The organism is Flagellimonas iocasae (genome assembly GCF_042682725.1).
In the GTDB taxonomy this organism is placed as follows: domain Bacteria; phylum Bacteroidota; class Bacteroidia; order Flavobacteriales; family Flavobacteriaceae; genus Flagellimonas; species Flagellimonas iocasae.
The window spans coordinates 1,094,645-1,209,987 of sequence record NZ_JBHUHU010000001.1; the positions used below are offsets into that span (position 1 = coordinate 1,094,645).

Annotated in this window: 95 protein-coding genes and 2 tRNA genes (2 of these 97 running past the window's edge); 56 read left to right on the forward strand and 41 right to left on the reverse strand. The window is 40.0% G+C overall.

Annotated elements, in window-relative coordinates; translation table 11 throughout:
• The 4 genes from ACFSJE_RS04775 to ACFSJE_RS04790 form a co-directional block, all read left to right on the forward strand.
• Positions 1 to 329, forward strand: the 3' portion of a protein-coding gene (locus ACFSJE_RS04775; RefSeq protein ID WP_379829840.1) for a RagB/SusD family nutrient uptake outer membrane protein. 1,285 nt of this gene lie to the left of the window's left edge; 329 of the gene's 1,614 nt are visible here — the last part of the coding sequence; the start codon falls outside the window, past its left edge; it ends in the stop codon at positions 327 to 329.
• Between the two features lie 37 nt (positions 330 to 366).
• The gene (locus ACFSJE_RS04780; RefSeq protein ID WP_379829841.1) at positions 367 to 2,208 is read left to right on the forward strand and encodes a hypothetical protein; all 1,842 of its coding nucleotides are present in this window, start codon (positions 367 to 369) and stop codon (positions 2,206 to 2,208) included.
• A 20-nt stretch (positions 2,209 to 2,228) separates the two neighbouring features.
• Positions 2,229 to 2,534 (forward strand): hypothetical protein, encoded by a 306-nt coding sequence (locus ACFSJE_RS04785; protein ID WP_379829842.1) that lies wholly within the window; start codon positions 2,229 to 2,231, stop codon positions 2,532 to 2,534.
• A 151-nt stretch (positions 2,535 to 2,685) separates the two neighbouring features.
• The gene (locus ACFSJE_RS04790; RefSeq protein WP_379829843.1) at positions 2,686 to 3,795 is read left to right on the forward strand and encodes a glycoside hydrolase family 16 protein; all 1,110 of its coding nucleotides are present in this window, start codon (positions 2,686 to 2,688) and stop codon (positions 3,793 to 3,795) included.
• 91 nt (positions 3,796 to 3,886) lie between these two features.
• Here the strand turns inward: ACFSJE_RS04790 and ACFSJE_RS04795 are convergent, their stop codons facing one another.
• The 10 genes from ACFSJE_RS04795 to ACFSJE_RS04840 all read right to left on the reverse strand — a co-directional run bounded on the left by ACFSJE_RS04795 (position 3,887) and on the right by ACFSJE_RS04840 (position 20,382).
• On the reverse strand, positions 3,887 to 7,180 hold the full coding sequence (locus ACFSJE_RS04795) for a VCBS repeat-containing protein (protein ID WP_379829844.1): 3,294 nt from the start codon (positions 7,178 to 7,180) through the stop codon (positions 3,887 to 3,889).
• A 183-nt stretch (positions 7,181 to 7,363) separates the two neighbouring features.
• Entirely contained in the window at positions 7,364 to 8,971 is a 1,608-nt protein-coding gene (locus ACFSJE_RS04800) for a RagB/SusD family nutrient uptake outer membrane protein (protein ID WP_379829845.1), read from the reverse strand.
• A 12-nt stretch (positions 8,972 to 8,983) separates the two neighbouring features.
• Positions 8,984 to 11,998, reverse strand: a complete 3,015-nt coding sequence (locus ACFSJE_RS04805) for a SusC/RagA family TonB-linked outer membrane protein (RefSeq protein WP_379829846.1) — start codon at positions 11,996 to 11,998, stop codon at positions 8,984 to 8,986.
• 544 nt (positions 11,999 to 12,542) lie between these two features.
• Positions 12,543 to 13,883, reverse strand: coding sequence for a TRAP transporter large permease (locus ACFSJE_RS04810; protein ID WP_379829847.1), 1,341 nt, complete (start codon positions 13,881 to 13,883; stop codon positions 12,543 to 12,545).
• 43 nt (positions 13,884 to 13,926) lie between these two features.
• Complete coding sequence (locus tag ACFSJE_RS04815; protein ID WP_379829848.1) at positions 13,927 to 14,397, reverse strand: TRAP transporter small permease; 471 nt, start codon at positions 14,395 to 14,397, stop codon at positions 13,927 to 13,929.
• Complete coding sequence (gene dctP, locus ACFSJE_RS04820) at positions 14,397 to 15,446, reverse strand: TRAP transporter substrate-binding protein DctP (RefSeq protein ID WP_379829849.1); 1,050 nt, start codon at positions 15,444 to 15,446, stop codon at positions 14,397 to 14,399. The genes ACFSJE_RS04815 and dctP overlap by 1 nt, the downstream gene beginning before the upstream one ends.
• 133 nt (positions 15,447 to 15,579) lie before the next feature.
• A complete protein-coding gene (gene araD1 / locus ACFSJE_RS04825; protein ID WP_379829850.1) occupies positions 15,580 to 16,596 on the reverse strand; it encodes an AraD1 family protein in 1,017 nt (338 codons plus the stop codon).
• A 33-nt stretch (positions 16,597 to 16,629) separates the two neighbouring features.
• A complete protein-coding gene (locus ACFSJE_RS04830; protein ID WP_379829851.1) occupies positions 16,630 to 17,406 on the reverse strand; it encodes an SDR family NAD(P)-dependent oxidoreductase in 777 nt (258 codons plus the stop codon).
• Between the two features lie 10 nt (positions 17,407 to 17,416).
• Complete coding sequence (locus tag ACFSJE_RS04835) at positions 17,417 to 18,586, reverse strand: enolase C-terminal domain-like protein (RefSeq protein ID WP_379829852.1); 1,170 nt, start codon at positions 18,584 to 18,586, stop codon at positions 17,417 to 17,419.
• Positions 18,587 to 18,648: 62 nt separating this feature from the next.
• On the reverse strand, positions 18,649 to 20,382 hold the full coding sequence (locus ACFSJE_RS04840; RefSeq protein ID WP_379829853.1) for a GH39 family glycosyl hydrolase: 1,734 nt from the start codon (positions 20,380 to 20,382) through the stop codon (positions 18,649 to 18,651).
• A gap of 382 nt (positions 20,383 to 20,764) precedes the next feature.
• Here ACFSJE_RS04840 and ACFSJE_RS04845 point away from each other — a divergent pair, with 382 nt between their 5' ends.
• On the forward strand, positions 20,765 to 21,316 hold the full coding sequence (locus ACFSJE_RS04845) for a helix-turn-helix domain-containing protein (RefSeq protein ID WP_379829854.1): 552 nt from the start codon (positions 20,765 to 20,767) through the stop codon (positions 21,314 to 21,316).
• Positions 21,317 to 21,381: 65 nt separating this feature from the next.
• Here the strand turns inward: ACFSJE_RS04845 and ACFSJE_RS04850 are convergent, their stop codons facing one another.
• Positions 21,382 to 22,677 (reverse strand): DASH family cryptochrome, encoded by a 1,296-nt coding sequence (locus tag ACFSJE_RS04850; RefSeq protein WP_379829855.1) that lies wholly within the window; start codon positions 22,675 to 22,677, stop codon positions 21,382 to 21,384.
• The gene (locus tag ACFSJE_RS04855; protein ID WP_379829856.1) at positions 22,653 to 22,877 is read right to left on the reverse strand and encodes a DUF2256 domain-containing protein; all 225 of its coding nucleotides are present in this window, start codon (positions 22,875 to 22,877) and stop codon (positions 22,653 to 22,655) included. The genes ACFSJE_RS04850 and ACFSJE_RS04855 overlap by 25 nt, the downstream gene beginning before the upstream one ends.
• 584 nt (positions 22,878 to 23,461) lie before the next feature.
• On the opposite strand from ACFSJE_RS04855, the gene ACFSJE_RS04860 reads away from it, so the two are divergent.
• From ACFSJE_RS04860 to ACFSJE_RS04870, 3 genes are all read left to right on the forward strand, one after another.
• Entirely contained in the window at positions 23,462 to 26,971 is a 3,510-nt protein-coding gene (locus tag ACFSJE_RS04860) for a VCBS repeat-containing protein (protein ID WP_379829857.1), read from the forward strand.
• Between the two features lie 37 nt (positions 26,972 to 27,008).
• Positions 27,009 to 28,334 carry a vanadium-dependent haloperoxidase gene (locus tag ACFSJE_RS04865; RefSeq protein ID WP_379829858.1) on the forward strand — a complete coding sequence of 442 codons (1,326 nt, stop codon included), beginning with the start codon at positions 27,009 to 27,011 and terminating at the stop codon, positions 28,332 to 28,334.
• 374 nt (positions 28,335 to 28,708) lie between these two features.
• Positions 28,709 to 29,644: an ion channel gene (locus ACFSJE_RS04870; RefSeq protein WP_379829859.1), complete on the forward strand. Its 936-nt coding sequence runs from the start codon at positions 28,709 to 28,711 to the stop codon at positions 29,642 to 29,644.
• 304 nt (positions 29,645 to 29,948) lie between these two features.
• Here ACFSJE_RS04870 and ACFSJE_RS04875 read toward each other — a convergent pair whose 3' ends face one another.
• From ACFSJE_RS04875 to cobA, 6 genes are all read right to left on the reverse strand, one after another.
• Positions 29,949 to 31,385 carry a rubredoxin gene (locus ACFSJE_RS04875; protein WP_379829860.1) on the reverse strand — a complete coding sequence of 479 codons (1,437 nt, stop codon included), beginning with the start codon at positions 31,383 to 31,385 and terminating at the stop codon, positions 29,949 to 29,951.
• Positions 31,378 to 34,923 (reverse strand): molybdopterin-dependent oxidoreductase, encoded by a 3,546-nt coding sequence (locus tag ACFSJE_RS04880; protein ID WP_379829861.1) that lies wholly within the window; start codon positions 34,921 to 34,923, stop codon positions 31,378 to 31,380. Before ACFSJE_RS04880 ends, ACFSJE_RS04875 begins: the two co-directional genes overlap by 8 nt.
• A gap of 132 nt (positions 34,924 to 35,055) precedes the next feature.
• Complete coding sequence (locus ACFSJE_RS04885) at positions 35,056 to 35,742, reverse strand: response regulator (protein WP_379829862.1); 687 nt, start codon at positions 35,740 to 35,742, stop codon at positions 35,056 to 35,058.
• Between the two features lie 104 nt (positions 35,743 to 35,846).
• Complete coding sequence (locus ACFSJE_RS04890) at positions 35,847 to 37,139, reverse strand: alginate export family protein (RefSeq protein ID WP_379829863.1); 1,293 nt, start codon at positions 37,137 to 37,139, stop codon at positions 35,847 to 35,849.
• Between the two features lie 42 nt (positions 37,140 to 37,181).
• On the reverse strand, positions 37,182 to 38,585 hold the full coding sequence (locus ACFSJE_RS04895; RefSeq protein WP_379829864.1) for an MFS transporter: 1,404 nt from the start codon (positions 38,583 to 38,585) through the stop codon (positions 37,182 to 37,184).
• A gap of 192 nt (positions 38,586 to 38,777) precedes the next feature.
• Positions 38,778 to 39,539, reverse strand: coding sequence for a uroporphyrinogen-III C-methyltransferase (gene cobA / locus ACFSJE_RS04900; protein ID WP_379829865.1), 762 nt, complete (start codon positions 39,537 to 39,539; stop codon positions 38,778 to 38,780).
• Between the two features lie 137 nt (positions 39,540 to 39,676).
• Between cobA and nirB the strand changes: the two genes are divergently transcribed.
• From nirB to ACFSJE_RS04925, 5 genes are read left to right on the forward strand one after another with little or no spacing between them, the layout of a single operon-like run.
• Positions 39,677 to 42,196, forward strand: coding sequence for a nitrite reductase large subunit NirB (gene nirB, locus ACFSJE_RS04905; RefSeq protein ID WP_379829866.1), 2,520 nt, complete (start codon positions 39,677 to 39,679; stop codon positions 42,194 to 42,196).
• 9 nt (positions 42,197 to 42,205) lie between these two features.
• Entirely contained in the window at positions 42,206 to 42,583 is a 378-nt protein-coding gene (gene nirD, locus ACFSJE_RS04910; RefSeq protein ID WP_379829867.1) for a nitrite reductase small subunit NirD, read from the forward strand.
• A gap of 20 nt (positions 42,584 to 42,603) precedes the next feature.
• Entirely contained in the window at positions 42,604 to 43,197 is a 594-nt protein-coding gene (locus ACFSJE_RS04915; RefSeq protein WP_379829868.1) for a DUF4202 domain-containing protein, read from the forward strand.
• A gap of 17 nt (positions 43,198 to 43,214) precedes the next feature.
• A complete protein-coding gene (locus ACFSJE_RS04920) occupies positions 43,215 to 45,050 on the forward strand; it encodes a sensor histidine kinase (RefSeq protein ID WP_379829869.1) in 1,836 nt (611 codons plus the stop codon).
• Between the two features lie 15 nt (positions 45,051 to 45,065).
• Entirely contained in the window at positions 45,066 to 45,437 is a 372-nt protein-coding gene (locus ACFSJE_RS04925; protein ID WP_379829870.1) for a DUF7009 family protein, read from the forward strand.
• Positions 45,438 to 45,485: 48 nt separating this feature from the next.
• Here the strand turns inward: ACFSJE_RS04925 and ACFSJE_RS04930 are convergent, their stop codons facing one another.
• On the reverse strand, positions 45,486 to 45,917 hold the full coding sequence (locus tag ACFSJE_RS04930) for an RrF2 family transcriptional regulator (protein ID WP_379829871.1): 432 nt from the start codon (positions 45,915 to 45,917) through the stop codon (positions 45,486 to 45,488).
• 115 nt (positions 45,918 to 46,032) lie between these two features.
• Between ACFSJE_RS04930 and ACFSJE_RS04935 the strand changes: the two genes are divergently transcribed.
• The 16 genes from ACFSJE_RS04935 (at position 46,033) to ACFSJE_RS05010 (ending at position 58,279) form a co-directional block, all read left to right on the forward strand.
• Positions 46,033 to 46,542: a c-type cytochrome gene (locus ACFSJE_RS04935; RefSeq protein WP_379829872.1), complete on the forward strand. Its 510-nt coding sequence runs from the start codon at positions 46,033 to 46,035 to the stop codon at positions 46,540 to 46,542.
• A gap of 5 nt (positions 46,543 to 46,547) precedes the next feature.
• Positions 46,548 to 47,129: a fasciclin domain-containing protein gene (locus tag ACFSJE_RS04940; protein WP_379829873.1), complete on the forward strand. Its 582-nt coding sequence runs from the start codon at positions 46,548 to 46,550 to the stop codon at positions 47,127 to 47,129.
• A gap of 34 nt (positions 47,130 to 47,163) precedes the next feature.
• Positions 47,164 to 49,116, forward strand: coding sequence for a Sec-dependent nitrous-oxide reductase (gene nosZ / locus ACFSJE_RS04945; RefSeq protein WP_379829874.1), 1,953 nt, complete (start codon positions 47,164 to 47,166; stop codon positions 49,114 to 49,116).
• A gap of 131 nt (positions 49,117 to 49,247) precedes the next feature.
• A complete protein-coding gene (locus ACFSJE_RS04950) occupies positions 49,248 to 49,859 on the forward strand; it encodes a hypothetical protein (RefSeq protein ID WP_379829875.1) in 612 nt (203 codons plus the stop codon).
• Positions 49,860 to 49,869: 10 nt separating this feature from the next.
• Positions 49,870 to 50,304, forward strand: coding sequence for a nitrous oxide reductase accessory protein NosL (locus ACFSJE_RS04955; protein ID WP_379829876.1), 435 nt, complete (start codon positions 49,870 to 49,872; stop codon positions 50,302 to 50,304).
• A gap of 8 nt (positions 50,305 to 50,312) precedes the next feature.
• Positions 50,313 to 50,774 carry a pyridoxamine 5'-phosphate oxidase family protein gene (locus tag ACFSJE_RS04960; protein ID WP_379829877.1) on the forward strand — a complete coding sequence of 154 codons (462 nt, stop codon included), beginning with the start codon at positions 50,313 to 50,315 and terminating at the stop codon, positions 50,772 to 50,774.
• 146 nt (positions 50,775 to 50,920) lie between these two features.
• Positions 50,921 to 52,120, forward strand: a complete 1,200-nt coding sequence (locus ACFSJE_RS04965) for a nitrous oxide reductase family maturation protein NosD (RefSeq protein ID WP_379830041.1) — start codon at positions 50,921 to 50,923, stop codon at positions 52,118 to 52,120.
• A complete protein-coding gene (locus tag ACFSJE_RS04970; RefSeq protein ID WP_379830042.1) occupies positions 52,120 to 52,830 on the forward strand; it encodes an ABC transporter ATP-binding protein in 711 nt (236 codons plus the stop codon). Before ACFSJE_RS04965 ends, ACFSJE_RS04970 begins: the two co-directional genes overlap by 1 nt.
• Positions 52,823 to 53,605, forward strand: a complete 783-nt coding sequence (locus ACFSJE_RS04975; protein WP_379829878.1) for an ABC transporter permease — start codon at positions 52,823 to 52,825, stop codon at positions 53,603 to 53,605. Before ACFSJE_RS04970 ends, ACFSJE_RS04975 begins: the two co-directional genes overlap by 8 nt.
• Positions 53,606 to 53,617: 12 nt before the next feature.
• Entirely contained in the window at positions 53,618 to 54,814 is a 1,197-nt protein-coding gene (locus ACFSJE_RS04980; RefSeq protein ID WP_379829879.1) for a hypothetical protein, read from the forward strand.
• Positions 54,815 to 54,962: 148 nt separating this feature from the next.
• The gene (locus ACFSJE_RS04985; protein WP_379829880.1) at positions 54,963 to 55,397 is read left to right on the forward strand and encodes an RrF2 family transcriptional regulator; all 435 of its coding nucleotides are present in this window, start codon (positions 54,963 to 54,965) and stop codon (positions 55,395 to 55,397) included.
• Between the two features lie 60 nt (positions 55,398 to 55,457).
• Positions 55,458 to 56,186 carry an iron-sulfur cluster repair di-iron protein gene (ric, locus tag ACFSJE_RS04990; protein WP_379829881.1) on the forward strand — a complete coding sequence of 243 codons (729 nt, stop codon included), beginning with the start codon at positions 55,458 to 55,460 and terminating at the stop codon, positions 56,184 to 56,186.
• A 43-nt stretch (positions 56,187 to 56,229) separates the two neighbouring features.
• Positions 56,230 to 56,577, forward strand: coding sequence for a hypothetical protein (locus ACFSJE_RS04995; protein WP_379829882.1), 348 nt, complete (start codon positions 56,230 to 56,232; stop codon positions 56,575 to 56,577).
• 44 nt (positions 56,578 to 56,621) lie between these two features.
• Positions 56,622 to 57,005, forward strand: a complete 384-nt coding sequence (locus ACFSJE_RS05000) for a group III truncated hemoglobin (RefSeq protein ID WP_379829883.1) — start codon at positions 56,622 to 56,624, stop codon at positions 57,003 to 57,005.
• 6 nt (positions 57,006 to 57,011) lie between these two features.
• Entirely contained in the window at positions 57,012 to 57,323 is a 312-nt protein-coding gene (locus ACFSJE_RS05005; protein ID WP_379829884.1) for a hypothetical protein, read from the forward strand.
• A gap of 521 nt (positions 57,324 to 57,844) precedes the next feature.
• Positions 57,845 to 58,279 (forward strand): hypothetical protein, encoded by a 435-nt coding sequence (locus ACFSJE_RS05010; protein WP_379829885.1) that lies wholly within the window; start codon positions 57,845 to 57,847, stop codon positions 58,277 to 58,279.
• Positions 58,280 to 58,358: 79 nt separating this feature from the next.
• Here ACFSJE_RS05010 and ACFSJE_RS05015 read toward each other — a convergent pair whose 3' ends face one another.
• The 5 genes from ACFSJE_RS05015 to ACFSJE_RS05035 all read right to left on the reverse strand — a co-directional run bounded on the left by ACFSJE_RS05015 (position 58,359) and on the right by ACFSJE_RS05035 (position 67,880).
• The gene (locus ACFSJE_RS05015) at positions 58,359 to 60,635 is read right to left on the reverse strand and encodes a hypothetical protein (protein ID WP_379829886.1); all 2,277 of its coding nucleotides are present in this window, start codon (positions 60,633 to 60,635) and stop codon (positions 58,359 to 58,361) included.
• A 2-nt stretch (positions 60,636 to 60,637) separates the two neighbouring features.
• On the reverse strand, positions 60,638 to 61,807 hold the full coding sequence (locus ACFSJE_RS05020) for a hypothetical protein (protein ID WP_379829887.1): 1,170 nt from the start codon (positions 61,805 to 61,807) through the stop codon (positions 60,638 to 60,640).
• A gap of 82 nt (positions 61,808 to 61,889) precedes the next feature.
• The gene (locus ACFSJE_RS05025) at positions 61,890 to 64,028 is read right to left on the reverse strand and encodes a DEAD/DEAH box helicase (RefSeq protein WP_379829888.1); all 2,139 of its coding nucleotides are present in this window, start codon (positions 64,026 to 64,028) and stop codon (positions 61,890 to 61,892) included.
• Positions 64,028 to 65,341, reverse strand: a complete 1,314-nt coding sequence (locus ACFSJE_RS05030; protein ID WP_379829889.1) for an ATP-binding protein — start codon at positions 65,339 to 65,341, stop codon at positions 64,028 to 64,030. The genes ACFSJE_RS05025 and ACFSJE_RS05030 overlap by 1 nt, the downstream gene beginning before the upstream one ends.
• A gap of 7 nt (positions 65,342 to 65,348) precedes the next feature.
• Positions 65,349 to 67,880 (reverse strand): tellurite resistance TerB C-terminal domain-containing protein, encoded by a 2,532-nt coding sequence (locus ACFSJE_RS05035; RefSeq protein ID WP_379829890.1) that lies wholly within the window; start codon positions 67,878 to 67,880, stop codon positions 65,349 to 65,351.
• Between the two features lie 399 nt (positions 67,881 to 68,279).
• Here ACFSJE_RS05035 and ACFSJE_RS05040 point away from each other — a divergent pair, with 399 nt between their 5' ends.
• Positions 68,280 to 69,689, forward strand: a complete 1,410-nt coding sequence (locus ACFSJE_RS05040; protein ID WP_379829891.1) for a DUF2971 domain-containing protein — start codon at positions 68,280 to 68,282, stop codon at positions 69,687 to 69,689.
• Positions 69,690 to 69,909: 220 nt separating this feature from the next.
• Here the strand turns inward: ACFSJE_RS05040 and ACFSJE_RS05045 are convergent, their stop codons facing one another.
• Both ACFSJE_RS05045 and ACFSJE_RS05050 read right to left on the reverse strand, forming a co-directional pair.
• A complete protein-coding gene (locus ACFSJE_RS05045; protein ID WP_379829892.1) occupies positions 69,910 to 71,007 on the reverse strand; it encodes a hypothetical protein in 1,098 nt (365 codons plus the stop codon).
• A gap of 1 nt (position 71,008) precedes the next feature.
• On the reverse strand, positions 71,009 to 71,800 hold the full coding sequence (locus ACFSJE_RS05050; protein WP_379829893.1) for an RNA polymerase sigma factor: 792 nt from the start codon (positions 71,798 to 71,800) through the stop codon (positions 71,009 to 71,011).
• A gap of 133 nt (positions 71,801 to 71,933) precedes the next feature.
• Here ACFSJE_RS05050 and ACFSJE_RS05055 point away from each other — a divergent pair, with 133 nt between their 5' ends.
• The 4 genes from ACFSJE_RS05055 (at position 71,934) to ACFSJE_RS05070 (ending at position 74,275) form a co-directional block, all read left to right on the forward strand.
• Positions 71,934 to 72,197 (forward strand): hypothetical protein, encoded by a 264-nt coding sequence (locus ACFSJE_RS05055; RefSeq protein WP_090294722.1) that lies wholly within the window; start codon positions 71,934 to 71,936, stop codon positions 72,195 to 72,197.
• 104 nt (positions 72,198 to 72,301) lie between these two features.
• Positions 72,302 to 72,838, forward strand: a complete 537-nt coding sequence (locus ACFSJE_RS05060) for a hypothetical protein (protein WP_379829894.1) — start codon at positions 72,302 to 72,304, stop codon at positions 72,836 to 72,838.
• A gap of 14 nt (positions 72,839 to 72,852) precedes the next feature.
• The gene (locus ACFSJE_RS05065; protein ID WP_379829895.1) at positions 72,853 to 73,350 is read left to right on the forward strand and encodes a hypothetical protein; all 498 of its coding nucleotides are present in this window, start codon (positions 72,853 to 72,855) and stop codon (positions 73,348 to 73,350) included.
• A gap of 28 nt (positions 73,351 to 73,378) precedes the next feature.
• Positions 73,379 to 74,275 (forward strand): hypothetical protein, encoded by an 897-nt coding sequence (locus tag ACFSJE_RS05070; RefSeq protein WP_379829896.1) that lies wholly within the window; start codon positions 73,379 to 73,381, stop codon positions 74,273 to 74,275.
• 239 nt (positions 74,276 to 74,514) lie between these two features.
• Here the strand turns inward: ACFSJE_RS05070 and mobB are convergent, their stop codons facing one another.
• Together mobB and ACFSJE_RS05080 are read right to left on the reverse strand one after the other, a co-directional pair.
• Positions 74,515 to 75,537 carry a MobB family relaxase gene (gene mobB / locus ACFSJE_RS05075; RefSeq protein WP_379829897.1) on the reverse strand — a complete coding sequence of 341 codons (1,023 nt, stop codon included), beginning with the start codon at positions 75,535 to 75,537 and terminating at the stop codon, positions 74,515 to 74,517.
• Positions 75,538 to 75,542: 5 nt separating this feature from the next.
• Complete coding sequence (locus ACFSJE_RS05080) at positions 75,543 to 76,127, reverse strand: BfmA/BtgA family mobilization protein (RefSeq protein ID WP_379829898.1); 585 nt, start codon at positions 76,125 to 76,127, stop codon at positions 75,543 to 75,545.
• Positions 76,128 to 76,608: 481 nt separating this feature from the next.
• On the opposite strand from ACFSJE_RS05080, the gene ACFSJE_RS05085 reads away from it, so the two are divergent.
• The 10 genes from ACFSJE_RS05085 to ACFSJE_RS05130 all read left to right on the forward strand — a co-directional run bounded on the left by ACFSJE_RS05085 (position 76,609) and on the right by ACFSJE_RS05130 (position 83,955).
• Complete coding sequence (locus tag ACFSJE_RS05085; protein WP_119646735.1) at positions 76,609 to 77,022, forward strand: VOC family protein; 414 nt, start codon at positions 76,609 to 76,611, stop codon at positions 77,020 to 77,022.
• A gap of 24 nt (positions 77,023 to 77,046) precedes the next feature.
• Complete coding sequence (locus ACFSJE_RS05090; protein WP_119646737.1) at positions 77,047 to 77,454, forward strand: GNAT family N-acetyltransferase; 408 nt, start codon at positions 77,047 to 77,049, stop codon at positions 77,452 to 77,454.
• A 249-nt stretch (positions 77,455 to 77,703) separates the two neighbouring features.
• Positions 77,704 to 77,892: a hypothetical protein gene (locus ACFSJE_RS05095; protein WP_235855404.1), complete on the forward strand. Its 189-nt coding sequence runs from the start codon at positions 77,704 to 77,706 to the stop codon at positions 77,890 to 77,892.
• Entirely contained in the window at positions 77,858 to 78,157 is a 300-nt protein-coding gene (locus ACFSJE_RS05100) for a CPBP family intramembrane glutamic endopeptidase (protein WP_379829899.1), read from the forward strand. Before ACFSJE_RS05095 ends, ACFSJE_RS05100 begins: the two co-directional genes overlap by 35 nt.
• A gap of 99 nt (positions 78,158 to 78,256) precedes the next feature.
• Positions 78,257 to 79,354: a serine hydrolase domain-containing protein gene (locus ACFSJE_RS05105; protein WP_127137554.1), complete on the forward strand. Its 1,098-nt coding sequence runs from the start codon at positions 78,257 to 78,259 to the stop codon at positions 79,352 to 79,354.
• A 14-nt stretch (positions 79,355 to 79,368) separates the two neighbouring features.
• A complete protein-coding gene (locus tag ACFSJE_RS05110) occupies positions 79,369 to 80,181 on the forward strand; it encodes a class I SAM-dependent methyltransferase (RefSeq protein WP_119646744.1) in 813 nt (270 codons plus the stop codon).
• A 17-nt stretch (positions 80,182 to 80,198) separates the two neighbouring features.
• Positions 80,199 to 81,395: a hypothetical protein gene (locus ACFSJE_RS05115; protein ID WP_127137553.1), complete on the forward strand. Its 1,197-nt coding sequence runs from the start codon at positions 80,199 to 80,201 to the stop codon at positions 81,393 to 81,395.
• A gap of 33 nt (positions 81,396 to 81,428) precedes the next feature.
• The gene (locus ACFSJE_RS05120; protein ID WP_119646748.1) at positions 81,429 to 82,082 is read left to right on the forward strand and encodes an NAD(P)-dependent oxidoreductase; all 654 of its coding nucleotides are present in this window, start codon (positions 81,429 to 81,431) and stop codon (positions 82,080 to 82,082) included.
• Positions 82,083 to 82,890: 808 nt separating this feature from the next.
• Positions 82,891 to 83,310 carry a 3-hydroxyacyl-ACP dehydratase FabZ family protein gene (locus ACFSJE_RS05125; protein ID WP_163636549.1) on the forward strand — a complete coding sequence of 140 codons (420 nt, stop codon included), beginning with the start codon at positions 82,891 to 82,893 and terminating at the stop codon, positions 83,308 to 83,310.
• Between the two features lie 78 nt (positions 83,311 to 83,388).
• Complete coding sequence (locus ACFSJE_RS05130) at positions 83,389 to 83,955, forward strand: hypothetical protein (RefSeq protein WP_127137551.1); 567 nt, start codon at positions 83,389 to 83,391, stop codon at positions 83,953 to 83,955.
• Between the two features lie 19 nt (positions 83,956 to 83,974).
• Here the strand turns inward: ACFSJE_RS05130 and ACFSJE_RS05135 are convergent, their stop codons facing one another.
• The 4 genes from ACFSJE_RS05135 to ACFSJE_RS05150 all read right to left on the reverse strand — a co-directional run bounded on the left by ACFSJE_RS05135 (position 83,975) and on the right by ACFSJE_RS05150 (position 87,755).
• Complete coding sequence (locus tag ACFSJE_RS05135; protein WP_119647179.1) at positions 83,975 to 85,201, reverse strand: site-specific integrase; 1,227 nt, start codon at positions 85,199 to 85,201, stop codon at positions 83,975 to 83,977.
• A gap of 217 nt (positions 85,202 to 85,418) precedes the next feature.
• Positions 85,419 to 85,493 (reverse strand) — tRNA-Pro (locus ACFSJE_RS05140).
• A gap of 28 nt (positions 85,494 to 85,521) precedes the next feature.
• Positions 85,522 to 85,605: transfer RNA gene (locus ACFSJE_RS05145), tRNA-Ser, on the reverse strand.
• A gap of 113 nt (positions 85,606 to 85,718) precedes the next feature.
• Positions 85,719 to 87,755, reverse strand: a complete 2,037-nt coding sequence (locus ACFSJE_RS05150; protein ID WP_379829900.1) for an HD family phosphohydrolase — start codon at positions 87,753 to 87,755, stop codon at positions 85,719 to 85,721.
• A gap of 113 nt (positions 87,756 to 87,868) precedes the next feature.
• Here ACFSJE_RS05150 and ACFSJE_RS05155 point away from each other — a divergent pair, with 113 nt between their 5' ends.
• Together ACFSJE_RS05155 and ACFSJE_RS05160 are read left to right on the forward strand one after the other, a co-directional pair.
• Positions 87,869 to 89,044 (forward strand): acetyl-CoA C-acyltransferase, encoded by a 1,176-nt coding sequence (locus ACFSJE_RS05155; RefSeq protein ID WP_379829901.1) that lies wholly within the window; start codon positions 87,869 to 87,871, stop codon positions 89,042 to 89,044.
• Between the two features lie 20 nt (positions 89,045 to 89,064).
• Positions 89,065 to 89,814 carry a C40 family peptidase gene (locus tag ACFSJE_RS05160; protein WP_379829902.1) on the forward strand — a complete coding sequence of 250 codons (750 nt, stop codon included), beginning with the start codon at positions 89,065 to 89,067 and terminating at the stop codon, positions 89,812 to 89,814.
• Positions 89,815 to 89,868: 54 nt separating this feature from the next.
• Here the strand turns inward: ACFSJE_RS05160 and ACFSJE_RS05165 are convergent, their stop codons facing one another.
• Together ACFSJE_RS05165 and gyrA are read right to left on the reverse strand one after the other, a co-directional pair.
• Entirely contained in the window at positions 89,869 to 91,131 is a 1,263-nt protein-coding gene (locus ACFSJE_RS05165) for a tetratricopeptide repeat protein (protein ID WP_379829903.1), read from the reverse strand.
• A gap of 72 nt (positions 91,132 to 91,203) precedes the next feature.
• Positions 91,204 to 93,690, reverse strand: a complete 2,487-nt coding sequence (gene gyrA, locus ACFSJE_RS05170; RefSeq protein ID WP_379829904.1) for a DNA gyrase subunit A — start codon at positions 93,688 to 93,690, stop codon at positions 91,204 to 91,206.
• Positions 93,691 to 93,951: 261 nt separating this feature from the next.
• Here gyrA and ACFSJE_RS05175 point away from each other — a divergent pair, with 261 nt between their 5' ends.
• On the forward strand, positions 93,952 to 96,507 hold the full coding sequence (locus ACFSJE_RS05175; RefSeq protein WP_379829905.1) for an ATP-dependent Clp protease ATP-binding subunit: 2,556 nt from the start codon (positions 93,952 to 93,954) through the stop codon (positions 96,505 to 96,507).
• Positions 96,508 to 96,662: 155 nt separating this feature from the next.
• Positions 96,663 to 97,076 (forward strand): STAS/SEC14 domain-containing protein, encoded by a 414-nt coding sequence (locus tag ACFSJE_RS05180; RefSeq protein ID WP_379829906.1) that lies wholly within the window; start codon positions 96,663 to 96,665, stop codon positions 97,074 to 97,076.
• Positions 97,077 to 97,079: 3 nt separating this feature from the next.
• On the opposite strand, the gene ACFSJE_RS05185 is transcribed toward ACFSJE_RS05180, so the two are convergent.
• Complete coding sequence (locus ACFSJE_RS05185; protein ID WP_379829907.1) at positions 97,080 to 98,615, reverse strand: NAD(P)H-hydrate dehydratase; 1,536 nt, start codon at positions 98,613 to 98,615, stop codon at positions 97,080 to 97,082.
• Positions 98,616 to 98,874: 259 nt separating this feature from the next.
• Between ACFSJE_RS05185 and thrA the strand changes: the two genes are divergently transcribed.
• Genes thrA through thrC form a run of 3 tightly spaced genes read left to right on the forward strand, consistent with a single transcriptional unit; the run spans position 98,875 to position 103,548 of the window.
• Positions 98,875 to 101,319 (forward strand): bifunctional aspartate kinase/homoserine dehydrogenase I, encoded by a 2,445-nt coding sequence (thrA, locus tag ACFSJE_RS05190; protein WP_379829908.1) that lies wholly within the window; start codon positions 98,875 to 98,877, stop codon positions 101,317 to 101,319.
• 2 nt (positions 101,320 to 101,321) lie between these two features.
• Complete coding sequence (locus ACFSJE_RS05195; protein WP_379829909.1) at positions 101,322 to 102,245, forward strand: homoserine kinase; 924 nt, start codon at positions 101,322 to 101,324, stop codon at positions 102,243 to 102,245.
• Between the two features lie 4 nt (positions 102,246 to 102,249).
• Positions 102,250 to 103,548, forward strand: a complete 1,299-nt coding sequence (thrC, locus tag ACFSJE_RS05200; protein WP_379829910.1) for a threonine synthase — start codon at positions 102,250 to 102,252, stop codon at positions 103,546 to 103,548.
• Here the strand turns inward: thrC and ACFSJE_RS05205 are convergent.
• Complete coding sequence (locus tag ACFSJE_RS05205) at positions 103,545 to 105,161, reverse strand: aminopeptidase P family protein (protein WP_379829911.1); 1,617 nt, start codon at positions 105,159 to 105,161, stop codon at positions 103,545 to 103,547. The two genes, thrC and ACFSJE_RS05205, sit on opposite strands and share 4 nt — an antisense overlap.
• Before the next feature lie 108 nt (positions 105,162 to 105,269).
• On the opposite strand from ACFSJE_RS05205, the gene gcvT reads away from it, so the two are divergent.
• From gcvT to ACFSJE_RS05230, 5 genes are all read left to right on the forward strand, one after another.
• Positions 105,270 to 106,358, forward strand: coding sequence for a glycine cleavage system aminomethyltransferase GcvT (gene gcvT / locus ACFSJE_RS05210; protein ID WP_379829912.1), 1,089 nt, complete (start codon positions 105,270 to 105,272; stop codon positions 106,356 to 106,358).
• Between the two features lie 6 nt (positions 106,359 to 106,364).
• On the forward strand, positions 106,365 to 107,189 hold the full coding sequence (locus ACFSJE_RS05215) for a sugar nucleotide-binding protein (protein ID WP_379829913.1): 825 nt from the start codon (positions 106,365 to 106,367) through the stop codon (positions 107,187 to 107,189).
• 238 nt (positions 107,190 to 107,427) lie between these two features.
• Positions 107,428 to 109,035, forward strand: coding sequence for a Kelch repeat-containing protein (locus tag ACFSJE_RS05220; protein WP_379829914.1), 1,608 nt, complete (start codon positions 107,428 to 107,430; stop codon positions 109,033 to 109,035).
• Between the two features lie 152 nt (positions 109,036 to 109,187).
• Positions 109,188 to 109,472: a 4a-hydroxytetrahydrobiopterin dehydratase gene (locus ACFSJE_RS05225; protein ID WP_379829915.1), complete on the forward strand. Its 285-nt coding sequence runs from the start codon at positions 109,188 to 109,190 to the stop codon at positions 109,470 to 109,472.
• A gap of 79 nt (positions 109,473 to 109,551) precedes the next feature.
• Positions 109,552 to 110,262, forward strand: a complete 711-nt coding sequence (locus ACFSJE_RS05230; RefSeq protein WP_379829916.1) for a YebC/PmpR family DNA-binding transcriptional regulator — start codon at positions 109,552 to 109,554, stop codon at positions 110,260 to 110,262.
• 68 nt (positions 110,263 to 110,330) lie between these two features.
• Here ACFSJE_RS05230 and ACFSJE_RS05235 read toward each other — a convergent pair whose 3' ends face one another.
• The 5 genes from ACFSJE_RS05235 to kdsB form a co-directional block, all read right to left on the reverse strand.
• Positions 110,331 to 112,313, reverse strand: a complete 1,983-nt coding sequence (locus ACFSJE_RS05235) for an NHL repeat-containing protein (protein ID WP_379829917.1) — start codon at positions 112,311 to 112,313, stop codon at positions 110,331 to 110,333.
• 160 nt (positions 112,314 to 112,473) lie between these two features.
• Entirely contained in the window at positions 112,474 to 113,010 is a 537-nt protein-coding gene (locus tag ACFSJE_RS05240) for a 1-acyl-sn-glycerol-3-phosphate acyltransferase (RefSeq protein ID WP_379829918.1), read from the reverse strand.
• Between the two features lie 43 nt (positions 113,011 to 113,053).
• Positions 113,054 to 114,109, reverse strand: coding sequence for an iron-containing alcohol dehydrogenase family protein (locus ACFSJE_RS05245; protein ID WP_379829919.1), 1,056 nt, complete (start codon positions 114,107 to 114,109; stop codon positions 113,054 to 113,056).
• A 68-nt stretch (positions 114,110 to 114,177) separates the two neighbouring features.
• Positions 114,178 to 114,885, reverse strand: coding sequence for an HAD family hydrolase (locus tag ACFSJE_RS05250; RefSeq protein WP_379829920.1), 708 nt, complete (start codon positions 114,883 to 114,885; stop codon positions 114,178 to 114,180).
• Positions 114,876 to 115,343, reverse strand: the 3' portion of a protein-coding gene (gene kdsB / locus ACFSJE_RS05255) for a 3-deoxy-manno-octulosonate cytidylyltransferase (protein ID WP_379830043.1). It continues 246 nt past the right edge of the window; the window shows 468 of its 714 coding nt (coding positions 247-714); its start codon lies off the right edge, out of view — the gene reads right to left on this strand; its stop codon occupies positions 114,876 to 114,878. Before kdsB ends, ACFSJE_RS05250 begins: the two co-directional genes overlap by 10 nt.

Here is a 115,343-nt window from a genome sequence, read left to right on the forward strand (position 1 = left end):
TGAACAATACCCCTAAAGCATTGGAGTATCTCAATGATGTTAGGGAAAGAGCCAACACTGCTCCGGTAAACACCATCGACCTACAGGCCATTTTAGATGAGAGGGCACGCGAATTGGCCTTTGAAGGACAACGCTGGTATACCCTGAAAAGAACCGGAAAATTGTTCGAATTCCTGTTGGATCACATGAACAATGACAACATGAATGAGTCCTATCCAGAAGGTAATCCAAAGGTTTTGCTTCGGGAATATATGGAGAATTGGCCCATTCCGCAGCAGCAAATGGACCTTTTGGGCCCTAATTATCCTCAAAATGAAGGATACAACTAACCTCAGCACAACGAAAGATTAATTAAAACAGAAAGAAATGAACAAGTATAGAACAAACCACAAAACATCACGTTCAAGATTGCCTTTCCTCTCGTTATTCGTTGCGTTGGGCATATTGGGCACTATACTTTCCTGTGAAATCGAGGATGACACACCTCCTCCATCCGCATATGTGGCCCCAGAGCCACAGCCGGAACCGGAGCCGGGTGAAGATTGTACTTTTTCTACCATTGTTCCTGAAATTGCCGATGGCATTGACTTTGAGTGCGGTGGCCCAGAGGTTGAATTCTTTGGTGAAAAGGATGGGTCGTTTACGCTCGACTTCGTGGAAAATCCAGATGCATCTGGAGTAAACACCTCTGAAAATGTAGTTCAATATGACCAAACTGATGGTGTAGAACCATGGGCCGGCTTTTTCTTTGACTTGGCCAGCAAGGTCGATTTCACGGTAATGCAGACCGTCAATATTAAGGTATATGCTCCAGCAGCGGACCAAATCGTCCTTTTGAAGTTTGAGGATAGTGCAGACGGTTCAATTTCCAAAGAAGTACAGGCAGTAACCACTGTGGCCAATGAATGGGAAGAACTTTCCTTTGTTTTTTCACCCAGTGATTCGGACAAATTTGATAGGTTGGTGCTCTTCTTTGACTTCAACGGTCCAAAAGATGCGCCATCCACCCATTACTTTGATGATATCGTGATGAGTGAAGGTGGCGAAGTGGAAGAACCTGGTGAAACCGGCGAGCCTTCTACCGCTGCACCTGCTCCCACTATTGACCCATTGGAGGTTATTTCGCTCTTCAGCGATGCTTATACCAATGTAACAGTGGATACTTGGAGAACAGATTGGTCCGATGCTACGTTGGAAGACATCACAATTGATGGCAACGCTGTGAAAAAATATAGTGAATTGAGTTTTGTGGGAGTGGAAACCGTGGCCAATCAAATTGATGCCACTGGTATGACCCATTTCCATACCGATATTTGGACGGCGGACGCCACTGAATTTAGAATTAAATTGGTGGATTTTGGATCAGATGGCGCTTTTGATGGTGGCGATGACACCGAACACGAGATTGTTTTTGAAAACCCAACCCAACAAGAATGGGTGAGTTTGGACATTCCGTTATCAAATTTTACTGGTTTGACAACGCAAGCGCATATCTCGCAGTTTATTTTTGTAGGTGCACCCTCAAAACAGAACACGGTTTATGTGGACAACGTTTTCTTCTACAACGAAGCGGGTGTGTCTACCCAACCAACCTCCGGAGCACCTGTGCCCACCGTACCTGAAGCGAACGTGATTTCCGTTTTTAGCGATACGTACACCAACGTAGCCGGAACGGACTTTAACCCTGCATGGGGTCAGGCCACAATTGTCACGCAAGAGGATATTGCTGGGAACAACACCTTGAAATATGAAAACTTGAACTATCAGGGAACACAGTTTGCCGCTCCTCTTGATGTTTCAGGAATGACCATGCTACATGTGGATTATTGGACTCCCGATTCGTCCACACTGAACGGTTATCTCATCAGCACTGGACCTTCGGAAACGCCCCATTCTTTTGACATTACCACAGGGGAATGGGTAAGTGTTGATATCCCTTTGACCGAGTTTTCAAGCGTGGTGGACTTAACGGATGTGATACAATTGAAATTTGATGGAAACGGAACCATTTACCTCGACAATATCTACTTCTACAATCCGCCCGCTACAGAACCTACGGTTGCAGCGACCAACCCAACGGTTCCTGAAGCAAACGTAATATCCTTATTCAGCGATGCCTATACCGATGTGCCTGTGGATACCTGGAGAACAGATTGGTCTGTAGCCACTTTGGAAGATATTTCTGTGGAAAGTAATGCCGTTCCTTAAACTTCGTTGGAATTGAAACCGTGGCCAATCAAATAGATGCTTCTGGAATGACCCATTTTCATACGGATGTTTGGACGGCGGACGCTACCGAAATCAGAATAAAACTGGTAGATTTTGGAGCAAACGGTGCCTTTGATGGTGGTGACGATGTGGAACATGAAATTACGATTTCTAATCCAGAGCAAGGTACATGGATATCCTTGGATATTCCACTAACCGACTTTACCGGATTGACCACACGTGCCAATATTGCACAACTCATCTATGCAGGGCAACCTGCAGGCTCCATGACCATTTTTGTGGACAATGTATATTTTCATAATTGATTCAAATCCAAAACAGATAGTTGCAGATGTGTTTTGGTTTAAGTTAGCTAGTTAGTCATCGGAAGGGCTTCTACCCTTAGGGGTAGAGGTCCAAATCCCAAAAAATGCCATGAAAAAAATCAATAGAAATTTTGTTTATCAAATCTTTAAAATGAATTTATTCAACATATCCCTTTTGACCTTGGCTTTAGTGCTCTCCTGTAGCTCAGAGGATGCTGAATCCAATACAATTCCTTCAAACTTAACGGTTGATATAACCATCGTTGGCTCCAATGAGCTAAATCCCAATGGAGACGGTTCTGGAAGAATCCAAGTGGCCGCATCAGCCACAAATGCTACCAGATACGCTTTTCGCTTTGAAAATGGGGACCAAATCGATAGTTCAACGGGAACCTTGGAGCACACTTTCACCCAAGATGGCACCCACTCCTACGCTGTGGTGGCATGGGCTTATTCTGAAACCGGTGACTTTGTGACCCAAACCGTAAACATTGAAGTGTTCAAATCGGACCAAGCGTTTGCAACGTTGATTTTTTCAGATGAATTTGAATATGATGGAAGTCCAGATTCCGAAAAGTGGTACCACCAAGTCATTCCACCAGACAATGGAAATTGGCACAACAATGAGCTTCAACATTACACCGATAGACCAAAAAATTCAAATGTAAGTGAGGGTACTTTGAAAATAAAAGCCTTTAAAGAAGATTACACTGCCAGTGGTTCTACAAAAGCTTATACCTCCGCCAGATTGAACGCCAAAATTGCATTCACGTATGGCAAGATTGAAGTTCGTGCGAAACTCCCAAGCTCTGCCGGTACTTGGCCTGCTATTTGGACCTTGGGTGCCAGTGTAAATGAATTGGGTAATTACTTTGGTGACCAATATGGTAGCGTTGGATGGCCGCTAAGTGGTGAAATTGACATCATGGAACAGACAGGATGGGATAAAAACATCATCATTTCACATTATCACTGGGGCGACCTCAACACCGAAGTATACCATGATGAGGGAGGTGAACTACCCATCACCAATGCCTCTTCGGAATTTCATGTCTATACCATGGAATGGAATAGTACCAGCATTAAAACGTATGTGGATGACATCTTGATCTATGAATTTTCAAATTCATCCAACAAACCCTTCAATCAAGAGCATTATTTAATCTTGAACGTTGCCATGGGAGGTAATCTTGGTGGAGACGTCCCGGATACCTTTACCGAGGATACCATGGAAATCGACTACGTAAGGATTTACCAATAATACTTATCCTTATAAGGTTGCCGCATCCATTTCTAAGACAATTTGAAATGGGTGCATGCAGCTTTGCTGAAAATCCAAGTGCTGTAAGATTTTAACCTCCTATGCGAACATACTGCATATAATCATTGTTCTTGGCTACCAAGATATAGGGCTTTCCATGTGCTGTGATCATGGCCATATCCTTTACATCTCCCGGAACAAAAAAGCCACTTTCGCTTGCGGCAGTCGGTATTAAACCGCCCTTTCCATCACCTTTTAAAAATATTCCATAACCTGCATCGTTCCGTGGTGTTTCTACTTCTGAGGCAAATAAGTTACCGGCCAAGAGGGCATCCAAATGACCATCGTTGTCATAGTCATCCACCAAAATTCTGTTCACGCTTGAAACTTGGGCCTCCATTGGGAGTACATGAAGAATAAATTTTCCATCACGGTTTTCCATATAACTACTGGCAAAGGATTTTACTTGGTAGTGCAATGATTTTTCCAATTTTTCCGTGCCGTAGACTTCTTGCAGGGTTGCTGTTGAAAAACTTTGGTAGTTCTTGAATTTATCCTTTATCCCTGGAATTTGCTGTGAGGAACATTCTCTACCCCTAACTGGATATTGCTCACCTTGATTGTAGTATCCCAAAACAATATCCCCTTTTCCGTTTTCATCAAAATCATCAAAATAAATATCGAAGGTCTCTTCTTCCTTGGCCTTGTATTTATAATTGAGGCCATTATTGCCCAAGATATAGTCCATATCCCCATCGCCATCAAAATCTCCTTCCTGTATGCTCCACCACCAACCTCTTGTCGCTTCAGTAAGTCCCATTTCTTCTGAAACGTTCCTGAAACTCCCTTGGTAATTCTTAAAAATGGTAATAGGCATCCATTCACCAACAATGATGATATCCAACCAACCATCCTTGTCAAAATCGGTAATGGAGGCACCAGTGGCCATACCCAAGTTGGTCAATAGTTCGGTTATTTGGGATGAGAAATGCTCAAACTTCGGTTTTCCATTCTCTCCAACATTTTTAAGGAGGTAGCTGGAAGCGGCGTTGGGATAATTCCCTGGGGTTTGTCTACCAAGGACCAAAATATCCTGCTTGCCATCTTTATCAAAATCTTCAGCGTACACCTTGGAACCACTGGTCAACATTTTGGGAAGAACTCCACTGGAAGCCTTCGTCAATTGACCCTTACCATCATTTAGATACAGTCTATCCTGCAGCTCAGCTGCATTTGGTGAAAATTCATATCCTCCACTTACTACGTACAGATCGTTGTCTCCATCCATATCGGCATCAAAAATGACTGCACCAATATCCTCCGAAGTTTTGTCCTTTTCCAAAACAGGCGCCTCAACGGAATCAAAACCATCGTCTGTTTGCAAGAAAATTGTGCCCGGAAATCCGGAAGCACCACCCACAAAATAATCATCCTTTCCATCGTTATTCAAATCGCCCACGGCAAGAGCAGGTCCAAAAGTGGACATTTTATGGGGTAGCAGTACCTGAGTTGAAAAATCATCATTATAATTTTCTTTGTGCCTGAATACTGGGAAAGACCCTTTGTTAAATGAATCGAAGATCGTCTTCTTCGTTGACTCCGCTTTTTCAGATGCAACTACGGCATCGTTATAATCCAACGTTACTATTTGGTTGACGTCAATTTCACGCATCACCTGTTCTTTTCCATCATCCCAAACAATTTTAAGCTCATCAATCTTAGGGGCATTCCCTAATCCAAAATAGAGCTGCGGGGCAACTGATGACTGAAAACCTCGAGATAGTGTCATCTCCTGTAATTGGGTCTGTTGGTTGGTTGTAACATAAACCCTGGTACCCAAACCGAATGAATTTCCTTTTTTCCCTTTAAATTGAAGGGTGATATGATTGTTGATGGCACTGCTTTTATTTTTGAAAACCGAAGCTTTATCATCCAAATTATTGGTCACCACTTCTAAATCACCATCATTATCCAAATCCACATAAATGGCTCCGGTGGAGAACCCTTCAAATTTGATGTTCCAATCCTCATTCATCTTCTTAAAGGTCATGTCGCCATTGTTTTTGAACATAAAATTGTCCATGCGTTCAGAGGGAATACTGAGGGATAGGTTCAGGAATTCGTTTCGTTTTCCTTCCAGGTCATCAAAATAATCGTGGTTACTGACTTCCCTACGGGTTCCATTGGAAACAAAAAGGTCTTTATAGCCATCATTGTCGAAGTCGGCAAAGAGTCCACCCCATGTCCAATCGGTTGAAGACACGCCTGCCATTCTGGACACATTATTGAAATACGGAATGTTGTTAAAAAAGACTCCTGAGTTCAGTTGTAGGCAATTGTGCATATACTGATAATGAAAACCTGACCGCACCGTACTCCAGAAAAGCTCGGGGTTCATACTTACCATATTGGCTTTTTGCCTTCGGTTGATAGGAGAATCCATATCTGGTTGATACACATCCAGGTTACCATCATTATTGACATCGGCCACATCAATACCCATCCCATAAAAAGCTGTGTGACCCGTACTTTGGCGTAAAACATCTTTAAAGGTGCCATCCCCGTTGTTCAGATATAAGTAATCCGGAGTGCTAAAATCATTGGAGATGTAAATGTCCGGCCAACCATCGTTGTTTAAATCGCCCACCGTAGTCCCCAAGGTGAGACCGTAATTGGCAATACCCGCCTGCGCAGAGACATCGGTAAATGTTGTGCCGTCATTTCTATAGAGATGGTCCACTTCCTGATAGGTGTGGTTTTTCATTTTATGAAGGTAATAGGCATTGGGTGAATTAAAATTGGCAGGGGGATAATTCCCTACATACAAATCTAAATCGCCATCTTTATCAAAATCAAAGAATGTGGATTGAATGCTATTTCCCGCATCCGCCACTCCGTAGGTAGCCGCTTTTTCGGTAAAGGTCCCATCCCCATTGTTTATGAACAATTGGTTGTTGAATGGTGGGAACTTACCACTGACGGAGCAATAAATGTCTAAAAGACCATCATCGTTGATGTCGGCCATGGTAACGCCAGTGTACCATCTACCATCACCGGCAACACCGGCCTTTTCGGTAATATCCTCAAACTTGAGATTGCCCTTATTCAGATAGAGCTTGTTGGAAACTTGATTTCCTGTAAAATAGAGGTCTACCAATCCATCATTATTGATATCCCCGGCAGCCAACCCTCCTCCCATGTACAAATAGGAGTAAGTAAAATAATTAAGGGCGTGTGATTCTGTGAGGTTGTTTGAAAATTCTATGCCTGTTATGTTGGATGGCAACGTTTCAAATATTTTGCCATCAATGGGCGCTTCTTCCTTTTTTGCACAGGAATGCAATAGAAGTGTCAAACCAAAAAAAAGTGTCAGAAATCGTCCCATACTACCGTGATTATCAGATTGGGTAACAGATTAATACTAGAATTTACTAAAAATTTCAGGAAACAAGTAAGTCTAGATGAGTTTTTGTATCAACTGGAAAAAGAAAGCCAAAGAAGACAATTCGTCTTCCTTGGCTTCATAACTAACTCAAACTAACTTTAAATAATACAAAACGCTAATTGTTTAATATCCTGGGTTTTGGGTCAGGTTAGGATTGGTCTCCATCTGACTCAACGGAATGGGGAAAATTTCCCTGTAATCTCCATTAGGTGTGTGAGAAAACCATGATTTGGTGGTATAAACCCCAAAACGAATCAAATCTTGTTTTCTGTGATGCTCTCCCACAAATTCCCATGCCAGTTCGTCCAAGAATCGTCCATATTCTATGTCATCGCCACCTTCTAGGTTAGTGATCACTCCATCTTCCTGTACGCCATATTGATAGATACTTCCACCCATAAGCTCGGCTCCGGTAACAGCTGCCTTTGCAGGGTCAGTATCTTTAAATGCCCTGGCACGAACGTCGGTGACAATGGCAGCGGCTTCATCTGGACTGCCGGTCCTTAGCAAACATTCAGCCTTGATCATAAGGGCATCGGTATATCTGTAGAAAGGCACATCGTTGGATGTAGTTCCTACGTCTCCTGCTCCTATTTCGTAACGTACAAATCGATAACCATCCGCATCGTCTGCCTCGTTCACATTCTTGATATAGTTGATATAATCCAATTGGGAATTGGGATCATCTGGGTTTAACAACAAGGGATCACCTGAACTCGTAAACTGTGGACCTCCCAACCAAGTATCTTCCAAACGCTGATCATCCTCATCATAGGTATCTATAAACTGCGGAATGGCGGCACTACCTCCCCATGGCGAACCAGAAAGGTCAAAAGTAGCCCTACTTGATCCCAACAGTGCTTTATAGGCCAAATACGAGCCAGAAGCATTTATTTGATCAAATGGAATAGCATAAATTGTCTCGGGAAGGTTTTGATTTTCAATGGCGAAAATATCTGAGAAATCCCCTGCCATTGAGAACAATCCACTATCAATGATATCCTGTACTTCATCAAGCGCATCATCCCATCGTGGTGTGCCGATATATACTTCGGAATTTAGATACATTTTGGCCAAGGTCATTTTGGCACCCCAATAAGTGAAACGACCATATGTAGCTCCGCTTTTATCCTGGCTCAATAATGGCAAGGCATCAGTAAGCTCTTGAATGATAAAATCATAGACTTCTTGATTCGACGCTTGTTCTGGTAAAAATCCTTCTGGCACATCAAATTGTGTTACCAATGGAATGTTTCTGAAGTTATCGTACAAAATGTAATAGCAAAGTGCACGTAATGCCTTCATTTCGGCTATGTAGTTTTCAACACCTTCACCTTCCAATTGCTCCAATTGAAGAATGGCTTTGTTGGCATTATTTATGGCCCTGTAAGATCTAAACCACAATGACTCTATGTGACTAGTCCCTGGTCCCCAAGTGTGTTGGTGCATCAAAATATATTGTGCACCCCAACCGATATTGGTACGTCTTGGTGTAACATAAAGGTCTGAAGACTCTTCATAGACATCAAAAAGTCCTTCCCACTCCCAATAAATACCTCTCATGTTGGCGTACGGAGTGGCCACAATTAGGTTAAGGTCGTCAGCGGTAAAGACGGTTTCTTCGGCAAGAATTTGACTGTAAACCGTTTCCTCCAAATCGGTACAACCAGCACCTAAAGTACAAAGTGCCATTGTAGCGAGTATCCATTTTTTTGTTTTATTATATTTCATCATCCAGCAATTTTATAAGTTTATATTAAGCCCTAGTGTAAATGTGCTTACTGATGGGTATTTATCACGATCATCAGTTCCTTGAACAAGGGGATTGTTTCTAATTATTTCAGGGTCAATTCCCGAATAATTTGTAATTGTGGCCAAGTTGGTACCTGTTACATAAAATCTAACTGATTTAATGAAATCCCAACGGTCGCAATTCAGATTATAGCCTAAAGTGATATTGTCCAGCTTAACATAATCTCCATCTTCCACATAATAACTTACAAAATTTTGCCCTAATGTGTTGGACAATTGTATATCCTTGCCATACACAGGGTCAAAAGCGGAATTCAACACGTTGTATTCAACATGTGGATATTCATAAAATACACGCTGTGCATTTATTATCTGGAAATCGAAAGCTCCATTCAACACAAAGCTAAGATCAAAGTTTTTATACCTAAAGGTGTTTGTGATACCGGCAGTATAACTGGGAATACCGTTTCCGAGATACTGTCTGTTGGCATCATCTTGTTGAAGCGCATCAGTAAAAGGTTCCAGAGTTCCATCTGGCAGCTCAATGACCCATAGTCCATCATCATTGATGTCGACCGATTTAAGTCCCCAGAAGGTTCCAATAGGTTGCCCCACTTCAAATCTATGGGTAACCTGTGAAACGGGTTCACTTAAGGTACCAAGATTCACATAATCCCCTTCAATCTCATAAAGATCGTTGGATAAGCTCAATAATTCGTTTTTGTTGTGTGATAGTGTAATGTTGGCATCCCATGAGAAATTGGAAGTTTGAACGGGTGTTACATTCAACAATATTTCAAAACCTTTATTTTCCATTTCCCCAACGTTGGCCAAGGTAGACCCAAACAAGTTTGGTGGAATTGGCACACTATAGTTCCAAAGCATGCCTTCGGTTTTCTTTTGATAAAAATCCAAACTACCACTGATTCTGTTGTTTGCAAAACCAAAGTCCAAACCTAGGTTAACTTCCTTTGAGACCTCCCAACGCAAATCCGGGTTTGGATTACTTTGAGCTTCCAATCCTTGTACCCACTCGCCGTCTACATAAAAATTACCGGCATATCCCAATAAGGTCTGGGACTGATAGGAAGCGGAAGGAATTACCCCGGTTTCCCCATAACCAGCTCTTAACTTAAGGTTGTTCACCCAATCTGCATTATCCATGAACGATTCATTGCTGATGGTCCAACCTGCCGAGACGGCTGGGAAATTACCCCATTTGTTGTTCGCTCCAAATTTGGAAGAACCTTCACGTCTAAAACTGGCCAAAATGTTATATCTGGAGTCAAACCCATAGCTCAAACGTCCAAAGAATCCGATTAGCCTGTCATCATTTTTGTAACTGCTCACTGACGCGGTTCCTTCATCTATGCCGCGTCCTGCCCCTAGATTATGATATGAAAATGCGTCTGTTGGGAAATCCCTATTGCTTGAAGAGGCTCCCTCACTGGTAAAGTATTGATAACTATAACCTCCCAAAACCGAAAAACTATGTTGGTCAATGATTTTGGAATATTTGGAGGTAATCTCCATAAGATTAGTGTATTGTTGTGTAGTACCTCTTGAAGCAAAACCATTAAAACGCTCTCCGTTATAGCCGAGGTACTCTTTTTTCTGGGCAAAACCAGAAAAAATATTATTCCTATCGGTTGCCACCATAATATTGTTTTCCCAGCCTGCTACTGGAGTAACGGTCATATTTCCTGTCAATCGCATCCAGCGTCTTTCGATGACACCATCTGTTAGCTCGATCATACCTACTGGATTCACATATTGCAATTTGTTGGTTCGTTGAACAAAAGTGCCATCATCTTCACGCACTCTGTCGGTTGGATTGCGGATCAAAGCTTGCCTATAAATTCTATTGTCAAAGGAATCCCCGTTACCCAATGCGCCTGTATTCTGAATACCATTGATAATATTGGCATTGAACTTTAAAATTCCATCGAACATACTATGACTTACATCGGCACTCAATCTAAATTCTTCGTTAAACGATTTTTTAAATACCCCTTCTTGATCTGTATAGTTCACATTTACCGCATAGGTTGAATTCTCATTACCACCACTGAAATTAAGGTTGTGGTTTTGGGTAAGGGCCGTTCTGCTAATCTCATCAAGCCAATCTGTAGTATAACCCAAATCGTCACCCACCGGAAGTGTAATTCCTTGTGCAATCAAAGCTCTGGCATCATTTGCATCCACAAAATCAGCAGTGTTGCTAAAAGATGAAAGCGAGGAATAATGTGAATACGAAAGTGTTGGGGCCATATTCGTTTTTCCTGATTTGGTAGTGATCAAAATTACCCCATTTGCACCCCTTGTTCCATAAATAGCTGCTGCTGATGCATCCTTCAACACATCAATACTCTCAATTTCTCCTGGAGCAACAGTATTTAGGCCGCCGGGAACCCCGTTGATTAACACCAAAGGTGCTGTTCCACCTGTCAAAGAGGAAACCCCTCTAAGTGATATATTGGCACCTGCGGAAGGATCTCCAGAACCATTTGTAATGCTAAGCCCTGCTACTTTACCCTTTACAAGGTCCGCTGCATCCCTAACAAAACCAGGGTTAAAGTCTTCAGCTTTTACCGTTGCAATTGCTGTGGTGACCTCTTCCCTTTTTTGGGTACCATAACCAATGACCACAACCTCAGATAATTGTTCCAAATCTTCTTGAAGTTGCACATCAATAACCCCTGACGACCCTACTGGGATATCTTGGGCCTTAAACCCTAGATAAGAGAAGGTTAATACTGCACCTTGTCCGGTTGTGGTTATTTGATAATTACCATCAAAATCTGATACAGCCCCGTTATTGGTGCCTTTCTCAACAACAGAAGCTCCGGCTACCGGAACCCCTTGCTGATCAGTAATGGTACCGCTAACAGTTTGCTGGGACATAGCAGCCTGCACACATAATAAACATAGCATGGGGAAAAAGAATTTTTTATTAAAATTCTTGACCCACAAAACCTCATTTTTTAATAAGTTGGTGAATTCCATAGTTAATAGTTTAGTTGACTGGATTTTTCTAAAAAACACTCTGTATCAAACCCTTGGAATTACCAAAGGTTTACAAGTGATGTTTTTACACTTATAAAATTAGTGTACTAAAACTCATATTTTAATCCTATCTTATCCTTTTATGATACTATGTTACCTGTTCAGTGCGCTTTTAGAAGTTACCAATGGTATAATTTGCTATTCCAGTATTAATAATGTGAAAGATTTCAGAATAACGCAACCATCATGAATCATTCATTTTGGTCAGAATGATGATTAATTTTACAAGCTCTTGATTGAGCTGAGTCAATAACGTTCTTGGATACAATTATTTGGCAAAAAAAAACACCTCCATTCTTCATGATTATGTCATTCTTTTGTAATAAAAAAAGCGCAGCTATGACACTACGCTTTTCGCTAATCAACTGAATAAAACTAACACTTAAAAAGCTCAGCTTTTACACTGCACTTTTCACTAAAAGAACTAAACTAACTAACTTGCACTTTCTTTTTAATATTATGAGTTTTTTATTTCGTCATGATTCTAAGGCATCAATGAGGGTAAAAACGTCGTTATTGGAGCGTAATAGGTGATTAGGATTTGAATAATGATCATTGCCAAAAGAAACTTCAATACATATGGAGTCATTTTTGAAATCGACACTTTTCCTACGGCACTTGCCACAAAAAGTGTGGAACCTACCGGTGGTGTTACCAACCCGATGATCATATTGGAAACCACAAGTATTCCAAAATGTACGGCATCAAGTCCAAGGTCCATCCCTATAGCTTGACTTATGGGCAATACCACGGGTACGACAATGAGTAAGCCTGGACCTGCATCAATGAACATTCCCACAAACAAAAGAGTGATGTTAAGAACAATGAGAACCAAAAATACTCTGACACTTGCAAGGGTGTCCGGTGAAAAATCAATGCCTGAAAATTCGATCAAGCTGTCGCAAAAACCAATCAAGTCCCCGGTAATCATTTCTGGAATTTTTCCAATGGCCAAAGTCCAAGCGAACAGACTTGCGCATGCAATCAAAAAGCTCAAAGCTGCCGTTGTTTTGGCCGATGACAACAGAATTTTTGGAAGATCCTTCAACTTTAGTTTACGATATGCAAAATATCCTACCAAAGCTGCGTAGACCACTGCCACTGCCGAAGCTTCCGTGGCGGTAAAAAATCCACCCATGATACCTACAAAGATCACAACCACCAAACCGATTGGAAAAAGAGCCCCTATAAAACTTTCCTTTATTTCCTTGAGGTCAGCTTTTGGCTCTTTTACTATGGTCATTTTTCGAGTCATATAGCTGCTAATGATTATAATACTGATTCCAACAAGAACTCCCGGAATAATGCCACCTATGAACAGTTTTTCAATGGATACATTGGCCAACGTACCATATATGAGCAGTAGTATACTTGGGGGAATCAAAGCCCCTGTAGTGCCTGAACATGCAGCCAATGCTGTACTGAAAGCTCGGTTATATCCATTTTTCTCCAATGCGGGAATCATAATTCCTCCAACAGCAGCACAAGTGGCCGCGGAGGCACCTGAGACCGCTCCAAACATTTGCGAGGAGACTGTGGTTACCGCTGGCAACCCAATTCTATAATGGCCTATCAATGCCTTAACCAGTCTGATCAATCGTTGGGATAGACCTCCATAATTCATAAGTTCACCTGCCAGGATGAAAAACGGAACAGCCAGAAAGGAATAAAAAGATGACAAGGACCGGGTGGTTTCCAAACCAACCATAATGGGATCTACACCCACATACAATAAGGCCGCAAAACAAGATAGCACCATGCAGAAAGCCACTGGCACATCCAAGAGCAGTAAAATCAAAAAGGTAATTATAAGTATGGTGCCCATTGGAATCTTTTAGTGATCATTTTGTATTGGTTTCTTGAGCTTGTCATTCCTGATGCTCTTTTTTATTGATGTATTCCGATCGAATTCCCCAAAGAGCATAGTACAACATTAAGGCACACCCCAAAGGGCAGGCGATATAGACGAACATTCTGGAAATCTCCGTGGCGGGCATTACCCAATATCGAATCTTCCATACCACTATGGAACCGTAATACAACAGCAGGATAATGGAAAATAAAATGAGTACTTGTTGTAGTATATAAAATGGACGTTGGGCCTTACCCTTCAATTTTTCACTTAAAAAATTAAGGACGTAGTGCGCCTTTTCCCGGATTGCCAATGCGGCTCCAATAAAGGTGAGCCAGACCAACAGTATCTGGGCAACCTCATCCACCCAATAGAGCGATGCATTCAGCACAAACCTAAAGAAGACATTAGCAGCCACGATGAGCGACATCGACCCCAGTATTAATGCCAAAAGTCCATCCACCATTTTATCTATTATGTGTTTCATCAATCATTTTTTATTTGATTAAAAAGGGCTCTCGAGACATTCGGATATATCTCAAAAAATTCATCATAAACAGGGGTCACGGATTCCATGAAAGCTGTTTTGTCCACTTCCTGTACACGGACCGAGTTTTGTTCCACATATTCCATAGCCTCTTTGCTTGTAGCATCCCAAATAGCATTATATTTTGGGGTTATAGCAGAAGCCACTTCCTTGATCCTATTCCTATATTTTGGTTCTAAATCATTCAGCCATTTTTGGTTGACAATAAGGACATGCTGGTCTGCAGAATGTTCCGTTAGGGAAAAGCAGTTGCACCCTGCCTCTTGATATCGGTAAGAAGCAAATACCTTTACACTGTTCTCTGCACCATCAACCACACCGGTTTTTATGCCCTGATACAGTTCAGAGAAAGGTAAGGGCGATGCACTCGCACCCATGGCATTGATGGTGTTGATCATGGTAGGACTTTCCATTACTCGAATTTTAAGCCCCTTAAATTCTTCCGGCGTAGAAGCACATGGGCGGTCTTTTGGGTAGGTAAAGAACATACTCCGAAAACCTGCACTATAAAATCCCAGCCCTTGAAGATCGTGCTTCGAGAGCATATTCAACATTTCTTTGCCCGTTGGGCCATTCAACACTTTCTGATGGTGTTCTTTATCAACAAAAAGGTAGGGAAGGTTTAAAATGGCATACGAGGGTTCTATGGTGGTCACCACCGCAGAGTTTACCTGTACCACTTCGACCACACCAAAACTACAGGCCTCCAGTAATTGACGTTCTGTTCCGATAGACCCTTGATCATAAAAATCCACTACAATTTCACCCTGTTCAATCCCATGCTCTGGTGAGGCTTTTTGTAACTCTTCCCGAAAGAGATTTGCCACCTCCCAAATCTTGGTCTCAGGCTTCATTTCCAAGGCCAACCTAAATATTAGCCCAGGCTTTGATGTTTTTCCCTCTTTGTCATTGTTCTTGCATGAGGTAAATCCAAATGCTACAAGAAAAAGGACTATCAAGATTTTTTTATGTGCTACGTGTGTAGTCATATGTCTTTTAACTGCGCACCACTTAAACTTTCTTCTTCCCAATTACCTTCTATCATTAGCACCAACTCTAACCGTTTTTATCTAAAACTAGCTTGAAGGGAACGGTATTGAAAATTGTCATGGTTCGTGATATCTATTTTAAGGATTGTACAGAAATCATCTTTTCCTCATCTGTGACCTGATTCAATTTGGTTTGCAATGGTCTTCCCAAACCATCCCATGCAACGGTCATTGTATCATCTTGTTCCAAAGTTATCTGGCTCCCGAAACTAAAGGCATCTGCCCCAAAAAAATGGACATGAGCCTGAAATGGTATGCGATGGGAAGGATATTTAAAATGATGATATTCCAGATTTTCCAGACTGTGGCACATATTGGTGCCCCCAGTTTTTATCGCGGATTTCCACAGCTCCTTTCCATTTCTGGTGATACTTACCTCTCCGGTATATTCGGTAAAATCAGCATCGATAACGATTTCTGGTCCTATTGCACATTGCCTTATCTTGGAAGGTGCCAAATACAAATAGTTCTTTTTTTCCATAATATGATCGGAAAACTCGTTGGCAACACTTAGTCCAATTCTCCAAGGCCGACCGCTTTTATCAACTACATAAATTCCCGCCAATTCGGGTTCCTCTCCCCCATCATCCGCATACGTGGGTATCTCAAGAGAGCCGCCTTGACCTTTAAGGACGGTGCCATTTCCTTTGTAGAACCATTCGGGCTGAACTCCTATTTCTCCTTTTTTTGGAAAACCACCTTGGACTCCCCATTCGTAAATTTTGATGCTGTCCGTAGGAGTTGTTTTCTCCGATTGATGCATCATCTGTCGGTTTAATGCACTGTTATGATGAGTAAGTCCTGTTCCTGAGACCATACATTTTAAGGGGTCTTCAGGATGATCGAAGGAGGGAAGTAATTTCCAATCGCTGTTTCCCTTATAAATGGAATCATAATCCAACGTATCATTGGACAATTTGGACTGAACAATAGATTGTATGGAATCTTCATTTTCAATAGCGGTCAAAGCCAAATCATACACCGAGGTAAATCCATCTATCAAAACAAGATTGGGTTCTTTTACCATGGCTATTGCCCTTCCATTTGTCGGATGCTGAAGCTGCACCAGATGTAATTTATTCGAGGTCATTTAATTTTTCAGTTTTATTTTGGTTCGTCTTCCTTATTGAGCTATCCAGCCACCATCTATTGAGAATCCTGCCCCAGTAACAAATCCAGAAGCGGGACTCGCGAGGTATAGTGCCAATGGACCAATTTCATGGGGCTCTGCCCATCTTCCCATTGGTATTTTGGAAATAAAATCCTTGTATTTTTCTGGATTTTCCAAGAGTGGCAGATTCAATTCCGTGGCAAATGGACCAGGAAGAATGGCATTAACTGTTATGCCTTCTTTGGCAAGTTCTATTCCCAAACTTCGCGTCAGCTGTAAAATGGCCCCCTTACTGGTTGCGTATGGGGTCCTTTCTGGGATTGCGGTCAAGGATAGCATTGATCCTATGTTGATGATTCTACCATAACCGTTCTTTTTCATGATGGGCACTACTTCTCGACATGCCAACCAAGATCCTGTGACATTTACCTCCTGTACTTTATTGAATTCCGAAACGGAGAGTTCATCAATTTTCCCCCTAATATTGATTCCTGCGGAATTGACGAGAATATCAATTTTGCCAAAATGCTCAGCTGTTTTTGAAACAGTTTCCTTGACATTTTCTTCATCGGTAACATCGCAGCTGTGGACAATGCATTCCGACCCATACTGTTCCTTTATTTCATCCGCTGCATTGCGATTGGTTTTATCATCACGTGCAGCAATGGATATGTTGGCTCCCATTTCGGCGAAAGCTTTGGCGATTGCCAAGCCCAGTCCCCTATTTCCTCCAACAATTAAAGCAGTTTTTCCTTGTAAGCTAAGTTGTTCTAGTATGCTGTTCTTCATCTATAGGTTTTTATTCAATGATATTAAAGTGCGTTAAATCTTCAGTTTTTAGGGTTAGTCCAAGACCGGGTTTATGGTCATCCAGTTGAAGTTGTCCATTTTCCGTGATGGCCTCTCCATCAAAAATGTACCAAAAGAGTTCATTTCCGACTTCGATTTCCGTTTTTGGAAAATATTCTGCCATTGGGGACGCAAAAGAGCTCATGACCACATGTAGATTGTGCATTTGTCCGCCATGCGGTATGATCTCTACCCCATGACATTGGGCCATGTTGCAAATTTTCAAGGCTTCCGTGAATCCTCCTACTCTGTTGGTATCAAATTGAAAGATGTCCAATGCATTCGCCTGGAGCAAATCATGAAACCCGAATCTGGTGTATTCATGTTCACCTCCTGAAAGCGGAATTCCCGTTTCTCGTTTTAGTTTTGAAAAATTATGGATTTCATCGGGCAATAACAACTCTTCCACCCACCTTAAGTTATAAGGTTCCAACAACTTAAGAAAACGTCTGGCATAGGAATAGTTGAATCCCATATAGGCTTCAAGCATGATGTCCACGTCATCCCCGACAACCTCTCTGACCACTTTTACCATTTCCACGTTCTTTTTCATGCCTTGGATTCCATCCCGCAACGGATAACCACAACGAAGTTTCATCCCTGTAAAGCCTTCAGCTTTGTAATGTTCGGCTTCTTTCCTGAGGCTATCAAGGTCACGTGTATACAATCTGCTGTAATAGGTAGGGATGATTTCTTTGGTTCTTCCTCCCATCAACATGAAGATGGGCTGCCCCATGATTTTCCCTTTTATGTCCCATAGGGCAATGTCCACAGCGCTTATGGCTGCCAATACAGCACCTTTGCGACCGTAGGCAACAGTGGAGCGATACATTTTTTCAAAAAGATATTCGGTGTTCAATGGGTTTTCACCGATGAGCAATGGTGTTAGTTTGGCATCTACAACCAACTTGGCCACATCCGGAGACAACCCTGCATTTCCCAAACCAATTGTGCCATCATCGGTTTCAACCACAACCACCAGCCAACTAAAAAATCGAAATGGAGCTTGTGAATCCTTCTGGAATGGCAATGGGCTAAGCGGCGTGGCAAAAATTGTGTCGCTGGTCTTTACGGGTCCTGTCCACTGGTACAGCTTAGCCCGTATGTTCTTAATCTTCATTTAGGTGTTATTTAGTTTTATTCAGTTTTAGATTAGCTATTATTCATACTGTTGATACCCGCTTACCACGAAAACTTAAGAAGGGAAACGCCCTGCCTTGGCAATTCCATCTCTATAGTCGAGGTACTTTCGGAAATAGTTATATAGGTAGGTGAGGTCAACAACTTCAACTGACCCGCCTTTTCAAGTTCCTGAATCTGTTCTGGCAAGGGATTTTGTGGAGAGCCCATTTCTTTCCATACCTCATAGGAATTGCTGTTTTCCTTGTCGATTCTATAGTGGTGCATTAAAACCCGTGCTTTGGGCAATCCTTTCACTTGAACTTTTACATTGGTTGGTACGCCTTCAATATTATCATCATGATAGTTCCACACCATAATTGCCGCTGTTCCATCATCCTTGCTGGCTATGGCATTCACATCGGTTTTGGTGCCCCTAACACTGTTATTGGTAATTTCTTGGTAGTCATAGGCTAAATCTCCAGTAACAGCGACTCTATTTCCTGTCATCATCCCGAACATTCGAAACACGTTCAATACGGGCTTATCAACACCATTGGTGGCCATATCCCTAAAACCAGCATACCATGGTTGATCCTCAAACTCAAATCCCCAAGTTACGGCACCTAAAAGATTGACACTATGATGGTCCGCCAAATCATACTTTCTGGCAAAAGAAGCCGCTGTATAACTAGAGTACATGGTTCCATTTCTGTAGGCATTGTGCGGATAGTCTTCTTCTGAGCAAGCTGCGCAACCTTCGGGATCAGACTCCCCAATGACAATGGGCAGATCTTTGAACTGTGGGTAAGAGGCCACAATCTCGAAACCTTTGTCAATATCCCGTAGTTGGTTTGACATATTCATTTGGACAATTCCATTGACCACTTTCGGGCTTCCTTTAGCGTGAAAGGTGATAAAATCCAATGGGGAACCTGTTTCGCCGGTGGCATAATTTTTACCACTGGTTACGTGATCCAAGAATTCCCTCATAAACTCTTCGGACACATCCCAAGAGGGTCCTGTTACCTCAGGTCCGCCAATTCTTGCTGTTGGAAGTGCTCTTTTTACAGCATCGGCCGTATAGTCGTATAGTTTGATGTACTCCTTGGTAGTGCCTCTCCAATATCCAATATTGGGTTCGTTCCATAATTCCCAATACCAGCTTTCCACCTCCTCTTTCCCATAGCGATCTACAGAATGTAACACCCATTGATAGACCAATTCCGCCCATTTTTTATAACTCTTTGGAGGATAGGCCCATCCTGTATAGATTTCCTCATACTTTGCCCCAGGTTTCCAGTAATGTCTGTAGGGTTCTGGCTTTTTTGATAAGGCTTTTGGCATGAACCCAATTTGGGCCATGGGTTTCATTCCTCTATCTACATAGGTGTCGAATATTTTATCAATAATCGTCCAATCATACACTGGATTTCCTTTGGCGTCTTCTGTATATGCATTGGTGGAGCCCCATTTCAGTGCTGCTCTTGGGCCTTCATCGGTAACCAATAAACTATGTGCCCTTACGTATACCGGGGTGGCACTCAAATTGGATATTTCCGTAAGCAATTTGGTCCCATCTTTCATATACGTATAATTGGGCTCATCATAGCCCCACCAAGCCCAAATGGGTTTCATCTCTCCTTTTTCCGTGGTGAGGTCCACTTCAATGGAAACAACGTCTTCAGCCTGCGAATGGATAGACTCTAAACTGAGAATACTAAAAAGGAAAAATAGCATCCAAAAAATCTCCTTCTTGAAATGCAATTTTAAAGGGATAAGATTGTATTGTTTCATAATCAACGTTGATATATAGAATTAGTACTATTCGTTTTTGGTTGATTCTAGTTAAATCAAAAAAGAGAATCGGATTATCAAAATGATAAATGAAAGGCTCAAACTTTATATTTTTTCCAAACAAACCTGCCCAAAAACAATACTACGCAAAATATTTGGTAAATTCAACTTTGTTGAATTGAATTATACTTTGTTTAATTTTGACGTAAGACCAGTAGGTGTTCAACCCTTTTTTTGGATTTAGCACCAAGCGGTTTACTTGGGATAAATTCCTATATTGAGCCCCGTATCACAACGGATTATAATTCATAGTTAACACACCTATTGATGGCGCAGTATGTTTCCAAGGGTAACGTACTGGTTTTCAATAATCCCAAATTAGATGAAAGATTCTAGAAAGCAAAGCATTGTTGGATTGAACATTAAGCAACTTCGGATTTCGCAAAAAAGAACCCTACAAGATTTGGCCGATCAATGCGAGATGTCGAAAAGCATGATTTCAAAAATTGAGAACAACAAGGCGCTTCCATCCATTGCAGCTTTGGTAAAGATTGCTAGTGTACTTGGGGTAAAAGTTAGCGACTTAATGGAATCCGACACGCTGATAAGTTCTGAAATGACATTGGCGTTGGAGGTGGAAGGAAATCTTACCAAAACAAACAAAGGCTATAGTATTTACCCTTTTGCACCAAAGGTGCATCAAAAAAAAATGCAGCCTTTTATTTTTACTGCGGTCAAGGGCGAAGTAAAAAAGCACTCATTGACCCACGATGGGGAAGAATTTCTCTATGTTTTGGAGGGATCCCTTAAAATAAAGGTTGGGCGTGTTGAATATCTTTTGAAAGAAGGTGATAGCATTTACTTCAGTTCTCTTGAGCCCCATGGAATTATTCCGGAATCCGATTTCGTGAAATACTTGGATATTTTTGTTTGATTGCACTAGTTGAGATTCGATGGAGTTCAAAAAAAAAAAAACAACCTTGGAGCCCAGGCACCCTATCATGATTGTAACCATAGCTTCCTGTATTCTCCATCGGGGTCATAGCGTTCCGCTTGGAACGAAACATTGAACTTACGATCTCTTGGGTCGTTGCCTACCCCCGCCACATATTGCCAATTTCCATAATTGCTATGGACATCATAATCAATGAGCATCTCCTCAAAATAAGCGGCCCCAATACGCCAATCAAGACCAAGGCTCTTTGAAAAATAGGAAGCCACATTTTGGCGGCCACGGTTGCTCATCCAACCAGTCTTTTTCAATTCGATCATATTGGCGTTTACAAACGGTTCTTCCGTTTTTCCCTCAATCCAGTTGGTTATTTCCATTTCATCCTTTTTCCAAGGGATAGGTTTATTCAATATTCCATTTCTTTTGAACAGACTGTTTCCATGTTTAAGGGCTAAATACTTAAAATAATCCCTCCAAAGCAATTCAAAAATTAGCCAATATGAAGACGAGGAACTGCCATATTCCTTTTCAAACTGTTTCACTTTCCAATAAATGGTCTTTGGTGAAATACTGCCATTTGCCAACCATGCGGACAACTTTGAGCTATAATCCGCTCCAATAAGTCCATTTCGGGTCTCTTTGTATTCCGATAGTTTTTGTGTCTGAAAAAAATAATGGTCAACTCGGTCCAAAGCGCTATTCGAGCCGCCTTTAAAAGGAAAAGCAGTATCTGGATGTATGTTCACTTCATCAAATCCCAAAATATTTAAGGATGGGATGTCCCTGTTCCCATCAACGAGAGTATCTGTGGATAATTTATTCGGTATACTTTCATGCAAAACGGTGCAGTTGCACTCTACTTTTTTCCGAAAATTGGTAAAAACCTGGGGGAGTTGGTCCAATTGAAATGGCATATCGTCTGGATGAAAAAGAAATTGGTCAAAACTTCCAACGGTATCAATATGAGCCGGTAGTTTTTCTCTTAAGGAATTGATTTCCTCAATCTCCTCGGCAGTGAATTCCTCTTGATAATAAATGACATCTACTTGAAATTCCTTACAGTATTTTGGAATGACCGTAATTGGGGAACCCTTTTCAAGATAGAGGGGAATGTTAAGTTTTTCGAGTTCATTTTTAAGGTCTTGTAGGGTTTGCAACAAAAACTTAGCCCTGAATTTTCCCATTTTTTTAAACCCGTACTGCTCTATTTTCATCCGCTCTACATCCAAACAATAAATACCGATTACCCTGGAATGTTTGCTTGTGGCCAAAGTTAGAGCGTTATTGTCTCTGACCCGAAGATTGTTCCCAAACCACACTAAACCTGTTTTCCCTTTCTGCATCGTTTACTACAATATGTAACATTGTCCCAATCCCGTTCCCATTTTTTTCGCCACGAAAAAGAGCGATGGCACACAGGACATACCTTGGTGGGCAGATTTTCCTTTTGGACGTTCATCATAGCTTTAACTTTCCAATTTGTGAACTGTTCCTGAACAAACATGGACACCTTAAAATTAATTATCCTTAAGGTATCATTCATAATGATTTAGGCAAAAGATTGGTATTGTTATTTGATATCGGAAGTTATGTTTTGCCTTATATTTGGATATTTACAATCCTATTTAATTCCGTTAAAGATTCATTATTTTTTATGATTGCATTGGATATATTTCTTCAAAATTCCATCAAAAAATGAATTTAAGACTGAACAAAGGGAGTACCAAAAATAAGGATGCATTTGTTTTGGTGAACTTACATGCCACCGACAAATAGGTAGCCATTACCATTCAGGGCACTAAAAGTTCTTCCTTTGAAGGCTATCATACCGTGGATAATCCACGTCATGCCAAGGAAAGCCATGCTCCAATAGGTTTACATCAATAAAAAGATAGAAAACTGATATCTACAGCAACACTTGGTTCTGTCACAACTTTTTATACAAATTGATGCGCTTCATCCCAGATTTTTAACAATGATTAATAGAAGGTTAATAGATCAAAAAGTTGATTAATAAATGCAGAAAAAATATTGTATTTCAACCATTTATAATATCTTTTTCGGGTTTGTCCAAATCACCTGAAGGTGATTGATAGGACTATAGATCGTTACTTTTTAACTAGAACTATGCGTGATTACTTAAAAAGACTAAAATTTAAAATCTTTCTAATCGGTTTAATAGGGATTTTGGCCAGTTGTTCCGAAAAAAGTCAAAAAAAGACACTTTTCCAGCTTTTAGATCCTAAAGAAAGCCATGTGGATTTCAACAACCGGCTCACCAACACAGATTCCGTCAATGTTTTGGAATTTGAATATATGTATAATGGTGCCGGTGTCGCCATTGGTGACATCAATAATGATGGGTTGAGTGATATATACTTTAGTGGAAACCAAGTTTCAGGAAAACTTTACCTCAACAAAGGAAATCTCACTTTTGAAGACATCACGGATAGAGCAGGAGTGTCAACCAACGGATGGAGCAATGGTGTTTCCATGTGCGATGTAAACAACGATGGTTTCATTGATATCTATGTTTGTAGAGGTGGTCTAAGAGGTGCAACAGATGAGGATAAAAGGAATCTTTTATTTTTAAATGAAGGTGATGGCACTTTCAAGGAAGTGGCACAAGAAATGGGCATCGCCGATACCGGATATAGTATTCAAGCTTTATTCTTCGATTATGACAAGGATGGGCACAAGGATTTATATCTACTAACAAATGCCCTGGTCGATTACAACCGAAATAACACCAAACCCATTGAAGTTAAAGGTGAGGCTCAAAGTACCGATCTTCTTTATCATAATAACGGTGATGGCACATTTACCAACGTGAGCCAAGAAGCCGGAATTTCCATTGAAGGCTTTGGCCTTGGAATCACCGTCTGCGACATCAATGAAGACTTGTGGCCAGACCTTTATATTTCCAACGATTTTTTGACCAACGACATTCTTTATGTCAACAATCAAGATGGTACGTTTACCAATAAAGTAAAGGAATACATCAAGCACCAAAGCTATAATGGAATGGGGAATGATGTGGCCGATATCGACAACGACGGAAAATCGGACATTATGGTTCTGGATATGTTTCCTCAGGATAACAAGCGTATCAAACAGACCATGATGAAGCCCAGTTATGATACCTACAACAGAAATCTAGATATTGGGTATTCTCCTCAATTTGTGCGTAACACCCTCCAATTGAACAATGGTAACGGAACCTTTAGCGAGGTAGGACAATTGACAGGACTTCATAACACAGATTGGAGTTGGGCACCACTCCTTGCCGATTTTGACAATGATGGTTGGAAGGATGTCTTTATCACCAATGGGTACCGAAGGGACATCACCAATTTGGATTTCGTGGTCTATAGTAAACAAAATGGTGTGTTTGGATCACAGAAAGTCAATGAAAAAGACCAACTGGAAAAATTACAGTCTCTTCCAGAGGTTAAGCTGCACAATTACATTTATAAAAACAATGGGGACCTGTCTTTTACAGATATGGTTGATGAATGGGGGTTTGAGCTTCCCAGTTATTCCAATGGGGCAGCTTATGCGGATCTTGACAACGACGGAGACCTGGAACTCGTCATCAATAATATTGATGACATAGCCAGCATTTATAAGAACAATGCAATCGAACAACAAGATACCACAAGCAATAGCAGACAATTTCTTCGGGTAAAGTTCACTGGAACCAAGGATCCGACTGGCACCAAAGTTTATATATACAATGATGGCTCGGCGCAATTTCAATTGTATTCTCCTGTTCGGGGGTATTTATCCAACGTGGAGCAAGCTTTTCACTTCGGATTGGGCAAAACTTCACAAGTGGATTCCTTAAAAGTAATATGGCCAAATGGAAACGTGCAGACCTTGAAAGAAATTAAATCCAACCAAACCTTGGTGTTGAATGAAGGAGATGCACAGCCAATTTCAAACAAAAGTAGGGATGAAAAAATGCTGTTCACCAAAATGAATGATGCATTGCATATTGATTACCTGCATGAAGAAGACAACTTCATAGAATTTAAATGGCAGCCTTCCTTGCTGCGCATGTATAATCAATTGGGGCCTGGAATTGCAGTTGGTGATGTCAATGCAGATTATTTGGAAGACTTTTATGTTGGGGGTAGCAAGCAAAAATTTGGAAGCCTTTTCATTCAACAAAAAGATGGAACATTTGCTCCTAAGGACTTGAGCGATGAAAAACCAAGGGAAGATATGGGCGTTGTATTTGTAGACATTGACTCAGACGGGGACTTGGACCTACTTTCCATTGATGGCGGTGGAGTCTGGGAAATGACGCGGAAGGATTATAAAGATGTACTCTACGTGAACGACGGGAAAGGTAATTTCTCACCAACAACACTATTGGAACGGGATTCCAGAGGCTCTGTGGTGCGCCTGGCGGATATTGACCGTGATGGCGATTTGGATATTTTTATCGGTGGCCGAATAATCAATGGGGCCTACCCTACCAGTCCAAAAAGTTATGTGTTAAAAAATAATGACGGTACATTCGAGGATGCAACCCAATCCGTTTTCGGTTCCGATGGAAAACTGGGCATGATCTCCGATGCCCTTTGGACGGATTTTGACAATGACGGTTGGATGGATTTGATCATGGTTGGCGAGTTCATGGAAATTCAATTTCTAAAAAATGAAAATGGAAAACTCGTAAACCACACACCAAAAACAGGCCTTACCAACATGAACGGGCTTTGGAACAGTATTGTTTCCGGCGATTTTGATGCTGATGGCGACATCGACTATATTATGGGGAATCTAGGACTCAACAACGATTTTAAGGTAAGTCCAGAGGAACCATTGACCCTTTACGCCAAAGATTTTGATGAAAATGGGAATATAGACCCCCTAATCAGTTGCTTTCGAAATGGAAGTGAACATTTAATACATCCCCGAGATGTGCTCATCGACCAAATTAATGGGATGCGCAATCGGTTTTTGGACTACGAGTCCTATTCCGTTGCGGATATGGAGCATACCCTATCGGAAAAAGATATGGATGGGGCTCAAATATACAAGGCGACCAATTTGGCCAGTACCTACGTGGAAAACTTGGGCAATGGAAAATTCAAATCACATTCGTTACCTATTCAAGCCCAATTTTCACCAATCTTTGGCATGCAAGTCAACGATTATAACGCCGACGGCCATTTAGATGTGCTCATAGCCGGGAATCAATTCACTGTAGAACCTTTTATGGGTCGTTACGACGCATTTGTCGGTTTAAGCCTCTTGGGAGATGGAAAAGGTGGTTTTACATCGGTCTCAACCACGGAAAGTGGTTTGGATATCAGTGGAGATGCCAAAGGTATGGCCACGATTTCGTCATCAGATGGCCAACAATATGTAGTGGTGGCGCAAAATTCCGGGAAATTGCAATCCTACAGTTTTGGAAACAAAATAAAACACCTGATGCCCGAAACTATGGATGCCTATGCCATTGTTCATCTAAAAAATGGAAGCTCTTTTAAGACCGAATTCTATTATGGAGAGTCTTACCTTAGTCATTCTTCCCGCAGTCTTGGGTATGATCCCAGCTCAACCAATTATATAGAAATTGTGGACTATCTTGGGGAGAAAAGAAAAATAGAAATTCAATCATAACACTTCAGCTGCAATAGGAAAAGAAATGATAAACGGAATGAATCAACAACTCAAAAGCTCATTTTTAATCGGCCTTTTTGCATTGATGTTCAACAGTTGCGCTCGTCAGGTAGACGAAGTCAAGCTGCATCAACTTGAAGAAACCGCCGTAATGGATTGGAACTCCAAATTGACCGATGTTATTGTCGAAGACATTTTTACACCACCGGTTTCCAGCCGAATCTATGCCTATTGCAATGTGGCCGCTTACGAGGTGATGTGCAAATCAAATTCAGATTTTCAAAGCTTTGCAGGTAAACTGAATGGTTTGGAAGAAACTCCTAATGTGGAGGAAGGCAAGGAATACAATTTTCCCATAGCTGCAATGATTGCATTTTCCAGCGTAGGTAAAAATTTGGTGTTCAACACTGAGGCCATGGAAAAATTGCAAAGCGGTTACCTCAACGAGGTACGTGCTACCAACATTGACAACGCCATACTCGAAAATTCTATCACTTTTGGCAATCAGATGGCTGAACACATTATGGCATGGGTTAAAAAAGACGGATACAAAGAGCGAAGTGCCATGTCTCGATATCAAATCAATAATGACCCAGGCACATGGCAGCCCACTCCTCCCAACTATATGGAAGCCATTGAGCCCAATTGGAGCACTCTAAGGCCATTTACGTTAAAGGCATCCAATCAATTTGAACCCGCTCCGCCTACCCAGTTCGATTCTATTCCATCCTCCCAGTTCTACCAAGAAACCATGCATGTGTACGAATCGGTGAACAATCTAAGTGAGGACAATTTGGCAAAGGCCAAGTTTTGGGACTGCAATCCCAACATCTCCTATACCAAAGGCCATGTGATGTTTTACAAGCAACAAATTTCACCAGGCGGACACTGGATCATGATAGCATGCCAAGTGGCCAAAAAGGAAAAATTAGATCCGATGAAAGCTTCGGAAGTATTGGCCAAAACGGCGGTAACCATTGCTGATGCATTTATTAGTTGTTGGACCGCAAAATACAATACTGGACTCATTCGGCCCGAAACCTATATCAATCGGTATATTGACCCTGATTGGAAACCCATTTTACAAACTCCAGCCTTTCCTGAATATACGAGTGGACATAGCGTTGCTTCTAGCTCCGCCGCCACCGTACTGACCGACCTTCTAGGAGACAACTACAGTTTTGTAGACTCCACGGAGGTAACCTATGGGCTTCCACCCCGCCCTTTTAAATCCTTTAGACACGCCGCAGATGAGGCGGCTATTAGTAGATTGTACGGAGGAATCCATTACATGCCTGCGATTAAAAATGGAGTTGAGCAAGGAAAACAGGTGGGGGAACATGTAATCAATACTTTGAATTAAGACCAGCTCACCGAAGAACGTGCCCCTGAAAACCTCATCTAAAACGAGTGAAAAGGTTTACTAATTTTAGTATTGAACCAATGCTCTTTTGGTCAATAGATTATCCTAAAGAATGTTGTCTTCAAAGGCCACGTTACTGCTCTGATTTTTGTGGTTGACATGAAGATCTCAGCACATATCCACAATCCAAGAACGAACCGCATCAATAGAAATAAAACCAATTTCAAGCCCTATTCAGATGGTTTGGACAAGCTTATGACCAAATTTATTTTCTCTGCCAGAAATCAATTTATTCAATAAATGAATGAATGAGATGGAATGCAAAAAAAATTTAATTTTAAGAAAATTTATAAAAATTCAAAATTAAGAACCGATTGAGAACCAGGCGGAAAATCAGATATGAGGACTTAGGTTTAGATACCAAGACTGGTAATAGTGGTTATAGAGCACTCAATAAGGACGGAACATTTAATGTAAGAAAACACAATGTCCCTTTCATGGAGCGCATAAATATGTTCCATTCTTTGGTCACCATGTCATGGCCCTCTTTTTTTACGATATTGGCCACCGTTTATTTTGTCATAAACTTGTTTTTTGCAAGTCTATACGTAATTATAGGTACCGAGCATTTGACGGGTATTCGAGGGACCACAACACTGGAAAAATTCATGGACTCTTTCTTCTTTAGTGCCCAAACAATTACTACGCTTGGATACGGCCAAGTAGCTCCATTGAATCTTCCAACCAATATCGTGGCCGCCACCGAATCACTAATGGGTCTTTTGCTATTTGCTCTGGCCACGGGTCTTATGTACGGTCGATTCTCTAAACCCTACGCATCTATAAAATATAGCACTTTCGGACTCATTGCACCATATCTAGACATCAATGGTTTTATGTTCCGGGTGGTCAACCCCAAAAATAATCAGCTCATTGAAGTCGAAGCCTCCGTTACACTTTCCATGCAACGTAAGGACAATCCCGAAGCTCGAGAATTTCACCTTTTGGAATTGGAACGATCTAAAGTGATACTTTTTCCAACGATGTGGACCATTGTGCATCCTATTGGTGAGAATAGCCCTTTGTTGGGGGTTTCAGCAGAGGATATGATGAAAAGGGATGCCGAGTTCCTTGTTTTTATTAAAGCGTTTGATGAATCCTTTTCCCAGACGGTATATTCCAAATCATCTTATAAAGCGGATGAAATCAAATGGGGTGAAAAGTTCACCTACCTGACCAAAAGAAATGGAACAGGAGTTTCCATTGATGTTGGAGGAATTGATCAGACCTATAAAGTTGATTTGAACTAATATGCTCAGTATACCGCCTTACATGGGTTACCTAACATGATTTGATTAACAATAACTACTTTTCAAGGAAAAGACCTAAAAACAAAAAAAGGATTGATAATCCGAAGACTATCAATCCTAAACATCTTAAAGTCGGGGTGGCAGAATGTAAGAATATTTCACAAACATTTAAATATCAGCTGTTTAATCACTAAACTTTCCGATAGGTCGCCTTTTTGGTCACTTTTTGCTTCATTTTGGACTTCCATTAAATTGAAGATAACAAATACTATCATTTGATACTTTACTAAATTTCCTGACCACCTCAGACCATTGCTAATTCAACCAACTCAAAAGTTCCCTTTTCTGCACCGCATACCAAACATGTATACGCTTCTGGCAAGTCCTCAAATTTTGTATTCCTGTCGATGTTGGACTGAGGCTCCCCCAAAGCTTCATCATATATCGTTAAACAATTGCGGCATTGGTGCACCATATGGGATATGGGTTTCGTATCTTCCAGTTTTTTGCCTTTCTTTTCTGATTGTTGGCCCAATTGCAAAAAGTAATGTTTGCTCAGTTCAATTAGGAGGTTGGGCAACTCCATTTTATCCACATCTTGGGCATAGACCAAATACTGCGCCGTGTTGGGGTCAAAGTCTTTAAAATGACAAACATTGTAGGTCGGTTTGGCATCATATTCCGCCACTAAGGTGGATATGGGATTTCTTTCAATTACAATGGAAGAAAAATGCGATTGCTTGCCTACATCATTACTAATACCAAAAGTAAGCCCATAGGTGCTGATGTCATTTTGGTCAAAATTATTGACCAAATACTTTTTAAGTTCCAACGCTTCTTGGTCATCAACGGGCAAATGCCAATTCATCTCCAACTGTGAATGTCTCACATTGATACCTCTTTGCCCGAGAAACCGCTCCAATTCTGGGCGACTCTCCTTGGGAATTCCTTTTATGATAAATGATTTCCACGGCGTAATGCAAATCTTTCCAATACTGTTATCCAGACAAAATCCGCACATTGCCTTTAGAAAATCCAGGTTATACTTATTATTTCTCCAATACAGTCCCAGCCAATACTGATCAATCCCCATTTTGTTCATGCCTTCATAATACGGAAATGTTAAAAAAGGAACTGTCAGTTTTTTATCCATGGCCTTATTGTTTGTGTTAACACCTTGGTTTAATACCGCAAAGAGTTGGTCAATGTTGTCCATGGTGTGGAACACCTCTTCAATGGCCCTACACAAGTGGACAATATCCCAGCTATAGACCAAAACTGGATAATGCGCACTTGTTTTCCAATGGGGCAAAAAAACATTCAAATACCAATAATCCTCCTGTTCTGAGGCCACAAAGTTGAGATTGCCATTAAATATGGGCACCAGCCGTTGTTTGGGGTCGGTAATATTAATTTTAAGTTTGGGCAAAAAATCAAACTGTTCCAAAAGATAGAGGTATGTGGACCCTTTAAGCCAATGAGTGGTATCAAAAATATCTACCGAAACGTAGGAGCATACAATATTTTGATAGGTCCTGTCCGAAATGACATCTGTGCTATATTTCGAAATATTTTCAAGCTGGTCCTTCCTCAAATTCTCTAGCGGGAAAAGTAAATCTTGACGTGATCCGAAATACACCTCAGACAATCCCGCGGCCTCAAGCATGGTAATAATGTCCTTAAGCTCCCCCGGGGAAGTAATTCCACCCTTGATCAGTATTCTATGCAAATCATCATTCATCGTTCCATGCCATTACTGTTTTTAACTCACCTTTTAATAATGCCTGTACTTCTGGCTTGCAACTTCCACAGCCCAGACCTGCCCCTGTTTGGGAGCACAATTGCGCAAAATCCGTACACCCTCCGGCTATGGCATCTTTTATGTTCCCATCACCTACTTGACTGCAGGAACAAACCAGATTACCCTTCATAGGTTCTGAATTGGTTGCTCCTCGCAGCAGCTCGTTCCGCTTCTCGGAAAGTTCTATTTCTTCTTCAATGAGCCGTTTGAATTCGGCGAACTCATTTTTATCCCCCATTAAAATGGCACCTTTTAAGGTATCATCCTTTACAATGCACTTTTTATAGAACCGTTTGCTAACGTCCATCAACAAAATCTCTTCATAGGTTGGGTCGTTCTTTGGGGCATTGACCATGCCTATACTGCACAAATCCAAGTTTTCAAATTTTAAGATATTCATCAGAACAGAACCTTGGTAAATACTGCTTAAATCGCCCAAAATGTAATTGGCGGCCACATCGGCCTGTTGCTCTGCCGCCGAAGTGATACCATATAGGGCATTCTTAAATTCAGCTATTTCACCCAACGCAAAAATGGATGGGTCACTTGTTTTTAAATAGGGATTGACCAAAACACCTCTTCTGGTTTTGAGATCAGCATCTTGTGCCAAGGTAATGTTGGGTCTGGTCCCAATGGCATATACAATGGCATTACACCTTAGATTTCGACCCGTTTTCAGATTGACCAAAAGGGTATATTGGGATTCTTTGTCCTCAAAAACTGTGCTTACCTCATTGTCAAAGAATAATTGGATACCTCTTTCGGAAACATCTTCAGCCAACAATCTACTTGAAATTGGGTCCAACTGGCGCTCCATGAGCCTCGGGGCTCGCTGAACAATACTAATGTTAATGTTGATTTTCTTTAGTGCGGCTGCCAGCTCAAGTCCCAATAAACCACCTCCAACAATGACTACGTGCTGTTGATTGGGCGGAAGTCCTGTATCTGATAAATACCGCTTTAGACGATCCGCATCTCCGCGCTCTCGCATGGTAAATCTTCCAGGTAGATCCATACGAACTTCATTTGGGACAAAAGCTCGACTTCCTGTGGCCATAATGAGAAGGTCATACGAATGAATATAACCAAGGTCATCAACAACCTTCTTTTCTTGGGCATTGATTTTTTGAATACCATTTTTAGGGTACAGATTGACTTTAAGCTTTTCCAATTCGCCCTGCTTCAGTTTTTGCAGGGATTCCCAAGATAGCTCTTCATTGACGTATTCAGGTAACAAAACCCGATTGTAGAATGGGTGTTCCTCCTTTGAAAACACATGGAGTTCATCCTCCCTATTTTTCTCGCGATAGGTTTGTATAAAACGATAAGCCGCTGCTCCAGCGCCAATAACAATAATCTTTTGCTTTGGTTTTTTATATTTTTCAACCTGAACTGCACAATATTTAAAATCGGGTTCTTTTGAAATGGAATCTACAATGTCATTGGTGAGGTTATTGGCCCGACTGAAGTCATCATTTAAGATTTTACCCCAATGCATGGGCAAAAAAACGACTCGCTCCCGAATATCATAATTTATTTTCACCTTTACTCGAACACTACCACGCCGACTCTTTACCACGGCAATATCACCTTCCCTAAGATTGCGCAAATAGGCATCTACTTTATTCATCTCAAGAAAAGGAGCGGGAATATGGGTCAACAAACGCTTCACCTTTCCAGTCTTTGTTCGGGTATGCCATTGATCACGAACTCTTCCGGTGTTCAAAACCATAGGAAATTCAGGTGTTGGTGCTTCCGATTTGTTATATAATTGTTGGGGCGCATTAAAATGAGCCTTACCATTAGCGGTAAAATAACGTTGGTCTTGAAATAGTCTGGGTGTACCCTTATGGTCTGGTGTGGGCACCGGCCATTGAAAACTCCCTTCCGTTTGCAATCGCCTATACGAAAGACCGGAAATATCAATGTTGGTTCCCTTGGTCATCAAACAATATTCATCGTAAACCTCAGAAGCATTTTTATAGTCAAACCCATGGTATCCCATTTCTTGTGCGAATCGCCATAAGATTTCCGAATCTGGTAAAGCCTCACCGGGAGCTTCAATTACCTTTGGTAAATAGCTAATACGGCGTTCAGAATTGGTCATGGTTCCTTCTTTTTCCAGCCATCCTGCAGCCGGCAACAACAGATCTGCATATTTTGTGGTCTCAGAATTATGAGAAATGTCCTGCACGATCACAAAACTGGCCTTTTCCAGGGCACGCTCTATTTTTTTTGCATTCGGTAAGCTCACAATGGGATTGGTACAAATAATCCAAACCGCCTTCATTTTACCTGATTCAAGGGCGTTGAACATTTCCGTTGCCGTAAGACCAGGTTCTCCTTTGATTTCCTTTCCTCCCCAGAATTCCTGCACTTCCTTTCGGTGTTTCGGATTTCCCAAATCTCGATGGGCCGCCAGTAAACTCGCCATTCCGCCTACTTCCCTTCCGCCCATGGCATTGGGCTGCCCTGTTAGCGAGAAAGGACCTGAACCGGGCTTGCCGATTTGTCCCGTTAAAAGGGATAAATTGAACAGGGATAGGTTTTTATCGACTCCGATAACACTCTGGTTCAACCCCATTGTCCACATGCTGATGAACCCTTTGGCATCGGCTATATATTTTGCAGCTGTTCGTATCTCACCAGCCGTAATACCGCATTTTTCAGCAGCTTGGCGGATGGTCAACTCAAAGGCCATTTGCTTGCAGGCTTCAAAATTTGAAGTATGCTTTTGAATAAATGAATTGTTGATTTTTTTCTTTTCGATGAGCCATCGTGCCATGGCATTGAATAGGATAACATCGGTCCCGGGCAATATTTGTAGATGTTGGTCTGCCAAGGCACAGGTTTGCGTCTTTCGAGGGTCCACCACAATAATCTTCACATTGGGATTCTCCTCTTTGTGCTTTTCAATCCGGCGGAATAGGATAGGATGACACCACGCGGGATTGGCACCTGCAATCAAAAAACAATCTGCCAGTTCAATATCGGCATAGGCAATAGGAACTGCATCATTACCAACCGTCTTTTTATAGCCTACCACCGCAGAACTCATGCAAAGTCTGGAGTTGGTGTCTATATTATTTGTTCCCAGAAAGCCTTTGGTCAGTTTATTGGCCAAATAATATTCCTCTGTAAGGCATTGACCCGAAACATAGAGACCAACACTATCTGGACCGTGGCGGTCCATGATACTCTTAAAAACAGCAGCAGCGCGTTTTAGAGCAGTATCCCAAGTGACCCGCTGCATAGGGTGGTTTCGACTCCAGCGCATTTCAGGATAAAGTATCCTATCTGAAGTATCTTGGGCAACATAGTTCAATGTTTTGCCCTTTGAGCATAGCATGCCCCTGTTCACAGGATAGTCTTCATCTCCCTCAACAGACAATATGCCCTTGGTATCTTTTGACACTTTAATGCCACAACCAACCCCACAATAGGAACAAATGGTATTGTATGAATCCTTTTTCTGCATTGAAATCGCACCTTGTTTTATAGGGATGAAGTTAGAAAATTACGTACTAATACGTAGTGTTAATTTGGTAAAAGTGCTGCTTAAAATCGAAGGATTTGTAATAATTGCCCCAAAAAGTTGTAAATATTTAACCTATACCAGATTATACTTGGCTGCAGTTTTGGAAAGATCTATGAGATTCTTCACTTTCATCTTCTTCATGAGATTAAAGCGATGGGTTTCAATGGTGCGTTTGCTGTTCTTGAGTTTCTCTGAGATTTCTTTGTTGGTAAATCCTGCCAAGACCAATTCCAAAACTTGAAGCTCTTTATTGGTAAGGTCAAAAGGATTGTTTTGCTTCTCTTTTTGCGTTTGATTTTCTTGACTCTTTGGCGAACCGAACAAATTGTTCACCAGAACATTGGAAATATCCCCACTAAAGTACTTACCGCCTTCATGAACCATATGTATGGCCTTTACAAATTCAGTTTTGCCCGTATCTTTTAACAGATAACCACTGGCCCCAGCTTGTACCGATTTAAGGATATATTCTTCAGAGTCATGCATGGAAAGGATGATGCACTTGGTCTTCAAATCGCCATCGGCATTCAAGCGTTCAACGGTTTCTATGCCTCCCAGTTCCGGCATCCTGATATCAATAACCAAAATATCGGGAACCTTGTCACCCACCATTTTAATGGCTTCCAACCCATTGGCCACCTCACCAATCACATCCAGGTCAGGTTCTTCCTCCAACAATGCCCGGATACCATCCCGGACCAGCGAATGGTCATCGGCCAAGACAATTGATATGGTTTTGTTCAATCCCGAATCGTGCATAGCACAAAAATAATCGAATTATTGAAATACCTTATATGAAACAAAGGACACCCCAATTTAAAATGGAATGCCCCTTTAAAGTAAACTCGAAAACTTAAATTCTGCTAATCCGACTTGACTCTGGTAAAAAGTTTAGGTTTAATGGTCAACATGATCCAGGCCCAATTTTGAGAGCTTGCCGCATCGGCCTCGGCAACACCCTTGAGTTCATACATACCGTCCGATGGGAATAGGTGTGAATATCCGACTTTTAGGGCATATCCTTTGAAGCTCTGGGAATAGACCAAATCAATCTCAGTTCCCAAAGCATTTTCCCCACTGGGTAAATCCTGCTCCCCTTTAAAATTCAAAACCTTGGCCAACAAGCTTGACTTCTCACCTAGTTTTACGTTGGTACTGGCATGGATATCGAACAATCCAATGGAATTGGCATGGTTGCCCACATAGAAGTAATCCATAAAGCCATTGAATTTATGATTGGTTCCGTACAATGGAAAAAATGCACCGGTCTCTCCTACCGTTTGACCATCATTTCCACTGATAATTTCAAACCCAGCGCCCAAGCCAACTGCGTTGGAAGCCTTGTAACCAACATCCAATCCCAATAAATAGGCTCCTTTCACATCCAGTTCTCCTTGGCGTTCCCCAGTTTGCAAGAATGCATTGGCCGTCAGTCCAAAACTTCCTTTTGAATAGGTAAAATGTGTTCCCAAGGTCTGTAAATTGCTCAACCCGTCTTGATTGGTTTCATCATCAAAGTTTTGGAAACCATTGTTCAACAACACCAAGCTAGCGGACATATTTTCCCATTTTTGTTTTAAATGGAGCATTTGCATGGTCTTGTAACTGAAAAAACCCGTTGTGGTATATGCATTGCCCACAGATTGAAATCCAGTTGGGTTATCAAAATCCTGATTAAACGCAAAGGCAAGATCAAGCATAAAACTTTCTTTGGCATACCTGACTAAAACAGCATCATGATTTCGGGCTTGCTGGGTCCAATCCACTTCGCCCAAGATACGTTGGTCATCATACGAAAGAACCTGCCTTCCCAATTTGGTGGTCCATCCTGACCCTAAATTCAACTGGGCCCATGCTTCAAAAACAGTAAATGAATTGTTTTCATCATCGGGCAATAATTGCCGATTCTCTCCCCAGACCATCACATCTTGAAGGCTTATGTAGAATTGATACGAATCTGATTTGTAATCCACATTTAAGCGAGCCCTGGTTGAAGTTGCCAGGCCAGGTTCAGCAGTGTCCGAAATTAAATTGCCAAAGCCATTTCTATATTCGGTTCGTGGCCTAAATTGACCATCAATGGTAAGCTGCGCGAAAGCAACTTTAGCTACAAGTAGACATAGCAATGTTAGTGTATTCTTTTTGATAGAATCCATATTTCAAGATTTAAAATAGAGTGATTGAATGTCCGCTTGAGCTTAATCTGCGTTCACAGAAGAAAGTTTAAGTTCCCCTTTCATTTCCTGGAACACCTCTTCCTCATCCGCTGTAGAGAATTTAATTGCTAAGGAAGACAACGCAGTAACCACAACAAAAATCCCGATGATAAAGTAACCGCTTGAAACTGCTTCAGAAGCAGCTATGGCTTGTGCCGATTTCATGGCTTCCTCTCCTAGCGAAGCATTGGCCTTGAGTGCTGCACTTTCGGCTACCGCTGATTTAGACTTTAGAAAAAGAGCTGCCAAAAAGGCTCCAACATTTCCTCCGGCCCCCACAATTCCAGAAATTGAACCGATGGCTTTTTTGTTGATAAATGGAACAACGGAAAAGGTAGCTCCTTCGGCCATTTGCACGGTAAGACTAAAAGCGACCAAGAACAAAATTCCCACGGCCAAACTCGTTGACAGTGAAAATATGGAAAGCATGAGTCCTTCGGCAATCAAAATGGCGGTCAGGAAGATTACCCTGCCCCTAAGGCCTTTTAATCTACCAAAACGGTCACCAAAAAACCCGCCCAAGGTTCGTGCAAAGATGTTCATCAATGCAAATGAAAGTACAATGTTTCCAGCAGTGCTTCGCTCCAGTCCAAATGTGTTCTGAAGATAGTCATCCATTGTACCATAAACGGTGAGTTCCATACCAAAGCAGGCTGCATAAACTATAAATAAAATCCAAACACGGTAGTCTTTGAGGGTACTTGCAAATGAAGCTTTGTCCTTTTTTAAAACCGGCATATTCCCCGTTTTCCTCAACTCAGAAAAGTTTCCTTTTGGAGTGTCCGTGGTAAAAAAGTAATAGACAAGTCCCATTGAAAAACAAATGACCCCAGCGATAACCATGGAATAGCGCCAGGCAATTTCCTCGGCTACACCAAAACTGACCACTGCGGCCGCAATTAATGGCATCCCCAATCGGTTGGCTCCACCACCCAGATTTCCCCATCCTGCCGAGGTGGCATTGGCAGTGCCCACAATATTGGGCGCAAACATAATGGAGGTATGAAATTGGGTAATCACAAAAGAAGCCCCAATGAAACCAATGAACAACCTACAGATGAGAAACTGTAATGGGGTCTGTACAAATCCAATCAATATTACCGGAATGGCGCCAATAATGAGCAACCAGGTATAACATAGTCTTGGTCCATATTTATCGCATAGTTTACCTATGAGCAATCTTGCAAAAACAGTACCAGTTACCGCCAAGATTATAGAGTTCCATTTTTGAGCGGGGGTAAGTCCAAGGTCTTTTACCACATCGGGCATAAACGGAACAATCCCAAACCATGCAAAAAAGCAGGTAAAAAAAGCAATGGAAGTAATCCAGAAAGTTCTGATGGGGACACTTTTTACATGTAAAAGGTTGAGTGTTGTGGCTTTCATGTTACGTATGTTTTTAGGTTACAGGACCAAAACTACGTATTTTTAAGTATTAATACGTATTTATGGCATCGTAATACGTATTTTTCATGAAATGTAAATACACTTATTCGAAAAATAAAGCATGCTTAAAATTAGCATGCTTTTATTACGAATCAAACAAAAAGATATTAAACTAATGCCTTCATTGTTCCCTCAGAACTCCATATTCATGACTCTTTGTATAGCTTCATCAAAAAATGCAGGATGATCTGCAACCACATCTCCTATTATTATAATACCGGGTTTTGATATATCGAGTTGTGCGGAAATTCCATCAACTTCATCCAAGGTTCCCACAAAACAATTCTCATTGGGCCTAGTCCCATTTTGAATCACTGCCATCGGTGTCGCTTTAGACCGGTACTGTTTTACCAATTTGGCAATAGCCTTTATTTTACGGACCCCCATTAATATCACCAGAGTCGCTGATGACTGTGCAGCCAATACAAAATCCTTTGAAAGATCATGAAATTTAGTAGTGGCAGTGAGCACCCAAAAGCTACTGCTGACTCCTCGTTTGGTCACTGGTATACCCTGACTTGCCGGCACGGCTATTGCACTGGTAAGTCCCGGTACAATATCTACGGGCAATCCAAAAGATTCGGCATATTCTATTTCTTCCGATGCTCGCCCAAACACAAATGGGTCACCTCCTTTTAACCGTACCACATGTCCATGGGCAAAAGCGCTTTGCACTATCAATCTATTGATTTCACCTTGTGAATAGCTGTGTTTACCACATCTTTTACCTACGTATATTTTAGGGACTTGCTCTGGTACTAGCTGAAGTATTTCATTATTCACCAAAGCATCATACAATACAATATCAGCGGATTGCAATACTCGTAAACCTCCCACTGTCATTAAGTCTAAACTACCAGGGCCTGCTCCCACCAAACTTACTCTTGCTTTCATAACTACATATTATCATTAAGGTTATTCCAAGAACATTTTATCAATTTGGTAACAAGAATACGTAATTATTTTCAAAATATCAGTAATATATTAAGTATTTATACTTAGTTTTGATTCGTATTTCAAATCTATCGCATATGAAAACTGTAATCGTAGTTGGAAACGGAATGGTAGGATACAAGTTCTGTGAGAAATTCAGAGCGCATCCAGCCGGCATAGCATTCAATCTTTTGGTCTTTGGAGAGGAATCAAGACCAGCCTATGATAGGGTCCATCTCAGCGAATATTTTGGAAATCAAGATGCCAAGGCCTTGGAGCTAGCCCCATCATCTTGGTACCAAAAGAATAATATTGACCTGATCACCGGGGAGCGAATAACCGACATCCTAACTGAAGATAAGAAAGTACGCACAATTTCCGGTAAATCCTATTCCTATGATTATTTAGTAATTGCCACGGGTTCGGTCCCTTTTGTGCCCCCTATAAAAGGAGTTGAAAAAGAAGGAGTCTTTGTTTACCGAACCATTGAGGACTTGGAGGATATGCTTTCATATGCTGCCCAAATAAAGGCCATAAAAACCAATGGACGGGCTGCCGTTCTTGGTGGGGGCCTGTTAGGACTCGAAGCCGGAAAGGCCGTTTTGGACATGGGGCTGGAAGCCCACGTAGTGGAATTTGCCCCAAAATTAATGCCACGACAATTGGATGCCCGCAGCAGCAATGTACTGCAATTGAAATTGGAATCCATGGGAATGCATGTGCATTTAGGGAAAGCGACCAACCAAATTCTTGGTGACCAGGTTATTGAGGGAATGGATTTTGGAGAGGATGACCAACTGGATGTGGACATGCTCATCATTTCGGCCGGTATTCGTCCTCGAGATGAACTTGGAAAAACCTGCGGATTGGAAATGGGAACTCGTGGTGGCATCGTGGTAAACCATAAAATGCAAACCTCCGTACCCAATATCTATGCTATAGGTGAAGTGGCCCTATACAACCAAATGATTTATGGGCTTGTAGCTCCTGGTTATGAAATGGCCAATGTAGCCGTTAGCCAAATTTTGGGAGCCGAGGAGATGGTAATGCCCGAAGAAATTGACATGTCCACTAAATTAAAACTTATGGGGGTCGATGTGGCCAGTTTTGGAACACCATATATGCCCGCTAGCAAAGGGCTTTCCATCATTTTTGAAAACAAGACTAAATTTCTCTATAAACGAATCAATGTTAGCCATGACGGCAAAACACTTTTGGGTGGAATCCTAGTGGGGGATGCCGCTGATTACAACATTTTACATCAAATGTACCTCAATAATATACCTCTACCCGATAATGCTGAAGAATTGATTGTTGGGGCCAGAGGGGAAGGTGGTTCTGCCTTTGGAAGTGCCATGGATTTGCCCGATACCTCCCAAATCTGCTCTTGTGAAAGCGTTTCCAAAGGAAGTATTTGTGGCTCCCTCTTAGAAGGCAAATGTAACTCCCTTAAAGACGTTGTCAGTCTTACAAAGTCTACCACAGGTTGTGGAGGATGCAAGCCCATGGTGGTAGAATTGGTCAATGAGACCCTAAAATCCATGGGAAAAGAGGTAAAAGACGTTATTTGTGAACATTTTGAATTTACCAGACAAGAACTATACGGTATTATTAAGGTCAAAAACATCAAATCGTATGACGAAGCCCTTGACAAATGCGGAAAAGGAGATGGATGTGAAGTTTGTAAACCTGCTCTGGCTTCCATTTTTGCGACCATATACAACGATACGGCCAACAAAGAAGATGTCATTCAAGATTCCAACGACCGTTTTTTGGCCAATATACAGCGAAATGGAACCTACTCCGTGGTTCCTAGAATTCCAGGTGGCGAAATAACACCGGAAAAATTGATTGTTATTGGACAAGTGGCCAAAGAATTTAACCTCTATACTAAAATTACGGGAGGGCAGCGAATCGACCTTTTTGGAGCTGAATTAAATGACCTCCCTGCCATTTGGAAAAAATTGATCAGCGCCGGTTTTGAAAGTGGGCATGCGTACGGCAAAGCATTACGAACCGTGAAAAGCTGTGTTGGTTCCACTTGGTGTCGCTATGGAATGGATGAAAGCGTAAGCTTTGCCATTGAACTGGAAGATCGCTATAAAGGATTGCGTTCTCCGCATAAGCTTAAAGGAGGCGTCTCTGGCTGCATCCGTGAATGCGCCGAGGCTCGTGGTAAGGATTTTGGCGTAATTGCCGTGGAAGGTGGGTGGAACCTATACGTATGCGGCAATGGAGGGGCCACACCAAAGCATGCCCAATTGTTAGCTGAGAAAATTGACAATAAAACTGTCATTTCATATTTAGATCGATTTTTAATGTACTACATCCGTACTGCAGCACCGCTAATGCGAACTGCGGCATGGTTGGAGAAACTGGAAGGCGGTATTGAACAATTGAAAAAAATTGTTGTTGGGGATAGCCTCAACATCGCCCAAGAACTGGAGACCGAAATGCAGGGCCTTGTGGAAAAATATGAATGTGAGTGGAAACAGGCCGTGGAAAACGAAGAAATCGCAAAAAGGTTCAAGCATTATGTAAATGCTGAGGACAGGGATGACAACTTAGTTTTTGTTCCCATGCGAGAACAAAAAATGCCCGAACCCTGGACCACCTAAAAAAAGAATATGGAAACATTATTGCAAACATATAAGTCTGTTTCGTTGGAAAACGTGGTCGTTTGGTTCAAGGCGTGCCATGAAAAGGACATCCCAGAAAATGGCGGAGCCTGTGTTAAATATCAAAACAGACAAATTGCGGTTTACAATTTTAAACGGAAACAAAAATGGTATGCCTGTCAAAACCTCTGCCCCCATAAAATGGAAATGGTCCTGAGTAGGGGAATGACCGGAGACGCCGATGGAATAGCCAAGATAGCCTGCCCCATGCACAAAAAAACATTCTCACTGGAAACAGGCGAAAACATCAATGGCGATTTACCCTCCATAGCCACTTTTCCGGTTAAAGTGGAAAATGGCTTTGTGTATATTGGTTTTTCTGAATAGCTTTAGAAAAATCAAGAGTTATGGGCGAATCCAAAAAGCTTCTGGAAGCATTTAAATTGTTTGATGCGGCAAATGCACAAGATCCCAATACCGAGGTTGTTGAAGGCAAGGAATATGCCAAGGAATTTTTATATGCGCAACGCATGACGGATATATTGAACCAATTTGAACCCAATGCTTCGGAAGCTTTGCAACTCACCGCACGGTGCCAACATATTTGCCGCTGGGAAATTCCACGTGATTCTTATGAAATGAATCGCGTTGGTTATTTAAAATGGAGGCAGGAACTGAAGAAGTTTCATGCCGAAAAAGCCAGTGCCATCTTGCAAAAAGTAGGATATGACGAGGAAACCATTGAACGCGTGAATTTTCTGTTGCTCAAAAAGCAATTAAAGAAAGATGATGAGACCCAAACCTTGGAAGATGTGATCTGCCTTGTCTTTTTAAGGTATTATTATGAGCCTTTCTTGACCAAACATGATGATGACAAAATCATATCCATTTTGCAAAAGACATGGAAAAAAATGTCACCGAAAGGACATGAATCCGCGCTCAAGTTATCATTTTCCAAACAAGGTCTAGCATTGGTGTCAAAGGCACTATCTGATAAATAAACAGCATATACCAGAAAATGGCAAGAAATAACCAACAACAGACATTGGACGTTTCCACATTTTTGAGGATACGAAAATGGTATCTTCTTGCCCTTGCCGCGATTGCATTGACGATCATTATTGCCCAAATCCTCATTCAGCAACACTTAAATTCCCAATTGGACGACTCCCGTGTCATCAACGTGGCGGGAAGACAGCGTGCATACAGTCAAAAGTTGGTGAAAGAGGCTCTCCTACTGAACTCAGACCATCTTGGAGAACAGGAACGAAAAGAGCTCTTAAATACATTAAAAAATACGCTTACCATATGGAAGATTTCCCATGACGGTCTTCAAAATGGAAATGACAGTATTGGACTTCCCAAAGAGGACAATAAATCCATCCTGCAGCATTTCAATGAACTCTCCCCCTATCATGATGCCATGGTCAATGCCGTAGAGTCGATGTTGGCCACTGCAGATTCATTGAAAAATCAAGGGCAGCTTAATATTTTACTGGCCAATGAAGGACCCTTTTTGCAAAAAATGGATGCTATCGTAAATGAGTACGATACCATCAGCAAGGAACAATTACAGAATTTAAAAGTAAAGGAATACCTGCTATTGGTTTTTTCACTGTTGATTTTGGTCCTTGAAGTACTCTTTATCTTCAGACCATTGTCCATACAGATTAGGGAAACCATCCGAGATCTGGTCAAAAGCAAGCTTCGGTCCGACCAAGATGCCAAGGAAATCAAGAAAATATTCGAGGAAAAGGAAAAGTCGCTTCAAGAACTAAAGGAACTGAACTTTGTAATCGACAATGCAGCGCTGTTTGCCAGTGCCAAAAGCGATGGTTCCGTTGTTTTTATCAGCAAAAAATTCCTTACGCTTCTTGAAAAGCCCAATATTCCTCCAAATACCCATCTTCCAGAACTTCTTACCACAGATGAGGGGCAACAGCAATACCTCAGCGAAATCTTGACCAAACCCCGAAAAAATATAAGGTCCGAGGAAATTGAAATAACCACCAAGAGTGATAAAAAGTTATGGTTGGACATTTCAATTATCCCTATACATCCCTCCAGCAAAAAACAGAGTATTCTGCTCTTATGTTCCGATATCACCGAACGTATGCAGAACCAGAAAAAAGTGGAGCAACTTACACTTCAAAATTATGAGGAACGGATGAAGCAAAAACAGCTTCAAGCTGGTTTGATCGTGGAGAGCCAAGAGGAAGAACGCAAGCGGATTGCCAAGGACATTCACGATGGAATAGGCCAAATGCTGACCGCCTTACGATTCAATATTGAATCCATCAACCTAACGAACAAGGAAAAGACCAAGGAAAAGATTGAATACTTAAAAAACCTTACCTCAGACCTTATCAAAGGGGTTAGAACGGCCACCTTTAACCTGACGCCACCAGAATTGGGAGACCATGGGATTTTTCCGGCCCTGCAGAAAATGACCTCGGAATTGAGCAAACTCACAGGTAAAAACATCTTATTTGAAAACAAAGCGGAGGAGAATATCCGTTTTGACTCTTTGGCAGAGACCAATATTTATAGGGTTACCCAAGAAGCGGTGAACAATGCCATAAAATATGCGGATGCCAATTATATTTTGGTGACCATTAACCATAAAAACGATTTGTTGAGTGTAGTGATTGATGATGATGGAAAGGGGTTTGATCCCTCCATTTTGGACAAACCGCCAAAAAATAGCGGTGACGGTGGAATGGGCGTATTTTTTATGAAGGAAAGAATCAGTTATATCAATGGCAGACTTTTCATCAACTCCACCCCGGGGGAGGGAACCCGGGTCACTATAAATTATCATCTCAGCGAAACACAACAAAAGGTTGAACAGTAAAACAGCGCTAAAGCAATGAAGATACGGATTAAGGGAGATTCTATACGGTACCGGTTAACGAAGACAGAGGTTGAAATCTTTTGCAAAGACGGTTCTTACCAAGAAACGACAGATTTTGGAAGTGTTCTGTTCACTTATGTTTTAAAAGCAAAGAAAGCCATTGCTTCACTTGAAGCATCCTTTGAAAACAATATCATTACGCTATACCTTCCTGATGAAGCACAAGCTACTTGGGCCACATCGGATAGAGTTGGATACCAAGGCCTAATGGATTTTACCGATGGCAAACAACTTTCCCTTTTGGTTGAAAAAGACTTTGTTTGTCTTGATGAAACCATTGAAGACCAGTCAGACAACTATCCCAATCCATTGGCGAACAAAAAGTGACCGATACCGATTTTTAGCGTTAATCTGGGTAAAGCAATTTCAAAAGAATCAGAAAGGGAAAAACTCCTCAATTTTCTGTTTTCCTTCAGTTAAATCCAAAATAGTTGTGCTTTCCAATACTTTAATAAAGTTGGACTTGTTTACACCTACTAACTTATGCAGTACACAAGGGTTGTGCATATTGCAATTTTCAATGCCCATAACACATGAGTTTATACGCCTTTCCCCATCTATGATCTTTATAATGTCCATCAACGTACGTTTCCGGTCGTTTTTACTTAGATAGAATCCACCCTTGGGTCCTCTTGTTGAAGAAATAATATTGTGACGCGATAGTTCCTGCAACAGTTTGGCCAGATAAGCTTCGGGCACATGAACCACATCAAAAATATCCCTGACCATAATCTTATGGTCCTCATCGGAGTTCAATGCTAAAAACAGTACCCCTTTTATGGCATATTTGGATGAATTGGAAAGCATGATAGAATTGCATTAACAAAGATTAAAAGACATTTTTATCCTTTTTATGATTTATATCATGTTATAGACGGATACCCCTATCTACATTTGAACCGGAATTTTAACCATTTATCACATGAAAACAATAGTAAAAAGTATGGCCTTACTCTTTGTGCTCATCATGATTGGGTGTGGAGGAAAGAAAGAAGAAAAAAAGGATGAAGGCTTCAGTGTACAACGAAAAAAGGCCACAACGGAACAGCCTGTTGAAACCAACACGGCCAGTGACAAAGCATCCGAACGTGTGGATTTGACCACAAAGGGAGTCGGCCCGATCAAATCGGTAACATTAGCGCCCGAAATTGATCAGGATTTGGCCGCAAATGGCAAAGAAGTTTATGACCAAATGTGTTTGGCATGCCACAGAATCGGCAAAAAATTCATTGGTCCACCACCAAATGGGGTTTTGGAGCGAAGAACACCGGAATGGGTCATGAACATGATTTTGAACCCTCAGGAAATGGTACAGCAAGATCCTTTAGCGAAAGACCTGCTCCAAGAATTCAACGGATCGCCCATGTCCAACCAAGGACTGACAGAAGATCAAGCCCGTGCTATTCTCGAATATTTCAGGACCTTAAAATAAATACTATGAAATCAACCTTTAAACTTAGTATGCTGTGGCTGTTCTTACTGTTGGCATTCAACATTGGTTGTAAGAATGGCCCTAAAAATGAAACCGCAGTTTCCGACCAAAACGAATCCGAGGCCATCCTTGAAAATAATAAGGGACAGGCTTTTATTGAGGACGATGAATCTACACCCAATGTATTGCAGATAGCCATTGGATCACCCGACCATAGCACGCTGGTAGCTGCTGTACAGGCTGCGGATCTGGAGAACGTCTTGGTAAATGCCGGACCTCTCATGGTCTTTGCACCCACCAATGCCGCTTTTGATGCTCTGCCCGAAGGCACTGTGGAAGACCTTTTGAAACCAGAGAACAGGGATGCCCTGGCAAACATTCTCAAATACCATGTGACCCCTGGGAACTATTCCAAGGACTTTTTGAGAAAATTCAAAAAATTGGGACAGGCCAACAACCAAAATGTTCCCGTAGAAGTACAGGGTGACGATGTCTTTGTTGGCGGGGCCAAAATCATAGCTAGTATCCCAGCAGGAAATGGGATTGTACATATAGTGGACAAGGTCATCTTACCCCCCACTCAATAATTTAACCCAAAAAGAACGAATAAATCCTAGTACAATGAAAATTTTTAACCGTTTTATAGTGACCATGGGAGCAGCCCTGATGCTGTTTTCCTGTGGCCAACAGAACAAAACTTCCAATGGGGCGCTGTCGTCCGGTGCCGCCGAAAAAGTATACGTCGCCCCTGGTGAGCAAGATGAATACTATGCCTTCCTTTCAGGAGGGTACAGTGGTAACCTTACCGTTTACGGATTGCCCTCTGGTAGGATGTTCAAAGAGATTCCTGTTTTCTCCCAGTTCCCAACGTCTGGGTATGGATATTCTGAAGAAACCGTGCCCATGTTGAACACTTCCCACGGGTTTATACCTTGGGACGACCTTCACCACCCCGATATTTCGCAGACCAATGGCGAGTTGGATGGTCGATGGATTTTTGTAAATGGGAACAACACGCCTCGTATCGCCCGGGTTGACCTCAGTACTTTTGAAACTGCAGAGATCATTGAAGTACCCAATAGTGCCGGTAACCATAGTTCTTCTTTCATAACTGAAAATACAGAGTATGTTGTAGCCGGTACACGTTTTGCAGTTCCAGTACCACAACGGGATATGCCTATAAATGAATATAAAGGGAACTTTAAAGGTGCTCTCACCTTTATAAGTGTAGATCCCGAACACGGTCACATGGCCATCAAGTTTCAACTTTTAATGCCCGGTTTCAATTACGACCTATCCCACCCAGGTAGGGGAAAATCGCACGGTTGGTTCTTTTTCACCACCTACAATACGGAAGAAGCCAACTCCCTCTTGGAAGTGAATGCATCTCAAAATGACAAAGATTTTATTGCTGCTATCAACTGGAAAAAAATAGAGGAATATGTAAACAATGGTGGGGGAACCAAAATGCCCGCCAACTATGCGCACAATGTGTACGATGAACATTCGCACACAGGTACAACCACCATGCGCAACGAGGTTTTGACCGTGGACCCCACCAAGGTGCCTGGAGCGGTTTATTTTCTGCCCACGCCAAAATCACCCCATGGATGTGATGTGGATCCAACAGGACAATACATCATCGGTAACGGTAAGCTTTCAGCCGATTTGACCGTACACTCTTTTGATAAAATGCTTGCTGCCATAGAAGGCCAAAAATTTGACGGGGAAGCCTACGGCATACCCATCCTAAAATTTGAGGATGTTTTGGCAGGTCAGGTAAAAAGTGGAGGCCTTGGCCCACTACATACCGAATTTGACGGCAAGGGAAATGCCTACACTACTTTCTTTATCTCTTCCGAAGTGGTAAAATGGCAATTGGGCACTTGGGAAGTCCTCGACAGAAAACCCACCTATTATTCCGTGGGCCACTTAATGATTCCAGGTGGTAACTCTAGAAAACCTTTTGGCAAATATGTAGTGGCCATGAACAAGATCACCAAAGACCGCTATCTGCCCACTGGTCCCGAAATGGAGCACTCAGCACAGTTATATGACATTTCAGGAGATAAAATGGAATTGATCTATGACTTTCCAACCCATGGGGAACCGCACTATGCCGCTGGATGCCCTGCTGAGCTATTGACGGCAAATTCCAAAAAAATCTACCGGTTGGATGAAAACAGACATCCCTTTGCAGTCACAACGGCAGATGGATCTAAAGTGGTACGTGATGGAAATGAGGTCCATGTGTACATGTCTACGATCAGAAGCCACTTCACCCCTGACAATATTGAGGGCATCAAGGTCGGTGACAAAGTGTATTTCCACATCACCAATCATGAACAGGATTTTGACGTACCCCACGGCTTTGCCATCTTGGGTCAAAACTCTTCAGAGCTTCTTGTAATGCCCGGACAGACCAAAACCTCTGTTTGGGAACCCAAAGAAGTGGGTGTATGGCCCTTCTATTGTACTGATTTCTGTTCTGCACTGCACCAAGAAATGCAAGGATATGTTAGGGTCTCCCCTGCCAATTCTAATACAGAACTTAAATGGTCTTTAGGTGAATAACAAATGACATTGAAATACTGTCATAACAAAAAAGCGGGCCGTGTCCATGACCTGCCCGCTTTTTCCACAAATTGAAGGCTCTCAACCTGCTAAAAAACCGCTATCAATTTGTAACCCTTAAACCTAAAAAAATGAAAAAGGCTAGTATAGTAATGATCATTGGCCCACTCTTCCTATTGGGACTTTACATTTTCCCACTTTGGAACATTATGTTGGGCGCCCCACAATATCCCGATCCATTGGGTTTGAACATCCACATAAATGGTCTTAGGGGTGTGAGTGAATTCGATATCCAAAACATTGATGGCCTAAATCATTATATCGGTATGCATACCCTTCCCAAAGTTGAGGATATGTGGGAGTTTGGCACCTTTCCCATGGTCATAGGAATCATGGTGGCCATAGGGATTCTTATAGGCGTTTTGGGCTATTTTAATACCCTGAGCTATAAATGGTTCCTGGGGTGGTTCCTGCTGATGTCCATACTCGGGGTGTTGGGAATGTACGATTTCAACCAATGGCTGGTAGACTACGGCACCAATTTAGATCCCAATGCCATTATGAAATTGACCAACCCAGATGGAACTCCAATGACCTACAAACCGCCTCTGTTGGGGCATGTTAAAATGCTGAATTTTGATGTCACTTCCTTGCCTGCTTCAGGGGCCTGGTTCATGTTCATTGGTATGATGCTCACCTTGGCGGCGGCATTCTTTGGATGGAAGAGCACCAAAAAACCATAATATATTTCCCATGAAAAAACAGATATTCATATTATTTGCAGTCCTTGGCCTTGGTTACGGATGCTCTGTAAGTCCAAAACCCATTGATTATGGTCATGTCGGTTGTCACTATTGCAGTATGACCATTGTGGACAAACAACATGCCGCCCAGCTTGTCACCACCAAAGGCAAGGTCTTCAACTTTGACGCTATTGAATGTATGATGAACTATTTAAAAGATGAAGACAATTCTACCATCGCCCTATTTTTGGTCAACGATTTTGACCAACCGGGACAGTTGGTGGACGCCACCAAAGCCACGTATTTGATCAGCGAGAACATTCCCAGTCCCATGGGAGAATACTTAAGTGCCTTTGCCAATGAAGAGGCGGCCGTGAAAACAATGAATAAGGAAGGTGGTAATATTTTTACTTGGGCAGAAACCAAAAAACGGTTTAAACCTTAAATATGTGAATGATGATAGATTTGGAACCCGTACAATGTGAACAACTTTTAGTGGACAACTATTTGGGGCATCTGGCCTATATGGCCAATAATGAACCGCATGTGGTGCCATCGACCTATTTTTTTGACAAGGATGAAAGGAGTATCTTATGTTTCGCTTCAAATGGGCATAGGGTCAATTCCTTAAGAAAATACAATAAGGTCTCTTTTCAGGTTGATAGCATCAAGTCGTTTCGTCATTGGAAATCAGTACAGGTACACGGTATTTTTCAGGAGCTTACCGGAGATAGTGCTAAGTCATGTTTAAAACGTTTTTCGGATGGCGTACAGCGCACCATAGACAATAAAAATGCTGAACGCCCACATTTTCTAAGTCATTTTTCCGGCAGGTTGCAAGAAGCGGAAATGCCAGTGGTATATCGCATTGCAGTGACCAAAATGATAGGAAAGTCCGTGGAGGATTTAACATAAATCAAATAAAAAAGAAGTTTTGGCTCTTGGCACGGCGTCAGTATTTTCAATCTTGTTTTATTGATGGAATTCAGTGCTTGAAGTGGAGATAGATTATGAAATTGGATTTACAACATATAAGACGCATTCTGGGATTCGCTTTTTTGATGGGGTTTCAAATAGGTTTGGCAAGCACTTGGACCATTTGCAATACCTGTAGGAACAGTTCCATCAAGGAAACCATTTTACGTGCCGCTCCTTACGACACCCTTTTGGTCCAAAAAGGCACCTACAAAGAATTTGAAATTTTAGTGGACAAGCCCTTGGTCATAAAAGGCATGGGTTACCCCAATGTAGATGGAGAGAAAAAAGGGGAAATCTTCAGAATCCATTCAGATAATGTAACCTTGGACGGTCTGCGCATCATCAACGTAGGGGTAAGTTACACCAAGGACAATGCCGCCATACGGGTAGTTCAGAGCAAAAACTTTCTTATCCAAAATATGATCCTGGAACAATTGTTCTTTGGTATCTATCTGGAAAAATCATCTCTTGGAAAAGTGTACCACAATAGGATCATTGGAGAAGCGGTGGATGAATACAATTCCGGCAATGGTATACAGCTTTGGTACTCTACGGATGTAGAAGTGCTAAAAAATCACGTGCAAGGTACCCGGGACGGCATTTATCTGGAGTTTTCGGACCAAATCACCATTACCAACAACGTAAGCATGGACAACCTGCGCTATGGGCTTCATTTTATGTTCTCGGACCATGATGTGTATTCCAACAATACCTTTGAAAACAACGGCGCCGGGGTCGCTGTAATGTTCTCCAAATTCATTACAATGAAGAACAACACCTTCCGGAAAAATTGGGGCACTGCTGCGTACGGTATGCTGTTGAAAGAAATCAATGATGCAGAGATTGTTGGAAACACGTTTGAGGAAAATACCATCGGCATCAATATCGAGGGGTCTAACCGAATCAACTACACCAACAACGACTTCATAGGAAATGGTTGGGCCATTCGTGTGATCGGGGCTTGTTATACCAACAGTTTCAAAGGCAATAATTTTTTGTACAACTCCTTTGACATTTCGTACAATAGTAAATTGAACGACAATGTGTTTGAGGGTAATTTCTGGAGCAGCTATACGGGTTATGACCTTGACAAGAATGGTATTGGCGATGTGCCGTATCGTCCCGTTAAACTATTTTCCTATATCGTGAACCGAACACCGGAGACCATTGTTTTGTTACGGAGCCTGTTCATGGATATCATTGATTTTTCCGAAAGGGTCTCTCCCGTATTCACACCGGACAATTTAAAGGATGCCAAACCCTTAATGAAAATACGATCATGATTATTGCAATAAACAATCTTCATAAGCGATTTGGAAAAAATCAAGTGCTAAAAGGGGTAGACCTTACCATGGATGAGGGTTATATTTATGCCATACTTGGTCCCAACGGTTCAGGGAAGACGACCTTGATAAAGAACATACTGGGAATGGTGATTCCCGATAAAGGACAGATCTCCGTATTGGACAAACCCATTAAAAAAGATTGGAAGTATCGACAAAAAATAGATTACCTCCCACAGATTGCCAACTTTCCCCCGAACATCAAGGTCAAGGAACTGATCCATATGATCAAGGACCTTAGAAATAGTCCAAGCAAGGAGGACAATTTGATCCAACTTTTTGGTCTGGAACCTTTTCTAACCAAAAAACTGTCCACGTTATCAGGCGGCACCAAGCAAAAAGTGAATATTGTACTGACCTTCATGTTTGACAGTCCTTTGATCATTCTTGATGAACCTACCACTGGTCTGGACCCAAAGGCATTGATTCGTTTAAAGGAATTGATCCAAAAGGAAAAGTCCCGTGGAAAGACCATTTTGGTTACTTCCCACATTATGCAATTTGTTGAGGAAATGGCCGATGAAATCCTTTACTTACTGGAAGGGGAAATCTATTTTAAAGGAAGAATAAAGCAACTTATGGAACAAACTGGACAGAACGATTTTGAACACGCCATTGCGGCCATAACAACTACAGCTAGTCATGCTTAAAATATTAAAATACAGCTTTTTTGACCTTATACGAAGTCGTTGGAGCTACGTGTACTTTTTGTTTTACCTCGCCCTTGGATTTGTGCTCTTGTTCCTCAACAATGATGTTTCCAAGGCCGTAATTACCTTAATGAACATCATCATTGTCCTGATTCCGTTGATTGGGACCATATTTGGGGTGATGTATTACTACAATTCCCGGGAATTCACCGAATTGTTATTGGCCCAGCCCATCAATCGCACCGCAATTTTTATGGGCCAATATTTTGGCGTGGCGGGCTCATTGACCTTAAGTTTAGTCTTGGGTCTGGGAATTCCATTTGTCCTATATGGCCTTTTGCGGAGCAGTGCCATTTTTGATTTTTCCCTACTGCTGGTCACTGGGGCATTTCTGACCTTTATTTTTGTGGGACTTTCCTTTGTGATTGCCATATCCAATGAAAACAAAATAAAGGGGTTTGGATACGCAGTGTTGTTATGGCTTTTCTTGGCCGTGGTGTACGATGGACTCTTTTTAATGTCCCTGATTGTTTTTGAGGAGTATCCTCTTGATACTTTTTCATTGGTGGCCACTATGCTCAATCCTATTGACCTTTCCCGGATTTTGATTCTGTTGAAATTGGATATCTCTGCCCTATTAGGGTATACAGGAGCTATTTTTAAAAAGTTTTTTGGGACCGATTTTGGTTTTTTGGTATCCTTAACCATTCTACTGTTGTGGACCCTATTGCCTATTTTGGGACTGCGGCATAAGGCCATGAAAAAGGATTTTTAAAGCCATCTGAACGTGAAATACCGAGTACATCAACAACATGTTAAGATTGCCATGGTATATTTTGGCATCGCTGCACTATTGGGTATACTGCTACGGTCCTACGCTATATTCTCTTTTGACTTTAACTACCGACATATGGTTCATGCCCATTCGCACATTGCACTACTGGGATGGATATATGTGGCTCTGACAACAATCCTGCACTATTGCTTTGTAAAGAGGGATACAGTGGACAAAAAATATAGCTATATCTTCTGGAGTACTCAAGCCACATTGATCGGGATGTTGTTCACCTTCCCTTTTCAAGGATATGCATTGTTCTCCATTATTTTTTCCACGCTGTTCCTAATGGTTTCCTATGTGTACGTTTATCATTTCTGGAAAAACATCGACCCAAAATACAAACACAGCAAAGGGCTGCAATGTGTAAAAGCAGCGCTTATCTATATGATAATCTCCAGTTTGGGACCTTGGGCTTTGGGAGCTATCATGAACACCTTGGGTCCCCAATCCATTTGGTATCGATTGGCCATTTACTTTTATCTTCATTTTCAATACAATGGTTGGATGATTTTGGCCTTGGTGGGGCTATTCCTATTCGCATTGGAACAACGCGGTACGATTGTGCCAAACAAAAGCTTTCAACGTTTTTTTTGGATGCTGAATGTGGGGGTGGTGCTCACTTTTTTCCTGTCCTCCCTGTGGATTGAACCTTCTGCTCTGATTTATTTACTTGCAGGACTTGGGGCCTTGATACAACTCTTTGCCTTTTTGTTCTTTTGGGAAATAATCAAAAATGAGATTATAAACCTGTCCCTTTCAATACTGCAGAACCTGTTTATAAAGACAGTAATGTTGTTGGTGCTGATAAAAATAGTATTACAATTGCTCACCTCCCTACCCTATTTTGCCCGAATGGCAACTATCTATCTTGAATTTACGATCGGCTATTTGCACATGACATTTTTGGGAGTCATCAGCATTGGTCTTTTCTTTTTGATGGATTATTTTGGTCTGTTCCGAATATCAAAAAAATTGTACCGTTTGTATTTCTTGGGATTCCTCATAACTGAAATTCTTATTTTTTATAAAGGGTTCTCAGCATGGCAGCAATGGGCCGTCTTCGATGGGTATACAGAAGTTTTGGCATTGACCAGTCTTTTGATTCCCATAAGCCTAGTTTTACTGTTGGTAAAAAATCGGTCCTAAACATAAGACGTATCGTCCACAACCCACTTGTATGCTATAAAGTGTATATTTGAAAAAATCAGAATCAATTCAGGTTAAAAATAATAAAGGACAAAATTGTCCTGTTTTATTTTATATGTTATCTTTGTACTAAAATAAGTTCCCTTGTATGTTTTCAAAAGCTTGTGAATATGGTATCAGATCAGCGGTTTATATTGCGCTGCAATCCATGGAAGGAAGACGGGTAAGTGTCAACAAGATCGCCGAGGAGATAGACTCCCCCATTGCATTCACGGCCAAGATCCTGCAACAACTTTCCAGAAGTAAAATCATACATTCTGTTAAAGGTCCTACAGGGGGGTTTGAAATTGAACGTGCAAGGATGGATGAAGTAAAGTTGAGTATGATCGTACATGCCATTGATGGGGATGAAATCTATGTAGGCTGTGGCCTTGGACTAAAAGAATGTAATGCGAACAAACCCTGTCCGTTGCACGATAAGTTTGTTGACATTCGAAACGACCTTAGAAACATGTTGGAAAATACCAGTTTGTATGAATTGGCTACGGGATTGGAAGTAGGGCTGACCTATTTGAAACGCTAAAAAATTTTAAAAAAATAAAGGATAAAATTGTCCGAAATTTAAGTAATAAATTATAATATCATGAACCTTACCTTGGAAAAAACAGTGGGCCAAATAGTGGCAGAGGATTACCGTACGGCACAAGTATTTAAAAATCATAAGATTGATTTTTGTTGTAAAGGCAACCGTGCACTTCAAGAAGTTGCAGCGCAAAAAGGATTGAACATGGAGTCCCTATTGCAAGAGTTGGGAGAAGCCCAAAACGACAATCACCACGATCAGCCGGATTTTAATACATGGCCGTTGGACCTTTTAATCGATTATATCGAAAAAAAACACCATCGCTATGTGGAAGAACGCATCCCTATTTTAAAACAATACCTCAACAAGTTATGCCATGTTCATGGCAATAACCATCCGGAGCTGTTCGGGATTTTTGAACATTTCAACAGTTCTGCGGGTGAGTTGTCCATGCACATGAAAAAAGAAGAATTGGTACTATTCCCATGGATACGTAAAATGATGAAAGGAACACAAGATGGTGAACCATTGGGGCAACCACATTTTAAAACAGTCCGTAATTCTATACAGATGATGATGGAAGAACATGACAATGAAGGGGAACGATTTGAAAAAATTGCCAATTTGAGCAGTAACTACACGCCCCCATCCGATGCTTGCAATACCTATAAAGTAGCCTTCTCCCTCCTTCAGGAATTTGAGGAAGACCTGCACCGGCATATCCATTTAGAGAACAACATCCTGTTCCCAAAAGCAGAAGTACTGGAACGCAAATTGTTCAATACCTAAAATTCACAAGCTTGATTAATCTTCATAAAAAAACATTTCAACCATGAAAAGTTCAACAACAATATCCATGACCCATTTTGGTACCAAACACAAAACCAATATCTTTAAAAGCATTCACAAGCAGCTGTTTACTGAATTCAAGAAGGGACAGATGGGCTATAGCACCATTGCCATAATAGGACAAAGCTGTTTGGGTTCAGCAGCGGCCATGGTTCTTTTGATGGGAGAAATGAACACGCTCTTAAAAATGGCATTGCTCTTTTTTGTGACGATTTTCTGTATGGCCTTCAACGGGGCGGTATTGGCACAATTAAGACCCCTGACCACATTCAACCTTTTAATTTTAAGCGTTGTATTCAATACTTTAATAATTCTAGTCCATATTCTTTAGTTCATTCATACAGTAGATAAAAACAACCATTAGATTTGCAGAAAATGGTGCAGAAAAAAGAAATCACAAGTCTAGAAGAAATAATACTATTGGTAGATCTTTTCTATGGAAAAGTTCGAAGCGATGATTTGTTGGGCCATATTTTCGAAAGGCTCATTAAAGATAATTGGGAAGCACATTTGAAAAAAATGTATAAATTTTGGCAAACAGTTCTGTTGGCAGAACACACCTATTTTGGAAGTCCATTTGCACCCCATGCCAAACTTCCTGTCCAAAGTGCGCATTTTAATCGGTGGAAGCTACTTTTTTTTGAGACCGTTGACGAAAACTTTATGGGTGAAAAGGCAGCTGAAGCCAAGTTTAGAGCAGAAAAAATGGCTGAAATATTCCAGCTGAAAATTCATCATTTGCAGAAAACAAGTCAATAAGCCATAATGGAGGTAAAACTTAACGCGATTTTTAGGCAGCAACCCAATATGCTACAATATGATAAGCAATCTTTGCTGGCTTTAGAAATTAAAGAGGAATTCATGTTGCATTTGGCCGAACATTTAGGCATGAGCTTTTTGGAAAATGATGAGGTAGGGGGAAATCTCTGTTATGCCCATGATCGAAATATCCGATATGGGTATAGGACCTCAATTTCAAAATCAGATGTTCTAAATTATTTAGATCACCAATTAGTGTCCAGAATTTATGCTATTGAATCCGATACTGTATTTTTCACCCAATCCATGGGTCTTTGAGGGACAAAAGCAGGTCAATCATTGAATACCTACTTCAATAATAAACTGTTATTGCCCAAAGTTGTTTTTAAAGCGAATCATGCTCCTGTAAAGTTTTCCGATACGATGTCTCAAATCGTATCCTCCCGTCAGTTGCTATAAAAAACCCATTTTCACCCTGACATTTGTTCACGAAACTGAATGTAAGTTACTTTTTTGGTCTACTTTGAACTCAAATTAAGTGCGTTTAACACCATTGAAAATTTACCTAGAACAAAAAAGAATTGATAATCCGAAGACTATCAATCCTAAACATCTTAAAGTCGGGGTGGCAGGCCCATCCCTATAAACATAAATAGTTGATTTTCAATATTTTACACCGTTAACTAAGACCAGTTAACCGAACCCTGAACCGTGTTCAAATCGGCATATCCAGAGGCAAAACTTATGGGAGTTTTACACCACTAATTTAGGCATTTTTTTGATAAGCAACGATTTATGGTTCAATGTATCTCATTGATATAAAACAATTCCTTTTTACCATGAAAAAGCTTGTCATATTGCTTTCATTAACTTCTTTAGCGATCAATCAGTCCTGTGATAGTACAGATGGAGAAATTGACCTTCAAGGTAACAACCTTTTTGAACTTCAGTATATCAATGCAGGTATGTCTGGGGAAATCATCGAGAAGAAGGATTTGGAGTTTAACGAGTTCATTGAGCTTTCTTCTGACAATCACTTTGTCAAAAGAAGGGTATACCCCGATAGCACCAGTATTGCAACAGGAAGTTATACTTTGATTCAATCAAAAGACTCGGAATACTATGAATTTGTACATGAAGAAGAAAGTTATTTGATTCAAAACTGTGGAAGCTCGCTTAAAGAGCATATTTCTATTTTGAACAACAAGGAAATATTCAATGGAGGTTACCTACCATGTGATGGTCCGGGTTTTGGATATAGATTGGTTAACTGATTTAAGACGACTTTGTTAAGAGCTATTCTTTTTCAATATCATCTATTCGGGATGACTAAGGAATCTTTCTATATAAGTTCTATTTTAAAAGCTTTCCTTTCAGATACTCGATAAAATCGTAAGCCATACTCCCCTTGTGCAATTTCTTCATTGAGTATTCTGCAAAATCATTAAAATCTAATCTTTTCAATCTTAATTTCTTTAGCCCAAGTGCCAACAAAAATTCAGGAAGTGCCTCGCCATGATCTCCATCAATTCTATCAATCAGACTTTTCAAGAAAACGGTCATTGCGAGGCTTTGATTTTCATCTAAATCATATGATAGCATTCTATAATCAGCCGCGCGTAAAATACTCGCTTGAATGATACCATCATTAAACCGATTAAAGGTTTCAGCACTAATTAGGTTTCTAACATATGTACTTTGATTTAAACTTCTTTCTACATTTAAAGGTTCATTGCGCAATCGATTAATAACAGAAGAAATCGTAAAGTATACCTGTGGCTGAAATGCTAATTCCGGTTTGACCTCAAAGTTCCAGTAAACAAAACCCTTCCTTAGGCAGAGAGTTTCACCAGTCACTGTGGGTAAAAAAGTGTCATTGCAAAGGCCTTTTTTACCTCGTGCATTTAAAAGAACCCTATTTCTTTCATCAAAAAATTTGAACAATTGAGAGGTATAATCAATTTTACCAAGAAGCTCCCTAATAAATAGAGATTCCTTAGACCAACTATTTTCACCCTTTCCTTGGGGAATATAGATTTCATCAACCTGTACCACTGGAAACGTTTTTCCACCATATTCGCCTATTCCCAAATTACTCTTGATATTATCTGAGAATTGCTTTGAAAAAGACCTTGCAATTCCTATGAAATAAACAACAGAAAGCTTAGGAAAATTTCTAAGTAATCTATTTATAAAAAAATAATGCCTTCCAGTAACAAATGTTGCACCTACTACTACTATAGTACCGGAAATTTCTGGGTCAATCCCATCGGGATTATTAATATCAATTATTTCCGGCTCGTTTACCCAAGAATTATCTCGCAATATCATTTTAGTCAATTCTTTGGATCCAGGATCTCTTAAAGGCAATAAATACTTGGTGTTTAAAGGAATGTGAGCATTAGATATTTTCGTTAATTTTTCATGATAAGATTGTGGGTAATGTTCACTATCTAAATTTTTAAGTAATTGACAAAAATCCAAGTAGATTTCATAGTTAAAGTCTTCCTCCTCTATATCCCTGTAATGAACTTTGAAAATATTATTCTCCTCTTTGTGAGCTCGATGATTTTCAACAAATCTACTTAAAAAGCTAGGGGCATCCGCTTTTTTAAGTGTCACTATATTGAACTTAGGTTCAATATTTAAGAAAACATCCGATTGTATTATTACAGGTTGAGAATGATTTTGACATAAATTACAAACCAAACTGTTTTTAAAAGTTTTGAAAGGTTCGTAACCCACTTCGAATTCAACCGATTTACTAAGATTGCAGAAGATGTTAGATATATGTTTGGCATAACTCTCTTCATCACCCAAAAAGAATAAGACCAAAATCAAGTTGTCTTTTAAAACTTGTTTCTCTCTCAAACGGTCAATTATATTTCCTGAGGTTGAAGAGGAAATCAACACTATAGAATTGGGATCAAATATTTGATTGAAGTCTTCAAAAAGCTTATAGCTTTCGAAGCTCTTTACCCTAATTTCTCTTCCTATATTAAATCTATTGAAAATCTCAAAAACCGCAAAGGGTAAAACATTTATGGATGCCGTATCACAATATACTGTTTCTATTCCCTCAAATTTCCCCAGTAATTGAATAGCTATGAAATAAATTTCATTGCTGTCTCTAAGAACATTCGCTGTTCTGATAAATTTCTCACTGTGCTTTCCTGATGGAAAAACAAAATGATGGTCAGGGTTTGACTCTATGAGACCACTTTTAGTTTCAAATATGTGGTGATTTCCATGTCTAAACAAAGTTGAAAAGAAACTGGTTTTATTTTTAAGTCCTGCTAGTGACCCAAAAAATTTAAGCAGATGCCCTTTGGCATCAAATTTATAGACGCTATAATTAAATTCTGAATAAGATTTATCAAACCCAACAACTCTGCCAAATGTATTTAGAACATTGGTGCTTAATTTTTCTATCAGACTTCCTTCGGCATAAGCTGGAATTATAGCAACAAACCTATCGGTCAATACCTTTTCTTGGTTAAAGGTCTCTAAACCCTGTACTAGAGTGCTACTTCTAATAGAAGACTCTGGAATAAACAAAACAGTAACTGATTTTTCACCACCTTTAAAATTGAATTTATCATTATATGTGAAGATGAAATAATCTTTCATTTCTACGCACCTATAGGATAATAAAATGTATGCAAAGTCCCTGCTACTAAAGCATGTTCTTTTAGATCTCCCGAATTAGTAAGATAATCGTTCAAAACTATTTCGTTCAAATCCTTAGTAGGAACATAAGGATTAGAAATAAAATTTCTAATTAAGTCCAAACGTCCAGTTCTTATCCTCAAAAACCCTTTTCTGTCCAATAATTGCATTACTTTGTCCAATCCTTCACCCTTAACAGGTGCTAAGTAAGCACTAGAAGAGGTTTTATGCTTTAACAAGCATTCTTTCGTCAGTTGTAATTCTTCTTGCAAAGTATACTCCGACAAATCCTCTTTATTTGAGATTCTGGACACAAGGCCAGGACCACTATCAAGAACCGATATTTCTAGCATTATTAAATCACTCTGTTCAGTAAGGGGTAAATTACTTCTAAAATATTCTTTCACTGACACAGGAAGTTCATCATCATCTAAATATGAAGTTTTTTTCTTTCGAAGAATTCTCAAAGTAACATTTCGAACATTTGGGAAGTAGAATGCTCCTTTGATATTGGTCCTCGCATGTTCATGAGTATTTTTAAACAACTCATATATGATTTCGGTTAAATCACCAATTATAGGAGCTATTGTATTTCTATTATCTTTTACATTATGGGCTAACGCAAGTTTTTTGAAGATGGGATGGAGGTTAAATTCCAACTGATCTTGATATACAAGCTTATAATTTGAGTCATAAAAAAATCTAGAAAGACCTCTTTGTATAATATCGTGGTCAAAGCTGTAAAGTGGCAATGACCTAAGAATCTTAACTTGCAAAAATTCAAGTCTAGAGAAATATTTTTGTGATATGGTGGCTAAGGGATTTTTTAAATCTGCCCCTTTACTATCAACTATTTCTAAATTCCATGCGAGAACTGTAAAAGGGTAAACAAATTCTACTTCAATATACTTTTCAAGTTCGTCAAAATTAGAAAATGGCATTATAAGTTTAGAGCATTTTTCTTTTCTTATTGTTGTAGCAAAAAACTGAATGAAAGAAGGGATAACACCAAATGAAGCAGCTTTTACATCTTTAGGCACATGGATATTAAACTTATTCTGGCTTGAATCAACTATACTATTAAGCTCATCTATGTAAACTAAAGATATCTTCCTTTTAATTTGTAAGTCCAACATATTCATTTAAGTAACAAGGTAAATATAATAGTTAAGACAATCGTTTCTAAATCTTTTGTAGTCTTACCTGTTTAGAAATTTAGTGAAGCTGTGATTCCTTGAAATTAACTTTTCTCAAAAAATCAAATGCTTTTGGAAAATCGAAATACCTTTCCTTTAGTATGTCCACTTTATATTTCATAGGGAGATATTCCCCCCATTTTGAAAAATTTAAATATGACTCATTCTCCCTTAATTTTTGTTCAAGACTATTCTCCAAATTCAAATGTTTAAAATCAATTGATTTTGCTAAGACTTTGAACTCCTCTATTGGAAGATCTATCTCAAGGGAACTTTTGTCTTCGTTAGAAATCACGTCTACTCCTAAAACTTGAAGTATATACTTAATGCTTCTATTGACTTTGGTACCAGAAAATGTAAACCATACTGTTTTATCATTTTTGTCAATTAATGGCCTATCAAGATCAAAGTCATCAATAATAAAATTCTTGAAATCAAAACGCAATTCATTCAATTTGGAATTAACTGTTTCATCCAATTCCGAATAGTCAACTTTAGTCTTCAAAATTTTAAGCATTTCTATTCTTATAGAAGATTGGATTTCTCCGCCTGAACCAAAAAATAAAGGAGGTTTACCATCTTTTGCCTTTACCACATCAATTTTATTACCCTCAAAATCGATGTTGTTTATCTTCCATATTTTTGCTGCTAATAATATATTTTCCCCTACCTTGATTTGAGGAGAAAAGGGAATTTGACCAATTTTTCTACCCGCATTTATTATTCGAAATTCTGATTCCGTTTTAAAAACACTATAGAATTCTCTAGAATTGACAATCTTTTCTCCTTCAATTCCTAGAATGAGCTCTCCTTGAATTTCCTCTAGATAATCCTTTTTAATTCCATGCTCAAGGATTGCGAAAATGTCTCTTTCTTCAATTTGTATGAATGCAGGATTATTCTTTAATCGTAGTTTTAAATCATTTTTAGTTAAACCCGATGTCTGTTTAATAATGGACAACAATTGATGAAGAAGTATATCAAAAGGTTTTACAGAAATTTTAAGGGGTTCCAAAAATCCATTTTTGTATAGTAACCAACATGCAAGCGATTGCAACAAACTCCATTCATTTGTAGCATATATGGAAATACGGCTCTTAGTTCCATCCTTTCTGCCACTTCGCCCTATTCTTTGTACCAAAGACGCAACAGAGTGGGTTGAATCAATTTGAATGATTTTATCTACAGTTCCTATATCAATTCCAAGTTCTAACGTTGAAGTACATGAAATACAGAAATTAAGTCTATTATTGGTTTTGGCAAAATATTCAATGCTTTCCCTAATCTCTTTATCTACGGATGAGTGATGCGAAAAGTAATTTGAATGACCCTGTAGCTTTTTAGAAATCTTGCCTAATTTCACAGAAACTTCTTCCGTTTTCGCACGGCTGTTTGGAAATAGCAATACCTTTTCATCTTGTGTCTCTTTATAAAGTTCCTTTAATAATTCAAAAGAATATTCCTTGGCTTTAGATTCAAAATATTTGAAATGAGCTTCGGTTTCCTTTATTGATGAGTCCACTAAAACTTTGGTATGAGATTCATTACCGGTAATTTTTTTTACTTCAAGAAAATTTTCTTTTCCAATTGTTGCTGAAAGGCCAATTATAATAATTCTACTTTTTGATTCTTGTTGTATTCGATTAATCAACGACATTAACTGCAAACCTCTGTCAGTACCTAAAAATGAATGAATCTCGTCAATAACGATGTACTTTAAGTTTGAAAAGAGATGTTTAATATTAAATGGAGAATTAACAAACATTGCCTCAATAGACTCAGGTGTTATAAGTACAATGCCATTAGGGTTATTAAGCAATTTCTTCTTTTTGGAACGACTAGCTTCTCCATGCCATTTAGTTACCTCAATGTCCAAATTTTTACACAGATCCTCAACTCTTTGAAATTGGTCATTTATAAGTGCTATGAGTGGGGAAATATATAAAACTTGAACGCCATGATCCCCATAATTTATTTTGGAAAGAATAGGTAAAAATGCGGCTTCAGTTTTACCAGACGCTGTATGTGATGCCAAGATATAATTATTGTCAGTTGACAAAATTCTATCGATCGCGGCAGCTTGAATCGGACGTAAATTTTCCCATCTTTTATCACGGATATATTTCCTTATGGGTTCTGATAATAGTGAATATGCCATTAAAACTCTTCTATTGAATCGATATCTAGATTCTTTGGTCTTTCATCTGCAATTTCAATATTTGATATTAAGTCAGATTTGTTAGCTGTTGGATTTTGTCTTAACAAACTTAAAATGTTCAAAAAATCCCTAATTACCTCTCGTGGGGTTAGAAATTCATCGGCCCCTGGCTTATTGAACATATCCTCCATGTACATTCGAATATCCTCGTCATCAACTCCAATGTTTGTCTCATAATTGAAATCATAAACCTCTTTCAACTTTCGAAGCAAGACAAAAATTTCATTATGATCAAGTGGTTGGAGCTTTATTACTGGTTGTGAATAATCCCTAAACTCCTTTGTTTCAAACTTGTTGGTTTCGAGTCTAGTTTTTAGAGCATTGTAACTAAATAATCCGCGTCTTTCATTTTCCAAAAACTCTTTGGTCCCTGCAAAATTCATAAATAGATTTTCAATCTTTCCCTGAAAACAATCATTGAAAATCGAAAGAAGTTTTTCGTAATTTTTTGCACGGCTTGTAGAAGTTGAAATTTTGTAAAGATTAATGGCTTCATCTAAATTGATCATGAATCCGCTATATCCGATACCCACAAAAAGCCTTGTGAAATTTTTGAGCATATCGTAATAATTCGAGTCATTAATTATCTCTCGAACTCCAAGATCTTGCCGCGCTTCTGTTTTTGTTCCATATTCTCCTTTGAGCCATTTTAATGCGCTTCTTTTCAAAAACTCATCTCCATTGATATGACCTTCATAATACTTCAAGATAACTACACCAAAATCAAATCCTCCCGTTTCAGTAACCTTATTTACAGTTTCCACCAACTTTGATTGAATTTTGGGCAAGTAATCCTTATTCCTTACCTCTATAATAGATATATCATTTTCGGTGGCAACAGAAAGCATTTCCTTTTCAATCCACTTATCAAGCAAACTAGGCAAAGCACCTCCTTCTGGTTTAGTTTGAATCGCTATATTATCCATGATGGCACTGTAAAGGGCAACAGCTTTTCCATCATTCGAATACAACCTATTTTCAGGAGTAAAATCGGCATTGGAAACGACAAACTTCTGTTTGGTAGCAACAGTGTTCATCAAATGTAACATGAAGGATTTTCCGGAACCAAAGTCACCAATCCAAAACTTACACATACTATGACCGTTTTTTACATCTTCCAACGCTGATGTAAATGACTCAATTTCCAACTTTCTACCTACTGTAATATGCTGAACACCTATTCGGGGAACAACCCCGCCAGATAATGAATTTATAATTGCTTTAGCTTCTTTCGATTTTATTCTTAATGCCATATGATTTTCAGTTTACTATTTCACGGTAATAAGACTCTTCTACAATATAGCAATCTTCATCTTCCTCTATCAACACTTCTCCTTCGAGAACATCAAAGCACACTTCATTAATACCATCAATGAGATGATTTTTCTGAATTCCATTTTTCAAGGCAAATTCTTCCGCTTCCACTTGATTAATAGAAAAGTTTTTATTTGCAATTTTGAGTAGAAACTCCTTTTGGATTATGCTCAAAGTAATTTTCCCACTGAAATCCATTTCCTTGTTTTGATTTATGATAACTTCATCGACAGGAATTTCTGACTCATTCTTGCTATCTTGTTCCTTATTGTCTTCAACACTCTCACCCTCCAAATACTTGCTAAGGATATGCATAGTTTTCGAATGCTTGCTTTCAACAACTTGGATTTCCTCCGAATTTAGAATGATTTTTTTTCTTTTAGGAGCATAAAAATCATCAAGCTTATTCAAAGCATCCTCGACACTCCCTCCTTTCTTTAACTCATCGATTATACTACTAAACTCAATAAATTGGCTTTCTGTTTCAAATAATATTTTTTTTACAGTCTGAGTTAATTGTTTATCCTGAACCTTGTCAGATTTCAAATCATAATCAATATACTTGACGTAGTATTTCAGACTAAGAACCTTACTATATTTAGAAACTGTTTTTGAGGCATCATAAAAAATAATTTTAATGTTGGAGTTTTTCTGATTTACATCCTCCAAAAAGATAATTCCCTCTGCAAATTCCTTTATATTTCTTTTGCTCAGGGTTTGTTTATATAAATCAAATTCGAATTTCCACCTATTAACGTTTTGGCTGTTTAATTCAAGTAGCGTAGGCCGGTCTGGCTCCTTAATCTTTGATTTCAGCCCTTCAATAATAACGTCCAAAGACTTACCTATTAGCTCTTCAAAATTTGTGTTAAGTTTGTTTTCAGAATAAGGAAACCTATCTGAGATTTTGCGGTTGTGCCTGTAACAATCTCTTATAGAATTTTCAACTCTTTTGAAAATTGTCAAGTAAGTTTCCGACTGGACTCTTTGGTTTATGTACTTTAATTCATAAAAATTGTCTCCTATTTTGTAATGATCTTTGACCAACCTTTGAAGCCCTTTAATTTGTGAATTTAGGCTTCCACCAGCCTTATCAAAATTTGATTCCAATTCTTGAACCACCAATAGATATTGCTTTATGATTGCAATACAACACCCTTCTATCGAATTGAAAACATTGGGAGAGTTATAAAACTTATTTAATAATTTAGTCTCCCCATTTGACAATTTTAGTTTCGACTTATATAGTGCGCCGAGTTTGTATTGATCTGGGTCATAATCTGAAAATCCCACCTCATACTGGTAGCTTGGATTTTCTAACTTTTGAAGCATTTCAAGAGAAGTAGGATCATTTCTAGTCCTTAGTCTGTCTATAAGTGCATGTAAATTGTAATACTTTGTCTTTGAACATGACTTTCCTAGGAAAATAAATTGTTCCAATAATTTGTGGATATCCTGATGTCTTTGAAAGTCATTAAGTAAATCAAAATGAAGAATAAAGGCATAGTTAGTATTACTTTTGATGTCTAACAATATTCCATTGAGAAAGTTGGATTTATACTTAGAATAGAATCTCTTATGGCTGTTGGAGGCAGAATTTATAGGTTCATATGAATAAATATATTGATGAGGCCAATAAGGAACTTCTTCAAATTCTTCTTGGACTATCTCGGTATTGATTTTTTCATTACTTACATCAATAATCCCGTCATTCTCTGAGAAATTTTCACTTTCATTTGAATTTTTGGATAACTCAGAAAGTTTTAAATCATCTTTAGTAGATTTCTCCTGATACTCTTTTTTATCAACATTAACACTGAAATTGTGAGAGTCAATTTTCACTTCGTTAATATCTTTGGTCCAATTCAGCTTTTCTTCTCCATAATTGACTGCTGACTTCCCATTGTATTTAGCATCAAATTTGTCATCATCAATAAGTAGAAAACTTACAAAATCAATAATTCCAATTAAAGTGGAAAGAAAAGTCCATGAGAATATAATATACAATATCCCACGCCATACCTGATTTAAATAAAACCTGTGTAAACCAATTGTTCCTCCAAAAAAAGCCAACAACGAAGTTGTATGTTTATTTCTTACCCTCTTTCCATACCTATATGCAGAATAGGAAAAAATGAAGAGAAAGGTCAAGACCAGAATGAACCATAGAAAACCTTGTTCACTGGAATTCATTCCTTTTTCCGAAGAAAGTTCAGGGCCTATTTTTGAAATGGGTTGATAGTCAATTTCCTCAATATACTTGTTCGATGTAAATCCTATAACACCCTTATATTCTACCTTGCTCCAAATGGAATTGTCAGATTCCAATATCTGTATAGTATCTTCTAATTTTATAACACCTAATACAGGAAAACTAGTGGATGGGCCTTCTCGCAAAAAAACATCAGCCTTGGCAATCGCAAACTCTTCATTTGTTTCCTGAAAAATTGAAGGTATAGAAGCCCCAAAAAATGTCATTTATGGTTAGTGTGTTTGGAATATGAAAATCAATGATAAGCATTTAAATTTAAGAAAATTCCTAAAATATTTATACTATGATTTCTGATGGAATCCTCCTTCGATTTTCTAACCTTTAGCACCCTAATTGTCCACGAAGCATTATCAATATATTTTATAATTACTATATTAGAAATAATCTGCCGTAATCTCCCCCCGGTATTGACCAGTTTTTTGACAATATGACAGGCACATTGACTTGTTGTGATTCAAAGTCAGCTTATTAATTGCAAACATCAGAATTACTAATGCAATTGTTGAAAAACATTAAGAAATGGAACATCAAAGCTTGTTCTAATTTCAATAAATAATTAATTGAATTTACCATAGGTATTTGACAATGCTTAACTTATTTAGCTTATGGATTACTTTGGATTAAACAGAGAACAAAATTTCTTTGAAAAATTAAAACAAGGTCTTGGAGAGTATAAAAAACAAGGATTGTCAGTAAAATTCTATGATAAAGACCTTTTTAAACCAGATGATTATCATAAACATGATATTGTCATTTATAAGTGGAATAATGCCCTTGCTGTTATTGAATTTAAAAAGCATTCCCAACGTACCATTTTCGACCCATTTAATTTCTCCCTCGACAACGAAAGTGCCTTAGCAAGGTTCGAAATCGTTGTCACTCCAAATGATACTGTTTTTGTAAATGATAAGTATAAGAAAAATGAGGATTTTAATGAATTATCTTTCGATCAGTTAATTCAAACGATTGCAAACCCAGATCCAATAAAATTTGGTGAATTAGAAAAACTTAAGATTAAAAATGTATTCCTTGAGCTTCAAGAGGAATTATTTAGTGATAATATCGTATTACGAAGATTTATTAATCAAAAAGAATTCACTGATTGCCTAAGCTTAAAGGACAACTCATTTTCATGTTATTTTGAAGATAGTAGAACAGGTATTTCTGAATTTGAAAATCAATTTTTTATCGCGTTACTTGGGAAATTTGAGGATAATCAAATCTGTAGATACACTACAATAAATACTATTTTCAGTATGCTTAACTATATGTCCTTTAGGATGAATGGACTTGTTGGCATGAACGACAAATCCGAGGTTAATTATGTGGACACCTACCTAAAGGGATTTGAAAAACCTTTGATTGATGAACATCATTCAAGGATAAGTGCTCTGAATAGACGATATATAACATCTTGCACCTCTATTAAGAAAAAAGATGATTTAACAATGTGGCGGTTATATGCTGATGACAGTCAAGGTGTTTGTCTAACATTTAGCGTGAATACAAAAAAAACAAATGATCACGTACTAATTCAAAAAGTTAGATATGCAGACAAAAATGGCAAACATCCAGAGCTAGAATATTTGCTGGCTGTACAAAATAGAATTAGTAATGCCTTAGGGTTTTCATTTCAATTTAGAAAGCTTGGTATCTGGAAGCATTTTTTTAAGGCATATGAATACGAAATTGAGGATGAAGTCAGACTCATGGTAATAGATGATGACAAAATACCAAAAATCAAAACAGACTGGGTTTTAACCTTTACACATACAATCCTTAATCCAATAATCGATTTTCAATTGAATAGCAGTGTTTTTCCGATTCAATTAAAAGAAATCATGCTTGGCCCAAAATGTCCAGAACAAGAAATCAATAAAGTCCAATTGGAAGAAATGTTAAGGCAAAAAAGAAAGCATATAAGGGAAAACAATAAAGATTCTTCCAAGTCTAAAATAGATTCAAAATTAGATAAAATAAATATAGAATTGTCTTCAATAAAACATTACAGATAAGGATTAGAATATTCAAAAATCAATGCAATCCAATATTGCACATTCATAAGGTCTTTGGGTAATATACTTTTTAACAATAACCTAAAATAATTAACTAAACATCTATTCCAGGTTGTGTCCAAAAATTATAAGAGAGCCCACGCGTTGTATATGCTTTTAGCATTTAGTGAGTGTCATTGACCTCACCTTACGGGTGTACAAGCACCCTCCATCGGTTTTGTTAATCAATTATAACTTCGAGACCTGCTTTATTGGCCTTATATTTTATTTTGGTAATCAAATCACAATAGCTCCAATTTCTTAATACAAATCCCTCTTCTTTAGCAATCTCAGTTTTTTCCTCCTGATTCAAAAGTATGAGTGTTCCTGCTCTATGTTTAACACAAAAATCAATCAACCTCCGACTATAGACATGCAAACGGTTATGGACATATTTACGTTCTGTTTGGCCAAGTCTGTCAACTGCCTTTAGTTTTCTTTTGATGCCTTTACCCGATTTGGAATATGTTGCCCCGATCTTTGCCCGTCTGTGTGCCGATTGTATCGCCAGTCTTCTGTATAAAAATTCTTCCTTTGTGCCAATAGTAAGCCTTGCCTTACCAACCTTTACTACAATAGGATATTCAAGGGACAAAGAGGCTTCGGCAACAACCTCTGGCCTTAGTTCATGGTTTTCTTTTTCAATTTCAAATACTGCCAATAAGAAAATCTTGCCTTCCTTCAATTTGATGTGTGATGTGCATAGTTTAGTTTCTCCTTTGACAACTCGCTCTAATAACATTCGTTTATCCGTAAAATCCTTACCCAAGTAGGTTTTAAAGGGAATCCGAAACAAACGGAAGCAAAAGGCTTTCTTCTCTTCATTATAGGATAATCCACTCATACCCTCCAAGTCAAAAGGAAAGGCCATATCCCTTCTGAAATTTTTCAAAGAACGTTCACCATTCCAGTACTCTGGTCTGTTCTTCTTGAAAGATGATATCAAGGCCTGGTTCAAATTGGACAATATGTTTGTGGGGATTTCCCCTTTAAAACGGTCTGATACCACTCGATAGGTGGTGTTGATCCTAGAACGGTTAAGGATTCCTTTTTCATCCTTCTTTTCATCAGCCAATTTATATTTTATCACCTCTGAGAGATAAAAGAATTCCTTTATCATTTCCTGAACATAAAGATGGGTCACTATGAGGTTGGCTGCCCTAAAGCATCGGTTCTGCCACTGGTACAGTTTATCCAAGGCCTCCTTTTTCTCCTCTATGGTAGGGAAATCAATCAGTATTTGGATCTTTCGAGTGAGTTTTAGCGTAGACTTTTCCATGTTAGGCTGATTGCAATTGATGTTTTGCTTCCATTAGCCTATAGGCTATCATGAATTCCTGATGCACTTCCTTTTGAGAGAGGTTAAGCTCATTGGCTATTTCGGAAAAGGAATATCTTAGTTCACAACGCATTTTAAGCACCTTTGTCTGCTCTTCGGTCATCTCGCCAGTAAACTTTATCTCATCCATATTGTTATTACTGGAATCGAGCTTATTTCCTCGATGAAGAATGGTTTTAATATCCTCAATGGCTTCCTTGATCTCTCTACAGGTTTCATTGATACCTTTTCCCATTGCTTTGGAAATAGCTTTATACTGAAAGCCGTATTTCAAACACAGACTGATTACATGTCTTTTGCTGTCATCCAATAAGGGCAGGATGCGTTTGATACTTTCAAACTTCTCTTGTTCCCCTTCCTGAAGTTTAAAATTGTTATTGTCTTCAGCGGGGTCATACCCGACCATATAGTCTTGGTAATTCTCAAAACTCTCCAACGAGTGGACTTTCCTGAAAAACTTGTTCCTTGGGCGTGCATAGTATGTAAGGCACTCCCTTTTCATCACAAACCGCAAGAAAAAATAAATGTGCTTGGGTGATTCCAAACTGTCCCTATGTACCCACAACTTTAAGAATACATCCTGAACCAATGTTTCCACAACAAAGCTATCATCAAGAAAGCTCTTACCAAGCCAGAAAATCTGTCTGTTATACCTGGTATAGATTTCCGCAAAAGTTGAAGAGCAACCTTTCTTCAATAATTCAAGATGTTTGTTGTCGATATTTGAAATCACGAGCATAAAATTTTAATGATAACTTACCAAATGTAATCATTTATTTATTAATCGTAATTATTAACTTATTATAAGTATATTTTACAGTACTATAAATGAATTACTTGTCATTTTAGGGTTAACAAATACGCCCATGACAAAAAAAGATGATCATAAAGACCCTGCACTGGTTTCCATAGGTTCAATGTTCGAGACGGGAAAAATTCGAAAGATGTACACGCTTGCAGAATTGTATCCGACCCGAATAGCAAAATCCCTTGGTATTAATTATGGCAGATATATGGTCAAGCTGAACCATCCCGACAAGTTCACTATGGGAGAAATAGTTAGACTTGCAGACTTACTAGATATAGAACCTGACATGATAACCAAGGTCATATATGCGGAATTGAAGTAAAAATTGAAACCTAGCTCCGAAAAACCATTTTTTTCCTGACTATTTCTTTAGAGGTTATTTTCAAAAGCTCAATAAAATGACTCACTATCAATATTAACCAACCTATGACCAAAAGAGATTTTTTCAGGATTATTATTAGACTATTTGCCCTTTACCTTTTATTACTGACGGTATTCAATTTTATTCCTACCAACGTAAGTTATTTGACCTATGAATTGGCAATTTGGCCAATTCTCATAATTCTCGGTTCGGCTGCATTCATGATTCTTTTGTTCATCTTTTTACTTCAAAAATCAGATACGGTAATCGATGTACTTAAACTGGACAAAGGTTTTGATGATGAGAGAATAGAGTTTGGAAATTTGGGAAGTCTTGAAATTGTCAAAATAGCTTTGATCTTTATTGCAGGATTTATGATTCTTGACCATTTGCCAGAGTTCCTTCATTATTGCTACCTAGGATTCAAAAAGGAAATTTCCTCCACTGGCTTAAGTCCATTTGAGGCTCCGGGTCTTTCAGAGTATTGGGACTATTTCAGATGGTTTGTTTCAGGGATCAATTTATTGGTGGGGTATCTTCTACTTTCTAATTTAGGCAGGGTTGCAAGATATTTATTGAAACTTAACAGAAACCAAAGTTAAAGTTCAAATAAACGATGACAGAAAAAACCAACGAAATAATTGAATACGGTAACCTGGCGATTGGTATTGGAACAATTGCAATTGCAATTGTTTTTGGAATAATTTCCTGGAGAAGCACAAAAAGTGATAGGGCAGTTCATATAGCCGATAAAAGGCAGGAATGGGTCAATTCATTTAGGGATAAAATTTCAAAAAGTATTGCATTGCAAATTCATTATGATTCTATAATCGATGATTGTTCTTTGGAAGAACTAGATGCAATGTTAAGAGAGTGGAGTACATTGCTTTATCAAATAAAATTTATGTTTCCCTCCGAAATGAAAGTAAGGGATAGATTGGAAGATTTATTTCATGAAATATTTGAAGAATTAAGGATTAGAAAAAAAACTAAGGATAGGAGTGGTGATAAACTTGCCAAATTGCAGACAGATTTAATAAACATAAGCGATTCTATCATCAATACCCAGCGTACTAAAATTGTGAGGCTTGACAGCTCTAATCCACTTATATAATTTAACTATAAATTAAGTTCAAAAAAAGATGAACCCTTATATTCTATTAGGAAGGATTTTGGAGAGATTTTATGGTAATGGGATTTCAAAAGTCAATGGGTATAAAGGATTTGAATATATACATGAAACCAGAAGCACTGTTTATGTAAAACGGGAAAATGGACAAGAAGCTCCTATTGCGTTTGAAAAAATCATCGATGGAATAGAAGCATTTCAATTAAAACCCGAATTATATAATCAGGGTCCGTCCGCATTGAGGGATTATGGTATTACTCATATTACTAGCCCTGTATGGTCTCTTTTGCATCTGCTTCAGATTGAAGACTATGAAAAAAAGGAATTAGCGAGACATCAGACTAAGAAGATATCAATTCTTGATGAACATGGTATTTTGGAACATGAGTTGGAACTCTCCTGGCGAATCTATGAACTTGCATTGAATGCTTACCATCATGCAGATTACTTATTTCTTAAAGCCAGTGAAGAAGAGAAGAGAATTATATCTAATTCGCAGTCCTTAAAATTTCTGAGAGTAGTTTGTGCCAGAACATGTATTTTAGAGTTATCCAAATTACTAACAAAAGGGCAAAATAACCATTATAGTTTTTGGAACTTAGTAATTAGGTTGAAGAAAAAGAGATTTGTTGGAAATATTAATATCTCAGCAGAAACGTTAGTTGAAATTGAAAGGTCTTTGTTTATCAATAAAGATAACATTGAGAAAATTAAAACAATCAGAGATAAAGTGGTAGCACATGATGATTCCAATAATCATCTTGTTTCAAGACAAATTTTCACTAATCTTTTGCCATTGCTAGAACTGACACACTCAATACTAAGTAAATTGTGTATTGAGCAATATCAAAAAGTCTGTCCACCTGAGCCAAAGAACGATATCAGATTTGATATATTTAATCATTACTAATTTGGAAATGTTTAAATAAAGGAAGGTAAACCAACCACCCCTAATTCTTTCAATATAAAGAAGTCAATCTCAATAACAATGCTTCTTTAAATAAAAGCGAACGGAACGCAGTGAAGAGCTGCAAGCGTCCCAAATACTTACCCCCAACTTTTGCGCATGGATCCTGTAGGGTTTTTGTAGCGTTCCGGCAGATAAGCGTGAAGCAAAAACACGATAGGGCGCAACCTACTTTATGGATTTCAGTAGCCCATATCCTCACCCGTGCTCCTAGCCTTATCAATGCCCTTTCCAAGTGCCTTGATTATCTTGGCCGCCATTTGCACTTTATTGGTCGGTATACTGGGAGCTTTCACACCCATCGTTTTTAGAAGTTTAAAGGCCATATCCTTTTCCTTGGTGGGCAGTCCCATGACCTTTGCAAAGAACTTACCCGGTTCCTTGGCATGGGCCTTTCTCCCAACATAGGATTCCACATAGTTCCTTTTAAATCCTGTTGTTTTATCAAAAGTCTTCTCCGCTGATTGATAAAAACTGTCCCTATCAAACCCTCTCTTGACCGTCTTTCCGTTCAATTCAACCTCGGATGCCTTGTGCTTGGCCATAGGTGATAGTGTATAGGTGTTTGTAACGTCCCTTCTGCTCACTATGATATGGACATGGGTCTGTGGCCCTTCCTTTTGCATCCCTGCGGCCACCAATTGCCCGTTCTGTTTATGTGGGGCCAATCTTTCTTGCTCTTTGATTCTTTTTTCGAGCTCAATGACATTCCCGAGGGACTCGCCCCTTTCCACTTTCCGTATCTCGTTCCTGAGCCTAGCTATTTCCCCTCGATAGGGCGCATTCTCCTGAACCTGTTTGTCAAATCCACGATAGGTACGTTCATGCTCTATCTTGGCGTAATATTTAAGGTTCTTGGCCTTGACCTCTTGGTTCCTGTGGAAACTCTTGGCATAGTCCTCCATGAGCTTCCTTGTATATTCCCTTAGCATATTGGGGTCATTGGCAATGGCCTTTAGTTCCCTTTTATTGGGGCTGACCACTATGGAATAGAATTTCGGGTCTTTCTGCCTCAACTTGGCGGTATTGGCATCTATTTCCTCGATGACCGTTTGAGGGCTTACGCTGTCGTTCTCTTGGTCAAAGAATGCCTCCATTTGTTCGGGCAACCTGTCCTCGTTTTCCTTTTCCAGATAGTCAACATAGTTCCCTACACTGGAATTATAGGTACTGCCCATTTTCTGTGCTGAGATGGTAAGGTACATTGGCGTTATCTTAATTGATGTTTCAGGCTTTCAAAATCCCTGATGCCCATATTGATCTTTAGATACGGCTTTCCCATCATCGGCTCCACCTTTTCAACACTGTTGAGGATTTCATTGCAGTGCTCTTTATAATCTTTGAATTCTTGCAGTATCCTATCGTGCTCTATTTTTGGAACGGTATTCCTTGGCTCCAAAAAATCCTTCCGCTCTTCCTGAATCTGGACTGGTTCAGGTCTCGGTTTCCTCCCATCTTTCACATAGGCCTCATAAAGTATCAACATCATTTCATAGGTGGGCCGGATACTTGTCTTTTCCATGTTCTTGATAATGGCGATGATCCTATCGAATTTTCTCATCATCTTCAACTCCAACTTTTTGATACTGTCAATAATGATTTTCGTTCCCTCTCCAAAAGGGTCAAGGTTGTTCTCCTTGAAGTATTGTATCATTCCATCCAACACCTCACTATGTGACTTGCTGAACTTTTTGGAATAGCTCCGAAAACGTCTGGCCGTTTCCTTCTTTACGGTGATATTGGAATAACCACCTGTTCCTTTCTCTGTTCTACCGCTTGTTGATTGCTTTTCCATAGGTACAATTTTGTTTTTTCGTCAAATTGCGTCAATTTTTTCGTCAAAAATTTCCAGTGTTTACAGGGCTTCCCAAAGGGTTTACTGTAGATTTCGGAAAAGTCTACTGTAGCCCCTGATTTTGCGCAATATTCCAAAACCAACTCAATTAACTGGTTTTCAACTTGTTGAAGACCCGAAAACAACCGTGATGGCGCAATCTGCGCATCACCCTCTTGCTATTCCTTCGTCCCGCAAGCGGGACCGAATAAATACAGCATGATTGAAAATCAGCTAGCCTATAAATGTTCTTTGTTTGTGCGGATTTTTGGAAAGTCAAATCAAAAAGGAAAACCCGCCCGTACTATTAAATAGTAGTATTCAATAATATAAAGATACAATTTTATTAACTAAAAAAATGACCTCATAAAAGTCCTCTATCAGGGTTTATATTGTTAATCGTAAATCCCTAAATTTATATAGGTTTAAATAAAGTATTTTAATGTACAATAGAATTGCCCATATCGCTTTGGTTGTAAAGGACTATGATGAGGCAATTCATTTTTATACGCATAAACTGGATTTCGTACTTCTTGAAGACACAAAGATTGATGAATTTAAAAGGTGGGTGGTTGTTGCATCATCCGGAGCAAAAGAATGTTCTTTATTGCTCGCCAAAGCTGCCAATGAGAAACAATTGGCCAGCGTTGGGAACCAAACAGGAGGCCGTGTTGGATTTTTTCTTTTTACAGATGATTTCAATAGAGATTACGACAAACTGGTCAATCGGGGGGTAACATTTGTAAGAACTCCTAAAAAGGAGCCTTATGGAATTGTGGCCGTGTTTCAAGATCTTTATGGTAATTTATGGGACCTTTTGGAGCCTAATGAAAATAATAAGGGAGTAATAAGATAAAAGAATCCAAAGCTCATATAAACTATGATAGAATACAATGTAGAACACAATTTGAAAGTTGAAGAGTTCAAAGAGGTTTTGGTAAATTCCACTTTAGGTAACCGTCGGCCAATAGATAACCTTGACACCTTGAAGAAAATGGTTGAGATGGGGAATCTTATTATTACAGCTAGACATAAAGGCAAACTTATTGGCATTTCCAGATCGCTAACTGATTTTTCATTTTGTATCTACCTGTCAGATTTAGCAGTTGATATAAAATATCAGAAAAAAGGGATAGGAAAAGAATTGATTAGAAGAACGAAAATGGAAGCACCAGAAGCCAAATTAATTTTACTGGCCGCGCCTGAAGCTATTCCTTACTATCCTAAAATAGGGATGACCCAATATGAACATTGCTATTATTTAGATAATATTCAAAACTTAATTTGAGTTGATAAAGTTCAAATAAAAGATAAGCCTTAAACGGAAAACATTCAGATATAGCCAACCTCAAATGAATCTGACCAAAAAACAAATAGTACTCGCATCCCCTATTTTGATAATTGCAATCAATTTTGGTAATGCATTTATATTTGGGGGAATTATTGGTAAATGGGCCTTTATACCAATAATATTGATTGAATGGTGTTTATTTCTGTTCTTCATTTATAGGTATTCCGATAGAGAAATAAGAACAAAATGGCTGCAAAGGCCAAAAGGGCCATTTCTTTGGAACCTTTTGGCATTGCTGATTGGTTTTTTGCCACTGCCTTTGTTTTTAATGCATTATCAAGCATTGGGGAATTGGAATGTTTGGGTTCCTTGGATTTTATTGGCTTTGATCAATCCTTGGTTGGAAGAATATTATTGGCGTGGACTGCTGCTTGAGCATTCCAAAAAATGGTCGAACTGGGCAGCGATTCTTTTTACAAGTCTGGTATTTGCCCTTAACCATGCCGTTTTTGGGGTAAATTCGGAGCTAAACAAGGGCATGACCATTATAGTATCAACTTTCATTATGGGGATTGTTTGGGCATTGGTTTTTAAAAAAACGTCGAGTTTACGATGGATTGTACTAGCGCACTTTTTGGTCGACTTTTTCAACTTGTCCGCAGCCTCATTTTTAGACTTGTATGAAAAAGGAAATTGGTAAAATATATTTTAAAAATTAAACTTTTTGAAAGCTCTGTATTTTGATACTTGACTTTAAAGTTCAAATAAACGATTGCTCACAAAGTATAAAACAAAAGATATGATGAAGAAATGCCACATTACCATAGGCTTTATTTTTATGGGCCTAATGGCTTGTAAAACCAATAACCTGAGCTACGATGAAGCATTGTTTAACCAAATCGAGAATGGTGGCTTTAATGGCAATGTACTCGTATTCGAAAAAGGAGAGATCAACTTAAAAAAAGCTTTTGGATTGGCAAATATCAATAATGGCGATTCCTTAAAAATTGGTTCTATTTTTAGACTCGGGTCGGTCAGCAAACAATTTACCGCGATGGCGGTTGCCATACTTGAAGAAGATGGAGTACTTTCATATGACCAAAACATTCAGGATGTTATACCGGAACTTCCATATATTGGAATTACAGTAGAACACCTTTTGCAGCATACTTCGGGTTTACCGGACTACTTAGATCTTATGATAAACCATTGGAAGCCTGAACTTGAAGAGAATGACCCCGCTAGGTATATTTCCGGTAATGAGGATATAGTTCAAATGATGATTGAGAAAACGCCTGAAATTCATTTTGAACCTGGACAAAAATGGGAATATAGTAATACAGGGTATGTTTTATTGGCGACAATAGTTGAGCGCGTTTCTGGAAAGCCGTTTGAAGTATTTTTGAAAGAAAGAATTTTTGAGCCTGCCGGAATGACCAATACATCTGTCTATAAATTCGTTGACGGTCAAGACCCCAAAATGCCGTTACGGGTTTTTGGTTTTTCAGATGAAAATGGAGAACGAATATTAAATGATACTCATTTTCTAAATTTTGCCAAAGGAGACGGAGGAGTGTACTCTACATTAGAAGATCTTTTGAGGTGGGATAGGATTCTTCATACGGATGAACTTGTTACGGCAGCTACTCTTGAAAGGGTTTTTACAGCTGGCAAGTTGAACAACGGGGAAGCGTTTGAGTACGGTTTTGGATGGTTCTTGGACAATAAAAATCCTAGGATTAAAATTGTCTATCATGGTGGTGGTTGGGTCGGATTTGGAACCTATATATACAGAGATATTTCTCGTGATTCTTGTTTTATAATTTTGACCAATAATTCAAGTTGGCAAGAAGTCGAGACCCTTGTTGAGAAGTTCAAAATCATAATGGCAAACTAAAAGTTCAATATAGGGTGGAGGCCAAATATGATAAAATAGGAGTTAACTACAATGTCACAAGAAAGGCCGACCCATTATTAGTTGCAACTTTTCTAAAACATTTACGGCCAACATTGGAGGGCCATTATTTGGATATTGGGTGTGGAACAGGAAATTATACAATTGAATTCCAAAAAGAAGGCTATCAATTCATTGGTATCGATCCCTCCCATGCAATGCTTGAAAAGGCAAGATTGAAAAATAAAAACATTGATTGGAAAAAAGCTACTGCTGAAAGCATTCAACTCGCAAACAGTTCGATTGATGGAATCGTTGGATGTCTGACCATTCACCATTGGACTGATTTAAATAAGGCCTTTCATGAAATTTGTAGGGTACTCAAGGTCAATGGTAGAATCGTGATTTTCACATCAACACCAGAACAAATGAAAGGATATTGGCTTAATCATTATTTTCCAAGAATGTTGGATGATGCGATTGCACAAATGCCAAGTCTTTCGCAGATGGAAAATATCGTTAAAAAATGTGGTATTGAAATCATCGAAACAGAAAAGTATTTTATCCAACCCAATCTTCAAGATAAATTTCTGTACAGTGGAAAGCATAACCCTGAATATTATTTTGATGATCAAATAAGAAATGGAATTTCCTCATTTTCGTCATTGGCAAATCAAATGGAAGTGAAAATGGGATTGTCAAAATTAAGAGCGGACATTGATAATGGGGAAGTTTTTAAAATCATGGAATCCTATGAAAATGATGAGGGCGACTATCTCTGCATAGTAGGTAAAAAGTCTATAATCAAACCGAGTAGTCAAAAAGTTTAAATAAACGATTAGATATAATGAGATTCCTCTTTTGTCTTGTTTCATTTATAATATCAATTCAAGGGTTTGCTCAAAACCCAGTAATAGAACCTTATGTTAACTTTTTAAATCATATAGATAAGACATCTGCAAAGGATTACATACTTCAGAAATTTGATGACCATGACATTGTGATTCTATGTGAAAGGGACCACAGTGAATTCACCCAATATGAATTGGTCAAAGAAATCCTATCTGATGAACGCTTTCAAAAAAATATAAAGAACCTATTTACAGAGATTGGGCTCATCAATCTACAACCTGAAATCACCCAGTTCCTTAAGACTAAAGGATTGGATAGTGTGATTGTAGACAAGAGATTAAGTCAGTTTCAGCGGGATGCTTCCTTTTGGGTCATTTGGGATCGTTACAATTACCACTTCCTTTTGAAAACAATCTATGACATCAACAATCTCTCGGACAATCAAATTCACTACTACCCATCCGATGTTGAATTTGATTGGCAAAAAGTGAACAATGTTGAGGACTATGACAAGGAACAAGAATTTGAATTAGAACCACGGGATAGTTTGATTGCACGGAACATCATCAATACCTATAAAAGGATCAGTTCCAAGGGCAACAATAAAGCCCTGATCATTCTTAACTACAGGCATGCTTTTAAAATCAATATGGTGACCAGTAATGGAGAAACCGTCAAAAATGCAGGTAAGTATCTTCAAGATTATTTTGGGGAGCGATTGGCGAGTATCTTGACCAACAGGCCAATTTTCACATCCAATGGGAATGGGTTTGTCTATGGACTCATCCAAGATGGTAAATGGGATGCATCATTCAAATCAGAGAACATCCGAAATATGGGGTTTGATCTGCATGAAACAGTCTTTGGAAATGATGGTTTTGATATGTGGAAGGGTAACACCGACAACTTAAAATATGAAGATGTTTTTGATGGTTTTGTTTTTTATGAACCCCTAGAAAACCACAGACTGTTGGATTACTATAAAGGTTTGGTGCCAAAGGAACATGAGAAAGAATTTTTTAGACGATATAGAATCCAGATGGAATATATTGATAATGATGAAGTATTGAAAAAGCTTGATAATAATGATTTTAGGGAATCACTTTTAAAAGAGGTGAACACGCCAAAAGAAAGGAAGTACCCCAACTTTGATCAATTAATGGAAATCAGGGATGAAAATCTACGGGATTAAATCAAATAACATATCTTAAAGTTCAAATAAACGATGAAAATCCTATTACTTGGTGCAACAGGGAGAACTGGTAAATTGGTGTTGAAAAGGGCTCTTGATAAAGGTTATCAGGTAAATTGTCTTGCTCGTAAAACAAAACGGATTGAAAGAAATGATGGATTGTCAATCTTTGAAGGAAATCCAACTAATAAAGCTGATTTGATGAAGGCAATATCTGGATGCGAAGGCGTTATCAGTGTTTTAAATATTTCAAGAAAATCTGATTTTCCTTGGTCGCCTTTGAGAACACCAAGCACATTTCTTTCCGATGTGATGACTACCTTAGTCCCAATAGCTATAAAACAGAATGTCAATCGAATTACAGTTTGTTCAGCTTGGGGAGTTTCTGAAACCAAAAAAGAAATTCCCAAATGGTTCAAATGGTTTATAGATAATAGCAATATAGGTGTTGCATATAAAGATCATGCAAGGCAAGAGAAAATAGTATTGGAATCGAACTTGGAGTGGACAATTGTTCGTCCAGTCGGACTATACAACTCAAATAGAGAAGAAAACATCTTGGAGACTTTTGACAATGTGCCTAAGCCAAATCTTTTGATAAGTAGGCAAAGTGTTGCGGAATATATTCTGGAGAGTATGGAAAATGACATGTTAATCAAAAAAAAGGTTGTTATATCGAAGGGATAACTGGTTAAAATGAAGAATGACTACTATTATTTAGTGATGAAAGAACAAAGAAACATAAGGTTGATTGGGTTCCTTCCTACGATTGGAATAATTCTCTTTATCGGTCTATTTGTTTATTCATCTTTTTTATACCCAGGAGGTTCACAGGTAAATTTGGAAAGTGTTGGGTTTGATTGGGTCAACAATTATTGGTGCAACCTAATGAATGAACGGGCAATGAATAATATGATAAACCCAGCAAGACCTTTTGCCATTGCAGCCATGTTCGTTCTTTGCTTAAGTCTTATGCTATTCTTCATTCAGTTTGCTGGAAATTTTACAAAAAACCCCATTTGGAAAATTATCATTCTGATATTTGGAATTTTATCCATGGTATCAGCGTTTCTAATGTTTACTGAATTCCATGATTTAATGACAACACTTTCAAGTATCTTCGGAGTGCTTGTTGTTTTGGGGATAATCTGGGAAATATACCAGAGTAATATGACCAATTATAAAATAGGGGGTATTATCTGCATTGCTTTATTGGGACTGAACAATTACATTTATTACAGCCAACAGTTCATACTGTTTTTACCCTTATTGCAGAAACTGACCTTTGCTTTAGTTCTAGGTTGGATAATAGGCCTTAACTTTAAAATGATGCGGAAAAATAAGTCCCAAATAAGCTTAAAGTAATTAACCGATTCTATTCAATTGAACTTTTTGTTTCTGTAAAACTTATCGGAGCACCCTAATTTCATAAAAATCATATCTTTAGGGAAGCAACTTCTACAACTCATGTACAATTCTTCTTTAAAACTCAAAAATGGAAACAGACATTCATAAATTGATACCCCATCGCTCCCCTTTTTTATTTGTGGACAATATTCTTGTTTCCAATGATAAGGAAGTTGTGGGCACAAAAAAATTCGATAAGAAAAATAATCAAATGTTGACTGGAAGTTTTCCCGAATTCAATTTTGTTCCTGGAATGATCATTATTGAGTCAATGGCACAATGTGGTGGTGCGGGAATAAAGAAAGCAGGCTTGGCAGACGGTTTTTTTGGACTTGTTAGCATGGAAAATGTTAGGTTCTTTAATGGCGCAAAATATGATGAGGTAGTTAAATATGTTATCAAAAACATAAGGATAAGCAACAGGCTGATTAAGCAATCTGGAATTGCTTATGTTCAAAATAAATCTATTCTGGAAGCTACATGGATATGTGCAAGAATCAACAACTAACGAATGATAATTGAATAAGTTCAAATAAACGATTTCCAATAAGCCAATAAATAGGTTTAACTTCCAAAGTAAAACTCAATGAAACTGAAGATTTATGCCATAACCGGATTAGTATTTTTAATCCTAAACCAAATAATGGTTCTTCAGGGAAATCAATTTATCCAAACCCAAAAACCGATTGACTATGCACATTGGTTATTGCTTCTGGGTATCCTCTTAAGTCTATCCCTAAACTATATTTTTTCAAAAGGCATTTTCAACAGTACAGCCGCAGTGATTACTACATTAGGAATCATAGCCCTTATGGGGCAGGCAGTTATAGATTTTCTTTGGTGGAGTTACGGGACTGACTATGAAGGGATGAAAAATTTGACAAATCAAATAATGAGTAATCCTTCGATCAGTATTCCATTTATGACCATAGGACCAGCTTTGTTTTACCTTGGATTGGCAATGCATGCTGGAAAGTTCATTAGAGAACGGACAATATGGTCTATAATAACAATTTTAGGAGTAATCATGATAGGAATAGGGTCGTTTGTGTTGGATAGTAGATATGTTATACTTTTAGGACATATTGTTATGGCATTCGGAATTAAAGGCCTAATCTCAATGAGAAACATTGAGCAACACGAAACAGAATAAAGTTCAAAAAAAAGATGCTTTATTTACCTTCCATCCTTTCCATTAACATTCGCATATCATCACCAACTTTTCTTTCCAAAACCCTTGCATAAATTTGGGTAGTGGTCAATTTGGTATGACCTAGCATTTTGGAAACGGTTTCAATTGGAACACCATTGGAGAGTGTTACCGTTGTGGCAAAAGTGTGCCTGGCAGTATGGAAAGAAATATTCTTATAGATTCCACAAGCCTTTGTAATCTCCTTTAAATAACTGTTGGTCTTTTGATTGCTTAATACAGGTAACAACTTTCCGTGCACCAATCTTTCATTGCAGTTTTTATATTTATCCAAGATTTGTTTTGCTTTGGGAAGCAAGGGAACCTTGACCGCTTCATCAGTTTTTTCCCTTTTCGTATGGATCCAAAGGTTCCCATCTATACCGAACCGCATATGATCAATATCCAGTGCTTTTACATCTCCATAGGCCAATCCTGTATAACATGAAAAAAGAAAAGTGTCCTTGACCCTCTCATACCCACTTCCTGAAAATGTTGTTTCCTCAATGAGCCTGAGTTCCCTTTCGGTCAAAAAAGAGCGTTCACTCTTCTTATAATGTTTTTTATAGTTTACAAACGGGTCTTTGTCCAACCATTCCAACCTCACGGCAAGGTTTACCATTTTCCTTAACCGCTCCAAATGTTTCATGGCCCCATTATTGGTACACTTCTTTCCCTTTTGCAGATCAGGCCCATTTATCAAATAGTTCTCAAAATCAGTAATGAACTTATAGTTCAATCGCTTTAAGTTAATGTCTTGAAGTCTACGGGTATGCTCCAAAAACCTTTTGAGATATTTTTCTGTACCATAATAGTTCTTCATGGTTCCCGGGCGAAGTTTACTCTTTTGTGATTCGTAATGATACTTGATAAGCTCCATAAGGGTCTTGTGCTCTTCATCCTGTCCCAGATAACGGGCCTTGATGGCCTGTGAGGTTATAATCTTGTCCTCACGCAACAACTGTTTATGGGTATCCATGATCTCTCCATACACCTCATCAAGATAGCTGTTCAATAAACGGGCCTTGTGGGTAAGTCCATGGAGTCTTCCCTTATTTTCATCCCATTCATTCACCGAAACATAACGTTTCAAACTTATCTCGGCACGTTTTCCATTGACGGTGATACGGGCATAAATGGTCAATTTTTCAGGGTTGTTGGAAATGTCCCTAGTGAAGATTAGAACCTTTAAAGTGTTGGAATTGCGCATAATACATAATTTTTGGGTTTGACAAAACTGGTTTGTAAAACACCCATAAACAGCGTCAAACTGAAGCTAAATTATGCACAAGAAACGTACCGAACCATTCACCGAACTCTACACCTTTTATATGGTTTTATTTGATATCAGATGAATGCATAAAAAACAAAAAGCACTGTCAATCAGTCGATTAACAGTGCTTTAATACCACCTATTTAGTGGTTCGTCGGGGTGGCAGGATTCGAACCTGCGACCTCCTGCTCCCAAAGCAGGCGCGATAACCGGGCTACGCTACACCCCGAAAAGTATTCCAATGTAAAAGGAAAAAGCGGAGAGACTGGGACTCGAACCCAGGCGACAGTTACCCGTCGACAGATTAGCAATCTGCTCCGTTACCACTCCGGCACCTCTCCTAGTATTATTTTATGAACGTGCACTCTAAAAATGCGGATGCAAATGTACCTTTTCATCCGATAGATCGCAACTATTTTTTAATTTTTTTAAAAGCAATTGATTTACAGCATCCCTACTCCGGATACTCGACCCGCAAATGGTAAATATTGGTGAGTTTTTGCTTTAAAACCTTTTTTACCATCTCAATTTCTTTTAGGGTGATGTTGGCATTCAAAAATTGATCGGCTTGCATCTGTCCCTTTACGATTTTGTCCACAAATTCATCGATAATGGTAAATGTGGGGTTTTTTAAGCTCTTGGAGGCAGCTTCAACAGCATCCGACATCATCAAAATAGCAGTTTCCTTTGAAAATGGAATAGGACCTGGATATCTAAAATCATCCGAATTCACCTCGGCTTCCAACTCCTGCTGCTTTTTGAAAAAATAATACACCAAAGTGGTTCCATGATGGGTGCGTATAAAATCAATCACACGGTCAGGGATATTGTTCTTACGTGCAATCTCAATTCCATTGATGACATGGTCTATAATAATCTTTGCACTTTCACGCGGAGGAAGGTCATCATGTGGGTTCACATTAGTGATTTGGTTTTCGGTGAAATACGTGGGCCTTTCCATTTTACCAACATCATGGTACAATGCACCCACCCTGACCAGCATGGCATTTGCACCAATTTCGTTCGCAGCTGCTTCCGCTAGATTGGCCACTTGCAAGGAATGGTGAAATGTGCCCGGTGCTTTATCGGACAGTTCTTTTAATAATTTGGAATTGGTATCGGACAGTTCCAATAATGAAACATCCGAAACCAAACCAAAAATCTTTTCAAACATATAGATCAGTGGTTGGGCAAAAAGGGTCAAAAGTCCATTCAAAACAAAAACCCCAAACAATACCCATTCGATGTTTTCAAGATTTCCTTCGTGAATGGCATGAAAGGCAAAATAACCGATGATATAGATCAAGGTAATCTGACCTACCGAAATAAAGAGATTTGCTCGTTTATAGAGCTCTGATGCCGTTAAAATGGTTACTATACCCGCGATGATTTGCAAAAAGATATATTCAAAACTATTGGGCACCACAAATCCAAGAATCAATACGGTCAATACATGCACAAAAAGCCCCAGTCGAGCATCAAAAAAGTTCTTTAAGACAAGTGGAAGAATACAAAGCGGCACTACATACACATAACTTTCGTACTGCTTTACCGTAAATGTTGTGGCCAAAACCATCAACAGAATATTGAAAAATATAAACGTCACCTTGTTATTGTTCTTGAAAATCTCATTTCGATAGCGTTTCAAGAACAGGAACAGCATAATGAGCACCAAAGCTACCAAAATGGTGTAACCCAAAAGAATAAAGTAGTAGTTATTCCCGCGCCACAATTCAGATTCGTACTCATCTTTTAATGAATTGAGAATTTTGAAATTTTCTGCCTCAACGACCTCACCTTTGGCTATGATGAGTCTTCCTTGTGCCACTTCACCCCTAGTATATGAAATTTTGGACAGCTCTTCTTCCAACGCTTTATTGGTGAGGGCTTCATTGTACGAAAGATTTGGACGAACATTCCGTTGCAGGATGTTCCCCAATCTAGCATCACCTTGAAAATTCCGTTGCCCCAAAATGGAGCTTATTCTTTCCTTTGCCTCTTCAATACCTTTAAATTCGTTGGGATCCAGCGGTATAGCCTCGTTGTTCTTCACCAGCATTATAGCGCTTGAGGAGGGTAAATTCTGAAATACTCCAAGGGTATAAATGCTATCAATGATTTCTTCAGCGGTGTTGGACAGTACTCTTTGTTCTTGCCGGGAAAAGGAATTCGCCTCAAACAATCCGTTCAGCTCCTGCTGGACATCATTTTTAATAGTGGTCACTATGGAAGCATCAAAACTGTAATAATCGGTTTTTCTGTTTCGAAGCAATTGCTGTTCTTGGGCAATCTCTTCTTGGGTCTTTTTGATAGAGAAATCGATGGGGGCGTATAAATTCTCATATTGCCACGGTTTGCCCTTTTGAAATTCGTACTTGAACTTCCCTCCTTTTGGGAAAAAGAAAACAATCAGCCCTACAGAAACCAGATATAGAAAATACTTGTAGGCAAGTGATTGATGCTTATATACATTATCCAAAGTCTTTCCCATTCTGTGTGCTGTTAACATCAAAAATAGAAAATATAAATAAGAAGTGAGCCTCTAAGTGGTTCTAGACCTTTTGCATTTAATTTTAGTATTTTCGCATCAGTAAAAATGCACATATGAACAAAGTAGTTATTGTTTCGGCCGTGAGGACCCCAATTGGGAGTTTTATGGGGGCTTTATCCACCGTACCAGCCCCAAAATTGGGCGCTGTTGCCATTAAGGGGGCATTGGAAAAAATAGGCTTGAAGCCCGAACTGGTAGAAGAAGTCCTAATGGGAAACGTGGTTCAGGCTGGAACGGGTCAGGCACCTGCACGCCAGGCTGCCATTTTCGCTGGAATCCCCAATACGGTTCCTTGTACCACCGTGAACAAAGTATGTGCTTCTGGAATGAAGGCCATTATGCAGGGCGCCCAATCCATTGCGTTGGGTGAGAATTCCATAGTAGTGGCCGGAGGTATGGAAAACATGAGTCTTATTCCGCATTATGTTCATATGCGCAATGGTGTAAAGTTTGGTCCAACCACCTTGGTGGATGGAATGCAGAAAGATGGTTTGGTGGATGCGTATGATCAAAACGCGATGGGTGTTTGCGCTGATGCATGTGCCACTGAATATAAATTTAGCAGGGAAGACCAAGATGCCTATGCCATTCAATCGTACAAGAGGTCTGCCGCAGCTTGGGAATCTGGAAAATTCAAAGATGAAGTGATTCCAGTTGAGGTTCCCCAACGCAGGGGTGAACCCATTATCGTAAGCGAGGATGAGGAATATAAAAACGTAAAACTGGATAAAATTCCAGCCTTGCGACCTGCCTTCACCAAGGAAGGTACGGTGACGGCTGCAAACGCTTCCACCATAAATGATGGTGCGGCCGCAGTGGTATTGATGAGTGAAGAAAAAGCCAAGGAATTGGGATTGGAGCCGTTGGCCTATATTAAAGGGTATGCCGATGCCGCCCATGAGCCGGAATGGTTTACCACAGCTCCAGCAAAAGCATTGCCAAAAGCATTGGAAAGAGCGGGTGTTTCCATTTCCGATATTGACTATTTTGAGTTCAATGAGGCATTTTCCGTAGTGGGATTGGCCAACATAAAACTTTTGGGGCTAACCGACGCAAACGTGAATGTAAACGGAGGAGCCGTATCCTTGGGGCATCCACTGGGTTGCTCCGGTGCGCGGATTACCATTACACTGCTCAATGTTTTAAAGCAAAACAATGCCAAATTAGGTGCTGCAGCCATTTGTAATGGTGGTGGTGGAGCTTCGGCCATTGTTCTTGAAAGAAATTAGTTATTCAATTCTGCCAATAAATGCAATATGGAATCTGCCATTTAAGCATTGTTCCCATTAGGGTTCAGCCTGAAGATTGTACTGAAATGGTTTCCCAACTTTTGTACGGGGAACATTTTAAAGTATTGGAAAGTAGAAAAAAATGGAGCAGAATTCGTGTAGCCCATGACCAATGCGAGGGATGGGTATCCAACCTTCAATTTATTTTTATCCCTGAAGCCACTTATGAGGATTTAGATAGCGGGAACAAAAAGGTTTCCTCGGATGTGATTTCCCATATCTGTTCCAACAATGGCATGTTGCTTCCCATTGTATTGGGTTCGATGATTAACGCATCCCATCTTTTGAGCCATTCTTTTGAAGGTACTGTCATGGAAGGTGAAAATCCAAAGTCGAGCTTGGTTGAAACGGCCCTACTCTACTTAAATGCACCTTATTTGAAGGGGGGAAAGACCCCTTTTGGGATTGATTGCCCTGGATTCACTCAAATGGTGTATAAAATCAATGGATATAGCCTGAAACGGGATGCAGAAGGGCAATCCAAGCAAGGGGAACCACTTAGCTTTATTGAAGAAAGTGAACCGGGTGATTTGGCTTTTTTCGACAATAATGAAGGTATTATTGACCACGTTGGCATCATTCTAAAGGATAACTACATCATTCATGTTCATGGTTATGTGCGCATAGACCGGTTGGACCATACGGGTATTTTTAATACCGAAGAGAAACTATACACCCACAAACTCCGGGTCATCAAGAAGATATTATAAATGAAAAGGGCCACTAAATAGCGGCCCTTTTTTATACTTACTTAGAGAAAATGATTATTCTCCCAAAAGCTTTTTCACTCTCATGAAGTTTTCTGTATCACCCAAAGCTCCGTAGATATTTTTCAACTGGGTTAGAATACTTTCGTTGTCAGGATTTGTTTTTACAGCAGCCTCAAGAACTTTGGCTCCTTCCAAAAACAAACTGTCCTTTTTGGATTTTAACTCATCGTATTTGGCGATATCGGCCTTAGAACTGCCAAGAGCATTCATTTCATCAATAAGTCCGTTACCTTCGTTTACATAAGTGGTTGAAAGGTTCAAAAGGGCATTAATGTATCCTGGGTCAATGGCCAAGGTCTTTTTGTAAGCATCTCTAGCTTCTTCCAAGTTTCCTTGCTCCATATTGATTACTCCAATGTTGTACAACAAATCAGCATTGTCAGGAGCCATTTCAGAAGCTTGCGCCATCAATTCCTTGAACTTGTCCTTATCACCAAGGGTGTAGTACAAATTGGCTTCTCCCAACACTAGGTTTACATCCTCTGGGTTGGCTTGTCTAGCCTCTGCATAAGCCTCAAGAGCTTTATCAGATTCACCCAATTGCTGATAAATCAACGCAACGTTTTTAACGATTTCTGGCTTTTTGGATGGGCTTCTTTCTTCTTTTGGGTCTTTGTGTGTCCCTGCTTTTACATAGAGATTCCTTGTGTTCTCATCCATGGTTTCCACCTCACCAGTCTCAATGTTAACAGCGGTATAAGTTACTCCACTACCGTCATAGCCCAATTCTTTTAGCTCATTGTAGTATCCCAAAGCTTGCTCATATTCCTGACCATTTACGGCACTACTGGCAGCATAGTACAGGTATACGGTATCAGCTGGGCTCAGTTTGTAGCTCAAGTATAACTTTTCAGCAGCTTCACCAAATTTTTGGTTGTTGTTATCTTCAACAGCCGCATTTACCAAGTCAGCTGTCATTTGAGCCAATTTTTGTTTGGCAACGGAAGTGTACTTTTCTTTTCCGCTGGCCTCTTCAATAGAAATTACCTTGTTGTAAGCATCAACCGCAGGTTGGAAAGCCGTAGCGTCTCCTTTTGATGCTAAATCAGAATATGCATTACCCAATACTGCGTAATATTGAGCCTGCATTTTTTCGTCAGCAGAACCTATGGATGACGAAACTGCCTCCAAGGTTGTCTTAGCGGCTGCTGCATCTCCATCCTTCAACGCTTTTTCAGCATCCTTAATTTCATTCTTTTGGGCAAAACCCATCGTTGAAATTCCTATGGCTAACAGTATTAAAACTTTAGTCTTCATGTTAAAATGTAATTATTTAGTGTTTATCGATTATTAATTATTCTCTCTATTCTTATCAATTGCCATGCCACGTTAGTCATTCACCTCAATGTCAAGCACATTGGTATCATCCAACGAATCGTCTTCTTTCATGACCTTGGCCACGGCCGCAATGGAATCGCCATCACGTAAATTGATCAAACGAACCCCTTGGGTCGCCCTTCCCATAACACGAAGGTCCTCGACCGCCATTCTAATAGCGATTCCAGATTTATTGATGATCATTAAATCATCGGTATCGGTAACATTTTTGATGGCTACAAGTCCACCCGTCTTTTCAGTGATGGAAATGGTCTTAACACCTTTTCCACCCCTATTAGTTACGCGATAATCCTCCAAGTTGGATCTTTTACCATACCCATTTTCTGAAACGACCAAGATGTCATCCTCAAAATTGTGCACGGAAACCATTCCAATGACCTCATCTTTATCATCTGCCAAGGTAATTCCGCGAACACCGGAGGCATTTCTACCCATGGGTCGAGTCTTGCCTTCTTCAAAACGAATGGCTTTTCCGGATTTCAATCCCAAGAAAATCTGACTGGTACCTGTTGTCAATTTGGCTTCCAATAGCTCATCACCATCTTTTACAGTGATTGCATTGATACCATTTTGGCGTGGTCTTGAATATTGCTCCAAGGAAGTTTTCTTCACCGTACCCTTTTTGGTTGCCATGATCACGTAGTGACTGTTGACATAATCCTCATCCTTGAGGTCTTGGGTACAGATAAAGGCCTTCACCTTATCTTGCATCTCAATATTGATCAAATTCTGGATAGCTCTTCCTTTGGATGTTCTACTTCCTTCTGGAATTTCGTAGACCCGCATCCAGAAACATTTTCCGTTCTGTGTGAAGAACAACATATACTGGTGGTTGGTACCCACAAAAAGATGCTCCAAGAAGTCCTCGTTTCGGGTAGATGATGCTTTTTGCCCTACACCACCCCTGTTTTGGGTCTTGTACTCGGACAAAGGTGTTCTTTTGATATAACCCGCATGGGAAATGGTAATCACCACTTGCTCATCCGGAATCATATCCTCGATGCTCAAATCGCCGCCAGCATAGTTGATTTCTGACCTTCTGTCATCACCATACTTTTCCTTCACTTCCAACAGCTCATCTTTGATGATCTGCATTCTGCGCTCCTTCTTGTCAAGAATATCCTTTAAGTCCTCGATGGTCTTCAATAATTCATCGTATTCTTCGCGAAGTTTGTCTTGCTCCAATCCAGTAAGCTGACGCAAACGCATTTCTACGATGGCCTTCGCCTGAATCTCGGTCAATTTGAAGCGTTCCATCAAGCTGGTTCGGGCTTCATCCACATTGGATGATGCTCGGATGATGGCAATTACTTCATCAATATTGTCCGAAGCAATGATAAGCCCTTGTAGGATATGGGCACGCTCCTCAGCTTTCTTCAGTTCATATTGCGTCCTACGGACTACCACCTCATGGCGATGTTCCACAAAGTGATGAATGATTTCCTTCAGGTTCAACAACTGTGGTCTACCATTGACCAACGCAATGTTGTTGACGCTGAACGAGGATTGAAGTGCTGTATACTTGTACAGCATGTTCAATACGATATTGGGTATGGCATCACGTTTTAGAATGTAAACGATACGCATCCCTTTTCTATCGGACTCATCCCTAATGGATGCAATCCCTTCTATTTTCTTTTCATTGACCAGGTCAGCGGTCTTCTTGATCATGTCCGCCTTATTGACCTGATATGGAATTTCGGTGACGATGATACACTCTCTGCCCTGAACCTCTTCAAACGTAGCTTTGGCGCGCATTACCACACGTCCTCTACCGGTATGGAAGGCTTCTTTTACCCCATCATACCCATAAATGATTCCCCCAGTGGGAAAATCGGGAGCTTTTATGTGGGTAATCAACTCATCTATCTCGATATCACTGTTGTCGATATAGGCAATGGTTCCATCCACAACTTCAGAAAGGTTGTGCGGTGGCATATTCGTCGCCATACCCACTGCAATACCGGAAGCACCGTTCACCAATAAATTGGGGATACGGGTCGGAAGAACCGAAGGCTCTTGCAAGGAATCATCAAAATTGAGCTGATGGTCCACCGTATCCTTATCGATATCGGCCAACATCTCCTCTGCGATCTTCCGCATTTTGGCCTCGGTATAACGCATGGCCGCTGGGCTGTCCCCATCAACGGAACCAAAGTTACCCTGGCCGTCCACAAGCATATACCTGAGACTCCATTCTTGGGCCATACGCACCATGGTGTCATACACTGACGTATCGCCGTGCGGGTGGTACTTACCCAAAACCTCCCCTACAATACGGGCAGATTTCTTGTGTGAACTATTAGATCTTACCCCAAGTTCGTGCATTCCAAAAAGAACTCTACGGTGAACTGGTTTAAGTCCATCACGAACATCTGGCAGGGCACGTGACACAATGACCGACATTGAATAATCAATGTAGGCAGATTTCATCTCATCCTCTATGTTGATAGGAATTAACTTTTCTCCTTCCGCCATGCTAAAATCTTATTGTTTTTTTGTGGTTAAAATATCATGGCAATATACGGAAAATAGCCCCTTTGAGAACAATTGGGACTTACTTTATTAAAAAAATTATTAACAGTATCCGTGGGAGTGCGGAATACTAATAAAGGTTTGTTAAACTGATAAAAAAACACCCTTTATTTCGACAATTACCACTAGTTTATCGAATAAGGGTACAGTATTTGACTACTGTAACAATACTTTTATTAATTTTAATTGCTGAAAAAGAAAGGTATGGATGATAATTTTTCCCCCCGAGTAAAAGACGTAATAGCATACAGCAAGGAAGAAGCCCTAAGATTAGGACATGATTTCATTGGTACAGAACACCTTATGCTCGGTCTTTTAAGAGATGGAAATGGCAAGGCCATTAACATTTTGGATGCCCTTGACGTGGATTTGGAACACCTTCGTAGAAAGGTGGAAATCCTTAGTCCGGCAAATCCAAACACGGGAACCATGCAAAAGGACAAGAAAAACCTTCACCTCACCCGCCAAGCCGAGCGTGCGTTGAAGACCACTTTTTTGGAAGCAAAGCTTTTTCAAAGCTCTTCCATCAATACTGCACACTTGTTGTTGTGCATCCTCAGAAATGAGAATGACCCCACAACCAAACTGTTGCACAAGCTAAAAGTGGACTATGATAACGTTAAAGAACAGTTCAAATCCATGATCACAAGTGATGATGATTATATAGATTCTCCACAGGCAGAATCCTTCCCAAGTGATCCAGATGAATCTGGAGATGCCAAGGAAGGTACATTTGGTTCAAGTGCAGGTCAAAAAGGCGCAAAAAAATCTAAGACCCCGGTTTTGGACAATTTTGGTCGTGATCTTACCCGATTGGCCGAGGACAATAAATTGGATCCTGTGGTTGGTCGTGAAAAAGAAATTGAGCGTGTTTCCCAAATATTGAGCAGAAGAAAGAAAAACAATCCGCTGCTCATAGGTGAACCTGGTGTTGGTAAAAGTGCCATTGCTGAAGGTTTGGCATTGCGCATCATCAATAAAAAAGTATCGCGTATTCTATACAATAAGCGCGTGGTAACTTTGGATTTGGCCTCTTTGGTGGCCGGTACCAAATACCGCGGTCAGTTTGAGGAGCGTATGAAAGCCGTGATGAATGAGTTGGAAAAGAATGACGACATCATCCTTTTCATTGACGAGATTCACACCATTGTTGGAGCTGGAGGTGCCACGGGCAGTTTGGATGCTTCAAACATGTTTAAACCTGCATTGGCCCGAGGCGAGATTCAATGTATAGGTGCCACTACGTTGGATGAATACCGACAATACATCGAAAAAGATGGTGCCCTTGAGCGTCGTTTCCAAAAAGTGATGGTAGAACCTACTTCTGTTGAGGAAACCATCGAGATTTTGATGAACATCAAAGGGAAATACGAAGATCACCATAATGTCAACTACACGGATGAAGCCATTTTGGCCTGCGTGAAGTTGACCAATAGATACATGACAGACCGCTTTTTACCGGACAAGGCCATAGACGCTTTGGATGAAGCCGGTTCGCGGGTACACATCGTAAACATGGACGTTCCTAAACAGATTTTGGAGTTGGAAAGTCAGTTGGAAGATGTACGTGAGTTGAAAAACAGTGTGGTCAAAAAACAAAAATATGAAGAGGCGGCCAAGCTTCGGGACGATGAAAAACGTCTGGAAAAAGAACTGGCTTCCGCTCAGGAACGTTGGGAAGAGGAAAGCAGACTCCATCGTGAAACTGTAACGGAAGACAATGTCGCCGACGTGGTTTCCATGATGAGCGGCATCCCTGTGAATAAAATTGCCCAGACAGAAAGCAACAAATTGGCAGAACTGCCCAATTTGATCAAAGGTTTTGTCATTGGCCAAGATGAGGCTGTGGCCAAAGTGGCCAAAGCCATTCAACGTAACCGTGCCGGGTTGAAAGACCCTAACAAACCTATTGGTTCCTTCATCTTCTTAGGTCAAACTGGGGTTGGAAAAACCCAATTGGCCAAAATTTTGGCGAAAGAGCTTTTTGATTCTGAGGATGCCCTTATCCGAATAGATATGAGCGAATACATGGAAAAATTCGCCATTTCTAGATTGGTTGGAGCACCTCCGGGATACGTTGGTTATGAAGAAGGTGGTCAATTGACTGAAAAGGTTCGTAGAAAGCCCTACTCCGTCATTCTTTTGGATGAAGTGGAAAAAGCGCACCCAGATGTCTTCAACATGTTGCTTCAGGTTTTGGATGATGGCTTCCTTACCGATAGTTTGGGAAGAAAGATTGATTTCCGAAATACCATCATTATCATGACCTCCAACATTGGAGCCCGTCAGTTGAAGGATTTTGGACAAGGCATTGGTTTTGGCACATCGGCTAAAAAAGCACAGGCAGACACACATCAAAAAAGTGTTATTGAAAGTGCACTCAAAAAAGCCTTTGCCCCTGAATTCTTGAACCGAATTGATGATGTGATTGTCTTCAATCCATTGGAGCGAGAGGATATCCACAAAATCATTGATATTGAATTGAACAAGTTGTTCAAACGAATCAAAGAGATTGGGTATGACCTTAGTTTGTCTGATAAAGCCAAGGATTATATCGCAGAAAAAGGTTTCGACAAACAGTACGGAGCACGGCCTCTCAAAAGAGCCATCCAAAAATATATTGAGGATGCCCTTGCTGAGGAAATTGTGAATTCCAAACTGGAAGAAGGTGATAGTATCTTTATGGATTTAAATGAGGAGAAAGAAGAACTCACAATCAAAATAAAGAAAACGGAAAAATCACCCGAAGCCGAAAAATAAAATCACATAACACCACTAAAAAAGCTGACAGATGTCAGCTTTTTTTTATGCCCCAAAATGTCATACAAACGATAATATTGCTTTTAATCTAATATTTTTCTGATCTCCTAGCGTTCGCAATACTTTCGTCTCGAGACACTATAACTATTTGGGGAATGAGAATTACTTCTACAAAGAAGACCATCGTGGTACGTGAATACCAGTTGGACATTGGAACCGTACAGGTTTTTGACAACTACATGGTCGCTACTTTTGATGAAGGTGCAACAGTCACGCTTGAGCGCGCTTATCAAATCATCGGGATTTCAGAGATACATTTTAGAAACAAGAATTTTGGCTACATAAGCCTACGTAGAAATTCGTATGCCGTAGACCCGACCATCTATAATTACCTCAGGGGATTGGATAACCTTAGAGCCTTCGCGATTGTCTCCAAAAAAGAAATAGACATGCACAATTTCAAGATTGAGAAATTGTTCTACAAAAAACCTATGGAGTTCTTTATTGAGTTTGAAAATGCCTTGGCTTGGGTAAGGAAAAGAGTAAAAACGACTAAAGGAAAGAAATAAAGCCTACCCTTTTTCCCTATCCTCAACTTCAGGAGGACTAAGGATTTCCATAAATCCCCGCCCTATCATTTTACATATTTCGGATGCTTTGACCGCTTCATAACCCTGTTGTGATGCACAGATATCCCCGGCCAGCCCATGAAGGTAAACTCCAAAAATGGCAGCATGAAGGGGTTCATATCCTTGGGCAACCATCCCAGTAATCATCCCAGTGAGCACATCACCACTGCCAGCCGTGGCCATCCCGGGATTGCCAGTAGTGTTCACAAATCCTTTGTCACCATATAAAATAATGGTATGGGCTCCTTTTATGACCAAAACCACGTCGTGTTGCAAAGCAAACGCTTTGGCCTTTTCCAATTTGTCAAAATCATCGTTCCATTTTCCTAGGAGTCGTTCCAATTCTTTAGGGTGGGGTGTTAAAATGGAATTTTTGGGAATATCCTTTAGCATTTTGGGATTTTTCGCCAAAATATTGAGTCCATCTGCATCAATGACCATCGGCGCCTTCATCTCTTTCAAAAGATTGCCAAACGCTTTTGCTGTTTTCTCTTCTGTTCCGATTCCCATCCCAATTCCAATGACATCAGGGACAAAAGGAAGGGTAATTTTGGAAATGTTCCGTTCGTCCTCATCTGTCAAAACCATCACTTCCGGAATAGCTGATTGCAAGGATTGATACCCACATTCCGGCACAAACACCGTCACCAACCCACTGCCGGTGGTCAAGCATGCGTTGCTCGCCAATTGCACCGCCCCTATTTTACCATAACTTCCCCCAATAATCATGGAATGTCCGTATGTTCCCTTATGGGAAAATTTAAGTCGAGGTCGATATAGTGGAAGTATTTCCTGACGCCCAACCAATTGATATGTCGCATCGGTCCTATCCAAAATTTCTGTATCCAGACCTATGTCCAAAAGCTCCCATTCGTTGACATACACCCCTGTCTCCGGAAGAAAGAATACCAGCTTGGGCACCTGAAAACTCAACACGTAGCTCGCTTCAATCACATGCACTGGATTCCAAGGACTTCTATCCATGGGTAAGCCCGAAGGAACATCCACCGAAAGCACAAACGCTTGCGAAGCATTGATGTGTTGAATCAAATTCCCAACCCATCCATCTGGCGGGCGATTCAACCCAATGCCAAAAATGGCATCCACCACAATATCGTTTGGGGAAATCTCAGGCAAGTCACTGTCTTCATTGATAAAATCCGGCCAAACCTTGACCTCCTTCAACCGCTCCAGATTCAACAAAAAATCCTTGGAACGTTTATCACTGTAGTTCACCACATGCACCTTAATGGTGTAGCCGTGTTCATGGAGCAACCGGGCCAAGACCATCCCATCGCCACCATTGTTTCCAATACCACAGAACAATTGTATTTGAACTTTGGTTCCTCTTAACCGGGCGTGTATCCACTCAAATAGCTTTGTGGCAGCTTGTTCCATAAGAACATCGCTGGAAATTTGCTGTTTTTCTATTGTGAATTTATCAGCGTCGTAGATTTGCTGGGCGGAAAAAATTTTCATTCAACACAAAAATTTGATTATTTGTACGGATTTCGCAAAAAACACGTTGTAGGATTTGATGAAGTAACCAAAAGTACTACTTTTATCTCCTCATAACAGAACAATGCAAGTTAAACAAACGGATAGTAATCTTCTTCAGATGGAATCTTTTTCATCTATCTTCACCGTGATTACCACCACCCCTTTGGGGTAAGTCTACTATATATTTCCGTCCGTTCTTTAATCCATTTTTCAATAGTTCTTACAATAACATTTCATCATGAAAGTCTTAAAATTTGGTGGCACTTCAGTGGCCAATCCAGAGAATATCAATAAAGTCAAGTCCATAGTTCAAAATCTGGACAAAGAAAAAGTAGCCGTTGTGGTATCAGCCTTTGGAGGGGTCACCGACCTTCTTTTGGGTACTTCAGCTTTGGCTGCAAAACAGGACACCTCTTACAAAGAATCCTTAAAAACCATCGAGGATAAACATATCAATGCCATCCGTGAACTGATTCCCGTTCAGAACCAGAGCGCCGTCTTGAGCAAGGTAAAAAGTGATTTGAATGTGTTGGAAACCCTTTTGGAAGGTTCGTTCTTGATTGGCGAATTGACTCCAAAACTGTCCGATAAAATTGTGAGCTTTGGGGAATTGCTCTCTTCTTATATCATCAGCGAATTTTTTAAGGCCGAAGGGCTGGATGCCACTTTCAAGGACAGCCGTGAGCTGATAATTACAGACAATAATTTTGGAAAGGCCAATGTAGACTTTAAAAAAACAAATACCCTTTGTGAGGCTTACTTCTCCAGTAACCCAAACCAAATTACCATACTACCCGGATTTGTGGCATCTAGCGGCACCGGAAATTCAACGACTTTGGGCAGAGGTGGTTCCGATTACACTGCCGCCATCATTGCGGGTGCCGTGGAGGCCGATGTTTTGGAAATATGGACCGATGTAAGCGGCATGTACACCGCGAATCCACGGTTGGTGAAACAGGCCAAATGTGTATCGCATATCAGCTACGAAGAAGCCATGGAACTTTCTCATTTTGGAGCGAAAGTGTTGTACCCACCCACCATTCAACCTGTATTGGGCAAGGGAATTCCCATCGCTATTAAAAATACATTCGACCCGGAAAATCCCGGAACGCTGATTACCAAAAACACCAATGGAAATGGGAAAACTGTTCGTGGCATCAGCCATGTGGGCAACATCAGTTTACTATCTTTGGAAGGACCCGGAATGATTGGTATTCCAGGGATATCAAAACGATTCTTTGAGACGCTTTCCCTAAAGAATATAAGTATCGTATTGATCACCCAAGCTTCATCCGAACATTCCATTTGCGTAGGTATTGCTGATGAAGATGTAGACGCTGCTGCCGAAGCGGTGAACGAGACCTTTGAATATGAAATTTCGACCAGAAAAATAAAACCCGTAATCGTTGAGAAGGACCTTACCATTATTGCTTTGGTGGGTGATAATATGAAAAGTCACCAAGGTTTGAGTGGAAAAATGTTCAGTACCCTTGGAAAAAACAACGTCAACATTCGGGCCATTGCACAAGGAGCTTCAGAGCGAAATATTTCTGCGGTCATCAAAAAAGATGATGTAAAAAAAGCACTCAACTCGCTACATGAAACCTTTTTTGAGGAAAATGTCAAACAGCTTAACCTTTTTGTAATGGGCGTTGGTAATGTCGGTTCCAAATTCCTCGACCAGATTCGTCAACAGAAAAAATATTTAAAAGATGAGCTGAAATTGAATGTTCGGGTAATCGGCATTAGTAATTCCAGAACCATGGCTTTTGACGAAAACGGCATTCCATTGAAAGATTGGGAAACTGTTTTGGCCAGTGGTGAACAAGCCGATAAGCAAGCCTTTTTTAACCGGATAAAATCGCTAAACTACCGAAACAGCGTTTTTGTGGACAATACAGCCAGTGCTGAAGTATCGGAAAGCTATCCCAACTACCTTAAAAACAGTATTTCAGTGGTGACTTGCAACAAAATTGCTTGCTCTTCAGATTACTCTTATTATAAGGAGCTCAAACAATTGGCCAAGCAGTACAATTCACCATTCCTGTTTGAGACCAATGTGGGAGCAGGATTGCCCATCATTGACACCCTTAAGCATTTGATAGCTTCTGGGGATAAGGTGAAGAAAATTCAGGCAGTACTTTCTGGAAGTCTCAATTTTGTGTTCAATACCTTTAACGACTCCGTGACCTTCCATGATGTGGTAAAACAAGCCCAGGAACAGGGGTACACCGAACCTGACCCAACCATCGATTTGAGTGGTGTTGATGTCATGCGAAAAATCTTGATTTTAGCTCGGGAAAGTGGGCATCAATTAGATATTGACGATATTGCCAATGAACCTTTCTTACCGAAAGAAAGTCTGGAAACCAATTCCAACGAGGCATTTTTTGAGTCCTTGAAGAAGTACGAATCTGACTTTCAAAAGATGTACAAAGAGGCTGCAGATTCCGATAGCAAGCTGAAATACGTCGCCCAATTTGAAGATGGCAATGCGAAGGTAGGTTTACAGAAAATTCCAAAAGGACATGATTTTTACAATCTGGAAGGAAGCGATAACATTGTTTTGTTCTATACCGAACGCTATCCCAACCAGCCGATGATCATAAAAGGGGCCGGTGCAGGGGCAGATGTCACTGCTTCGGGTATCTTTGCGGATATCATACGAATTGGAAATTTCTGATCATGGAAGAAATCAAGGTTTTTTGCCCAGCCACCATTGCCAATGTCTCCTGTGGATTTGATGTCCTAGGATTGGCCTTGGACTCCGTGGGTGATGAAATGACAGTTAGAAAAATTCCAGAAAACACCATTCGTATCACTAAGATTTTAGGTCAAGACCTTCCTTTGGAAACCGATAACAATGTTTCTGGAGTTGCTGGATTGGCTTTGTTGGCCAAAAGTGATTACGAAGGTGGTTTTGAAATCGAAATTGACAAACGCATAAAACCTGGAAGTGGAATAGGTAGCAGTGCCGCTAGTTCTGCTGGTGCCGTTTGGGCCATGAATGAATTGTTGGGTAAGCCTTTTTCCAATTTGGAGTTGGTTCAATTTGCCATGCAAGGTGAAAAATTGGCCAGTGATGTAGCCCATGCCGATAATGTCGCCCCTGCCATTTATGGAGGTTTTACTTTGGTGCGGAGCTATGACCCATTGGACATCATACCCATATCCACCCCCTCTGAACTGTATGCCACCGTTATTCATCCGCAGATAGAAATCAAGACCTCGGATTCCCGAAAAATCCTTAGAACTACAATTTCTTTGGCACAAGGCATTCAACAATGGGGCAATTTGGGTGGACTTATCGCTGGATTGTATCAAAGCGATTACGACCTAATCGGTCGTTCGTTGCATGATCATATTGTGGAGCCCATCCGTTCTATTTTGATTCCTGCTTTTGATAAAATCAAGGCCAACTCAATTGAAGCTGGCGCATTGGGCTGCGGTATATCTGGTTCAGGGCCTTCCATTTTTGCATTGAGCAAAGGGGAAGCCAATGCGCAAAAAGTGGCTGACTCCATGAAAGAAACGTATAAAAATATTGGTGTTGCTTTTGACATCCATATCTCTAAAGTAAACACCCAAGGCGTAAAGAAAATCGCTTAATTCCATGAAATTTTACAGTTTAAACCATCCCATTCCAAATACTTCATTCAAAGAAGCCGTAATTGCGGGAATTGCACCTGATAAAGGGTTGTATTTTCCTGAAAGCATTACTCCGCTTCCATCTGATTTTTTCGATTCCATAGAAGAATTGTCCAACCATGAAATCGCATTTCAGGCCATACGGCAATTTGTAAGCGAAGACATTTCGGATGGCGACCTGAAAGAAATTTTGGAAAACACATTGGATTTTGATTTCCCCGTAGTTGAAATCGAAGAAAACGTGGCCACATTGGAACTTTTTCATGGGCCTACCATGGCCTTTAAAGATGTAGGCGCCCGGTTTATGGCCAATTGCCTAGGCTACTTTTCACAAAACGAAAAAGAAGAAGTCACGGTTTTGGTTGCCACTTCCGGGGATACGGGAGGTGCAGTTGCCAATGGCTTTTTGGGCGTTGATGGTGTTAACGTAGTCATTCTATACCCCAGCGGCAAGGTCAGCGATATCCAAGAAAAACAATTGACCACCTTGGGTCAAAATATTGTGGCCATGGAGGTGGATGGCACGTTTGACGATTGCCAACGCATGGTGAAAGCTGCTTTTTTGGATGAAGAAATCACAGACCACCGAAAATTAACCTCGGCCAACAGTATCAATGTGGCGCGGTGGTTACCGCAATTGTTCTATTTTTTGTTTGCTTACAAACAGGCCAAATCCAAAGGGAAAGAGATTGTATTCTCCGTGCCTTCCGGGAATTTTGGAAATATTTGCGCGGGAATGGTCGCCCAAAAACTGGGTATGCCGGTACAGCATTTTGTGGCTTCCACCAATGTAAATGATGTGGTGCCCAAATTCATGCAGCAGGGGATTTACAATCCTGTGCCTTCCATTGCTACCATTTCCAACGCGATGGATGTAGGCGACCCCAGCAATTTTGTCCGAATCAGGCATTTGTACCAAGATGATTTGTCTACACTTCAAGAAAATCTTTCCTCCTATGCCTTTACGGATGATGACACAAGAGCTGCCATGAAAGAAGTATATGCCAGAACGGAATATGTGATGGACCCACACGGTGCAGTGGGCTATTTGGGATTGAAGGAATATCAAAAAAGCAAGCCAAATACCTACGGTATCTTCTTGGAAACAGCACATCCCGTAAAATTCTTGGATGTGGTTGAGGAAACCCTAGGAGTAAGCCCAGAAATCCCTGCCCAAATCCAAAAGGTCATGGGGAAGGAAAAGCATTCCATCAAGATAAAAATATACGAGGACCTTAAAGACTATTTGTTGGCTAACAATTAGTCCAACTCTGGAAGCTTAAACGCATTCAATGGACTCGGTTGTTTCATCATAGCCTCAATGGCTTCGGTGGTCCTTGGGGCCATACCCGATAGATTAACCGGACCATTCTCAGTGATTAGAATATCGTCCTCTATCCGCACGGCGATGCCCCACCATTTTTTATCGCAGTTGCTACCTTCGGGAATATAGACCCCAGGCTCTACCGTGATTACCGTGTTGGGTTTGAAGGGTTGATACGTTCCCGCATCATGCACATCCAATCCTAAGTAATGCGATGTACTGTGGGGAAAATAAATCTTGGCTTCCTTTTCTTCCTTGATGATCCCCAAATCCATCAATCGCTGGGCAACCACCTGGTAGGTTTCGGTATGAACGCCTTTGAACGTAGCTCCAACAACACTGGCTTTAATTCCTGCCTCTTGCGCATCATACACAATGTCATAAATCGCCTTTTGCTCCGGAGTAAATTTGCCATTGGCGGGAATGGTTCGAGTGACATCAGCGGTGTAGCCATGGTACTCCGCACCTAAATCCATCAGTACCAAATCATTGCCTACTTGGGTTTTGTTGTTTTCAATATAATGAAGAATGCAGCCATTGTTACCACCTCCTACAATGGAAGGATACCCTTCATACTCTGCTCCATATTTTTTATAGACATATTCGTGAACACCTTGAATTTCGGTCTCGGACATATTGGGGTGCATGGCTTTCATCACCTCAATTTGACCCACCGATGAAATTTCTACTGCTTTCTTCAATAGTTTGATTTCTTCTGGGGTTTTTACTTCCCTCAGTTGTGCCATTGCCCGTGGTAAAACGCTTGAGTCCAAATTACTGTCATTCTGTACCAACAAAACCATATTCTTCACTTCCTTTCGTAAATCGGCGTTGGAAGCATTGGCATAGGCATTCAACAATGCATCATCTCTCAACTCAGGATGCTGCTCCAATGTCTTGGCAATATTCTCGGCCAACTCATCGCTGTTGGAGTCATCCGTGGCAGAAATCATTGCATATAATTGGTTTCGTGTTGGGTTGTAGTTTGAGGGATAATTCGCCTTTTCCTTAAAAGTCTTTATCAAATCGAACAAATCGGCGTTGCCTGATTTATCTCGGTAGTCGTTCTGGAAATCCACAAAGGAAACCACATCAAATTTTGAAAAATCCAGAGGGAATTTTTCAAACTCCTTTCCGTTGAAGACCATATCAAAACCCAATTTGCTCTGCACACCTTCCACGCCAAGTCTTTTTCCTGTCCATTGTTCCGCTTTGGCATTTCGTTCCTGTACATAAAAAATTTCATTGAAGTGATTCCCGGAATTATCGGTTTGCATTTCAGAAAAGATTATCAATACCGCGTTGGGTTCATGATATCCTGTCAGATAGTAAAAATTAGGATCTTGGTGATACACATAATCCACATCGTTGGCCCTATTCCGCTCTGCATTGGCAAAAAGGACAACCGCTGTGTTGGGCGGCAATAATTTTCGCAGTTCATCCCTGCGTTGTTTGTGAAAATCTGCCTTTAAATAATCTTTTGGGGTATCCTGAGAGGTCATTCCCCACACAATGAAAAGTACGGAGAGAAAAGCTAGTATGGACTTTTGCATGAAATTTTGTTTCGCCCAAAATACAACTATTTATAAAAATCCTAAGATACAAATGCCACCGAATCCTTAATTAATTCTATAAATTTGCCATTGCTTAAAATGAAGTACATGAAAAATACTGCACTTACCAAAACACATGAAGCGCTAGGGGCGAAAATGGTCCCTTTTGCGGGGTACAATATGCCTGTTTCGTATGAAGGTGTAAATATTGAACACCAAACCGTTCGGGAAAGTGTAGGGGTTTTTGACGTCTCGCACATGGGTGAATTTTTGATAGAGGGACCCAAAGCATTGGACCTTATTCAAAAAGTAAGCTCCAACGATGCTTCCAAATTGACCATTGGTAAGGCACAGTACAGTTGTATGCCGAATGAGACCGGTGGCATTGTGGACGATTTGATTGTATATCGGGTGAAGGAGGAAACCTACCTTTTGGTGGTCAATGCCTCCAATATTCAAAAGGATTGGGACCATATTTCCAAATACAATGAGGCCATTGGTGCGGATATGCGGGATATTTCTGAAAACTATTCGTTGTTGGCAATTCAAGGCCCAAAAGCGGTTGAAGCCATGCAATCCTTAACCTCAGTTGACCTTTCAGCCATCAGCTTCTACAATTTTGTTGTGGGTGATTTTGCCGGAATTGACTATGTGATTATTTCCGCAACAGGCTATACCGGTTCTGGCGGATTTGAAATCTACTGTAAGAACGACGAAGTGCAACAGGTCTGGGATAAAGTTTTGGAAGCAGGTGCTGATTTTGGCATAAAACCCATTGGATTGGCAGCACGGGATACGCTCCGTTTGGAAATGGGCTATTGCCTTTATGGAAATGATATTGATGATACCACCTCCCCTTTTGAGGCCGGACTGGGATGGATCACCAAGTTCACCAAAGATTTTGTGAACAGCGAGGCCCTTGCCAAAGAAAAAGAAGAAGGCCCTAAACGAAAGTTGGTTGCTTTTCAAATGGAAGAGCGTGGCATTCCCAGAAATGGATACCCCATTGTGGATGCCCAAGGAACTGAAATAGGAAGGGTAACCTCCGGGACCATGTCCCCTTCCCTATCCAAAGGAATTGGGCTGGGTTACGTAACCACCGAAAACGCCAACTTGGACAACACCATTTACATTCAAATTCGCATCAACAAAGTTCCGGCCACTATTGTAAAATTGCCATTTTATAAAACCCCGTAAGAGCGTTTGGAGAAAAAGAAGATATTGATATTGGGAGCGAGTGGATTTGTGGGAAACGCCATATACAAGGAACTCTGCTCTTATTTTGACACCTACGGCACCTACTATTCCAACCGAAGTTTTACCAACAACAAGCAGTTTTTCCGGTATGATCTGGAGGAGGATGATATTTTTCAAATCCTAGAAAAAGTTAGGCCTGATGTCATTATTTCTTCATTACGGGGAAATTTTCCGGCCCAAGTGCAAGCCCATCACCACTTGATGGAATATTTGATGAAGACCCATGCCAAATTGTACTTCATCTCTTCTGCAAATGTTTTTGATGCGTACAGTAAATTTCCATCGTACGAATATGACAAAACGCTTTCGGAAAGTGTCTACGGTAGGCTCAAGATCAAGATTGAAAATATGATGATGCGGATGCCAAAGGACAAGACGACCATCCTTCGCGTTCCTATGGTTTTTGGAAACACATCACCCCGGGTGAAGGAAATTAAATCTCATTTGGAGAACAAGGAACCCATTGAGGTTTTTCCCAACCTCATCATCAACGTTACCAATGATGATAGGCTTACGCAGCAAATCCATTACCTTATCAACCGCGATAAAACGGGCATTTTCCATTTGGGGAGCACGGACCTAATCCATCATGAGGAATTTATCAATGAGATTATTCAACGTATGGGCGGGAATTATAAACCCATTTTCAAACGGGTTTTTACCACCAACGAAGACCGTTATTTGGCCGCACTTCCCAAGGACAATCAATTACCCAAAAATTTAAGGGTAAACTGTCAGGAAATCATAGACCACCATCTTCATGTGGATTGATATTAATCCGGTTGTTATTCGCTTTTTCGTATCAAGTATCAGGACATTTTGCCATAGATTAGATTTTCATTTCTAGGTCCATTTGATAAGAAAAAGCCTAGTTTTTCATCTTACTTATTCTACAAAGCCATTTTATTCCTCAAAATAGGTCAATTCATAATGGGTATTCGTCAATTACGGGAAAGAACTAAGTTCAATTTTAATGTTGTTTGCCAAGTCTAATTCAAAATAATACCAAATGAAATGCTTAAGTAAAATTTTTGTGTTGGGTTTATTGTTGGCGAGTTGTAGTCCGGATGACGGCACAACCACTACACCTATCGACTCATCACCCAAAGATGACCCCAGTGTGACACCGACATTGTCTGAACTTAGAGATGAAACAATGCAAATATTGACCAATAACGGTAGTCCCAAAGTTTGGAAAATTTCATCCGCAGTATTGAAAAGTGGCGCGTCCTCCTTGGACATATCAACCAATTTTAATGTAGTTGATGATGAAGTAATTTTCTCTGGAGATACCTCCAATGGTTTTATTCAATGGAGAAAAGGCCATGATATAGGAATTACAGGTTTAACAACCGAAGAAACCTTATTGGATTATTATCGATCACCCAATAGCTCTTCATTTTCTTTCACTGGTGATAGTAGTTCAAACTTGACATCCACTATTTTTGATTTTCAAATTGCTGAAGACAATACAATAACCATTACTCTAGGAAATGGTTCTGGAACAGCTAAAGCTGACAATGGTTCAGAGAAAAACTCCAATGGAGAGTTAACTATAACTCTTGGAGAGAAAGAACAATCAGATTTTACAGTACCTCCCAGCAACCTTGCTTTTACAGAAGCTTTTGTTTTAGAATCTTCCTCTGTTCAGAACCATTCAGCAGGGATGATAGGTTCTTACAGTGACAATAGCTTCTATTTTTTGACACGGGAAGATGCACTTAGTTTCGATAATCAGGAAAACATCTCAAACATCTATCCAGAACGAGTTGTCCGGTTTGACTTGGACAACAATTCACAGTTAGAATATGTAAACTATGATGCTGACGATGAGGATTTTGTTTCCAAACAATTGCATATTGTCAACAATCAGTTGATCAGTATTGGTGCGCAAAAAATAAGTACTTACGATTTCAATCTATCAGAGCCCACAACTGTTCCCTTTACAGAGGGGTTGGTTTCAGACGAATTTGGCAACCCTATTGCTTTCACTCGTTTTGGAATGGCCGTATTGGATGATGCCGTCTACATAGTCGGTGGTGCATTCAACACTCAAGGAGTAGATGAAAGCGAATTTGTCATAGAAGAAACAAAAAACATTTACAAATGGGATTTGGAAACTCAAACTTTAACCCACTTTTCAACGCTTCCAGAGCCTCGGTTCGGTGCACGTGCCACTATTGTAAATGACAAGATGTATATTTTTGGTGGAAGCTCCGGTTTCTATGATAATTCACCAACCTCTACAATTTATGTGATTGATATGGATAGTCCAAGTGACGTCCAAACGTTGAACATGTCAACGGCAATTGGATACAGTTTTGTCCAAAAATATCAGAATCTTATTTACATAACTGGACATACACGCACACAAGATGAAGAACCTCCAACATATCAAGAAACAATTTTCGCAGTGTTTAATACAGAGAACAACAGTTATGAAGAACTTCCGCATAACTTAACAAATCCAAATGGAGGTTATGCCGTACATCAAATGACCATTTTCAACGGAAAAATGTTTGTACTATTTGGGGACTCCGATGAAACACTGGCCAATGAGAATAACCATTTCAAACCTGTAGAAGAATGGATTATTTATGAAGCTGACTTAGAATAGAATTTAAGTCATTGATTGAATTTTAGAGGGCACGCCTAAAGCATGCCCTTTTATTGTTTAAACTCTAGCCTCTTCCTATAAAATCTTTTGTGAAAAATTAATTTTACCTCTCGTTTTTGTAACTTAAAACCTAATCGAGTAAAAAAAAGATTTTGAAAAAGCTATCTAATACTGAAATAACAAATGCACTGAAAGAACTTCCCGGATGGTCCCATCAAGAAGACCATATCGAGAAATCATTCAAATTCATGGATTTTAAGGAAGCCTTCTCCATAATGACGCGAATTGCTTTTGAATGTGAGCAGCAAAACCATCATCCCAATTGGGAAAACGTCTACAACAACCTCACCATTAAATTGAACACCCACGATGCCGGAGGTGTAACCGAAAAAGACATCCGTCTGGCCCAAACCATTGAAAGCATTGTCAATAAGTAATATTCCTGCAATCCAATTCCCCTCTTGACAAAGGTGCTTTTTTTGCTAAATTTGCCCCCAGCCATAACCAAAGATTTGTATGGGAAGAGCATTTGAATTTAGAAAAGGACGTAAAATGAAGCGATGGGCAGCGATGTCCAAAGCATTCACCAGGATTGGAAAGGATATTGTAATGGCCGTAAAGGAAGGCGGACCAGACCCGGATGCCAATTCCAAACTTCGTGCGGTAATCCAGAATGCCAAGGCAGTGAACATGCCCAAGGACAATATTGAACGAGCCATTAAAAGGGCTTCGGATAAGAGTCTTGGAGACTACAAAGAGATACTTTTTGAGGGATATGCTCCCCACGGAATCGCTATTTTAATCGAGACCGCAACGGACAACAACACCCGGACAGTGGCCAATATCCGCAGTTACTTTAACAAATGCAACGGTAGTTTGGGAACCTCAGGTTCTGTAGAATTCATGTTTGACCATACGTGTAACTTTACCATCAACGGTGAAGGCATTGACCCAGAGGAATTGGAACTGGAAATGATTGATTTTGGTGCTGAAGAGGTCTTTAGGGATGAGGACGGCATCCACATTTATGGGTCGTTTGAAAGTTTTGGCGCCATTCAAAAAGAATTGGAATCCCGTGATATTGAAATTTTATCTTCCGGATTTGACCGGATTCCACAAGTGACCAAGGAACTTTCAGAAGAGGAAGTCGCCGATGTGGAAAAGCTTCTGGAAAAAATTGAGGAGGATGATGACGTGCAGAACGTTTATCATACGATGCAGGAGTAAATGGATTAAAAAAGCGAAAGGGCCCGCAGAACGCAGACCCTTAAGCAACCTAATTACCAACCTAAACTTTAATTGTTGTAGATGTATAGGGATGAGGACCCCTCAAGGTCTGCACTCCAGTACGGAGCAACATCCCCCTCGGATTCAAGGCAATTTTCAAAGCCCAATACTTTTCCATTACCAATTTCCGAGATAAAGATTCGTTTTGTTTTTGCGTCATAGCCCACGTCAATGGGATTGCCCAATCCTGTGGATGGCCCTTCAATAACTTTTTGACTTGCCAGTGCTATGGTTCCGCCATCTTCAGTGGCATTGATCAATGCAGTGAAATTGGCCATGGTATGAATTCCACCATCATCCAAGGTATTTGCAGCGTCCCCAATGTCGGTCATAACCAGTACATCAGCAGAATTACTATATGTAATGCCGTGGGTTCGCACAATTCCTTCTATTGTCACTCGTTTTGAAGCCATCAGAACACCATCAGCGGTATTGTCAAAGAAGTTGTCAAAAACGGCCAAATCGCTGTCATTATCAACCACTGCAAGCAAATGGCTGCCCATAAAGGTGATGCCCCAAACATTAAAATCAATATCGAAGGTATTCATCAACGTAAATGACGAACCATTATAAGAATAGACATAGAAGGTATGATCCATATTGTCAGATACAACCACCTTGTTGCCATATACAGCAATCTCCCTTGGGCTCATTAAATCAGCAGAACTGGAAAAGTCAACTGACAAGTTAATGCCATCAGCGCCTAAAGAAAAACCACTGTAATATTCCAGTGCCAAATTGGATCGTGACCCTTGGATGAGAAAATCGTTCAAGGCAGAATAGTAAATCCCTTCGGAAGAAGTAGACCCGGTAATAATGGTCTTATTAGTACCACTATTGGGATCATATACCACTACATTCCCGTTTGCTGTGCTGGTTGTATAAATATGGGTAATTCCAGCACTGCTTTCCATACCAATATCGCCATCGGTTTCATCACTGGAGAAATAGATAGATGAAGCAGAAGCCAAATCCATATTGAATGAAGGTGTTAAATCCCCGCCAGATCCAATGGAGGTGAATCCAAGCACTTTGCTGGTACCTATATCTGAAACATAGACCGCATCGGTTTCCGAATCATAGGCTACATCAATAGGGTTACCCATTAATGTTGATGGTCCAGCAACTCTAGTCTGCATAGAGACCGGAAGTACTTCTCCATCAGAAAGTGCATCAAATTTGGATGAGAAATCAGAAATAATATGAAAACCGCCATCGTCATCGGTGTTTGCGGCGTCACCAATATCGGTCATGACCATGACATCATCCGCGCCACTGTAGGTAAGACCGTGGGTCCTAACTATTCCTTCAACGGTTACTCTTTTGGAGGGAGCCATAGGTCCGTCCGTTGCCGAGTTGACAAAATCATAGAAAACAGCCAAATCACTTGAAATATCTACTACGGCATAAAGGTCAGTTCCTTTAAAGGCGATACCCCATACGGCAAAAGGCACCTCAACGGTAGCTTTTAACATAAAGGACATACCACTCTTCTCATACACAAAGAATTTGTTGGAGCCATTATCTGAAACCACATAAAAATCACCATTAACAGCCAATTCCCTTGGACTTTCCAAATCCGCTGGGCCATAAAAAGCAATGTCATCATCATAATCCATAGTATAGGTGCTTACCTTATCAAACGCTTCCAGCCAAAGGGAAGAACGGGATGCTTGCACCACTATATCTTCGGAAGCATCATAATATATTCCTTCGGCAGCGGTTGTTGGGGTTCCAATGGTAAGTGTGGCATCATTGGTCAAATCATACTTTGTAATACTTCCATCGGCGTTGTTGGTGACATAGAGCTCGGACCTTCGGCCATCTCCCATCATATCATCATCGTCCATCATCATGTCATCATCCATCATCATGTCATCGTCCATGTATCCGTTGGTCATGGTGTCGTCTTCCTGGCAGGATATCATAGATAACATACAGATTGTCATAATCCCATATAGCAGGGTTGATAGTTTTGTAGTGTGTTTCATTTTTCTATTATTTGATTAGTACTCTTTGCCGTACTTACGGAAACACACGAAAGGGGGTTTGGTTTTTTTTTACAAAAAAGATTTAAATACCTAAATATCAGATATTTATTCAAGATATTTTTTTGAAAAACTTCAAAAAAAATTACGTAAAGTGATAAAATCAGAAACTATATTCGGGGATTTTCCCAACAACACCTCTGTAGAATTGGTGAATCTTTTCAAAATCTTTTTGAACGTCGGTTGGGTTGAAGGGTTCCGCTATTTTTACTTCCTTTTTACCGAAATCAAAGGCCACCATTACAATGGGTACTTTGGCTTTTGTGGCAATGTGATAAAACCCGGTCCTTAGCTGTAGTACTTTTTTACGAGTACCTTCAGGTGCCAGCGCGAATCGGAATACGTTGCGCTGGTTAAAAATTTGGACCACACTCTCCACAGTATTCGAATTTTTGGAGCGATCTACAGGCGCTCCACCTGTCCACCTAAAGAACCATCCGAATGGAGGTTTGAAAAGGCTTTTCTTTCCAATGTAATTGATCTCTTGATTGACCACTTTTCTGACCAACAGCCCAAGAAAAAAGTCAACCCAATGCGTATGGGGCACCACAATGACGACACATTTGTCCACATTTGGGAACGAGCCGTTCAGTTTCCAGCCCAGGATTTTGAAGTAGATGAACTTGGCCAGTGAGTGCATTTTTCAGAATATAGAAACCTTTTAACATTTAAAAGGTAACCCATCATATTTTTTGATACATCGCTTGAAGGCGTTCTGGAGTCATAATGGTTTTCCATTCTTTTCCGAGGGCATTCTCCCAAAGTGCCTCCAATCCTAACGCGACATTGACCATAACATCAAAATCGTTCTGGGTTAGATTGGAACATACGTTTTTAGGCAATTTAATATCATGCTTTTCCACCATTTTTCTGAATAGGGCCACCCCTTCTGGGTAAAACTCCTCCAAATGTTGGAAAACCATGCAGTTTCCAATGCCATGCTTTATCCCGAGGAGATAGGACAAGCCATAGCTCATAGCGTGGGCAATTCCTACTTGGGAATACGCAATGCTCATGCCTCCATGCCAAGAGGCCATCATTAATTTGTCCCGTGATTCTTCGCCTGAAATATCACCCAGAAAAACATCTTTACAGAGTTCCATTGCTTTTTCGCCATAACTCTTGCTAAAGGCATTCAAGTACGTTCCAGTAAGGGACTCCACACAGTGGATATAACAATCCATTCCCGTAAAAAACCATTGTTCTTTGGGAACGGTTTTGGTCAAATCAGGGTCTAACAACACTTGATCGTAGGTTGTGAAATCCGAATTAATACCCAATTTCTTCTCTGGACCCAATAGAACGGTTGTTCGGGAAACCTCCGCTCCTGTCCCGCTGATTGTGGGAACTCCCACATGATAAAGGGCAGGTTTGTTTACGAGATCCCAACCTTGGTAATTTTCAGCAATCCCTTTATTATTCAGAAGTATCGCCACTGCTTTTGCCAAGTCTAACAGTGTTCCACCGCCTATTCCAATGATTCCGGAAGGCAATTCATCGTATTCATCCTTAATCAATGTTACCAAAGCATCCACCTGGGCGGTCTTAGGTTCTTCGTCTGCTGAGACAAAAATAATCTTGTCGTTGAACATCAACGGAACCTGCGACACCAACTCGCGTGACTCGAAGTAGTCATCAATCAAAAAAATAAATGGGGCATCCGCATTCTTTCGTTTGGGCAACAAAATCTCACCCAATTGTGAAAAGCTTCCTTGTCCAAAAATTACGCGTGGTACCATGGGAAAATTACGGTACACAGTTTTATTGTGTGATGTTATCTGTTCTCTTTTCAAGTTGCTTTCGGTCTTCAATGTTTGTTCAAATATTTTAAAATATCCCTAAGGTGGTTGAGTTTGAGGTGATTATTTGTCAGTTCCGTTTCTGAAACCAATTCGTGGGCCCATGTTGTATGAAATGGAACATGCACAGCTTGGGCACCAATATTCAAGATAGGCAATACATCTGACTTTAGGGAATTCCCGATCATTAAAAATTCATCTACTGGGATATCCAAATGCTCCAAGAGGTTGCTGTAGTTGCTTTCCTTTTTATCGCTCAACACCTCCACATGATGGAAATATTTTGAGAGTCCCGATTTTTCCAATTTACGTTCTTGATCCAGTAGATCACCTTTGGTGAGTACTATCAAGCGATACTTATCAACCAATGAGGAAAGCACCTCTTCCACTCCATCAAGGAGCTCCACAGGGTGGGAAATCATGTTTTTCCCCAGATTTAAAATCTCGGTAATGGTTTCTTGCGGAATCTTATTGTTGGATAGTTCCAAAGCGGATTCAATCATGGAGAGCATAAACCCTTTTATACCATATCCATAAATTTCCAGATTGTCCATTTCTTTTTTGAACAATTCCTGGTCCACCTTGTTCTTGGTTTCATATCCCTCCAACAAATCGGCAAAACGTTCTTCCGTCTCCCTAAAATACGTTTCGTTAACCCAGAGGGTATCATCGGCATCAAAACCGATTACTTTTATATTGCTGAAATCTACTTCCATGCTTTTACAGCTCGTTCCAAATCTTCTGGGGTATCAATTTCAATCCCAGTGACATGGGTTTCCACCATTTTTATTTTTTTTCCATACTCCAAAAACCGGATAGCCTCAATTTTTTCCTTGGCCTCTAAAGGCAACATGGGCAATCGCTGGAAATCCATTAATGCCCTTTTTCTAAAAGCATAGATCCCTTTGTGTTTATAATAGGTGGCCTCAACTTCCTTATCTCGTGGATAAGGTATGGGGGAACGGGAAAAGTAAAGCGCACAATTTTGATTGTCCACTATGACCTTGACAGTATTGGGGTTGGAAATTTCATCCCAATCGGTTATTGGGGTCATAAGTGAGGCCAAATCTATTTCTTTCTTTTCATCTTTTTTGAAAACCTCAATGATTTTTCCCAAACTTTCGCCATCAATGAACGGTTCATCACCTTGAACATTGATCACAATATCCACCTC

Excerpts from the sequence above, each read along its gene's own strand:
- ACFSJE_RS04780 (WP_379829841.1), top strand. The coding sequence starts at position 367 with ATGAACAAGTATAGAACAAACCACAAAACATCACGTTCAAGATTGCCT.
- ACFSJE_RS04790 (WP_379829843.1), top strand. The coding sequence starts at position 2,686 with ATGAATTTATTCAACATATCCCTTTTGACCTTGGCTTTAGTGCTCTCC.
- ACFSJE_RS04795 (WP_379829844.1), bottom strand. The coding sequence starts at position 7,180 with ATGGGACGATTTCTGACACTTTTTTTTGGTTTGACACTTCTATTGCAT.
- ACFSJE_RS04800 (WP_379829845.1), bottom strand. The coding sequence starts at position 8,971 with ATGAAATATAATAAAACAAAAAAATGGATACTCGCTACAATGGCACTT.
- ACFSJE_RS04805 (WP_379829846.1), bottom strand. The coding sequence starts at position 11,998 with ATGGAATTCACCAACTTATTAAAAAATGAGGTTTTGTGGGTCAAGAAT.
- ACFSJE_RS04810 (WP_379829847.1), bottom strand. The coding sequence starts at position 13,883 with ATGGGCACCATACTTATAATTACCTTTTTGATTTTACTGCTCTTGGAT.
- ACFSJE_RS04815 (WP_379829848.1), bottom strand. The coding sequence starts at position 14,397 with ATGAAACACATAATAGATAAAATGGTGGATGGACTTTTGGCATTAATA.
- dctP (WP_379829849.1), bottom strand. The coding sequence starts at position 15,446 with ATGACTACACACGTAGCACATAAAAAAATCTTGATAGTCCTTTTTCTT.
- araD1 (WP_379829850.1), bottom strand. The coding sequence starts at position 16,596 with ATGACCTCGAATAAATTACATCTGGTGCAGCTTCAGCATCCGACAAAT.
- ACFSJE_RS04830 (WP_379829851.1), bottom strand. The coding sequence starts at position 17,406 with ATGAAGAACAGCATACTAGAACAACTTAGCTTACAAGGAAAAACTGCT.
- ACFSJE_RS04835 (WP_379829852.1), bottom strand. The coding sequence starts at position 18,586 with ATGAAGATTAAGAACATACGGGCTAAGCTGTACCAGTGGACAGGACCC.
- ACFSJE_RS04840 (WP_379829853.1), bottom strand. The coding sequence starts at position 20,382 with ATGAAACAATACAATCTTATCCCTTTAAAATTGCATTTCAAGAAGGAG.
- ACFSJE_RS04845 (WP_379829854.1), top strand. The coding sequence starts at position 20,765 with ATGAAAGATTCTAGAAAGCAAAGCATTGTTGGATTGAACATTAAGCAA.
- ACFSJE_RS04850 (WP_379829855.1), bottom strand. The coding sequence starts at position 22,677 with ATGCAGAAAGGGAAAACAGGTTTAGTGTGGTTTGGGAACAATCTTCGG.
- ACFSJE_RS04855 (WP_379829856.1), bottom strand. The coding sequence starts at position 22,877 with ATGAATGATACCTTAAGGATAATTAATTTTAAGGTGTCCATGTTTGTT.
- ACFSJE_RS04860 (WP_379829857.1), top strand. The coding sequence starts at position 23,462 with ATGCGTGATTACTTAAAAAGACTAAAATTTAAAATCTTTCTAATCGGT.
- ACFSJE_RS04865 (WP_379829858.1), top strand. The coding sequence starts at position 27,009 with ATGAATCAACAACTCAAAAGCTCATTTTTAATCGGCCTTTTTGCATTG.
- ACFSJE_RS04875 (WP_379829860.1), bottom strand. The coding sequence starts at position 31,385 with ATGAATGATGATTTGCATAGAATACTGATCAAGGGTGGAATTACTTCC.
- ACFSJE_RS04880 (WP_379829861.1), bottom strand. The coding sequence starts at position 34,923 with ATGCAGAAAAAGGATTCATACAATACCATTTGTTCCTATTGTGGGGTT.
- ACFSJE_RS04885 (WP_379829862.1), bottom strand. The coding sequence starts at position 35,742 with ATGCACGATTCGGGATTGAACAAAACCATATCAATTGTCTTGGCCGAT.
- ACFSJE_RS04890 (WP_379829863.1), bottom strand. The coding sequence starts at position 37,139 with ATGGATTCTATCAAAAAGAATACACTAACATTGCTATGTCTACTTGTA.
- ACFSJE_RS04895 (WP_379829864.1), bottom strand. The coding sequence starts at position 38,585 with ATGAAAGCCACAACACTCAACCTTTTACATGTAAAAAGTGTCCCCATC.
- cobA (WP_379829865.1), bottom strand. The coding sequence starts at position 39,539 with ATGAAAGCAAGAGTAAGTTTGGTGGGAGCAGGCCCTGGTAGTTTAGAC.
- nirB (WP_379829866.1), top strand. The coding sequence starts at position 39,677 with ATGAAAACTGTAATCGTAGTTGGAAACGGAATGGTAGGATACAAGTTC.
- nirD (WP_379829867.1), top strand. The coding sequence starts at position 42,206 with ATGGAAACATTATTGCAAACATATAAGTCTGTTTCGTTGGAAAACGTG.
- ACFSJE_RS04915 (WP_379829868.1), top strand. The coding sequence starts at position 42,604 with ATGGGCGAATCCAAAAAGCTTCTGGAAGCATTTAAATTGTTTGATGCG.
- ACFSJE_RS04920 (WP_379829869.1), top strand. The coding sequence starts at position 43,215 with ATGGCAAGAAATAACCAACAACAGACATTGGACGTTTCCACATTTTTG.
- ACFSJE_RS04925 (WP_379829870.1), top strand. The coding sequence starts at position 45,066 with ATGAAGATACGGATTAAGGGAGATTCTATACGGTACCGGTTAACGAAG.
- ACFSJE_RS04930 (WP_379829871.1), bottom strand. The coding sequence starts at position 45,917 with ATGCTTTCCAATTCATCCAAATATGCCATAAAAGGGGTACTGTTTTTA.
- ACFSJE_RS04935 (WP_379829872.1), top strand. The coding sequence starts at position 46,033 with ATGAAAACAATAGTAAAAAGTATGGCCTTACTCTTTGTGCTCATCATG.
- ACFSJE_RS04940 (WP_379829873.1), top strand. The coding sequence starts at position 46,548 with ATGAAATCAACCTTTAAACTTAGTATGCTGTGGCTGTTCTTACTGTTG.
- nosZ (WP_379829874.1), top strand. The coding sequence starts at position 47,164 with ATGAAAATTTTTAACCGTTTTATAGTGACCATGGGAGCAGCCCTGATG.
- ACFSJE_RS04950 (WP_379829875.1), top strand. The coding sequence starts at position 49,248 with ATGAAAAAGGCTAGTATAGTAATGATCATTGGCCCACTCTTCCTATTG.
- ACFSJE_RS04955 (WP_379829876.1), top strand. The coding sequence starts at position 49,870 with ATGAAAAAACAGATATTCATATTATTTGCAGTCCTTGGCCTTGGTTAC.
- ACFSJE_RS04960 (WP_379829877.1), top strand. The coding sequence starts at position 50,313 with ATGATGATAGATTTGGAACCCGTACAATGTGAACAACTTTTAGTGGAC.
- ACFSJE_RS04965 (WP_379830041.1), top strand. The coding sequence starts at position 50,921 with ATGGGGTTTCAAATAGGTTTGGCAAGCACTTGGACCATTTGCAATACC.
- ACFSJE_RS04975 (WP_379829878.1), top strand. The coding sequence starts at position 52,823 with ATGCTTAAAATATTAAAATACAGCTTTTTTGACCTTATACGAAGTCGT.
- ACFSJE_RS04985 (WP_379829880.1), top strand. The coding sequence starts at position 54,963 with ATGTTTTCAAAAGCTTGTGAATATGGTATCAGATCAGCGGTTTATATT.
- ric (WP_379829881.1), top strand. The coding sequence starts at position 55,458 with ATGAACCTTACCTTGGAAAAAACAGTGGGCCAAATAGTGGCAGAGGAT.
- ACFSJE_RS04995 (WP_379829882.1), top strand. The coding sequence starts at position 56,230 with ATGAAAAGTTCAACAACAATATCCATGACCCATTTTGGTACCAAACAC.
- ACFSJE_RS05000 (WP_379829883.1), top strand. The coding sequence starts at position 56,622 with ATGGTGCAGAAAAAAGAAATCACAAGTCTAGAAGAAATAATACTATTG.
- ACFSJE_RS05005 (WP_379829884.1), top strand. The coding sequence starts at position 57,012 with ATGGAGGTAAAACTTAACGCGATTTTTAGGCAGCAACCCAATATGCTA.
- ACFSJE_RS05010 (WP_379829885.1), top strand. The coding sequence starts at position 57,845 with ATGAAAAAGCTTGTCATATTGCTTTCATTAACTTCTTTAGCGATCAAT.
- ACFSJE_RS05015 (WP_379829886.1), bottom strand. The coding sequence starts at position 60,635 with ATGAAAGATTATTTCATCTTCACATATAATGATAAATTCAATTTTAAA.
- ACFSJE_RS05025 (WP_379829888.1), bottom strand. The coding sequence starts at position 64,028 with ATGGCATATTCACTATTATCAGAACCCATAAGGAAATATATCCGTGAT.
- ACFSJE_RS05030 (WP_379829889.1), bottom strand. The coding sequence starts at position 65,341 with ATGGCATTAAGAATAAAATCGAAAGAAGCTAAAGCAATTATAAATTCA.
- ACFSJE_RS05035 (WP_379829890.1), bottom strand. The coding sequence starts at position 67,880 with ATGACATTTTTTGGGGCTTCTATACCTTCAATTTTTCAGGAAACAAAT.
- ACFSJE_RS05040 (WP_379829891.1), top strand. The coding sequence starts at position 68,280 with ATGGATTACTTTGGATTAAACAGAGAACAAAATTTCTTTGAAAAATTA.
- ACFSJE_RS05045 (WP_379829892.1), bottom strand. The coding sequence starts at position 71,007 with ATGGAAAAGTCTACGCTAAAACTCACTCGAAAGATCCAAATACTGATT.
- ACFSJE_RS05055 (WP_090294722.1), top strand. The coding sequence starts at position 71,934 with ATGACAAAAAAAGATGATCATAAAGACCCTGCACTGGTTTCCATAGGT.
- ACFSJE_RS05060 (WP_379829894.1), top strand. The coding sequence starts at position 72,302 with ATGACCAAAAGAGATTTTTTCAGGATTATTATTAGACTATTTGCCCTT.
- ACFSJE_RS05065 (WP_379829895.1), top strand. The coding sequence starts at position 72,853 with ATGACAGAAAAAACCAACGAAATAATTGAATACGGTAACCTGGCGATT.
- ACFSJE_RS05070 (WP_379829896.1), top strand. The coding sequence starts at position 73,379 with ATGAACCCTTATATTCTATTAGGAAGGATTTTGGAGAGATTTTATGGT.
- mobB (WP_379829897.1), bottom strand. The coding sequence starts at position 75,537 with ATGTACCTTACCATCTCAGCACAGAAAATGGGCAGTACCTATAATTCC.
- ACFSJE_RS05080 (WP_379829898.1), bottom strand. The coding sequence starts at position 76,127 with ATGGAAAAGCAATCAACAAGCGGTAGAACAGAGAAAGGAACAGGTGGT.
- ACFSJE_RS05085 (WP_119646735.1), top strand. The coding sequence starts at position 76,609 with ATGTACAATAGAATTGCCCATATCGCTTTGGTTGTAAAGGACTATGAT.
- ACFSJE_RS05090 (WP_119646737.1), top strand. The coding sequence starts at position 77,047 with ATGATAGAATACAATGTAGAACACAATTTGAAAGTTGAAGAGTTCAAA.
- ACFSJE_RS05095 (WP_235855404.1), top strand. The coding sequence starts at position 77,704 with ATGGCTGCAAAGGCCAAAAGGGCCATTTCTTTGGAACCTTTTGGCATT.
- ACFSJE_RS05105 (WP_127137554.1), top strand. The coding sequence starts at position 78,257 with ATGATGAAGAAATGCCACATTACCATAGGCTTTATTTTTATGGGCCTA.
- ACFSJE_RS05115 (WP_127137553.1), top strand. The coding sequence starts at position 80,199 with ATGAGATTCCTCTTTTGTCTTGTTTCATTTATAATATCAATTCAAGGG.
- ACFSJE_RS05120 (WP_119646748.1), top strand. The coding sequence starts at position 81,429 with ATGAAAATCCTATTACTTGGTGCAACAGGGAGAACTGGTAAATTGGTG.
- ACFSJE_RS05125 (WP_163636549.1), top strand. The coding sequence starts at position 82,891 with ATGGAAACAGACATTCATAAATTGATACCCCATCGCTCCCCTTTTTTA.
- ACFSJE_RS05130 (WP_127137551.1), top strand. The coding sequence starts at position 83,389 with ATGAAACTGAAGATTTATGCCATAACCGGATTAGTATTTTTAATCCTA.
- ACFSJE_RS05135 (WP_119647179.1), bottom strand. The coding sequence starts at position 85,201 with ATGCGCAATTCCAACACTTTAAAGGTTCTAATCTTCACTAGGGACATT.
- ACFSJE_RS05150 (WP_379829900.1), bottom strand. The coding sequence starts at position 87,755 with ATGGGAAAGACTTTGGATAATGTATATAAGCATCAATCACTTGCCTAC.
- ACFSJE_RS05155 (WP_379829901.1), top strand. The coding sequence starts at position 87,869 with ATGAACAAAGTAGTTATTGTTTCGGCCGTGAGGACCCCAATTGGGAGT.
- ACFSJE_RS05160 (WP_379829902.1), top strand. The coding sequence starts at position 89,065 with ATGCAATATGGAATCTGCCATTTAAGCATTGTTCCCATTAGGGTTCAG.
- ACFSJE_RS05165 (WP_379829903.1), bottom strand. The coding sequence starts at position 91,131 with ATGAAGACTAAAGTTTTAATACTGTTAGCCATAGGAATTTCAACGATG.
- gyrA (WP_379829904.1), bottom strand. The coding sequence starts at position 93,690 with ATGGCGGAAGGAGAAAAGTTAATTCCTATCAACATAGAGGATGAGATG.
- ACFSJE_RS05175 (WP_379829905.1), top strand. The coding sequence starts at position 93,952 with ATGGATGATAATTTTTCCCCCCGAGTAAAAGACGTAATAGCATACAGC.
- ACFSJE_RS05180 (WP_379829906.1), top strand. The coding sequence starts at position 96,663 with ATGAGAATTACTTCTACAAAGAAGACCATCGTGGTACGTGAATACCAG.
- ACFSJE_RS05185 (WP_379829907.1), bottom strand. The coding sequence starts at position 98,615 with ATGAAAATTTTTTCCGCCCAGCAAATCTACGACGCTGATAAATTCACA.
- thrA (WP_379829908.1), top strand. The coding sequence starts at position 98,875 with ATGAAAGTCTTAAAATTTGGTGGCACTTCAGTGGCCAATCCAGAGAAT.
- ACFSJE_RS05195 (WP_379829909.1), top strand. The coding sequence starts at position 101,322 with ATGGAAGAAATCAAGGTTTTTTGCCCAGCCACCATTGCCAATGTCTCC.
- thrC (WP_379829910.1), top strand. The coding sequence starts at position 102,250 with ATGAAATTTTACAGTTTAAACCATCCCATTCCAAATACTTCATTCAAA.
- ACFSJE_RS05205 (WP_379829911.1), bottom strand. The coding sequence starts at position 105,161 with ATGCAAAAGTCCATACTAGCTTTTCTCTCCGTACTTTTCATTGTGTGG.
- gcvT (WP_379829912.1), top strand. The coding sequence starts at position 105,270 with ATGAAAAATACTGCACTTACCAAAACACATGAAGCGCTAGGGGCGAAA.
- ACFSJE_RS05220 (WP_379829914.1), top strand. The coding sequence starts at position 107,428 with ATGAAATGCTTAAGTAAAATTTTTGTGTTGGGTTTATTGTTGGCGAGT.
- ACFSJE_RS05230 (WP_379829916.1), top strand. The coding sequence starts at position 109,552 with ATGGGAAGAGCATTTGAATTTAGAAAAGGACGTAAAATGAAGCGATGG.
- ACFSJE_RS05235 (WP_379829917.1), bottom strand. The coding sequence starts at position 112,313 with ATGAAACACACTACAAAACTATCAACCCTGCTATATGGGATTATGACA.
- ACFSJE_RS05240 (WP_379829918.1), bottom strand. The coding sequence starts at position 113,010 with ATGCACTCACTGGCCAAGTTCATCTACTTCAAAATCCTGGGCTGGAAA.
- ACFSJE_RS05245 (WP_379829919.1), bottom strand. The coding sequence starts at position 114,109 with ATGGTACCACGCGTAATTTTTGGACAAGGAAGCTTTTCACAATTGGGT.
- ACFSJE_RS05250 (WP_379829920.1), bottom strand. The coding sequence starts at position 114,885 with ATGGAAGTAGATTTCAGCAATATAAAAGTAATCGGTTTTGATGCCGAT.